This window comes from Streptococcus sanguinis (assembly GCF_900635155.1).
Taxonomy (GTDB): domain Bacteria; phylum Bacillota; class Bacilli; order Lactobacillales; family Streptococcaceae; genus Streptococcus; species Streptococcus sanguinis_G.
In genome coordinates this window covers 1-115343 of record NZ_LR134002.1, presented here as the reverse complement: position 1 = coordinate 115343, position 115343 = coordinate 1, and the positions used below count along the sequence as shown (strand labels likewise).

Annotated in this window: 100 protein-coding genes, 20 tRNA genes, 3 rRNA genes and 1 pseudogene (1 of these 124 running past the window's edge); 10 read left to right on the top strand and 114 right to left on the bottom strand. The window is 44.1% G+C overall.

The window, feature by feature from the left end:
• From ELZ47_RS00625 to argR, 4 genes are all read right to left on the bottom strand, one after another.
• Positions 1-782: the 5' portion of an SPFH domain-containing protein gene (locus ELZ47_RS00625; RefSeq protein ID WP_126434974.1), read on the bottom strand. Its footprint begins 529 nt before the window's first position; 782 of the gene's 1311 nt are visible here — the first part of the coding sequence; its start codon is at positions 780-782; its stop codon lies beyond the left edge, outside the window.
• A gap of 27 nt (positions 783-809) precedes the next feature.
• Entirely contained in the window at positions 810-1505 is a 696-nt protein-coding gene (locus tag ELZ47_RS00620) for a zinc ribbon domain-containing protein (RefSeq protein ID WP_126434973.1), read from the bottom strand.
• A gap of 184 nt (positions 1506-1689) precedes the next feature.
• Positions 1690-4239, bottom strand: a complete 2550-nt coding sequence (gene mutS / locus ELZ47_RS00615; RefSeq protein ID WP_126434972.1) for a DNA mismatch repair protein MutS — start codon at positions 4237-4239, stop codon at positions 1690-1692.
• A 78-nt stretch (positions 4240-4317) separates the two neighbouring features.
• Positions 4318-4755 carry an arginine repressor gene (gene argR, locus ELZ47_RS00610; RefSeq protein ID WP_126434971.1) on the bottom strand — a complete coding sequence of 146 codons (438 nt, stop codon included), beginning with the start codon at positions 4753-4755 and terminating at the stop codon, positions 4318-4320.
• A 300-nt stretch (positions 4756-5055) separates the two neighbouring features.
• Here argR and argS point away from each other — a divergent pair, with 300 nt between their 5' ends.
• Entirely contained in the window at positions 5056-6744 is a 1689-nt protein-coding gene (gene argS, locus ELZ47_RS00605; RefSeq protein WP_126434970.1) for an arginine--tRNA ligase, read from the top strand.
• Between the two features lie 32 nt (positions 6745-6776).
• On the opposite strand, the gene nrdI is transcribed toward argS, so the two are convergent.
• The 4 genes from nrdI to malQ form a co-directional block, all read right to left on the bottom strand.
• Positions 6777-7265: a class Ib ribonucleoside-diphosphate reductase assembly flavoprotein NrdI gene (gene nrdI, locus ELZ47_RS00600; RefSeq protein WP_126434969.1), complete on the bottom strand. Its 489-nt coding sequence runs from the start codon at positions 7263-7265 to the stop codon at positions 6777-6779.
• 62 nt (positions 7266-7327) lie between these two features.
• On the bottom strand, positions 7328-7846 hold the full coding sequence (locus ELZ47_RS00595; RefSeq protein ID WP_126434968.1) for a lantibiotic ABC transporter permease: 519 nt from the start codon (positions 7844-7846) through the stop codon (positions 7328-7330).
• Positions 7847-8024: 178 nt separating this feature from the next.
• The gene (gene glgP, locus ELZ47_RS00590; RefSeq protein ID WP_126434967.1) at positions 8025-10286 is read right to left on the bottom strand and encodes a glycogen/starch/alpha-glucan family phosphorylase; all 2262 of its coding nucleotides are present in this window, start codon (positions 10284-10286) and stop codon (positions 8025-8027) included.
• 32 nt (positions 10287-10318) lie between these two features.
• Positions 10319-11830, bottom strand: coding sequence for a 4-alpha-glucanotransferase (malQ, locus tag ELZ47_RS00585; protein WP_126434966.1), 1512 nt, complete (start codon positions 11828-11830; stop codon positions 10319-10321).
• A gap of 437 nt (positions 11831-12267) precedes the next feature.
• Here malQ and ELZ47_RS00580 point away from each other — a divergent pair, with 437 nt between their 5' ends.
• Positions 12268-13251 carry a LacI family DNA-binding transcriptional regulator gene (locus tag ELZ47_RS00580; protein WP_126434965.1) on the top strand — a complete coding sequence of 328 codons (984 nt, stop codon included), beginning with the start codon at positions 12268-12270 and terminating at the stop codon, positions 13249-13251.
• Between the two features lie 118 nt (positions 13252-13369).
• The gene (pulA, locus tag ELZ47_RS00575; protein ID WP_126434964.1) at positions 13370-15445 is read left to right on the top strand and encodes a type I pullulanase; all 2076 of its coding nucleotides are present in this window, start codon (positions 13370-13372) and stop codon (positions 15443-15445) included.
• A 43-nt stretch (positions 15446-15488) separates the two neighbouring features.
• Here pulA and thrC read toward each other — a convergent pair whose 3' ends face one another.
• From thrC to ELZ47_RS00515, 12 genes are all read right to left on the bottom strand, one after another.
• The gene (thrC, locus tag ELZ47_RS00570) at positions 15489-16973 is read right to left on the bottom strand and encodes a threonine synthase (RefSeq protein ID WP_125330711.1); all 1485 of its coding nucleotides are present in this window, start codon (positions 16971-16973) and stop codon (positions 15489-15491) included.
• 112 nt (positions 16974-17085) lie between these two features.
• Entirely contained in the window at positions 17086-18183 is a 1098-nt protein-coding gene (locus ELZ47_RS00565; RefSeq protein ID WP_125330710.1) for a LysM peptidoglycan-binding domain-containing protein, read from the bottom strand.
• A gap of 324 nt (positions 18184-18507) precedes the next feature.
• A complete protein-coding gene (locus ELZ47_RS00560) occupies positions 18508-19131 on the bottom strand; it encodes a V-type ATP synthase subunit D (RefSeq protein ID WP_125330709.1) in 624 nt (207 codons plus the stop codon).
• Positions 19128-20522: a V-type ATP synthase subunit B gene (locus ELZ47_RS00555; protein WP_126434963.1), complete on the bottom strand. Its 1395-nt coding sequence runs from the start codon at positions 20520-20522 to the stop codon at positions 19128-19130. Before ELZ47_RS00555 ends, ELZ47_RS00560 begins: the two co-directional genes overlap by 4 nt.
• Positions 20509-22299 (bottom strand): V-type ATP synthase subunit A, encoded by a 1791-nt coding sequence (locus tag ELZ47_RS00550; protein WP_164549527.1) that lies wholly within the window; start codon positions 22297-22299, stop codon positions 20509-20511. The genes ELZ47_RS00555 and ELZ47_RS00550 overlap by 14 nt, the downstream gene beginning before the upstream one ends.
• Before the next feature lie 161 nt (positions 22300-22460).
• Positions 22461-23156: a GNAT family N-acetyltransferase gene (locus ELZ47_RS00545; protein ID WP_126434961.1), complete on the bottom strand. Its 696-nt coding sequence runs from the start codon at positions 23154-23156 to the stop codon at positions 22461-22463.
• A gap of 7 nt (positions 23157-23163) precedes the next feature.
• Positions 23164-23484, bottom strand: coding sequence for a V-type ATP synthase subunit F (locus ELZ47_RS00540; RefSeq protein WP_125330706.1), 321 nt, complete (start codon positions 23482-23484; stop codon positions 23164-23166).
• Positions 23471-24484: a V-type ATPase subunit gene (locus ELZ47_RS00535; protein WP_125330705.1), complete on the bottom strand. Its 1014-nt coding sequence runs from the start codon at positions 24482-24484 to the stop codon at positions 23471-23473. Before ELZ47_RS00535 ends, ELZ47_RS00540 begins: the two co-directional genes overlap by 14 nt.
• 10 nt (positions 24485-24494) lie before the next feature.
• Complete coding sequence (locus ELZ47_RS00530) at positions 24495-25085, bottom strand: hypothetical protein (RefSeq protein ID WP_125330704.1); 591 nt, start codon at positions 25083-25085, stop codon at positions 24495-24497.
• A 10-nt stretch (positions 25086-25095) separates the two neighbouring features.
• Positions 25096-25575, bottom strand: coding sequence for a V-type ATP synthase subunit K (locus ELZ47_RS00525; RefSeq protein ID WP_126434960.1), 480 nt, complete (start codon positions 25573-25575; stop codon positions 25096-25098).
• Between the two features lie 132 nt (positions 25576-25707).
• On the bottom strand, positions 25708-27663 hold the full coding sequence (locus tag ELZ47_RS00520) for a V-type ATP synthase subunit I (RefSeq protein WP_126434959.1): 1956 nt from the start codon (positions 27661-27663) through the stop codon (positions 25708-25710).
• On the bottom strand, positions 27653-27976 hold the full coding sequence (locus tag ELZ47_RS00515) for a hypothetical protein (RefSeq protein ID WP_125445502.1): 324 nt from the start codon (positions 27974-27976) through the stop codon (positions 27653-27655). The genes ELZ47_RS00520 and ELZ47_RS00515 overlap by 11 nt, the downstream gene beginning before the upstream one ends.
• 415 nt (positions 27977-28391) lie before the next feature.
• Between ELZ47_RS00515 and ELZ47_RS00510 the strand changes: the two genes are divergently transcribed.
• Positions 28392-29243: a MurR/RpiR family transcriptional regulator gene (locus tag ELZ47_RS00510; RefSeq protein WP_126434958.1), complete on the top strand. Its 852-nt coding sequence runs from the start codon at positions 28392-28394 to the stop codon at positions 29241-29243.
• 59 nt (positions 29244-29302) lie between these two features.
• On the opposite strand, the gene ELZ47_RS00505 is transcribed toward ELZ47_RS00510, so the two are convergent.
• The 27 genes from ELZ47_RS00505 to ELZ47_RS00370 all read right to left on the bottom strand — a co-directional run bounded on the left by ELZ47_RS00505 (position 29303) and on the right by ELZ47_RS00370 (position 56581).
• Positions 29303-29632, bottom strand: coding sequence for a DNA helicase (locus ELZ47_RS00505; protein ID WP_126434957.1), 330 nt, complete (start codon positions 29630-29632; stop codon positions 29303-29305).
• A 45-nt stretch (positions 29633-29677) separates the two neighbouring features.
• Complete coding sequence (locus tag ELZ47_RS00500) at positions 29678-30562, bottom strand: ROK family protein (protein ID WP_126434956.1); 885 nt, start codon at positions 30560-30562, stop codon at positions 29678-29680.
• Between the two features lie 33 nt (positions 30563-30595).
• On the bottom strand, positions 30596-31513 hold the full coding sequence (locus ELZ47_RS00495; protein ID WP_126434955.1) for an N-acetylneuraminate lyase: 918 nt from the start codon (positions 31511-31513) through the stop codon (positions 30596-30598).
• A 34-nt stretch (positions 31514-31547) separates the two neighbouring features.
• Entirely contained in the window at positions 31548-32198 is a 651-nt protein-coding gene (locus ELZ47_RS00490; protein ID WP_049539692.1) for a DUF624 domain-containing protein, read from the bottom strand.
• A 21-nt stretch (positions 32199-32219) separates the two neighbouring features.
• Complete coding sequence (locus ELZ47_RS00485) at positions 32220-32672, bottom strand: YhcH/YjgK/YiaL family protein (protein ID WP_002928726.1); 453 nt, start codon at positions 32670-32672, stop codon at positions 32220-32222.
• A 4-nt stretch (positions 32673-32676) separates the two neighbouring features.
• Positions 32677-33507, bottom strand: coding sequence for a carbohydrate ABC transporter permease (locus ELZ47_RS00480; protein ID WP_002905745.1), 831 nt, complete (start codon positions 33505-33507; stop codon positions 32677-32679).
• A 16-nt stretch (positions 33508-33523) separates the two neighbouring features.
• The gene (locus tag ELZ47_RS00475; protein WP_125330697.1) at positions 33524-34411 is read right to left on the bottom strand and encodes a carbohydrate ABC transporter permease; all 888 of its coding nucleotides are present in this window, start codon (positions 34409-34411) and stop codon (positions 33524-33526) included.
• Positions 34412-34506: 95 nt separating this feature from the next.
• Entirely contained in the window at positions 34507-35826 is a 1320-nt protein-coding gene (locus tag ELZ47_RS00470) for an ABC transporter substrate-binding protein (protein WP_002922735.1), read from the bottom strand.
• Between the two features lie 256 nt (positions 35827-36082).
• Positions 36083-37219 (bottom strand): ABC transporter ATP-binding protein, encoded by a 1137-nt coding sequence (locus ELZ47_RS00465; RefSeq protein ID WP_002928720.1) that lies wholly within the window; start codon positions 37217-37219, stop codon positions 36083-36085.
• A 13-nt stretch (positions 37220-37232) separates the two neighbouring features.
• Positions 37233-37931, bottom strand: coding sequence for an N-acetylmannosamine-6-phosphate 2-epimerase (locus ELZ47_RS00460; protein WP_002894429.1), 699 nt, complete (start codon positions 37929-37931; stop codon positions 37233-37235).
• A gap of 384 nt (positions 37932-38315) precedes the next feature.
• The gene (locus tag ELZ47_RS00455; RefSeq protein WP_126434954.1) at positions 38316-39317 is read right to left on the bottom strand and encodes an acetylxylan esterase; all 1002 of its coding nucleotides are present in this window, start codon (positions 39315-39317) and stop codon (positions 38316-38318) included.
• Between the two features lie 116 nt (positions 39318-39433).
• Positions 39434-40114 (bottom strand): DUF6796 family protein, encoded by a 681-nt coding sequence (locus ELZ47_RS00450; protein ID WP_126434953.1) that lies wholly within the window; start codon positions 40112-40114, stop codon positions 39434-39436.
• Positions 40115-40196: 82 nt separating this feature from the next.
• Entirely contained in the window at positions 40197-40355 is a 159-nt protein-coding gene (locus ELZ47_RS11940) for a shikimate dehydrogenase (RefSeq protein WP_126436091.1), read from the bottom strand.
• A 192-nt stretch (positions 40356-40547) separates the two neighbouring features.
• Positions 40548-43202 carry a bifunctional acetaldehyde-CoA/alcohol dehydrogenase gene (adhE, locus tag ELZ47_RS00440; protein ID WP_002901984.1) on the bottom strand — a complete coding sequence of 885 codons (2655 nt, stop codon included), beginning with the start codon at positions 43200-43202 and terminating at the stop codon, positions 40548-40550.
• 304 nt (positions 43203-43506) lie between these two features.
• Positions 43507-45312: an acyltransferase family protein gene (locus ELZ47_RS00435; RefSeq protein ID WP_126436090.1), complete on the bottom strand. Its 1806-nt coding sequence runs from the start codon at positions 45310-45312 to the stop codon at positions 43507-43509.
• On the bottom strand, positions 45302-45727 hold the full coding sequence (locus ELZ47_RS00430; protein WP_185756485.1) for an MORN repeat-containing protein: 426 nt from the start codon (positions 45725-45727) through the stop codon (positions 45302-45304). Before ELZ47_RS00430 ends, ELZ47_RS00435 begins: the two co-directional genes overlap by 11 nt.
• Positions 45720-46142: a low molecular weight protein-tyrosine-phosphatase gene (locus tag ELZ47_RS00425; protein ID WP_126434952.1), complete on the bottom strand. Its 423-nt coding sequence runs from the start codon at positions 46140-46142 to the stop codon at positions 45720-45722. Before ELZ47_RS00425 ends, ELZ47_RS00430 begins: the two co-directional genes overlap by 8 nt.
• Positions 46143-46419: 277 nt before the next feature.
• A complete protein-coding gene (locus tag ELZ47_RS00420) occupies positions 46420-46989 on the bottom strand; it encodes a nucleotidyltransferase family protein (protein WP_126434951.1) in 570 nt (189 codons plus the stop codon).
• A complete protein-coding gene (gene ruvB, locus ELZ47_RS00415) occupies positions 46986-47984 on the bottom strand; it encodes a Holliday junction branch migration DNA helicase RuvB (protein ID WP_126434950.1) in 999 nt (332 codons plus the stop codon). Before ruvB ends, ELZ47_RS00420 begins: the two co-directional genes overlap by 4 nt.
• 557 nt (positions 47985-48541) lie before the next feature.
• Positions 48542-49588 carry an aldose epimerase family protein gene (locus tag ELZ47_RS00410; RefSeq protein ID WP_126434949.1) on the bottom strand — a complete coding sequence of 349 codons (1047 nt, stop codon included), beginning with the start codon at positions 49586-49588 and terminating at the stop codon, positions 48542-48544.
• Between the two features lie 24 nt (positions 49589-49612).
• Positions 49613-50650 carry a tagatose-bisphosphate aldolase gene (gene lacD, locus ELZ47_RS00405; RefSeq protein WP_126434948.1) on the bottom strand — a complete coding sequence of 346 codons (1038 nt, stop codon included), beginning with the start codon at positions 50648-50650 and terminating at the stop codon, positions 49613-49615.
• Positions 50651-50664: 14 nt separating this feature from the next.
• A complete protein-coding gene (locus ELZ47_RS00400; RefSeq protein ID WP_126434947.1) occupies positions 50665-51843 on the bottom strand; it encodes an SIS domain-containing protein in 1179 nt (392 codons plus the stop codon).
• Between the two features lie 310 nt (positions 51844-52153).
• Positions 52154-52558: a PTS sugar transporter subunit IIA gene (locus ELZ47_RS00390; RefSeq protein WP_125330685.1), complete on the bottom strand. Its 405-nt coding sequence runs from the start codon at positions 52556-52558 to the stop codon at positions 52154-52156.
• Positions 52559-52569: 11 nt separating this feature from the next.
• Positions 52570-53394 carry a PTS system mannose/fructose/sorbose family transporter subunit IID gene (locus ELZ47_RS00385; protein WP_125330684.1) on the bottom strand — a complete coding sequence of 275 codons (825 nt, stop codon included), beginning with the start codon at positions 53392-53394 and terminating at the stop codon, positions 52570-52572.
• Entirely contained in the window at positions 53381-54262 is an 882-nt protein-coding gene (locus ELZ47_RS00380) for a PTS mannose/fructose/sorbose/N-acetylgalactosamine transporter subunit IIC (protein ID WP_126434946.1), read from the bottom strand. Before ELZ47_RS00380 ends, ELZ47_RS00385 begins: the two co-directional genes overlap by 14 nt.
• A 25-nt stretch (positions 54263-54287) precedes the next feature.
• A complete protein-coding gene (locus tag ELZ47_RS00375; protein ID WP_126434945.1) occupies positions 54288-54764 on the bottom strand; it encodes a PTS system mannose/fructose/N-acetylgalactosamine-transporter subunit IIB in 477 nt (158 codons plus the stop codon).
• Positions 54761-56581 (bottom strand): glycoside hydrolase family 35 protein, encoded by a 1821-nt coding sequence (locus ELZ47_RS00370; protein WP_197715325.1) that lies wholly within the window; start codon positions 56579-56581, stop codon positions 54761-54763. The genes ELZ47_RS00375 and ELZ47_RS00370 overlap by 4 nt, the downstream gene beginning before the upstream one ends.
• 106 nt (positions 56582-56687) lie before the next feature.
• Here ELZ47_RS00370 and ELZ47_RS00365 point away from each other — a divergent pair, with 106 nt between their 5' ends.
• On the top strand, positions 56688-57404 hold the full coding sequence (locus tag ELZ47_RS00365; RefSeq protein ID WP_002907683.1) for a GntR family transcriptional regulator: 717 nt from the start codon (positions 56688-56690) through the stop codon (positions 57402-57404).
• Between the two features lie 145 nt (positions 57405-57549).
• On the opposite strand, the gene ELZ47_RS00360 is transcribed toward ELZ47_RS00365, so the two are convergent.
• The 4 genes from ELZ47_RS00360 to dhaK form a co-directional block, all read right to left on the bottom strand.
• Complete coding sequence (locus ELZ47_RS00360) at positions 57550-58482, bottom strand: IS30 family transposase (RefSeq protein ID WP_126434931.1); 933 nt, start codon at positions 58480-58482, stop codon at positions 57550-57552.
• A 310-nt stretch (positions 58483-58792) separates the two neighbouring features.
• The gene (dhaM, locus tag ELZ47_RS00355) at positions 58793-59167 is read right to left on the bottom strand and encodes a dihydroxyacetone kinase phosphoryl donor subunit DhaM (protein WP_125330681.1); all 375 of its coding nucleotides are present in this window, start codon (positions 59165-59167) and stop codon (positions 58793-58795) included.
• Positions 59167-59745, bottom strand: coding sequence for a dihydroxyacetone kinase subunit DhaL (gene dhaL, locus ELZ47_RS00350; protein WP_125330680.1), 579 nt, complete (start codon positions 59743-59745; stop codon positions 59167-59169). The genes dhaM and dhaL overlap by 1 nt, the downstream gene beginning before the upstream one ends.
• 10 nt (positions 59746-59755) lie before the next feature.
• The gene (gene dhaK, locus ELZ47_RS00345; RefSeq protein WP_126434943.1) at positions 59756-60745 is read right to left on the bottom strand and encodes a dihydroxyacetone kinase subunit DhaK; all 990 of its coding nucleotides are present in this window, start codon (positions 60743-60745) and stop codon (positions 59756-59758) included.
• Positions 60746-60961: 216 nt separating this feature from the next.
• Here dhaK and ELZ47_RS00340 point away from each other — a divergent pair, with 216 nt between their 5' ends.
• Positions 60962-61558 carry a TetR/AcrR family transcriptional regulator gene (locus ELZ47_RS00340; protein ID WP_126434942.1) on the top strand — a complete coding sequence of 199 codons (597 nt, stop codon included), beginning with the start codon at positions 60962-60964 and terminating at the stop codon, positions 61556-61558.
• On the top strand, positions 61555-62121 hold the full coding sequence (locus tag ELZ47_RS00335; RefSeq protein WP_126434941.1) for an NAD(P)H-dependent oxidoreductase: 567 nt from the start codon (positions 61555-61557) through the stop codon (positions 62119-62121). The genes ELZ47_RS00340 and ELZ47_RS00335 overlap by 4 nt, the downstream gene beginning before the upstream one ends.
• A 47-nt stretch (positions 62122-62168) precedes the next feature.
• Here ELZ47_RS00335 and purB read toward each other — a convergent pair whose 3' ends face one another.
• From purB to purD, 9 genes and pseudogenes are all read right to left on the bottom strand, one after another.
• Positions 62169-63464 carry an adenylosuccinate lyase gene (gene purB / locus ELZ47_RS00330; protein ID WP_126434940.1) on the bottom strand — a complete coding sequence of 432 codons (1296 nt, stop codon included), beginning with the start codon at positions 63462-63464 and terminating at the stop codon, positions 62169-62171.
• 23 nt (positions 63465-63487) lie between these two features.
• Positions 63488-64945, bottom strand: a complete 1458-nt coding sequence (locus ELZ47_RS00325) for a hypothetical protein (protein ID WP_126434939.1) — start codon at positions 64943-64945, stop codon at positions 63488-63490.
• Between the two features lie 110 nt (positions 64946-65055).
• Positions 65056-65139 (bottom strand): annotated as a pseudogene (locus tag ELZ47_RS00320) (phosphoribosylaminoimidazole carboxylase); the annotation flags it as partial.
• A 2-nt stretch (positions 65140-65141) separates the two neighbouring features.
• Complete coding sequence (locus ELZ47_RS00315) at positions 65142-65834, bottom strand: aspartate/glutamate racemase family protein (RefSeq protein ID WP_126434938.1); 693 nt, start codon at positions 65832-65834, stop codon at positions 65142-65144.
• 3 nt (positions 65835-65837) lie between these two features.
• A complete protein-coding gene (locus ELZ47_RS00310) occupies positions 65838-66065 on the bottom strand; it encodes a phosphoribosylaminoimidazole carboxylase (protein ID WP_126434937.1) in 228 nt (75 codons plus the stop codon).
• Positions 66066-66079: 14 nt separating this feature from the next.
• Complete coding sequence (locus tag ELZ47_RS00305) at positions 66080-66715, bottom strand: YdcF family protein (RefSeq protein WP_126434936.1); 636 nt, start codon at positions 66713-66715, stop codon at positions 66080-66082.
• Between the two features lie 147 nt (positions 66716-66862).
• Positions 66863-67942, bottom strand: a complete 1080-nt coding sequence (gene purK, locus ELZ47_RS00300; RefSeq protein ID WP_126434935.1) for a 5-(carboxyamino)imidazole ribonucleotide synthase — start codon at positions 67940-67942, stop codon at positions 66863-66865.
• A complete protein-coding gene (gene purE, locus ELZ47_RS00295) occupies positions 67929-68417 on the bottom strand; it encodes a 5-(carboxyamino)imidazole ribonucleotide mutase (protein ID WP_002894355.1) in 489 nt (162 codons plus the stop codon). The genes purK and purE overlap by 14 nt, the downstream gene beginning before the upstream one ends.
• 190 nt (positions 68418-68607) lie before the next feature.
• On the bottom strand, positions 68608-69873 hold the full coding sequence (gene purD, locus ELZ47_RS00290; RefSeq protein WP_126434934.1) for a phosphoribosylamine--glycine ligase: 1266 nt from the start codon (positions 69871-69873) through the stop codon (positions 68608-68610).
• Positions 69874-70197: 324 nt separating this feature from the next.
• Here purD and lytF point away from each other — a divergent pair, with 324 nt between their 5' ends.
• Positions 70198-72147, top strand: a complete 1950-nt coding sequence (gene lytF / locus ELZ47_RS00285) for a murein hydrolase LytF (RefSeq protein WP_125332466.1) — start codon at positions 70198-70200, stop codon at positions 72145-72147.
• A 136-nt stretch (positions 72148-72283) separates the two neighbouring features.
• Here the strand turns inward: lytF and purH are convergent, their stop codons facing one another.
• The 38 genes from purH to ELZ47_RS00095 form a co-directional block, all read right to left on the bottom strand.
• The gene (purH, locus tag ELZ47_RS00280; protein WP_125332468.1) at positions 72284-73831 is read right to left on the bottom strand and encodes a bifunctional phosphoribosylaminoimidazolecarboxamide formyltransferase/IMP cyclohydrolase; all 1548 of its coding nucleotides are present in this window, start codon (positions 73829-73831) and stop codon (positions 72284-72286) included.
• Positions 73832-73870: 39 nt separating this feature from the next.
• Entirely contained in the window at positions 73871-74578 is a 708-nt protein-coding gene (locus tag ELZ47_RS00275; RefSeq protein ID WP_061603008.1) for a suppressor of fused domain protein, read from the bottom strand.
• 54 nt (positions 74579-74632) lie between these two features.
• Positions 74633-75184 carry a phosphoribosylglycinamide formyltransferase gene (gene purN / locus ELZ47_RS00270; protein WP_125332471.1) on the bottom strand — a complete coding sequence of 184 codons (552 nt, stop codon included), beginning with the start codon at positions 75182-75184 and terminating at the stop codon, positions 74633-74635.
• Positions 75181-76203 (bottom strand): phosphoribosylformylglycinamidine cyclo-ligase, encoded by a 1023-nt coding sequence (gene purM, locus ELZ47_RS00265; protein WP_125332473.1) that lies wholly within the window; start codon positions 76201-76203, stop codon positions 75181-75183. Before purM ends, purN begins: the two co-directional genes overlap by 4 nt.
• A gap of 59 nt (positions 76204-76262) precedes the next feature.
• Positions 76263-77702 (bottom strand): amidophosphoribosyltransferase, encoded by a 1440-nt coding sequence (purF, locus tag ELZ47_RS00260; protein ID WP_125332475.1) that lies wholly within the window; start codon positions 77700-77702, stop codon positions 76263-76265.
• A gap of 98 nt (positions 77703-77800) precedes the next feature.
• Positions 77801-81535, bottom strand: a complete 3735-nt coding sequence (locus ELZ47_RS00255; protein WP_126434933.1) for a phosphoribosylformylglycinamidine synthase — start codon at positions 81533-81535, stop codon at positions 77801-77803.
• Positions 81536-81554: 19 nt separating this feature from the next.
• Positions 81555-82262 carry a phosphoribosylaminoimidazolesuccinocarboxamide synthase gene (gene purC, locus ELZ47_RS00250; RefSeq protein WP_002901941.1) on the bottom strand — a complete coding sequence of 236 codons (708 nt, stop codon included), beginning with the start codon at positions 82260-82262 and terminating at the stop codon, positions 81555-81557.
• Between the two features lie 153 nt (positions 82263-82415).
• Positions 82416-82664, bottom strand: coding sequence for an acyl carrier protein (locus tag ELZ47_RS00245; protein ID WP_049547547.1), 249 nt, complete (start codon positions 82662-82664; stop codon positions 82416-82418).
• 2 nt (positions 82665-82666) lie between these two features.
• Positions 82667-83665 carry a phosphate acyltransferase PlsX gene (plsX, locus tag ELZ47_RS00240; RefSeq protein WP_126434932.1) on the bottom strand — a complete coding sequence of 333 codons (999 nt, stop codon included), beginning with the start codon at positions 83663-83665 and terminating at the stop codon, positions 82667-82669.
• 5 nt (positions 83666-83670) lie between these two features.
• Positions 83671-84444 (bottom strand): DNA repair protein RecO, encoded by a 774-nt coding sequence (gene recO / locus ELZ47_RS00235; protein WP_125332483.1) that lies wholly within the window; start codon positions 84442-84444, stop codon positions 83671-83673.
• Positions 84437-85609 (bottom strand): pyridoxal phosphate-dependent aminotransferase, encoded by a 1173-nt coding sequence (locus ELZ47_RS00230; protein ID WP_125332485.1) that lies wholly within the window; start codon positions 85607-85609, stop codon positions 84437-84439. Before ELZ47_RS00230 ends, recO begins: the two co-directional genes overlap by 8 nt.
• A 178-nt stretch (positions 85610-85787) precedes the next feature.
• On the bottom strand, positions 85788-86633 hold the full coding sequence (gene srtB, locus ELZ47_RS00225; RefSeq protein WP_125332487.1) for a class B sortase, LPKTxAVK-specific: 846 nt from the start codon (positions 86631-86633) through the stop codon (positions 85788-85790).
• Between the two features lie 93 nt (positions 86634-86726).
• A complete protein-coding gene (locus tag ELZ47_RS00220; protein WP_002928640.1) occupies positions 86727-87296 on the bottom strand; it encodes a hypothetical protein in 570 nt (189 codons plus the stop codon).
• A gap of 309 nt (positions 87297-87605) precedes the next feature.
• Positions 87606-88571 (bottom strand): ribose-phosphate diphosphokinase, encoded by a 966-nt coding sequence (locus ELZ47_RS00215; protein WP_002928639.1) that lies wholly within the window; start codon positions 88569-88571, stop codon positions 87606-87608.
• Between the two features lie 124 nt (positions 88572-88695).
• Positions 88696-89919 carry a peptidoglycan hydrolase PcsB gene (gene pcsB, locus ELZ47_RS00210; protein WP_125332489.1) on the bottom strand — a complete coding sequence of 408 codons (1224 nt, stop codon included), beginning with the start codon at positions 89917-89919 and terminating at the stop codon, positions 88696-88698.
• Between the two features lie 96 nt (positions 89920-90015).
• On the bottom strand, positions 90016-90516 hold the full coding sequence (gene mreD / locus ELZ47_RS00205; protein WP_125332491.1) for a rod shape-determining protein MreD: 501 nt from the start codon (positions 90514-90516) through the stop codon (positions 90016-90018).
• 1 nt (position 90517) lies between these two features.
• Positions 90518-91333 carry a rod shape-determining protein MreC gene (mreC, locus tag ELZ47_RS00200; RefSeq protein WP_125332493.1) on the bottom strand — a complete coding sequence of 272 codons (816 nt, stop codon included), beginning with the start codon at positions 91331-91333 and terminating at the stop codon, positions 90518-90520.
• 72 nt (positions 91334-91405) lie between these two features.
• A tRNA-Ser gene (locus tag ELZ47_RS00195) sits at positions 91406-91493 on the bottom strand.
• A 9-nt stretch (positions 91494-91502) separates the two neighbouring features.
• Positions 91503-91576, bottom strand: a tRNA-Ile gene (locus tag ELZ47_RS00190).
• Positions 91577-91609: 33 nt separating this feature from the next.
• Positions 91610-91680, bottom strand: a tRNA-Gly gene (locus ELZ47_RS00185).
• Positions 91681-91700: 20 nt separating this feature from the next.
• A tRNA-Phe gene (locus ELZ47_RS00180) sits at positions 91701-91773 on the bottom strand.
• 5 nt (positions 91774-91778) lie between these two features.
• A tRNA-Met gene (locus ELZ47_RS00175) sits at positions 91779-91852 on the bottom strand.
• 19 nt (positions 91853-91871) lie between these two features.
• Positions 91872-91961, bottom strand: a tRNA-Ser gene (locus ELZ47_RS00170).
• A 12-nt stretch (positions 91962-91973) separates the two neighbouring features.
• Positions 91974-92047, bottom strand: a tRNA-Ile gene (locus ELZ47_RS00165).
• Between the two features lie 13 nt (positions 92048-92060).
• A tRNA-Met gene (locus ELZ47_RS00160) sits at positions 92061-92134 on the bottom strand.
• A gap of 5 nt (positions 92135-92139) precedes the next feature.
• Positions 92140-92213, bottom strand: a tRNA-Pro gene (locus ELZ47_RS00155).
• 19 nt (positions 92214-92232) lie between these two features.
• A tRNA-Arg gene (locus ELZ47_RS00150) sits at positions 92233-92306 on the bottom strand.
• Between the two features lie 34 nt (positions 92307-92340).
• A tRNA-Leu gene (locus ELZ47_RS00145) sits at positions 92341-92426 on the bottom strand.
• Between the two features lie 7 nt (positions 92427-92433).
• Positions 92434-92505 (bottom strand) — tRNA-Gly (locus ELZ47_RS00140).
• Positions 92506-92519: 14 nt separating this feature from the next.
• Positions 92520-92592 (bottom strand) — tRNA-Thr (locus ELZ47_RS00135).
• 16 nt (positions 92593-92608) lie between these two features.
• Positions 92609-92690 (bottom strand) — tRNA-Leu (locus ELZ47_RS00130).
• A 5-nt stretch (positions 92691-92695) separates the two neighbouring features.
• Positions 92696-92768 (bottom strand) — tRNA-Lys (locus tag ELZ47_RS00125).
• Between the two features lie 32 nt (positions 92769-92800).
• Positions 92801-92873, bottom strand: a tRNA-Asp gene (locus ELZ47_RS00120).
• Between the two features lie 5 nt (positions 92874-92878).
• Positions 92879-92951: transfer RNA gene (locus ELZ47_RS00115), tRNA-Val, on the bottom strand.
• A 104-nt stretch (positions 92952-93055) separates the two neighbouring features.
• Positions 93056-93171 (bottom strand): 5S ribosomal RNA (rrf, locus tag ELZ47_RS00110).
• Positions 93172-93287: 116 nt separating this feature from the next.
• A 23S ribosomal RNA gene (locus ELZ47_RS00105) occupies positions 93288-96187 on the bottom strand.
• A 243-nt stretch (positions 96188-96430) separates the two neighbouring features.
• A tRNA-Ala gene (locus ELZ47_RS00100) sits at positions 96431-96503 on the bottom strand.
• A gap of 64 nt (positions 96504-96567) precedes the next feature.
• A 16S ribosomal RNA gene (locus tag ELZ47_RS00095) occupies positions 96568-98115 on the bottom strand.
• Together the 16S, 23S and 5S rRNA genes with 18 tRNA genes alongside form the textbook arrangement of a ribosomal RNA operon.
• A 296-nt stretch (positions 98116-98411) precedes the next feature.
• Here ELZ47_RS00095 and ELZ47_RS00090 point away from each other — a divergent pair.
• Positions 98412-99344, top strand: a complete 933-nt coding sequence (locus ELZ47_RS00090; protein ID WP_126434931.1) for an IS30 family transposase — start codon at positions 98412-98414, stop codon at positions 99342-99344.
• A 95-nt stretch (positions 99345-99439) separates the two neighbouring features.
• On the opposite strand, the gene ELZ47_RS00085 is transcribed toward ELZ47_RS00090, so the two are convergent.
• The 13 genes from ELZ47_RS00085 to ychF form a co-directional block, all read right to left on the bottom strand.
• Positions 99440-99925 (bottom strand): sigma-70 family RNA polymerase sigma factor, encoded by a 486-nt coding sequence (locus tag ELZ47_RS00085; RefSeq protein WP_002928633.1) that lies wholly within the window; start codon positions 99923-99925, stop codon positions 99440-99442.
• A 213-nt stretch (positions 99926-100138) separates the two neighbouring features.
• Positions 100139-100212, bottom strand: a tRNA-Asn gene (locus ELZ47_RS00080).
• 5 nt (positions 100213-100217) lie between these two features.
• Positions 100218-100289 (bottom strand) — tRNA-Glu (locus ELZ47_RS00075).
• A gap of 105 nt (positions 100290-100394) precedes the next feature.
• On the bottom strand, positions 100395-102374 hold the full coding sequence (gene ftsH / locus ELZ47_RS00070; protein WP_125332639.1) for an ATP-dependent zinc metalloprotease FtsH: 1980 nt from the start codon (positions 102372-102374) through the stop codon (positions 100395-100397).
• A 17-nt stretch (positions 102375-102391) separates the two neighbouring features.
• Entirely contained in the window at positions 102392-102934 is a 543-nt protein-coding gene (gene hpt / locus ELZ47_RS00065; RefSeq protein WP_032906688.1) for a hypoxanthine phosphoribosyltransferase, read from the bottom strand.
• Positions 102935-102938: 4 nt separating this feature from the next.
• Positions 102939-104216: a tRNA lysidine(34) synthetase TilS gene (gene tilS, locus ELZ47_RS00060; RefSeq protein WP_125332641.1), complete on the bottom strand. Its 1278-nt coding sequence runs from the start codon at positions 104214-104216 to the stop codon at positions 102939-102941.
• On the bottom strand, positions 104213-105496 hold the full coding sequence (locus ELZ47_RS00055; protein ID WP_126434930.1) for a serine hydrolase: 1284 nt from the start codon (positions 105494-105496) through the stop codon (positions 104213-104215). The genes tilS and ELZ47_RS00055 overlap by 4 nt, the downstream gene beginning before the upstream one ends.
• Positions 105489-105617, bottom strand: coding sequence for an SP_0009 family protein (locus tag ELZ47_RS12040; protein WP_002928624.1), 129 nt, complete (start codon positions 105615-105617; stop codon positions 105489-105491). The genes ELZ47_RS00055 and ELZ47_RS12040 overlap by 8 nt, the downstream gene beginning before the upstream one ends.
• A 2-nt stretch (positions 105618-105619) precedes the next feature.
• Positions 105620-105988 (bottom strand): septum formation initiator family protein, encoded by a 369-nt coding sequence (locus tag ELZ47_RS00045; RefSeq protein WP_023917162.1) that lies wholly within the window; start codon positions 105986-105988, stop codon positions 105620-105622.
• On the bottom strand, positions 105981-106247 hold the full coding sequence (locus ELZ47_RS00040) for an RNA-binding S4 domain-containing protein (protein WP_002894302.1): 267 nt from the start codon (positions 106245-106247) through the stop codon (positions 105981-105983). The genes ELZ47_RS00045 and ELZ47_RS00040 overlap by 8 nt, the downstream gene beginning before the upstream one ends.
• A gap of 90 nt (positions 106248-106337) precedes the next feature.
• Positions 106338-109841 carry a transcription-repair coupling factor gene (gene mfd, locus ELZ47_RS00035; protein ID WP_126434929.1) on the bottom strand — a complete coding sequence of 1168 codons (3504 nt, stop codon included), beginning with the start codon at positions 109839-109841 and terminating at the stop codon, positions 106338-106340.
• Positions 109834-110403: an aminoacyl-tRNA hydrolase gene (gene pth / locus ELZ47_RS00030; RefSeq protein WP_126434928.1), complete on the bottom strand. Its 570-nt coding sequence runs from the start codon at positions 110401-110403 to the stop codon at positions 109834-109836. The genes mfd and pth overlap by 8 nt, the downstream gene beginning before the upstream one ends.
• A 73-nt stretch (positions 110404-110476) precedes the next feature.
• Complete coding sequence (gene ychF, locus ELZ47_RS00025; RefSeq protein ID WP_126434927.1) at positions 110477-111592, bottom strand: redox-regulated ATPase YchF; 1116 nt, start codon at positions 111590-111592, stop codon at positions 110477-110479.
• A 165-nt stretch (positions 111593-111757) separates the two neighbouring features.
• Between ychF and ELZ47_RS00020 the strand changes: the two genes are divergently transcribed.
• Positions 111758-112249 carry a DUF1307 domain-containing protein gene (locus ELZ47_RS00020; protein WP_126434926.1) on the top strand — a complete coding sequence of 164 codons (492 nt, stop codon included), beginning with the start codon at positions 111758-111760 and terminating at the stop codon, positions 112247-112249.
• 125 nt (positions 112250-112374) lie between these two features.
• On the opposite strand, the gene ELZ47_RS00015 is transcribed toward ELZ47_RS00020, so the two are convergent.
• The 3 genes from ELZ47_RS00015 to dnaA form a co-directional block, all read right to left on the bottom strand.
• Positions 112375-112569 carry a DUF951 domain-containing protein gene (locus tag ELZ47_RS00015; protein WP_002894296.1) on the bottom strand — a complete coding sequence of 65 codons (195 nt, stop codon included), beginning with the start codon at positions 112567-112569 and terminating at the stop codon, positions 112375-112377.
• A 126-nt stretch (positions 112570-112695) separates the two neighbouring features.
• Positions 112696-113832 (bottom strand): DNA polymerase III subunit beta, encoded by a 1137-nt coding sequence (gene dnaN, locus ELZ47_RS00010; protein WP_002908362.1) that lies wholly within the window; start codon positions 113830-113832, stop codon positions 112696-112698.
• A gap of 158 nt (positions 113833-113990) precedes the next feature.
• Positions 113991-115343: a chromosomal replication initiator protein DnaA gene (dnaA, locus tag ELZ47_RS00005; protein WP_125332651.1), complete on the bottom strand. Its 1353-nt coding sequence runs from the start codon at positions 115341-115343 to the stop codon at positions 113991-113993.

Genomic DNA, 115343 nt, shown 5'->3' with positions numbered 1-115343 from the left:
GCTTGTATTTTAGCTGTGGTAACATCCTTGGTAACCAACATAAGCTGTTGATAGCCTTGACTTGATTTATCAATCTCTATTGCAGCTATATCAAGACTTGAAACAGTGACACCAAAATTCTCCTTTAATCTTTTCATGACATCATGTTCAAGAGCTTCATTAATTTGTGAAATTTTGCTTTCAAGATTAATAACAGGAATGTTATTCTCTGTAGGAGCATTCGTTACAATATGTTTAGCATATCGGGCTACAGCATCCCGAATTTGCTTTTGAAAATCATCAAGATTAAAAGTATTCAGCCTGTGTAACTTGATAAATTCTTTATAATCAGTAATTTTAAAATTAATCGTACCACGAACCGCAACAGGAACACCAAAGTCTAAAAACCTTGGATCATAGACATCAAAAAACGGCACTGCAAACTTGACTTGAATAATTTGCGAAAGATTTATGAAATAGACTTCTGCCGGAAATGGTGTGCCACCTTCATAAGCCAGACCTACTATGCTTGCCAGCACAGGAAAGTTAGAAGTCTTAATAGTCTGATCATATGGACCCACAATAAAGTCCTGCAGTGTACTATCTTTTTGTTTATAGACAAAGACAGCAACCTCTCCATCTTTGACTCGCAGAGAAGAACCCCAACGAATGGCATTTTCTCTCTTACCTACACCCTGTTTCACTCCTGCAGGGTGCCACTTCCATATCAAATAGGACACTTCATCGCAACGAATTTCATCCATGAAACCGCCTGTGCGGCTGTTTTTAGCAAACAATCCCATAATAATAACCTTTCTAAATTTAATTAATCATCGATCTAAATATGCCATAATACCTACAAAAATCATAAAGAAAATATATGCTAAAATGATACTGACAAAGACTAGTTTTTTCCCCCTTTTTACTTTATTCAATTGTTTCATCCTTTGTCCATAAAGTTCTTTAATTTTAATAAAGTCTGGAGAATTAGGGAAACTGAAACGGGCTTTTTCATAAGCCTGTTCAAACTTAGCCAACCAGGCATCCGAGATAGCTCTTTGGGAAGATACATTATTCCCTTCAGCCCCATATAATTTTAAATCGATATTTGAAGCGGCCAAAATCATAAATTCTAGAATATCTTCTTTAGTATTGGGAATAGAAAAACTACGAATCAAGTTTATTTTTTGTTCATCAGTTTTGTTAAACTTACCAAACATATCCCCTATAAATGAGTATACTTTGTTCGTATCTATACGTATACTTTCAATTTGTTCAAGTTTTTCAGCAAACTCTTTCACGACAGAAGCTCCCTTCGCTCCTCTCAATTCATATCCGCAAGTGGGACAAACGGTCATAAAAGAATCCAGCCTTTCAGCACAATTCGGACATTTGTATAATTCACCATCATATACTGTTTGCCGTTGCGATGCTCTTGTGGTTGTTTCTCCTATTGCAACTCCACAATTACTACAAAAATGAGCTCCCTCAGCAAGTGTTTGCCCACAGTTTATACAAAATCCCATTTCTTTTTCTCCGTTCTCCTATTTAACACCAATGTAGCATAAGCTATCTAATCTCATTATACAGCATTCCCACCACCATGTAAATATAAATTATCGCCTTAGTAACAAGCTTCTAAGCGATTACAAGAAAATTAATTGGAACGAAAAAGAGCTTGATTTAGTATCAGGCTCTGATTTGTCTATTTTACAACTTCTTCTTGAGCTCGGCTACCGCCGCCATGACTTCCAGAGGAGTCATATTGTATATGTCCAAGTCTCGGAGTTCAGTTAGGACTGGATTTTCCGACTCTTCTGCGAAAAGAGAGATCTGCTCAGCCACTCGTGACTGCTTCTGTCTGGATGTAGCAGGAAACTCTGAGCCTAGTCCTGTATCCTGACTTTCCAGATGGCTCAAAATGCTATCTGCCCGCTCCAGCAATTTATCAGGAAGTCCGGCAATCTTCGCCACATGGATTCCGTAAGACTTGTCAGCCGGACCCGGCTCAATCTTATGCAGGAAAGTCACCTGCCCGTCCTTTTCCAAGGTTGCCACATGGACATTTTCCAAATGCTCCAAGCTATCCTCTAAGGCTGTCAGCTCATGATAGTGGGTGGCAAAGAGGGTCTTGGCCCCAGTATAATGATGAATATGCTCGATAATAGCCTGAGCCAGCGCCATCCCATCATAAGTCGCCGTTCCACGCCCCAGCTCATCAAAGAGAATGAGCGAACGCTCGCTGGCCTGTCGAATGGCCCGATTGGCCTCCATCATCTCCACCATAAAGGTAGACTGGCCGGACACCAAATCATCCGCTGCACCGATGCGAGTAAAAATCGCATCGAATAGTGGCAGACTGGCAGACTGAGCGGGCACATAAGATCCCATCTGTGCCATAATGACGATGATAGCCAGCTGGCGCATATAAGTCGACTTCCCGCTCATATTAGGCCCGGTAATGAGCTGGATGTCCGTTTGCTGGTCCAGCAGAATACTATTTGGAATGTAACTCTGGGCACCCATGACCTTTTCCACAACAGCATGCCGACCTTTTTCAATCTCCAGACGGCGCTCCGAAGTAAAGACAGGGCGCACCAAATGTCCCTGCTCCGCCACTGCAGCAAAGCTCTGCAAAACATCGACAGCTGCCAGTGTTTGTGCCAAGGCCTGCAAGCGCTGGATGTATTTGCCAGCTTCCTCGCGAACCCGCATGAAAATTTCGTATTCCAAATTAGCAGATTTTTCACGCGCCTCCAACATCTCTCCCTCAATCCGAGCCAGCTCCTCCGTTCCGAAACGCTCAGAATTTTTCAGGGTCGCCTTGCGGAAGAAATGACTAGGCACATGAGCCAACTGGGAATTGGTCACATGGAAATAGTAACCATCTTTTTTGTTGTAATCAATCTTCAGATTGCTGATGCCGCTGTTAGCACGTTCTTTGACTTCCAGCTCCGCAATCCATCCAGTCCCCTCCCTCAGCACAAGCCTATACTGATCCAAGGTCTCATCAAAACCGGTCCGAATGATATTGCCCTCGGTGATGATATGGGGCGCATCCGGCGAAATAGCTGAGCTAATCAAGCCTGCCAACTCTGGAATAGGATCCAAGCCCTCAATCAAACGAGCTAGATGCTGGCTACCGATTCCTTGCAAGATAGCCTTAATCTGAGGCACATTGCCCAATGTAGCTGCCAGCTGCAGCAGATCCTTGGGATTGGTCTTGCCAAAAGACACCCGACTAGCCAGCCGCTCGATATCGTAGACTCCCTTGAGGCTCTCCGTCAAATCACTCCGCTCAAAGAAATGATCCAGAAAAACCTCAACGACATTCTGTCGCTGGCTAATTCGCGCTTCATCAATCAGCGGACGCTGGATCCAAGAGCGCAGCATGCGGCCACCCATGGCCGTCTTAGTCTCGTCCATCAGCCAATAAAGACTGCCGTGCTTCTTGCCCGAGCGAGCATTTTCTGTCAAATCCAGACTCGCCTTAGTGGCATAGTCCATTTGCAGAAAGTCCTTGATTTCATAATGCTGGGCCTTCTTCAAATGGCTGAGCTCCCTCATCTGGGTCCGGTGCACATACTCCAGCAATTTCCCCGCTGCCTGACGTTCCATCGGAGACAGTTCCTCTCCCAGCAGCTGGACATCATCCAAGGCTGTCTGTACATAGGACAGCAAAAGGTTCATCTGCCCAGCCAAGACCTGCTCCTCAGCTTCTGGCAAGGCATAGCCCAGCACCACTTCCCTAGCCTTCAAATTACGGATTTCCCCGCAGACCAAGGCAAAGTCCTCTAAACTAGTCACCTGAAACTCACCGGTCACCAAGTCCATATAAGCCAGACCATAGAGGCCCTCTGAGTAATCCAGAGCCACCAGAAAGTTATTCGCAGAGTCCGGCTTACTGGAGTCCACCACCGTCCCCGGTGTGATAACCTGAACGACCTCCCGCTTAACAACTCCCTTGGCTTCCTTGGGATCTTCCATCTGCTCCGCAATCGCTACCTTATAGCCTGACTCGACCAAAACATCAATATACTGCTGTGCCGAATGATAGGGAACTCCAGCCATGGGAATCGGATTTTCTGCATTTTTATTGCGGCTGGTGAGAGAAATCTCTAAAATCTGGGCGGCATTGACCGCATCATCATAAAACAACTCATAAAAATCCCCCATCCGAAAGAGCAAGAAAGCATCTGGATAGTCCTTTTTGATATCCAAATACTGCTGCATGCCGGGCGATAACTTTTCTACTGCCATCTCTATCCTTTCTAAAAACAAACGAGGTCAGGACATCCGTCTCAAACCTCTCCATTTTTCCTGAAAAAACTGTGACTCCTACATCACTTCCTGTATTTGCTCTTCAATCTCCTGAGCAGCTGCCTGATCCCGGCAAACCACTAAAAGAGTATTGGCACCCGCAACAGTTCCCAAAATACGGCTATCCAGCGAGCTATCCACGACATTGGCCAGCACTGTTGCCTCGCCCAGCCCAGTACGAAGAACCAGACTAAACTCGGCTCTGGCTACACTCTCCACATGCTTGGCTAAAAACTCTATCAAATCAATCTCTTCAGTCTCATGCGCCAAAACATAATAAGTCAGCCCCTTCTTCTTAACCTTGGTCAGGCCGATTTCACGGAGGTCACGCGAAAGGGTAGTCTGTGTTACATAAATCCCTTGCGCTTCCAGACGATCCTGAATCTCCTTTTGCGTTCCTAGCTTTTCTTCCTTAATCATCGTTTTGACTAACTGATGACGGTCATTCTTTCTCATTTTTACCTCATTATTGAATATTTAGAAGCTGCATTCATGAAGGGCACTTCATCCGATTAAAGGCTGCTTCTCCATCAATCTAGGCAAAGATTTGCAGGAATACTGAGAATAAACAAAAAACTTTAACCAAGAGTGTCAGGGAAGGAAGCATTTAGATGGAAAACTCATCTATAAATACAGGTTCTTATCCCTCTTATTATATCAGAAAAATTCATATTAGCCCAAAAATTATTCCCAAAAAAATTGAAGATTCCTTGAAAAATGTGATAAAATAATAACAAAAGACACAAAGGAGCAAATATGGATAACAAACAGTTGATTGCCGGCGAATTGGCCAAGGTTATTGACAGCCTTGATCAAGACGCTATTTTAAATTTATTGGAGCAGCCAAAGAGCTCTGAACTTGGTGATATCGCCTTCCCAGCCTTTTCTCTGGCAAAGACTGAGCGCAAAGCTCCTCAAATCATCGCTGCTGACATCGCTGAAAAGATTGATACAGCGCATTTTGACAAAGTCGTTGCGACTGGTCCTTATGTCAACTTTTTCCTCAGTAAGGCTGAAATTTCTGGCCAAGTCATCAAAGAAGTCATCAAAGACGGAGCTGACTACGGCCAGCAGAACGAAGGAAATGGAGAAAATGTCACCATTGACCTATCCAGCCCAAACATTGCCAAGCCTTTCTCAGTCGGCCACTTGCGCTCTACTGTTATCGGTGACGCTCTTTCCAACATCTTCCGCAAGATTGGTTACAACACCATCAAAATCAACCACTTGGGAGACTGGGGCAAACAGTTTGGTCTCCTGATGGTAGCTTATAAGAAGTGGGGAAGCCAGGAAGCTGTTGAAGCTAACCCTATCGACGAGCTCCTCAAACTCTATGTGCGTATCAATGCCGAGATTGAAAACGACCCATCTCTGGATGAAGAAGGCCGCCTTTGGTTCAAGAAGCTGGAAGACGGTGACCCAGAAGCGACTGAGCTCTGGCAATGGTTCCGCGACGAAAGTCTGATGGAGTTCAACCGTATCTACGAACTCCTAGGTGTCGAATTTGACAGTCTAAATGGTGAAGCCTTCTACAATGACAAGATGGACGAAGGGATTCAAATCCTCGAAGAAAAAGGTCTTTTACAGGAATCAAAAGGAGCTAGCATTGTAGACTTGGAAGACTTTAACCTTCCGCCTGCTATGATTAAAAAATCAGACGGTGCTACCCTCTACATCACACGTGATATTGCAACAGCTATCTACCGGGCTCGCACTTACAACTTTGTCAAAAATGTCTATGTTGTAGGTCAAGAGCAGGCTAACCACTTCAGACAGCTCAAGGCTGTTCTGAAAAAGATGGGCTTTGACTGGAGCGATGACATGATTCACGTTGACTTTGGTCTAGTGACTAAGAACCGTCAAAAACTGTCTACACGTAAAGGAAATATCATCCTTCTCGAACCAACTCTGCTGGAAGCTATCAGCCGGGCTAAGAGCCAGATTGAAGCTAAAAACCCAGATTTGGAAAACAAGGAAACTGTTGCTCGTGCAGTTGGGGTTGGAGCAGTTAAGTTCTACGACCTCAAAACTGACCGCCGCAATGGTTACGACTTTGACCTAGAAGCTATGGTTTCCTTCGAGGGAGAAACAGGCCCTTACATCCAGTATGCCTATGCTCGTATCCAGTCTATCCTGCGCAAGGCGAACTTCCAGCCAGATGCAGAGGCTACATACAGCCTGAACGATCCAGAAAGCTGGGAAATTATCAAGCTGCTCCAAGACTTCGGTCGCGTTGTCAAACGTGCTGCTGATAACTATGAGCCATCTCTGATTGCCAAATATGCTATCAGTCTGGCCCAAGCCTTTAACAAATACTATGCACACACACGGATTCTGGACGAAAGCCCTGAGCGCGACAGCCGTCTGGCTCTCAGCTACTCAACAGCTGTTGTCCTCAAAGAAGCTCTGCGTCTGCTGGGAGTAGAAGCGCCAGAAAAGATGTAAGCTTAATTTAAAAACATCAAAAAACGAAAACCTCACTGGTTTTCGTTTTTTTCAATATGATAAAGTTCTTCAATAATCCCTGCAACCTTCTTAATATCTCCCAACATGCCACGCATTTCAAAATCAGCCAAAACCGGAAATCCGAAGCGCTCTGAGTATTGCTTGGCGGTCAGACAGTATTGGTTATTAAAGTTTCGATTGCCGCTGCCAATGACGCCCAGACAATTGCTGGCATTCTGACCATAGGCGATAAAGTCCCCCACATCGGTTGTCAGAATTTCTACATCGCCATTGTCCACACCATTGCCACCCTCCAGATAAGTCGGCAGAAAAGCGATAAAAGGATTGTCCATTTCAAAAAAGGGCTGCCCTTCCTTTACCAGGTCTTTGATATGGATCTTCTCCACTTCTAGGCTTGGATGCTGCTCCAGCAAATAGTCTGTCAGCCGACGGACAAAACTCTCTGTATTGCCGCTCAAGCTGATGTAAACCAAGGAAACCTTTGTCATTTTATTCTCCATTCTAAAAAATAACAGATATTGCTTCTTAAAATTGTAAGCACTTATCTGTTATTTGTCAAATCTTATTCGTTGGCAGCTAGTTCCGCTTTTTCAGCTTCTTTTTGCTGCTGGATTAGCTTAAAGATGACGATGGAAAGGAAGATTAGACTAATGACTACTGAAAGGAGGATGGAGAAATTCAGCCCCGTCATCTGTGCCGAAAGAAGAGTTGAGTCTGAAAAAGAAGAAGCTATAATTCCCTTTGATACCACATAAGCATAGGCTGTCGAAATCAATCCCACAAGAACATCGGCAATGTAGACAAGATTGGCCTTAAATATATCTTTCCTAAAAAGGAAGAAAAGAGCCACTATTAAGAGAACGATGTGCCCGTAAAAAAAGAAATTATTGGCTAGCGAATTCGCCACTTCTGCACTCTTGCTAAAATAAGTGGCATACTGGGATTTTGCTGGTTCTTCTATCTGCTTAAGAATGCTTTTCACCCCAGCATCAGAAGAAGTGAACTTGCCAAAAAGTCCCCACAAGGTTCCCACGGTTGACAAGCCCAGCAAAACATAAAGATAAATTGGTTTCTTTTTCATGAACGCCTCCTGTAAAGAAATATTTTCACTTATTATACACCGAAAAGAAAAAGCTGACAAGACCAAGAAGCTTTCACCTTTTCAGAAGCCCACACAATAGCTAATTCCCTATCCACATATTTTATTCAAAAATCAAAGCCGAAACACTGCTGTCTCGGCTTTTTTGATTCAAAGAATATTAGCTGTTCAAGTGCCATACTTCTTCTTCGTATTGAGCGATAGTACGGTCAGATGAGAAGAAGCCAGCTTTGGCGATATTGACGATGACTTTGTCCATCCAAGCATCGCGATCTTCATAGTCCGCCAGCATGCGCTCTTTGACTTGGATATAGTCTTCTAGATCCAGCAGGGTCATGAACCAGTCCTTGCTGATCAGTTCATTGTAAAGACGTTCCAAGCGTTCAGCTTTACCGACTGCCAATACTTCATCGCTGACGATAAAGTCAACCAACGGCTTGATAGCTTCACGTGCATAGTACTCACTAGACTTGTAAGCAGATTTTGCATAGAGGTCAATAACAGTTTCAGAATCTTCACCGAAGATGTAGATGTTGTCTTCGCCGACCAGCTCTGCAATCTCAACATTCGCTCCGTCCATAGTACCAAGAGTCAAAGCACCGTTAAGCATGAACTTCATGTTACCAGTACCAGATGCTTCCTTAGAAGCCAAGGAAATCTGCTCAGAAATATCACCAGCTGCAATCAAGAAGCTAGACGCTGTAACATTGTAGTTTTCTACCATAACTACTTGCAGGTGTGGAGCCACTTGAGGGTCATTAGCAATCACTTCTGACAAGCAAAGGATAAGGTGGATGATGTCCTGTGCAATTGTGTAAGCAGGAGCAGCCTTACCACCGAAGAAGACAGTGATTGGACGAGCAGGTATGTTACCAGCCTTGATGTCCAGATACTTGTGGATAACATAAAGAGCGTTCATTTGTTGGCGCTTGTACTCATGCAGACGCTTGATTTGGATATCAAAGATAGATTCTGGATTGATTTCCACGCCTTGTGCTTCCTTCAAGTGACGAGCCAATTTACGCTTGTTGTGAGCCTTGATACCTTCCAATTTTTCTTTAACATTTGCAGCGCCAGTGAATTCCAACAAGCCTTCGAGCTTAGTTGCATCATGGTGCCAGTCGCAGCCCAGCAACTCATCCAAATAATGAGACAGGCGTGGGTTGGCATGCATGAGCCAGCGGCGGAAAGTAATACCGTTGGTCTTGTTATTGAATTTTTCAGGGTAGATATCGTAGAAGGCTTTAAGCTCAGAATTTTTCAGGATTTCTGTATGCAGAGCAGCAACCCCATTGACACTGTATCCGTAGTGGATATCCATGTGAGCCATGTGCACACGATTGTCCTCATCAATGATTTGCACTGCTGGATCAGCGTATTTAGCTTTCACGCGCTTGTCAAGCTCTTTGATGATAGGCACCAGGTGCGGTACTACTTCTTTCAAGAATTCCAGAGGCCATTTTTCAAGAGCTTCTGCCAGAATCGTGTGGTTTGTATAAGCAGTCATCTTCTGTACGATGGCAATTGCTTCATCCAGATCCAAACCACGTTCAGTCAAGAGACGAATCATTTCTGGGATAACCAGAGATGGGTGGGTATCATTGATTTGGATGACAGCGTAGTCTGCCAAGTCGTGCAGGTTGCTGCCTTTTTCAATCGCTTCGTCAATAATCAGCTGAGCACCATTTGAAACCATGAAGTACTGCTGGAAGATACGGAGCAGCTCACCTTGCTTGTCACTATCATCTGGATAGAGGAAGAGGGTCAAGTTGCGAGCGATATCTGTCTTATCAAAGTCAATACCGTCTGTGATGATATCCGCATCCACTGAGTCCAAATCAAAGAGACGAAGACGGTTCTTAGTTTCTGTCTTGTAACCTGGCACATCAATATCATAAAGAGTAGATGTCAGAGTGAAGTGAGCAAATGGCACTTGGTAGCTACGGCTAGAGCGAACCAACCAGTTTTGCTCAGTCAGCCAGAAGTTAGGAATCGTTGTCTGTTCGTTGTTTTTCAAAACCTGTTGGAAAAGACCAAAGTGGTAGTTCAGTCCTACACCATCACCATTGAGACCCAATGTCGCAATAGAGTCCAAGAAGCAGGCAGCCAAACGGCCCAAGCCTCCGTTACCCAGAGACGGCTCCAACTCAACTTCTTCTACCTCAATCAAGTCCTTGCCAGCATCTGCCAGTTCTTGCTTCACATCATCGTAAAGCCCAAGGTTAATCAAGTTGTTAGACAAGAGTTTACCGATCAGGAACTCAGCTGAGATATAGTAGAGTTTTTTCTTACCAGTATTGACTGGCTTTTGAGCGCTGGCTAATTTAGTGTAGTTCAAAAGAGCCAGGTAGAGTTCTTCGTTGCTGCAATCAGCAAGATTTTTTGAATAAGTATTTTTGATATAAGTTTGTAAGTTTGACATGATTAATCCCTTCAAGCCTAGTTAGCTATTCTTTATTTGTTAATTAAATCGGTATTCATACGACGGTAAGTCTTAGTCAAGCTGTAAAGCTCACCTTCGACAATTGGATTCAGCTCTTCAGCTGTCATCCGCCAAGTCCAGTTGCCACCAATTGTGGATGGATAGTTCATCCGTGCTGCACTGTCTAATTCCAGTAGGTCTTGCATGGTCGCAATGGCCATAAAGCTGACTGAAGCAAAGATTGTGCGCAGCATTGCATGAGGTACTGTTTCGTACTCCTTGCGGTTGGTGTACTGTGCCATGTACTGGCGAGTAGCGTCGTCAATCTCATCCTTGTACCAGCCCAAAACAGTATTGTTATCATGGGTTCCTGTATACATGACTGAGTTATTTGGCGCCAGATGCGGACTGTCGATGCTTTCATCATCAGGATTGAAGGCAAATTGCAAGATCTTCATTCCTGGGAAACCAGTACGCTCACGCAGCTCGATCACTTCATCCGTCATAAAACCTAGGTCTTCTGCGATGATATTCAAATCACCCAAGGCTTCCTTAACTGCTGCAAAGAGCTTGTAGTCTGGACCTTTGACCCACTTACCAGAAGCAGAAGTTTCTGAGCCAGCAGGTACTTCCCAGTAAGACTCAAAGCCGCGGAAGTGGTCGATACGGACAATGTCGTAAATCTTGAAGCTTTCACGCAGGCGTTCAATCCACCAAGCATAGCCATCCTTATCCATAGCTTCCCAGTCATAGATAGGATTGCCCCAAAGCTGGCCAGTTTCTGAAAATTCATCTGGCGGACAGCCTGCCACACAAGTTGGCTTGCCAACAGCGTCCGTCTTAAAGAAGTGCGGCTGTGCCCACACATCAGCACTGTCAGCTGCCACATAGATTGGCATATCACCGACAATCTCGATGTGATGTTCATTAGCATAGGCTTTTAATCTTAACCACTGCTTAAAGAAGAGATACTGGGTCACACGATGATAGGTCAGCTTGTCAGCCAGCTTCTCACGATAAGAAGCGAGACTAGCAGCCTCACGGCGGCGGATCGCTTCATCCGGCCACTCAGTCCAAGCTAGATTATCAAAATGCTCTTTGATAGCCATGTACTCAGCGAAAACTTCCAACCAAGCTGCATTTTGCTCCACAAAGCTCTCATAGTCAGACAGATCTTCTGCTTTCAAGAAGCGAGCAACTGCTTTTTCCATGATTGGACGGCGAGCATCGAAAATCTTTGCATAATCCACTTTTCTAGGATCATCTCCGAAATCAGCTCCCTTAACATCCGCCTCGTCCAACAAACCTTCTTCTATCAGAATATCAAAATCGATAAAGTAGGTATTCCCAGCAAAAGCAGAGAAAGACTGATAAGGAGAATCACCATAACTGGTAGTTCCCAGTGGCAAAATCTGCCAATAGCGCTGCTTGGTGCGAACCAAGAAGTCTACAAAATCATAAGCACTTTGGCCAAAAGATCCGATACCGTACTTGCCCGGAAGGGATGAAATGTGCATGAGCACGCCGCTTTGACGTTTTTTCATTTTGTCACCTCGTTATTTTTTTCCTCTACGCCTTTTCATTTTCACTTAATGCAAACGTTTGCGTCGACTTGATTATAACCTATTTTTTTTTTTAGTGCAAGGGGTTTTTGAGATTTTTTTCAATTTACTAGTTAAAGGATATAATGCTCTTTTAGGACTCTCCTACTGCCCCAATTTTTTACCGTTTTTCTCTTCTTGCAAGCGTTCTCTTTTTGTGTTAAAATGTTCTTACAAACAGAAAACGTTTGCGTTTGCGGAGAAACTGCTTTATACTTGCTTTTTTGACCACAATAGTTAAGCAAAATCACTGGTTACGATAGCTATTTTGGGCACATGTTTGCATGACTCTTAGAAAGTAAGTGCTTCTACTAGTAGATTTAAAACAGTTGATGTTATAGAAAGGATTTCCAGCAAATGCAGGCCTTTAGGAGGTTTTTATGCGAGTTACTATCAAAGAAGTCGCAAAACTAGCAGGCGTGTCGCCCTCTACCGTGACCCGCGTCGTGCAAAATAAATCAACCATTAGTGAAGAAACTAAAAAACGTGTCCGTGCTGCTATGAAGGAGCTGGACTATCATCCCAATCTCAATGCCAGAAGTCTGGTCAGCCAGTCCAGCCAAGTCATCGGCTTGGTCCTGCCAGACGACTCAGATGTCTTCTATCAAAACCCTTTTTTCCCAACTGTATTGCGGGGGATTTCTCAGATTGCTTCTGACTATGACTATGCCATCCAGATCAGCACTGGGCAAGATGAAGAGCACCGCTTGGAAAATATGAAGCAGATGATCTTGGGCAAGCGAGTAGATGGACTGATTTTTCTTTATTCTAAGCAGGACGATCCTTTGGTCGACTTTGCGGTCAGGAACAACTTCCCCTTCCTCATCCTAGGGAAAGCTGTCTCAGCTTTTATCTCTCTGGTGGACAATGACAATATCAAGGCTGGCTACGACGCGACCAGATATTTCTTAGACAAGGGCTATCGGAAAGTCGCCTTTCTAGCCGGGAATAAGGAGCTGGTCGTTTCCCAGGATCGTTACACAGGCTACAAGCAAGCCCTAAATGAAGCAGGCCTGCCTTTTGATGAACGCATTATTAAATTCGCCTTCGGTTTCCTTCTGGAAGACAACAGTTACAAGATTATGGAAGAGCTGCCGCTGGATGAGATTGAAGCCATCGTAACCTCAGACACCCTAGTCGCTGAAGGAGCCCTGCACTATCTCAAAGATCAGGACTACCAGATTCCCATTATCACCTTTGATTCTATCAAACCGCGCATTGATGTGGATGCCTATATCGATATCAATGCTCTCGAGCTTGGGAAAGAGTCCTTCCGGACCCTCTTCCAAATCATCAAGGACAATAAAGAAGACAAGCAAATCTGCTATCGCCAGCTGATTCCACATAGCATCAGCACTCGCTAATCCGAGTGCTTTTGCTCATTTATCAACGATTCACATATCGGCCTTATCCCAACCCAGGGCAGAGCCTGAACTTAAAAGCAATTACCCGAAGAGAAACTGACAAAGAAAGAGGAAAAACATGGCCTTTCGTATTTTTCAAGCCTATTTAGATGACGAAAATATCATCACCATCGAACTGGAAAAGAGCTTTGAAGCCTACTCCATCCACTTTACACTGGAAGACAAGCACAGCTCCAGCCCTTTAACCGTCAAAAACATCAACAATCAGGAAGAGCGGATTATCTACACTGTATCGACTAATGAGCCCATTGACCTGACGCAGTCCTACAAGGTCTATGACCAAGACCGCAACCATACCGACCTGCAGTACCGCCATATCGTGAAAAAGCCTATTTTCGATGAGATTTTTGACTATGCGGGCGACGATTTGGGAGCTCAATACAGTCCCCAAGCCACCGATTTCAAACTCTGGGCACCTATTTCTGAAAAAGTCCTCCTACATCTGAAAGACCAAGTTCATCAGCTCAAACGTCTGGATAGGGGAGTCTGGCATACACGGATTGAGGGAGATTTAGAGGGAGCCTCCTATTCTTATCTCCATAAGATCAATGGCAAGTGGATCGAAGTCCATGATCCCTACGCCCTATCCTCAGATGTCAATTCGGGCAACAGCTATGTCATCAATCTAGACAAGATTAAAAAGCCTATCAAACGAGCGAAAACACAGCTGAATCCGACAGAAGCCGTCATTTATGAAATGAGCGTCCGCGATTTCTCTATGCAGAAAGAAGCTGGTTTCTCCTATCCTGGGAAGTTTGCCTCGCTGAGTGAATCTCCAGTCGTTCACGGTCAGAAGTTTGGTCTGGACTATCTGAAAGAGCTAGGTATCAGCCACGTGCAGCTTATGCCTGTCTACGATTTTGGCAGCGTTGATGAAAAGCATCCAGAGCTTGTCTACAACTGGGGCTACGATCCTGTCCAGTACAATGTCCCAGATGGCAGTTTTGCCAGCGACCCACGAGACCCCTATGCCCGCATCTTAGAGCTGCAGGCGGCCATTACTGCCTACCACAATGCTGATATCAGCGTCATCATGGATGTGGTCTACAATCATGTCTATGACGCCAACAGCTATGCTTTTGAAAAAATCGTGCCCGGCTATTTTTTCCGGCTCAATGACATGGGCTACCGGACCAACGGAACCTTCTGCGGCAATGATGTGGCCAGTGAGAAGGCCATGGTCCGCCGCTATATCAAGCAGTCGGTCAAGCAATGGGTCATCCTCTATGGCTTTGACGGTTTCCGCTTTGATCTGATGGGGATTTTAGATATCCAAACCATGCAGCAGATAGCTGACGAACTCAAGGCGCTCTATCCTAACATCTATCTCTATGGTGAAGGCTGGCAGATGGATACTGGACTGGCAAGTGAGCGATTGGCTCATCAGTACAATGCTGCTCAGCTTCCGGATTATGGATTTTTCAGTGACCATTTCCGTGACAGTCTCAAACAGACCATCGCCCAAGGCCGGCAAATCGAGAGCAAGACTCCTGCCAGTCAGCTTGAAAATGTCCTGACAGCCAATGTCGGTCTAAAAGGTGAGGCTCATTTCACTGCGCCCCAGCAAGCTATTAATTATGTCGAGTGCCATGACAATGCAACAGTTTTTGATTACTTTGATATCGTCAATCCTGCTATCACCCTGCGGGATCGGCTGGCCAATTCGCGGCTGGCTCTCCATCTCGTCCTCCTGGCTCAAGGTGTACCCTTTATCCACAGCGGTCAGGAATTTTTCCGGACTAAAAATCTGATTGACAACACCTATAATATGCCCGACGAGATCAATAAGCTAGACTGGCTGCGCTCTCTGCATTACACAGAAGACATTGCTTTTGTCAAGAAGCTGATTGACTTCCGCAAGGCGCATCCGCTGCTGCATCTAAAGACCAGCACTGCCATCAAGCAAGCCTGTCAGGTCAACTGGCTGACAGACAGTTTATTGGAGTACAAAATTCAAGACAGCAAGGAGAGCATGACCATTGTCATCAACTTTGGCATCCAAGAGGCTGTCTACGAAAACAAAAACAAGCAAAAGCTACACCTCCAATACCCAGCCATTGATGCCCAAAAACCAATCGCACCACTAGCTGACAGTTACAGCCTAGCTGGTAAGCAGTTGATTGTTTTGAAATAGATTGTAAAACATCAGCCAATGAATAAGCTGATGTTTTTGTTTTTTACAACCCCAAATAATCCTCAACTGCTGCCTGCATTTGGTCTGCAGCGACTGTCGTTTTATGACGCACTGGGGCTGTTTCTAAGCCATCCACGGCTGGTGGAAGGGCTACGCCAGAAAGTTCGTGCAGTTGAGCCAAAGCCTCGAAGTCACTAAGTCCTGACTGACCAGTCACAGCCTCAACAGCCACAACTGGGAATTTATAAGGACTAGCGGTAGACGCGATAACAGTCTTGCGCTGATCGCCTGTCTCTGCCAAGTACTTTTGATAGACAGCGGACGCAACGGCAGTATGAGGGTCTTCGATGTAGTTAGAGGCTTGATAGACCCGCTTGATTTCAGCTGCTGTTTCTGTCTCTGTGGCATAGTCAGCCGCAAAGAGCTCTAAAATCTCAGTGTCAAAGTCCGTCAGTTCATACTGTCCATGCTCATTCAGAGCCGCCATCAAAGCAGCTGTTTTCTCAGCGCTGTTACCAGACAGATGGAAAATGAGACGCTCTAAGTTAGAAGAAACCAGAATATCCATGGACGGACTAGACGTCACCTTGAAGCTCCGCTTCTTGTCATAAACCTGAGTCTTGAAGAAGTCGGTCAGGACATTGTTCTCATTTGATGCGCAGATCAGCTTGCCAACCGGCAGACCGATTTGCTTGGCATAATAGGCTGCTAGGATATTACCAAAGTTCCCTGTCGGAACTGTAAAGTTGACCTTGTCTCCTGCTGTAATTTCTCCCGTCTTCACCAGTCGAGCATAAGCATAGACATAGTAGACAATCTGAGGCACCAAACGGCCGATATTCATGGAGTTAGCTGATGAAAACTGCAGTTTGTGCTCCAAGAGACGAGCTCTTAGGTCTGTGTCATTGAACATGTGTTTAACATTGGTCTGGGCATCGTCAAAGTTGCCGTCAATAGCAACCACATGCGTATTGGCACCTGTCTGCGTCGTCATTTGCAGCTCTTGGACCTTGCTGACACCGTCTTTGGGATAAAAGACGATAATCTCAGTCCCAGGAACATCCGCAAAGCCCGCCATAGCTGCCTTGCCTGTATCGCCAGAAGTTGCTGTCAGAATGACAATTTTGTTTTCCAAGCCATGCTTTTTGGCTGCGGTTGTCATCAAGTGAGGCAGGATGGACAAAGCCATGTCCTTGAAAGCAATGGTCACTCCGTGGAAAAGCTCTAGATTGTACTGACCATCCAGCTTGACCAAGGGAGCAATCGCCTCATCATCAAACTTGCTGTCATAGGCATGGTTGATACAGTGGTCCAGCTCCGCTTCAGAAAAATCGTCCAAAAATGCAGACAAAACCAGCTTGGCTACTTCCTGATAAGAAGCGTCTTTGAGCTTGGAAAAGTCTAAATCGACCTGCGGATAGGTAATGGGCGTAAAGAGCCCGCCATCTGTCGCCAAACCTTGCAGAATCGCCTGGCTAGCTGTTACTCTATTCTTTTCGTCGCGTGTTGATTGATAAACTAAGGTCATTCTCTCTCATCCTTTATCTGTAGTTCGCTTTATTATATCAAAATTTATCAGAAAATTCTCGCTTTTTCACAGAGAATATCAGAAAAAGCCCATTTCTGGGCTTGTTTTCATCTTATTCATTCATAGATACGTGAACGTGGTCGTAATGATTTTCAGTTACGCTGCCACGGTCTGGCATTTGGTTCCAAGTATTAGCTGGTCCATAAATGCTTTCAAATGGTGCATAGAACTGTTGCTGCCAGATAACGTAAGAGATTCCTCTTTCAGTCATATTAGAAGTAACATCGGCTGCGACCTGGTTTCCTAATTCAGTATTCTCACCAACGATAAAGTCAGCCGCTAAGCCTTTACCATGGTCACCACTATCACCTGGGCGGTAGAGACTAAATTCTGTAATTCCATATTTAGCTGCTATCTCTTCTTTCAGAGCAGCAGTCTGTGGCTGAAGGCCGGCATTAGCAGAGTTGTTGGTTGCCACACTAGCTGCATCTGTTACAGCTGGAGCGTTGTAAGTTGTAGGTTCAACTGCAGCAGTTGCTTGACTGACTTGGTCTTGGCCTAATTCAGTCACTTCTGGAGCTGCCTCTACTGGCGCTTCTGGACTTGCAGCTACTGCTGGCTGTGGCGCTGCTTCTACAGGAGCTGCTGCATTTTCTTCCGCAGCTGAGGCTGCTTCACTTGCAACTTCTGCTACTGGGGCAGGAGCTTCTTCAGCAGGCGCTGGTGCTTGGTCTGCTGGAGCTGCAACAGCTTCCTCAACAGCCGGTGCTGGAGTTTCTGCTGCTTGAGCCGGTGCCGCAGGGGTTGCTTGCTCAGTACCAAAAATCTCGTCAGCTGTATAACTTTCTGTTACATATCCTGCGTTATTTCCTGCTTGGTAGCTTTGGATTTCTACAGAGGCAATTTCATTTTGTCCATTTGTTGTAACAGTCAAAACAGTACCTGGGAAAATCAAGTCAGCATTGGCAATTTGATTGATTTTAGCCAATTCAACAAGGTCAATATTCATCGCTTGAGCTATATTTCCCAAAGTATCTCCATATTGAACAGTGTATGTTTGTTGGTTTTCATTACTAGTAATATCTGCTTTAATTTGCTCAACTGTTCTGGCAGTCCAGTTTTGTGGCTGCTCCTCAGCTCGCGTTGTCAACAAAGGCAATGCTGACAAAGCAACAGTTGAAGCCAAAAGTAATTTCTTATTCATTTTCATTTGTATAATGCACCTTCCTAATCATTCATGATACGAAATCCATCTTACCATAAATTTTCTAAGAAAAAACCCTTTTTCGACCTATTTAACAGAACTGTCTGCCCCCTGTAATATGGAGATTTGTTTGTAACATATAAAAATTTGCAACAAGCAAAAGAACCCCATTTAGAGGGGTTCTATTTTTTCTTTTGGACTTATTTGAATTCTTGATATTGAGCTAAACTAAAACTGTCCCAAGCTCTTGGAAAAAAAGAACTGAACTCGGATTCATCGAATCCATCGTCCAGTTCCTATTTTTCAGTCGTTTTTTAACGCCTCCGCATCTTATTTCACCTTCATCATTCGGACGAGGCTGGCGCGTTCGGCTTCTTCCAGTTTCATTTCGATGTAGTAAATGGTTTCTTTGAGGTCAGGGATGGTAGCATACTCTAGTCCGTTGACCCGTCGACGGGTTTTCTCGATTTCATCCGCCATGAGCTGGCAGCTTTTCTCAATCTCTGCCAATCTCAGCAGGTCAGGAAGCAAATCGCTCATACTTTCAATGGTTTCATCCATCTGGCTGTTAGAAGCGACATAGCTGTAGACCACATCTCCCTCGTCATCTCCGTAGGGACTGTCAATATGGGCGTGCACCTTGGGCACACGCACACTCATGATATTCTCTGTTTCCACATGCAGATTGACTTCCCGCATGGGCACAGCGAAAATCTCCTCGACCATGAGATCGCTCTCCAGCGCCTTGGCCATGACAAAATCCTGTAGGTGACCGACCAGAGCGGATTCGACCTTTTGGCGGAGCTGATTGTTCTCACGGACAGACTCAATGAAGCGCCGCATCAGCTCATCCCGCTTGTCCTTGAGCAGTTTATGACCACGGACAGCCGTTTTGAGACGGGCTTTTAAGTTATTCAGCTCCATCCGAGTCGGCTTGACATTGAGTCGCGTCATCTTTCTTCCTCCTTGGTCTGCGGCAGATATTGGTCAATCATATCATCCCTGATCCGCTTGAGCTCCGTTCTAGGTAAGATGGACAGGAGTTCCCAGCCCAGATCTAAGCTTTCCTCGATGGTTCGATTGGTCTGGAAGCCTTGATTGATGTACTCCTGCTCGAAGCGGTCAGTAAAGCGCACATAGAGCTTGTCCGTTTCGGACAGGGCGGATTCCCCCAAAACCACTGCCAGCTCCTTGGCCTGCTTGCCTTGCGCATAGGCGGCAAATAGCTGGTTCATAGTTGCGGCATGGTCTCCCCTAGTCTTGCCCTCACCTGAGCCCTTGTCCTTGAGACGAGACAGAGATGGCAGGACATTGATGGGCGGACGATAGCCGCTGTTGTATAGGTCACGTGAAAGGATAATCTGACCTTCGGTAATATATCCTGTCAAATCCGGAATCGGATGGGTGATATCATCCTCTGGCATGGACAGGATCGGAATCTGCGTCACCGAGCCTTTCTTGCCGACCAGACGTCCAGCCCGCTCATAGAGGGTGGACAGGTTCGTATAGAGGTAACCCGGATACCCACGACGGCCCGGCACCTCACGACGAGCTGCGGAAACTTCCCGCAGGGCTTCACAATAGTTGGTCATGTCAGTCATGATGACCAAAACGTGCATGTCCTTTTCATAAGCTAGATACTCGGCTGCTGTCAGGGCAATCCTCGGTGTCGCAATCCGCTCGATAGCTGGATCATTAGCCAGATTGATAAAGAGCACCGAGCGGTCAATAGCGCCTGTTTCTCTCAAGTCATTCATGAAGAACTCGGCTTCTTCAAAGGTAATCCCCATAGCCGCAAAGACCACAGCGAAGTTTTCATCAGAGTTAAGCACGGTAGCCTGACGGGCGATTTGAGCGGCTAATTCCTTGTGGGGCAGACCAGAGCCAGAGAATACTGGCAGTTTTTGTCCCCGAACCAAGGTATTGAGGTGGTCGATGGCCGAAATTCCAGTCTGAATAAACTCATCCGGATAGTCGCGAGCTACTGGATTGATAGCTTGACCGTCAATATCCAGATATTTTTCTGGCAAGATAACTGGGCCACCATCAATCGGCTTGCCCATGCCATTGAAAATCCGTCCCACCATGTCTTCTGACACTGGCAGCTCTAACGGACGGCCGGTAAAGCGGACCTTGGCTTTTTCCAGATTGATTCCGCTAGATCCCTCAAAAAGCTGGACCATAGCCTTGTCTTCTTGGACTTCCAGAACCTGGCCCTGACGCTTGCTGCCGTCATGAATCTGGATTTCTACCAATTCATTGAAATGCACACCAGCAACTTGGTCGACAATCATCAGAGGGCCGACAACTTCACTGACGGTGCGGTATTCTTTAATGACGCTCATTGTCTAGTCCTCCTTGGGCAAGAATCTGGTGCAGGGTTTCCTCGATAGTCTGACTGAGGGCCTGAATTTTTTCCAACTGATCTTCATGGATAAACTTGCTGCGGGCAATTCGGTCACGCAGCTCCACTGTTCCTTCCATGATTTCTCGGAAATAAGCTCCAAGCTCCAAGGCAAGATTGGCCTCCGCATCGAAAGTCAGGATATTGCTCAATAAAGCTACCTGTTTTTTGAAAGAAGTATAGGTGTCAACATCATAAAAGGCATTCTGCTGCAGGTAGTCCTCGCGGATCATCTTGGCTGCATTCATGGTCAGCCGGTCTTTCTCAGACAAGGAATCCAAGCCCACCAAACGCACGATTTCCTGCAGTTCGCTTTCCTTTTGCAGGATATTCATGGCCTTGGTCACCTTTTCTGCCCAAGCAATCTTCTCATGCTGGTCAATATAGGCTCCCACTTCGTCTAGGTAGAGAGAGTAAGAACTCAGCCAGTTGATAGCTGGGAAATGCCGGCGTTGAGCCAACTGGGCATCCAAGCCCCAGAAGACCTTGACAATCCGCAGGGTGTTTTGCGTCACCGGCTCAGAAATATCTCCACCCGGAGGTGATACGGCCCCGATAGCAGTAATAGATCCTTCTCGCGCAGTCGAACCGAGCGTCTTGACCCGGCCAGCCCGCTCGTAATACTCCGCAATCCGGCTGCCAAGATAGGCTGGATAGCCTTCATCACCCGGCATTTCTTCCAGACGGCCGGACATTTCCCGCAATGCTTCTGCCCAGCGAGAGGTGGAGTCCGCCATGATGGCCACGGAATAACCCATGTCACGGAAGTATTCTGCGATAGTAATCCCTGTGTAAATCGATGCTTCCCGGGCCGCCACCGGCATATTGGAGGTGTTGGCAATCAGCACCGTCCGCTGCATGATGGATTGCCCAGTCGCAGGGTCGATTAGTTCTGGAAATTCATTAAGTACGTCGGTCATCTCATTGCCACGCTCACCGCAGCCGACATAGATAACGATGTCAACATTGGCAAACTTGGCCACCTGGTGCTGAACCACAGTCTTACCAGCCCCGAATGGTCCTGGTACAGCAGCTGCCCCACCCTTAGTCACTGGAAAAAAGGTATCGATGACCCGCTGACCTGTCACCAAGGGCTCAACTGGAATCAGCTTCTGAGCAAAAGGGCGGCCTTGACGCACTGGCCATTTTTGCATGAGAGTCCCTTTAAAAGTAGACCCGTCCGCCTGCTCAATCTCGTAAACAGTCTCTTCAACAGTAAAACTGCCAGCCGAGATATTGGTCAAGCGTCCACTGATACCAACCGGTACCATGATGCGGTGCTCCACCAGATTGGTCTCCTGCACTGTTCCTAGAATATCGCCAGCCTCAACCGAATCTCCGGCAGACAGACTTGGAACAAAATCCCACTTAGTATCTCGGTCTAGATTTGGCAATTGGACACCGCGGACGAGGAAGTCGCTCTCCGTGATGGTTTGGAAACGCTCCAAAGGCCGCTGAATTCCGTCAAACATCTGAGAAATCAGACCTGGTCCCAGTTCAACGGACAGAGGACTTCCAGTCGTGATGACCGGCTCTCCCGGACCCAAGCCAGAAGTTTCTTCATAAACCTGGATAGAGGCTTGGTCCCGCCGCATTTCGATAATTTCACCGATTAGCCCCAAATCGCCAACCCGGCAGATGTCCTGAATATTCGCTTCCTGCATCCCTGATGCCAATACTAGGGGACCAGAAACTTTGATAATCTTTCCTTGACTCACAATCTTCCTCCATTCTTGGGAGATTTTTCTTGCTTCTCCATGAAAATCAAAGAGCAAACTAAGTAACAGTTTGAATTCCATTTCCAAAGAGTTTTTGATTCTTGCCGCGAGTTTGAAATCCTTCTTAGCTAACTCTAGGGCAAGGATTGTTTCTTTTTATTTTAAAAATCAGATAAGGCTTTTATTTGCTGGCCCTTTTCGTCGAAATTGTCTGGGCTCAGCCATTTTTCTAGACGACTTTTGACGGCCGGCCAATCCTTGTCAATCATAGACAGCCAGTCAGTGTCTCGGTTGCGCCCTTTATAGACAAGAGCCTGACGAAACCTGCCTTCGTAGGTAAAACCAAGCCGCTCTGCTGCCCGCCTTGATGGCTGATTGAGGGCATCGCATTTCCATTCATAGCGGCGATACTCCAGCTCTTCAAAGACATAGCGTGCCAGTAAGTATTGGCCTTCAGTAGCCAGTCTGGTGCGTTTCAGCTTGGGCGAATAGGTCACAGCTCCCACTTCGATGACACGGTTATTTCGGTCAATCCTCATCAAGGCAAAAGTTCCTAGAGCCTTACCGCTCTCCTTGTCCACAATCGCATAGTGGAAACGATCCTGCGCCGCCAACATCTGTTCTAGCAACTTGGACCACTCTTCCTGACTTTGGGCAGGATTTTGAAAGAGATAGGTCCACATATCCGCAGGAGAATCTGGGCCATACACTTCATACAAATCCGCCCCATGCTTGCCCTTGGACAAACGCTCGATAATAACATACTGCCCTTCGATTCGCTCCAGGTTAGGCAAGTCCCCCGGCTGAAAATCCGGCAGAGCATCCCCAATGGGCTGACCTAGTTGATTGATTCGCATAAAAACCTCACAATATGTCCTGTCCAACGGCCTTTTCGACATTTTCATGAATCCGCGACAGAGCCAGTCCCGTGCTCCCCTTATGGGTAGGAATGAGCACAAGAGCAGGAATCTCCAGCTGGTCATAGTAGGCCAGGGTTTCTGGAATATCCGCAGCCATATCCTCCGTCAGATAGATAATGCCGAAATCTTCGCGGGCTAGCTTTCGCAGGGTATTGACCGTCTCTTGAGCTTCCTTCACTGGAAAGGTCTGAAAACCAATCAGCTTAAAAGGGAGAATAGTATCGCGATTCCCCACGACCGCAATCTTGTAGCTAGTCTTGTCCATAAATCGGTCGCATCCTTTCTCTGATAAGCTCTACGGGCAGCTGATTGGCCATCCCGGTCAAAATCAACCGCAGATTCTTGACTTCCAGCTCCTTACCCAGCAGATAGCGAGCCAGAGGGAGCGGGCCATCTGTCTCAAACTGACCAGCCGCAAGCAACTTAGCCTGCAAGAAGTCCGCTAGATATTCTAGCTCCACTGTCGTCAAGGTCTGGTTCAGCATTTTTTCCTCATAGGAGCGCAGTTCCAGATCGTAACCACAGGGATTGATCTGGCTAAACCAAGTCAAGAAATCCCCCTGCTCTGCCATGGCAATCCAGTTGGCAGCAGAAAGACTTCCTTCATCAGACAAGAGTTGCCTCATAAAGCTGCGCGGTTTTCCCAAGCCAACAGCCCGCTTGACGGTGATGGCATTGTAAAAATCAATAGTCAGATTCACCAGCTGCCGCAGGCTCTCATCTTCCAACTCCTGTGTCAGACGCTTAAGATGCTGGAAATAAGCCATGTCCATGCCAATCTCCAGCACGCGCACATCCTGATAATCCTGATATTCCTGCCAGGTCGCAAGCACCTCGTCCAGCATGAAATCTGGACAATACTCAGCCGAAAAGGCCATGACCAAGTGCTCCAAAACCTCCAGCGAATAGGTTCCCACTGGCATCAGCAAATGCTCCAAGGACTGACCCGTCGCCCGACCCTTGAGAAAAACTTTGAGATTGTGGTAGGTATAGCGGAGCGTGAAAATCTCCACCAGCTCCTTACTTGGACTAATCTCAAGCGCCCAATTATAAACGGAATACAAATGCTTCATCAGTACTTGCTCAATGGCATTGAGATCCTTAATCGCTTCAGCATCCATGGCATAGACCGTTCCCTGCAGAAGAGCCGAACGGCTAGCAGGATCGTCAGTCTGCAGCAACTGATCATATTGCTGGGATGTCAAAAAGGAAGCCTCTTGCACACTAATGGCTGTATTGACTTGAGAGAAGTTTTTTTCACTCATGGTCCGCCTCCTATTCTGCCTGGTCTTTGAAAATATCCTGAGCCAGACGGTAGCTTTCCTCCTGCCAGACTGAGTCCAGCAAGTCACGATAGAGATAACTATCATCCACCCGTCCTTGGCTCAATACAAAACCTGCCTGACCGGCTATGGACTGGTCTGAAAAGTGTACTTGAGGAAAAGCCCTTTTCAATTCTTCTAACTGGCTGGAGCTGAATTTCTCAGCTGATAGAGCACCGAAAGTCAGTGTCAACTCTTCCTCTGGGTATTTAGCCAGGACACTCTTCAGAAAATGCTCTTCCTCAATCTGTGACCAAGCTGCCATCTGAGCATAGGCTTCCTCAAAAAGCTCTCTGAGAACCCGCTGTTTGATGACCAGAGTAGACTGGCGCTTTTGATTTTCCAGCTGCTGAATATCCCGCTGACTGCGCCGGCTGATTTCTTTCAGCTGCTGTTCCCGCTGTCCAAGCTTTTGCCGAACCAGCTGGGCCTCACGTTCCTTGGCTTCCTGTTCTATTTTCTCAGTAGCCTCGGCCAAAAGCAAACGCCCCTTCTCGTGAGCCTGCTCCAAGACAGAAGCTTTGAGATCTGATATGTCAGACATAAAAGCCTCCTTACTTCACATTCAGAACCATGATGAAGGATACAACGAAGGCCAAGATGGCGTAGGTTTCAACCATGGCCGCTAGGATAACCCCTTTCATGACCTCTTCCGGACGCTTGGCCAAAATCTGAATACCAGCTGTCGCCACTCGTCCTTGATGCTTGGCTGAAAAGTATCCTACGATGGCAACTGGCAAAGCGGCTAGGAAATAAGCCACGCCTGATTGCAGAGCCAATTCTGGCTTGATATTAAAGAAGATGGTAATCCCAATAACAAAGCCATAGAGACCTTGGGTACCCGGCAAAAGCTGTAAAATCAAAGCTTGAGCGAATTTTTCCGGCTGCTCTTTCAAGAGGGCTGCCGCTGCCTGACCGGTGCTTCCAACACCTAGAGCTGAGCCCATTCCGCTAAGAAAGACCGCCAAAGCTACTCCCAGACCCGCAAAGAAGGCGCCGCCGTAAGTTCCAAAATATGATGCTAAATGTTCCATGATTTACTCCTATGAAAATGCTGTAATCATCGTAAAATCAACAGCTAGTTTAATGAATGTTGCTTGTTTTGATGTTGTAGAAACTGTATTTCTTAAGATGGGCTTCTCATCTCTTACCATAGTTTCTAATCTTTATTTCTTGCTTTGCTGAACGTATTTTTCACTAGGTTTGAGCGGAGTGAAAGGCTTGCCGCCACCGTCGTAGAACTTCCCGAAGAATTCCACGAAAATCAAACGCGCTCCGTGCACATAGCCGGACAGAAAAGATAGAAACATATTGACCAAATGCAGGGCAATAAAGAGCAGAATGCCAATGCTAAAGCGAGCGACAGGTGGAAAGAGGCTGACAATCAGGTTAAAGGCCGAGCCAATGCTAGCCCCCGAAAGCCCCAGAGCCATCAGCCTCGTAAAGCTGACAAGATCTCCCACATAACCGCTGACATTGTAGAGATTAAAGAGACCTGACCCCAATCCTGCCAAGCTCTTAGCACTGACAATGGATACTACCAGTATCCCCAGAGCATTGATGATAGCCAGCCACTGACCAATCGTTGCTGCAAAGGCCAAGGATGGGAAGAAATTTCCCAAGGCCAAGAGTAGCAGGCCCAGTAAAATCAACACCCAAGCAAAGCCTGTATTATAAGCTTCTACATAATCCTTGAGGCGCATATTTTTCAGACCGCTGAGGAAGAGGCCAGCCAGCACTGTAACAAAGCCAAAGACGACCGAAATAACCAGAATCGTCATGGCGTCGGAACTGGTGCTAATGAGAGCGAAAGGCAGTTCAAAGCCAAAGAATGAACCATAAACCAGTCCCCAGATGGTGACTGCTACGCCCAGCAGGCGGAAGAATCGCAGATTCTTAGCCAGTCCCGGCTTGACATGCAAGAAGTGCAGCGCCAGGCTAGTGCCCACAAAGAGTAAGAGGCCGTAGCCAATGTCGGCAACCATCATGCCAAAGAATACAAAATAAAATAGGGAAACGACAGGGGTTGGATCCTTATCACCATACTTAGGCAGGGAATACATCTCCGTCACTAGCTCGAAAGGCTCCACTAAGGCATTGTTTTTAAGCTTGGTCGGAACCTTATCTTCCTCGCCCTCTCGGATTTCTCTGGTCTGGATGAGAATGCTCTGGCCGAACTGCTCCGTCAAGCAAGCCTCAAGAGCTTGAACTTGATTGCTTTCGATCCAACCTTCCAAAGCCGCCAGATTTTGTGTGCTGGCTAACTGGTTCTTACTTTCTTGGCGGGAAGAGAGATTGCAGAGATAGTCAAGCTGAACCTTGAGCTGATCCAACTCGTTCTTAGAAGCTGCCAGACTCTTGGTCATAGCATCTGCCACCGCCTCCTGCTGTCGAATATTGGCTTTGAGCTGGGCTACCCGCTCAGCAGGCGGTTCCGCATGGTCATACTCAAAAGGCTTAAAGCCATATTCTTTCAAGATTTTGCGAACTTCTTCCAGAGAGCCTGTCTTGTAAAAAATAAGAACCCCGTGCTCCGTATCATCGGTAAAGACTTCCTGAAACTTGAGGTCAGGATGTGCTCCCAGAGTCAGACGCAGAGCATCGTCATCGGTATTGGGAATCGTTCCAATCAAAGCTCCCAGATGGCTGAAAGTCGCAGCTGCTTGCGGTGTTAGCTCCAGCGGCTCCCACCTCTCCAGCGCAGCCACTTCCAAACGGTCAGCTTCTATCTGACCTTTGGCCTCTTGTAAGACCTTAAGCTGCTTGCTGATTCCTTCTAATAGCGCAATCTCATCCCGAGCCTTCCCTGCCTGCTCCAAAGCAGCAAAGGATAATTCCAAAGGCTCTTCTTTTAAGGATTCCAGCAGTTTCTTTTTTGGCATAAAGGGCTCTAGATCTGCAATCAGTCTCTCGAGCTTTTCTTGACGACTGAGCAAATCCGGCTGAGATAGCTGCTGATCTGGCCGGCCGACTAAAGCCTGCTCAAAGGCTGCCTGCCAGCCCTCTTCCTGCCGCAGGTCATGAATCTGAACCGACTCTAAACCCTGTAGGTAAAAGAGAAGCTGATCCAGCAGTTCCTTGGGAAGAAGCAGAGACAGCTGCCGCATTTGACTAATGGCCATAGGCTTCTACCACCTTCTCTACAATAGCTCGCGCCAAGTCTGCTTTTTTGTCCGTCAGCGCAGCCGCAACCTTGTCCTCATTTTGCTGGGTTGTCTGCTCTAGATCTTGCTGCAGGAGCACCAACTGTTGCTGGGAAGTCGCAGTTAATTCCTCTGCCAGCTTCTGCGTTTCAGCGTCATAAGTCAGACCCAGCTGCCTGAGATTTTCATCCACCTGCTGTCGCAGCTCCTGAGCCTGCGTCCTGTAGCCCATCAAAACTTCTTCTGCAGCAGTTTCAATTTCCTGCATTTTTTCAAGTGTTTCATTGGCCATCTATTCACCCCCTCGTTTTCAAAAACCTTCGAAAACGGATTTTAAAATCTGCATTCCTGGCTGACAGTCCAGCATCTGGTATAGTCATCTTCTGGAATACAGCTTCGTACTTGCATAAATTATAACATATTTTCAGAAAAACAGTCAGAGATTGCTAAACATCTATCTCAAACTGATAGGAAAAGCCGATATAGATTTGATTCATTTCAATACTTACAAATCAGTCTCAGCTGTACACTCTTGATAAGTTTCAGTCTTGCAAACGGTTTATTTATCTATAACTATGTTATAATATAAACACATTCTAAGACAAATATAGAATGGCATAAAAGTAAAAGTGGCTTCAAATGTACCTTCCAGCCAGAACAGCCCTTAAACTTTTAATAAACATTAAACCCATGAAGAAAGTGATTTTATGAGTCAGCAGAATATCTTGGCCATCATTGAGAGCCATCTTGACAAGATGACCGACTTAGAACAGAGGATTGGTCACTATTTTTTGGATCCAAATAGTATTCAAGAGGATTTATCCTCTTTGCAAGTCGCTCAAACCTTGCACATTTCTCAAGCAGCCTTGACCCGTTTCGCCAAAAAATGTGGCTTTAAAGGTTATCGAGAATTTAGCTTTCAATATCTACAGGATCTACCAAAGGCACAAACCGAGGCGGATAATATGCAAAGCAGCTTATCTCGTCATGTCTTGTACAACTACAATCAAATCCACCAGCAAACAAAAGAACTGATAGATGAGGAAAAGCTGGAGCGAGTGGCTAAAATCATAGAAGAGGCGGACCGAGTTTATTTCTTTGGAACAGGGAGCTCAGGCTTAGTAGCACGTGATATGAAGCTGCGCTTCATGAGACTGGGAGTCGTTTGTGAAGCCCTAACCGACCAAGATGGCTTCGCTTGGACAACTAGTATTCTGGACAAGAACTGCCTCGTTATTGGATTTTCTCTATCCGGACAGACTCAGTCCATCATTGACAGCTTGATTGACGCTAAAAATATGGGAGCAAAAACCATCTTGGTGACAGGACAACCTGAAAAGATTCAAGAAGACTTCACTGAAGTCGTTCCTGTTGCCCTTCAAAGCAAGCCTGAGTTTATCCTGCGAATTTCAGCACAATTCCCCATGCTTCTCATGATCGATCTTATCTATGCCTTTTTCCTTGAAATTAACCGTGAAAAGAAAGAAAGAATCTTTAACAGCTATTGGGAGAATCAGAAACTAAATGGCTACTACCGTCGCAATACCCACAAAAGATAAAAACGAATCAGGATTTTCTGACTCGTTTTCTTTTTTGGTCTAACTTTTTCCTTTTTCTTTCACAAGGGAAGGATTGGCCCGTAGATTTCTAATTGGGGCTGAACTTTTTCCATATGAAAGGCATCGTAGGCACGCCACTTTTGATACGTAGTCTGCTCCAGTTTGAGGCTACTAAGACCAATTAAAAAACTAGCGCTTTTATGGAAGCTTTCAAGAGCAATTAATAGACGATTATCCAGGGCTTTGGTTTTCTCCAAACTCCTCAAAACTTCTTCTAAGCACTCGTAAAAGCAGATTTCATCTCTTGACCGAATTACCTTCTTTTGAAAATCTTCCATCAAAGAACCTAGAAGCTGAGCGGCTTCCTGAACGAAACTTCTTTTTGCCATTTGATTTTCCTCTTAAAAGACAAGGAACCTGAGAAAAATCTCAGGTTAAACTTGTCTATTTTTGAAATGATAGTAGGCTCCAAACATACCCGCAGTATTTTGATGATGAGCAAAGGCTAGTTTGGTTTTATCAGCAATACTTGGAACCAAGGCGTCCTGCAAAGCCGCCTGAATACGCGGTCTAAGAATAGCTTCTTGTCCCATGATGCCGCCTCCTAGAATAACAACTTCCGGATTAACAACATAGCAGATATTGGCAATTCCTTGACCCAGATAGCCAACCATGCGATCGATGCCCTCGATACAGAGCTTATTGCCTTCAGTTGCTTCTTTGAAAATCCGCCGGCCATTCCAATGCTCTGTTTCTTCTCCGTGTAGCTCAGCCACATAGTTGACCAGAGCAGTTGTAGACGCCACATCTTGGAAAGCTCCGTCCGGTAGATGCAGGTACCCAACTTCACAGGCAGAGTTACTAAAGCCATGGAAAACTTGACCATCTACGACCAGACAGCCTCCAATCCCTGTACCGATCGTCAAACAAAGGGCGATTTTCGCTCCCTTGCCACTGCCCGACATAGCCTCCGCCAGACCAGCACAGTTGACATCATTTTCAATCTCACAAGGTAAGGAAAATTTTTCTTCCAATACTTTTTTGAACTGGGTCCCGGCGTAATTAGGAATCTGCGGCCCAGCATAGAAAATTTCACCCTTGTCTGGATCCACCATACCAGCCGAAGAAATACAAATTCCAGCCAGAGGTCCTTTTTCTAAATAGCTTGCAACAATGCTTTCAACCTTTTGCATAATTCCCGGGCCACCTTTGTGGGCCTCTGTCGGCATTTCATGTGCTTCCACCAAGGTTTCCGCCTCGTTGATTAAGCCATACTTGATATTGGTACCGCCAATATCAATAGCAACATAGTGTTTCATAGCACACCTTCTCTCTAGTGTTTATCCTGTTGCTTATAAAAATTGCTCCTTGGTTTGTCTAATCAACTGAGCAGCTTCTTCCACAATTGGCCGATCGCTTTCCTTCACTGGTGTCAGAGGAGAGCGGACAGAACCGATGATCAAGCCTTCGTTAATTTCCAAAACACCCTTAATAACAGCGTACATATTGCCCTGGGCGCTGGTTAATTTTCCGATAATCTCATTAATCGCATATTGCAACTCTTTAGCCCGTTCCAATTCCTTGTCAGCAATCAGTTGATTGAGTTTGAGGAAGAGCTCTGGCATAGCTCCGTATGTACCACCGATACCGGCTGTAGCACCCATGAGTCGGCCACCTAAGAATTGCTCATCTGGACCATTAAAGACTACATGATCTTCTCCCCCAAGAGCTACAAAGGTCTGAATATCCTGCACTGGCATTGAAGAGTTCTTCACACCAATCACGCGCTCATTCTTGAGCATTTCCTTGTAAAGGCTAGGAGTCAAGGCTACACCAGCTAGCTGAGGAATATTGTAAATCACGAAATCAGTATTAGGCGCCGCCGCACTGATGTCATTCCAATACTGGGCAACCGAATACTCTGGCAAACGGAAATAAATCGGAGGAATAGCTGCAACAGCATCGACACCCAAACTTTCCGCATGACGAGCCAGCTCCACGCTGTCTTTAGTATTGTTGCAAGCCACATGTGCAATGATGGTCAGACGCCCCTTAGCAACTTTCATCACTTCTTCTAGAACCCGTTTTCTATCTTCCACGCTCAGATAGATACACTCGCCTGAGGAACCGTTGACATAAAGACCTTGCACGCCCTTGGCGATGAAATATTCCACTAAAGCGCGAGTCCGCTCCGGGCTGATTTCACCGTCCTCGTCATAGCAGGCATAGAAAGCAGGAATGACACCTTGGTATTTGGTCATATTTTTCATTTTCTTTTATCTCCAAATCTAGAATTTCTATAAATTAAGGCCTTTCGTATTTGGCAAAAATCTTCTCTAAAACAGTAATCTGCGTGAAGGCCAATCCAGCAAAACCGATTAAAATAAGGAGCGACAGCCCTAGTAAAAGCAGAAGTCCTGAACTAAGAAGCACTGTCAAAATAGCTACTAGAATTGCTATCATCAGGAAAAACCAAGGAAAGTTAAGACTGAGCAAAACTAGACTAGTCTGTAACCCACCTATGAGAGACTGCTCAAATCGGCCAGCCAGTGGATAAACACACAAAAAGAGTGCTGTTGTAAAGATAAGAAGAGCAAAGCAGGCAACTTTCAGTATTTGAAAAGGCAGAGCCTCCTGCCCCCAGATAAGAAGGAGGTCAAAAATACTGATAGCAGACAGCATCAGCTCCAGCAGACCCAATTTGAAGCCCAACTGCCAATTTTCTCGGAAGGCCTTGATATAGACAGCCGTTACTTTTACACGACGACCGCCTTTGATCTCAAAAAGAGTTTGATAGAGGCTTAGCTTCGCAATACCAATGGTTAGAAGAGGCAGAGATGTCAGCAGAAAAAGCAAGTTTACAGTCGCTAAATCAAGGATTTTCTCACAAATCTGCATAAAGAAATTATCCGTATCAAAAATAGTCTCTATCAATCGGCTACCTCTTTTATCCATTGCTAGCCTCCTTTTCAAATATTAATCCAACAAAACTTTAAATACACACTTTTTAACTGTCTCTTCTCTGCCAGCAAATTGATTGGGCTGGTGGGCTTCTTCTGGCAAAAAAGCAGCAAAATTGAAACCGTCTAATAAGAGCGGATAAGTCTGTTCGCAAACAACAAAACCAATATCTCGACCTTCATCATAGGCTTCCTGAACTTCTCTAATCTGACAGCCATATTGGATTAGTTCATGCCCTTCCAAAAGAAAGTGCAAGTCCAAGTATTTCTGGTGAAATTCAAAGCTTTCCTCTTGCTGCTGACTGAGAGTATTTTCCTGCAAAAAGAAGAAGACCCTATCACCATCTACTTCATAGCGCCCTGAGTTTAGATTAGATACATCGTGACTCAGGAGATAATCAATGGCTGTATCGATATTTTTGTGAATCCCTCGATAGCGAACGAGATTCTCTAATTGATCAAAAATCATATTTCTATCCTTTAACAGCTCCCATAGTGATTCCTTGTGTGAAGGATTTTTGGAAGATGAGGAAGACTGCCACAATTGGCACTGCAGCCAAAGCAGCTCCAGCCATAATTAGACCATAGTTGGTTGCCATTTCAGCCTGCATGGTCGCAACCCCGAGAGATATTGTCAGATTCTGTCTAGATGTCAACATAACCAACTGCATAAAGTAGTCGTTCCAAGTATTGATAAAGGTAAAAATAGCTAGAGCCGCAAAGCCCGGTTTGACAATCGGGAAAGCAACACTCCAGAAAGTCCGAATTTCGCCACAACCGTCGATTTTAGCAGACTCAAGAAGTTCTGTCGGAATGTTTTCACTGAACTGCTTCATTAGAAAAACTCCGAAAGGCCAGCCAACTAACGGTAAGATTACCGCAGCCAAGGTATCGTGAATTCCCATGAAATTCACAATACGCACTAGTGGTACCAGCACTACTTGCTTAGGCAAAGCCATGGCCGCAATGAAGATTGCAAAAAGAATCCGTTGACCATAGAACCGCTTCTTGGCCAAAACATATCCTGCCAAAGAAGAAGTGGCGCAGACCAGAAACATGGTCGCAAGCGAAATGAAAACACTATTCCACATCCATTGCATGGCTGGATTTTGCACCATCAATTGCTGAAAGTTTTCAACTGTTGGCATTTTTGGCCACCATTCTGGCGGAATGACAATCGTTGCTGGTTGAGATTTGAAAGCTCCTGTCAAAATCCAATAGAAAGGAAAGACAAAGAGGATGGTTAGTATGGCCAGAACAAAGCCTGATACCACCTTAAAAACATTCATTTTTTTAGTTTGCATCTTCTTTCTCCTTTCTCTAGTATTCTACATCGTTTCCAAGAATCTTGAATTGGGCGAAGCTGATGATGGCAATCATGACTGCTAAAAAGACTCCCATGGTATTAGCGTAGCCGTATTCAGATAACTTGAAGGCTTTTTCATACAGATAGTACATGAGCGTACTGGTTGAGTAATTAGGTCCGCCTGATGTCAAGAGCTGAATCAAGGCAAAACACTGGAATGAGTTAATTGTAGTAATGATAGCAATGTAAAGGGTTGTTGGAAGCAGGCTAGGCCATTTGATCTTCCAGAAGACTTGCATTTCTGTTGCACCATCCACTCGCGCAGCCTCAACTAGAGAATTGTCAATATTTCCCATAGCTGCGATATAGAGAATGATAGGTTGACCCACAGAAGTTGTTAAGAGAATAATGATAATCGCTAGCAATGCCCAATGTTTATCGCCAAGCCAAGAAATATTTTGATTGATGACATGGCCTGACTTCAAAACAAAGTTCAAAATACCAGACAGCGGATCGTAGATCCATTTCCATACAACCGTCACAGCTACGCTTCCTGTAACAACTGGCAGGAAGAATACAAAACGGTAAAAGGAACGAGAGACAGCATTCATCTCATAAGTCTGCGAAGCCACAAACAAAGAGAAGAGAACTACAATCGGCACAGAGCCGATCACGATAATGACCGTATTAATCAGCGATTTCATAAAGACCGGATCTTTAAACATCCGAATATAATTATCAAATCCGACAAAAGTAAAGGAGGTCATCGTATAGTTAAAAAAACTAGTAACAAAACCCATAATCATAGGTGCCAAGACAAATACCGTGAAAAATATCAGAATTGGAGCTAAAAACGCGTATGATACTAGGGTTTCTTTCATTCTGATTTTATTGACTTTCACAATGAGGTACCCCTCTTTCAAGATTTTCTAACAAAATCCCCCTTTTTCTACTTCTAGAAACTGTCAACAGAAAAAGGGGAGGATTTCACATTTGCTTATTTTTTAGTAATTGTTTCGTTTGCTTTTTCTGTAAATGTCTTCAAAGCAGGTTCAACCTTTTCATCGCCATTGGATACAGATTGGAGCATTGGGAACCAAAGTGTTCTCATTTCCGCAAAGCCATCAATAGTGTTGTAATATGGTGAATAGTACTGAGTCCATCCACTGATGGTTTCCATACGTTTATCATCATAGAGTTTTCCAAACGAAGTACGAACTGGGAAAGCACCTGTACGAACTACATTCTTAGGTCCCCACTCCTTGTCATCAGCGATAAATTGGACGAATTTCTTAGAAGCTGCTACTTTCTTTTCATCTTTATTGTTAAAGACTGCAAATCCATTTACAAGATATTCAAGAGCTGGTTTGCCAGATTCTGATGGGAACGGTACTTCCACTACATCGACTTTGCTGGCTTCTAAAAGTTGTGCTTGAATACCGTTTTGAGAAGGAGCCCAAAGAAGAGTGTAGGATGTTTGGCCGTTAGCAAAGTTTTGAATATCTGCTCCACCATCATATTGAGAGCCGTTCATCATCAAACCGTCATTAATCCAGCCAACTGCTTTTTCCAGTCCTTTGACAAACTTAGGATCATCAGTTGTGTATTTGGTAACTTTTTCATCTGTAATAGATCCGCCGTAAAGATTAGCGATGAAGGCACGAGTTCCTTGGTCACCACCTTGACCATTACTAAAGAGGGAACCTGGAGTGTAGCCTTTATCTTTCAGAGCTTTCAGCACTTTTTCAAAATCAGATGTTGTCCAGCCTTCCTTGACAAGATTTGCTACACCGGCATCTTCCAACATTTTCTTATTGAAAGCCATATAGAATGGAGCAGAGCTGATAGGATACATGTAAGCTTTGTCTCCTGCCTTGCTAGCTTGGATAATGTTATCATTATTGACATCTTTGACAAAGTCATCAGTAAAGAGATCGTTCAAATCAGCTAATTTACCATTTTTTCCATACTGAATAATCCGACCTGGTGCATCAAACAAAACATCTGGTGCTGTGCCTGCTTCGATAGCTGTCGTAATCTTTTCAGGACCAGATTTAAAGTCAATAGTTTCTAGATTGACATGAATATCTGGGTTCGCTTTTTCAAAAGCTTCGATAATTGATTTTTCATAAGTTCCAACACCATCGTTGGCATTTTCCTGTGTGAAGACTGGGAAAGCCCACCAAGTAATCTCTGTTTTGCCAGAATTACTGCCAGAGCTAGCTGTTTTATCTGATCCGCCATTGTTTCCACAAGCTGCTAAAGAAACAATTGCAGCACCTGTCAATAACGATGCGAATAATTTTCCGAATTTCATATCCTTTTCTCCTTAAAAATGAATTTCTCTTGAATATGGCCCTTTTCTTTACAAAAACTGAAAGACTTATTTGTCTTTGTTTTTCCAGCTTCAAGCAAGAATTGGACTTGGTGATAGACATGGACCTGTTAGCCCTTCTTGTTTTACTGCTTCTTCAGAACAGTAAATAACTATTTTAGAATCTTAACTCGATAAATTCACTCCTTTTTAATAAATCTCTTTTTATAGATAGCGTTTTCATTTTTGTTTAAAATTCTTAAATTTCGATTCGTTCTTGACTATCAAAGTCAAATATATGAGCCTTAGGCATCTTAAAGGTAAAGCGAATCTTAGAGCCAGGCTCCAAATAGTTAGAAGCTTCCACTTTGGCCGAAAATTCTTGTACGCCAGCCTTACAATAGAGAACAGACTCGCTGCCTAGCAACTCAGAAACGGTAACTTCAGCATCTACAGTACTATCTGGAAAAGTATCTTCTACTATCAACTCAGCCGAGATATCCTCCGGTCGAATGCCCAGTATCACTTTCTTTCCTTGATAGCCTTTTTCTTCTAGGATTTTACGTTGACCGTCTGGAAGTCCTACAGCAAACCCTTGTCCATCTGTAAGCTGATTGCCCTCTAAGTTCACTTCAAAGAAATTCATGGCTGGACTGCCGATAAAACCTGCCACAAATTTATTGGCTGGTTCGTTATAAAGTTCCTGCGGCGTACCGATTTGCTCGATTCGACCGATAGTACCTGTTCCTGCTTCGTTCTTAGTAGCTGACATGATAACGATGCGGTCAGCCAAGGTCATGGCCTCGGTCTGGTCGTGGGTTACATAGATAGTCGTCGCTCCGATACGGCGGTGAATTTTTGCGATTTCTGCCCGCATGGACACGCGCAGTTTGGCATCCAAGTTAGACAAGGGCTCATCCATGAGGAAAACTTTGGCATCACGGACAATCGCCCGCCCCATAGCTACACGCTGGCGCTGACCACCCGACAGGTCGGCTGGTTTACGATCCAGCAGCTCTTTCAGCCCAAGGATTTCCGCAGCTTCCTGAACTCTTTTGTCAATATCAGCCTTGTCATACTTGCGAAGCTTGAGTCCGAATGCCATATTGTCATAAACAGTCATGTGAGGATAAAGAGCATAATTTTGGAAAACCATGGCGATATCCCGATCTTTAGGAGCAATGTCATTGACAAGGTTTTGATCAATATAGAGCTCCCCTTCTGTGATATCCTCAAGGCCTGCAATCATCCGCAAGGTTGTTGATTTCCCGCAACCGGAAGGTCCTACAAAAACGATAAACTCCTTATCCTTAATATCCAAATCAAAATTTTCAACAGAGTAAAAATCACTATTAGGATATTTTTTATATAGTTTATTTAGTGTTAAGGTTGTCATTCATCTACCTCACTTATTTTAATCCTGCAACAAAGCGCTCTGTAATTTCTTTAGGCCGAGTAATGGCTCCGCCGACAACGATGCCTCTTACACCCAAATCATGTATCTGCTTGGCTTGACTCGGATAGTGAATCTTTCCTTCCGCGATGACATCAAAGCCTGCTTGACACAAGCGGCGGATGAGCTCAATGTCCGGTCCGTCAACCTTTGGACTGTAAGAAGTGTAGCCCGATAAGGTCGTTCCGACAAAATCTACACCAGCTTCTACTGCAGCAGCAGCTTCCTCATAGGTACTGATATCTGCCATCAATAGCTGATGAGGATATTTGGCCTTGACCTGCTTGATGAAATCCGCAACTGTCAAGCCATCATGGCGTTCCCGCTTAGTACAGTCCAAAGCTATCACTTCAATATCCAGAGCAGCCAACTCATCCACTTCCCGCATGGTAGCCGTGATAAAAGGCTCTTGTGGCGGATAGTCGCGTTTGATAATTCCGATGATGGGCAGAGAAGTTACTTCCTTGATCTCCCGAATATCGCGAACGCTATTAGCTCGAATACCGACAGCACCGCCCTGCTCAGCAGCCTTGACCAAGAGAGGGATGACTCCTCCAGCTTCAGTATAAAGCGGCTCCTGGGGCAAGGCTTGACAAGAAACAATGATGCCGTCTTTAATCTTGGCTATCAAGTCATCTTTTAGAATCTGTGACATGAATATACAATCTCCTTTCGTAAGACATCTGTCTGATCAGATAGTCTAACAACTATCTAGGACCTCAGGCGGAGTAGAGAAGAAGGCCGTAAACAAATATTTTTACTTCCTTATCCTAGACTCCATTTTTTAACTCGAGTATTTCATAATGTTATTATAAATAATTTTTAAAGCGCTTTCAATATTGTTTGAGATTTAGATTTTAGTTTCCGAATTTTCCAGAAAAACAGAAAATCCTGAAAGTACTTTTAGGATTTCGTTTTGTAGAAAAGCCAATTAAGGAGCAAGCGAACTTCTAAAAAAGATTCTTATTTCTATCTATACTCCCTCGGGCAAGTAAAAAGGGCTAGGCCATTGCCTAGCCCCAAAGGGGGGGGACGAATATTATCTCTCGGATTTAAAGTCCGAAATGAGAGGAGCTCTTTTTATTTTGGTTCCGCAGAGCCAGTTAAAGACAGTATCATTGACACAGACATTCATAGTCTCATGCCCATACTCAGGCAGGAGATGATACTCCTTTTCTCCAGTCAAGCAGTTATAAATGGCAAACTGCGTGATAGGATAGCAAACATCATCCTCCAGACCAATAATCATTTGAACAGGACAGCTAATACGATGGGCCAGATTTTTCACATCAATATAAGCAAGTGTCTGCAACAACTGTTCTTCTGTCTCATGAAAAGGATCATGGAATTTGAAATAACGAAAGAACTCATCATAGGCTTCACTGGTATTGCCAATCTCCAAAACCCGTCTAAAGTCAGCAAGGAAGGGATAGATGGCTACAGTCTGCTTAATCCGAGAATTTAAAGCAGCTGCTACCAAGGCCAAGGCCCCACCCTGTGAACCTCCAAAACTAGACAAACGGTTTTCATCCACAAAGTCCAAACCAGCCACTAGCTCAACCAAGGTGTAAACATCCAGATAGACATCCTTGAAAAAAAGCTGATCCGGTCCATCTAGAGCCCCGCGTATAATATGTCCTTTAACAGTATTCCCGCGAACTTCTCTATTACCATCCAGTGAATAGCCTGACTGACCACGGACATCCATCGACACCACACCCCAACCTGCTGCCGTATAGGCCAGCATATCAGCCCAATCCCAGCCCTGCCCCATATAACCATGAAAATGAAACAATACCGGAACTTTTTCTGATAACTTAGGCACAACTAGCTTAGCATAGATTAGTCCACCATTTCCAGTCTTGAAGGTTAGCTCGTAACAAGCCGCATATGCAATTCGAAAATCTTTTTCCAGCAACTGGTAGTCCTGAGGCACTTCCACCTCCGCCACTTGTTTATTCCAAAAGGTATCAAAATCGTCGGGCATTTCATCTCTTCCGCGATAATGTAACATTTCTTTAAGTAAAGTAGGGTTTTTCATGTCTTATCCTCCCAACGATTCTTGAAACCTCTTTCATCATACCATAGAAAGAGGAAAATTTCAATAGGTTAATATATAAATTCTCTGTTTTTTCTGAAATTTTATCGATTCACCGCCTAAGAACCTATATGAAGCAGGAGCAGTAAATAGAACAAACTAAATCCTATGTTTAGGCCAGCTCCGTTAAGGTAGGGACGTCCGATTCTCAGCTTTTCTACCAGTAAGATAGTCAACAGACTGAGCGGTAAAGGCGTCAGCAGCCCCAGATAAGCAGGCAATATTGTCTGACCGGTAACTATTAGCAGTGAGTAAACGAGCCATCCTAGACCAGTCAGAGCGATAGCTGTCCGCCAAGTTATGTCTAGAAAGAGCACTGCTTCATTGATAAGCCCGCTATCTTCGTCTGAGCAGACCTGTCCGTTGCTTCGTTCATAAGCCTTTTTGCTGATAATCCCAGCGTAGTAAAAGGCCACATGTGCCACCGGTGACAAAGCAAATCCAATTCCTAACAAGGCTATTGACAGGTATGCCCACAAGCCCTTATTTGTCAAACCAAAGAGAGCATAAAGCGAGACTAACATAAGAGGAATTGAGAAGTTAGCCACCAGAGCGCCCAGACGCAGTCGACCGACAGAGCCAGAAAGCATCAGCATAGCTAGATTCTTATTGCCAATCCGACTCTGCTCCGTAAAAGAGGCATAACTTTCCTTGTCTACCTCAAAGCCAACCAGCAGAATATCCCCCAATAACCAGCAAAGGCCACTCAATACCCCAGCCCATAAAGATAAAAAAATCACATTACTCTCCTTTTTTCCATTGTCCCTTTATCTTAGCACAAAAGCTCACTCAATCACAAGTAGTCAGAAGGTTTACGTCTTTTTATCCTAGCAAGCTCCTTTCGTTAAGAGACCTAGAGCTCACGTCGCTCCTCTCCTCAGCATCAATGTCTCTAAGCTCGGCTTCGACCAAAGGTCTTGCCTGGCTAATTGTTTCTTCAAGGTGGGCAGCTTTTGTCCCAAGGAACAAAACTGCATCCACTGCTCTATGATTCAACTTTGTCCTACGGCCCCGTTTCGTTAAGTTACCTAGAGCTCACGTCACTCCTCTCCTCAGCATCAATGTCTCTAAGCCCGGCTTCGACCAAAGGTCTTGCCTTGCTAAGACACATAGAAATATCCCCTGCCAAAGGGCAGGGGATGACCAACAAACTGTCTTATGGAAGCTACTCGCTTATTTGCGGCGTCCTGGGCGTTCCTTGTAACCATAGTATGCGTCTTCGATGATTTCCTGCATGTGGTCAACCATTGGAAGTCGTGGGTTGGCTGGAGAACATTGATCTTCATAGGCAAGGAAGGCCAATTCGCGTGAATGTTCTTTCCATTCTTTTTCGTCAATACCTTGAGCCTTGAAGTTCATTTCGATACCGACACGTTCTCCCAGTTCATAAACAGCTTTTGCGTAAGATTCAACCCCTTCTTCCGGAGTAGAAGCTGGGAGTCCAAGCATGCGTGCGATATCTTGGTATTTCTCATCCGCACGGTAGTAGTTGTACTTAGGCCATGTCGCTGTCTTAGCTGGACGTGTACCGTTGTAGCGGATTACGTATGGCAGCAAGATCGCATTTGTACGACCATGGATCGTATGGAACTGAGCACCAATCTTATGGGCCATAGAGTGGGAAATTCCCAGGAAGGCATTGGCAAAGGCCATACCAGCAATAGTAGAGGCATTGTGCATCTTTTCGCGAGAATGGAAATCAGCATTCTTAACAGAGCTTTCCAGATTTTCAAAGACGAGTTTGATAGCTTGGAGAGCCAAACCATCTGTAAAGTCGCTGGCCATCTGAGATACATAAGCTTCTGTTGCGTGAGTCAGCACGTCCATACCAGTGTCCGCTGCGACAAATCCTGGAACAGTCAGTACCAGAGCTGGGTCTACAATGGCTACAGTTGGAGTCAGAGAGTAGTCAGCGATTGGGTACTTGCGGTTGTTAGCCTTATCAGAGATAACGGCAAACGGTGTTACTTCTGAACCTGTACCAGATGTTGTAGGGATTGCTATAAACTTAGTCTTCTTACCAAGCAATGGGAATTTGAAGGCACGTTTACGGATATCCATGAATTTTTGCACAAGGTCACGGAAGTCCACTTCTGGTTGCTCATAGAAGAGCCACATTACTTTAGCTGCGTCCATTGGTGAACCACCACCAAGCGCGATGATTGTATCAGGTTTGAAAGTACGCATAATCTCTGTACCACGTTCAACGGTTGTGATATCTGGATCTGGTTCTACGTCTGCAAAGATTTGGTAAACAACCTTATTACGACGAAGATCGAGTTGTTCGATGATACGATCTAGGAAACCAAGCTCTACCATAGCATGGTCTGTTACGATCATGACACGTTCCACATCGCGACATTTTTGCAGGTATTGGATAGAGTCACGCTCGAAGTAAGTTTTTGAAGGGAGTTTCATCCATTGCATATTATTTCTACGTCTTCCTACTTTTTTGATGTTCAAGAGATTCACAGCACTAACGTTATCACCAACTGAGTTGCGACCATAAGAACCACAGCCCAGAGTCAGTGATGGCAGGAAGGCATTATAAACATCTCCGATACCGCCGAAAGTAGAAGGTGAGTTGCAAATAACACGGATGGCACGAACAGCCTTACCAAATTCCTTGGTCAATTCTTCGTCCGCTGTATGGATAGCAGCTGAATGACCAAGACCATGGAATTCTACCATTTGACGGGCTTTTTCAACACCGTCTTCACGAGATTCAGACTTGAGAACAGCGATGACAGGTGACAGTTTTTCACGTGTCAATGGCTCTTTTTCACCAACTTCTTTACACTCTGCGGCCAAGATATTCGTATCTTCTGGCACGCTGAAGCCTGCTTGCTCTGCAATCCAAGTAGCTGGCTTACCAACGATATCCGGATTGAGCTTAGCACCAGCACAGTTCTTGCTGTTTGCCTTAGCACCGAAGCAGAATTCTTCCAACAGAGCTTTTTCTTTCTTATTGACAAAGTAAGTATGGTAAGATTTGAACTCTTCTACAAATTCATCATAAACTTCCTTATCAATGATAACCGCTTGCTCAGAGGCACAGACCATACCATTGTCAAAGGACTTAGACATAACGATATCGTGCGCTGCTTGACGGATATTAGCGGATTTTTCCACATAAGCTGGTACGTTTCCGGCACCAACCCCCAGAGCTGGCTTACCACATGAGTAAGCTGCCTTCACCATTGCATTACCACCTGTCGCAAGTATAGTCGCAATCCCTTCGTGGTTCATAAGCGCAGAAGTTGCTTCCATAGATGGCGCTGTAATCCACTGCACACAGTTTTCAGGCGCTCCTGCTGCAATCGCAGCATCACGAACGATTTGCGCTGCATGAGCAGAAGATTCTTGAGCTGATGGGTGGAAAGCAAAGATGATCGGATTACGAGTCTTCAAGGAAATCAAAGATTTGAAAATCGCTGTTGAAGTCGGGTTGGTAGTCGGTGTGATACCGCAGACAACACCCACTGGCTCCGCAATCAGGGTCAAACCAGTTACATCATCTTCTTCAATAACGCCAACAGTCTTCGTATGGCGCATATTATTCACAACGTGCTCACAGGCGAAAAGGTTTTTAGTTGCCTTGTCTTCAAAAACTCCGCGGCCTGTTTCTTCATAAGCGTGCAGAGCCAACTCACCGTGAGCATCCAAAGCTGCTACAGAGGCCTTGGCTACAATGTAGTCCACCTGTTCCTGATTCAGCTTTCTCATTTCCTCTAGTGCAACCAGACCTTTTTGCACCAATTCATCGACATGCTTTTGCGCTGCCAAAGCCTTGTCTTCTTGTTCTACCGTTTTCTTCTTTTCAGCCATTCTATTCCTCCAATGGTTTTGCCTTAGGTTAGACGAAGAACACTAACCTTTGTTAAATATTTCACAATTTAATTATAACCTATTTAATGTTTTTTGTAAACACTTTCACTTAACATTCACAAACTTTTTCCTGTTATTTTGTGAATGCCATACAATAAGCGCTGATTTGCCAGATTATTTTTGTCTATTTTGTGAAAAACTTTTTTAATTTTTTATAGATTTCACATACTTTTGTTTTCACATAATATATGAAAGCGCTTTCTTTGCTTAGATATAAAAAGCTCGGATGGACCGAGCTGATTATTTATGGTTTCACATTACCTGAATTTGCTTCATCTATGGCTTGCTTAATGGTATTAGCATAGAGAGTTCCCCCTTCAATGATGGACTCTGAGTTCGAGCCAAAGTGGACATAGTCTGTCCCTTCCCAAATCTGAGGATTGTCGATAGCGGTCTGATGCCAGTCAGCCACAAAGACATAGTCGTACTTCTTGGCTAATTCCAGCTCATACTCCCGCTGCTGGGCCAAGACACCGCCCTCTGAGCGACCATCATAAGGAGTCACGAGAATCAGTTGATGCCCCTTAGGCAGGCTGGAAACATATTCATCCAAAAGTTCATTTGAATAACCGGACGAATTGGTTCCAAGAGCCAGGACAACCTGCTTCTTCAGCACCCTATTAGCAATATCTGTCTTATAGACCTCCAAGCCTGTACTCAGACTACGGCTAACGACAGTGTCTAGCTCGATTCCTGGCAAGATCTGCTGCAATTGATCGCTAGAGCGCAGGGCAACCGAGTCGCCAATCATAGTAATCCCGTCCGCCACATTGTACTCAGTCGCCTTGGACTGATCAACCTGACTGCGAGTTGTCTGCATCTTAGTGTCTGCTTGATTCAGAGCGTTGACAATCAAACTTTCCTCAAAAGCTCCTACCTTTGGTGCTGTCACCGAGATAAAGAACATGATTAAAGTCAGTGGAATCATACTGTAAAAAATTGGTCTGGTAAGAGACGATAGGTCCATCTTGGTTCCCATGATAACTGGCTGGCGACCAGCAAGAGTTGGCTCCAAGATGTAGAAAGACAAAGCTGCAAAAGTAAGAGACAGCAGCGTCGTCAAGAGAACAGCCAAGCCGTTACTCATCAGCTGGGTGAAGATAATATAGAATGGCCAGTGGAAGAGATAAACTCCATAGCTGGTATCTGCGATAAAGTTGATAACACTAGGCTCCTTCACATCAGGGAGCTTGTCATGCAACATCCTAGCTGCCAAAATCATCAGACAGGCCAAGGTAGTCGAAATCAAGAATCCTACCAGGTAGGTCCAAAGGTTGTCAAACTTAAGCAGGAAGCTGAGCAAAAGCAAAATAGCTGCGCTGCCCCCCATAATTCCTAGCACTTGCTTGAGAGCCAGCTTTTGCTCCAGCATCTTAAAGCGACTGCTGACATGGCCGACACCAGACAAAGTAGCCAAGATGCTTCCTGCAAAGAAAGGAAAGACGTGGGTCAAACTTGAAAAATAGATGTCAGAGTAATTCTTAGTGGTCAAAGCGCCAGCAAACATTGATACAAAGCTGACCAAAAAGAGACCTACAGAAACCAGCGCAATCATACCGCGATAGCGGGCCGTTGACTTAGCAACCTTGCCCAAGCCCCAAGCAGCCAAGCCCCAAAGAACATAATAGTGAACTTCTAAAGCCAGACTCCAAGTATGAATCAGGATGTGTGGCACAAACTGACTCTCATAATTGCCGCCAGATAGCATTTCATAAAAGTTGGTCACAAAGCCCAAAGCAGCCGCAATCTGCGTCCCAATCCCAGCCACAAAATCCTTACGAATCAAGAGGGTAAAGGGCATAACGACCAAAATCATAAAGACCAGAGGCGGTACAATCCGATAAAAACGCCGTTTGAAAAAGCCTTGGATATCGATTTCTTTCCTCTTGGCAAACTCGTCAATCAGCAGAGCAGTAATCAAGAAACCAGAAAAGGTAAAGAAGATATCCACGCCAATAAAACCGCCAGGGAAAACGCCCTGGAAGTAATGATAAAGCAGAACTAGAAGCAGCCCCGTGATTCTGACGAGCGAAAACCATTTAATGCGCATTTTGATAAATTCCTTGTTTAAACGTTCCTTCATAAACGACATTGCCTTCTGTCGTTAGCTTTCCTTGTCCATCGGCCTGACCCTTGCTGAAGTCTCCTTCATATTTCCAGCCAGCCTGCGAGGTAAAGGTCCCTTTGCCGTCAAAGATGCCATTGCGAAATTGACCGCTATAACTGTCCCCATTTTGAAAAGTCATAGTCCCCTGACCGTTCATCTTCCCGCGAACCAAGGTCCCGTCATACTTGATCTTGCCCTGATCCAGCGTTAAAACGCCCTTACCAGGAATCCCCGAAGTAAAGACCAGAATAGCTGACAGTACAATGACCGTTACAGCTAAGAGTTCTAAATTCTGCCGGGTCAGATAGACCTTGTATTTCTCGTAAAATTCTTTTACTTTATCCATATTCCTATCCATCCAAACGCTCTAGCCACTTCTTGCAGCCAGCCAAGACCAAATCATAGGTTTGGTCAAAATCTCCTGTGTACCAAGGATCTGGTACACTTTCTTCTTCAAACTGATAAATTTTATGCTGAAAATCTTCAGGCGCCATCCGCTTCAAATCTCGGACATTGCTTTCATCCATACCAATGACGTAGTCAAAATCCGCAAAATCCGCTGCCGAAATCTGCTGAGAAGTCTTATTCCTATCATAAGCAATATCATATTTCTTAAAAATAGCCTGTGTCCCCCGATGAATGGGATTGCCGTGCTCCCAGCTTGAGGTTGCCCGGCTCTCGATTTTCAGTTGGTCTGTTAAACTCTTCATGACGAATTCTGCCATCGGACTGCGGCAGATATTGCCCAAACATACAAATACAATTTTCTTCATACAATACCTCGCTATCTATTATAACAAAATAATGGCAAAAACTAGCCCTGAATCGTTTACAGTTTCCTGATTCTCGTTGAAAACTGACAAGCCCTGCCCCTCTCATGTCTAAAAATAGCAAAAAAACCACCCATTTGGTGGCTTTTTGTAGGGAGATTATTTTTTAAAAAGAAAAAAGTTTTAGGAGTTAAGTTAATTTCTTAACTTGGTCATAGTATAATATCCATTCCTTAAAACTTCCTTAAAATAACTTAAACATTTTACTCTTAATTTTTACTTATTTATTGGGATAGTGGCATTCCAGCTGCGGCCAGCGTTTCTGCCAATTCTTCTTAGCCAAGCGCTCAGCAAACACACGCTGGCGCTCCTTATTTTCAAGAAAATGAGGAGTAGGTCTGACCTGAAAGTTTAAGATATCCTCCAAACCATAGGGAGCAAAAAGTTCCAGTTTGTCATTTGCCAGCAAGCGCAGGCCGATAGCAGTGCAGCGCTCAGGATACTTACTCATGGCTTCGCAAGCATTTTTATAAGGAGCCGTTCCAGGACTATGGCGGTGCATATAGGCTTGATTTCTGAGCTCCCATCGATACTGTGGCCAGTCTGACTTGAGCTTGGCTTCCAGCTCTATCGTCTCTGCCTCGGCATAACTCGGATCAAAGAAAATGACATCTACATCCGTCTCTGAGTCAAAACCTGGTCGCTCTGACAGCATATTCCAGATGAAATTCCTCACACATCCGGCCGCTAGCCAAGAATCCTTGAGCTCCAGACTGCGAATAATTTCCAAAATCGCTCGGATGTCTGGATCTTGACCTAGTTGGTCTAAAATCTCCTTTTCTGTCATCATTCCTTCATATACTCATATCCTAGATGCTCATAGGCTTTACGGGTAGCCACGCGCCCAGTCCGTGTCCGCATGACGAAGCCTTTCTGAATCAGATAAGGCTCATACATGTCCTCCACTGTTTCACGCTCCTCAGCAATATTGACCGAGAGGGTTCCCAGCCCCACGGGACCGCCACCGTAGACCTCAATCATAGTCTTCAAAATCTTCTGGTCCACATAGTCCAGTCCTTCCTGGTCCACATCCAGCATGGAGAGAGCCTGGTCGGTAATCTTATCATCAATCAGGCCATTGCCCATAATCTGCGCATAGTCCCGGACCCGCTTGAGCAAGCGGTTGGCAATCCGCGGTGTGCCTCGGCTACGCAGAGCCAGCTCCTTCGCAGCCTCGTGGGTAATATCCATCTCAAAAATCTCTGCCGTCCGCTCAACGATTTCCGTCAAGTCGCCAGCTTCATAATACTCCATGTGACCAGTAATCCCAAAGCGAGCACGCAGAGGATTGGACAGCATACCTGCCCGAGTGGTCGCCCCAATCAGAGTGAAAGGCGGCAAATCCAGATGGACACTGCGACTGGTCTCGCCTGAGCCAATCATAATGTCGATGTAAAAGTCTTCCATAGCGCTGTACAGCACTTCCTCTACTGCCATTGGCAAGCGGTGAATCTCATCTATAAAGAGGACATCACCCGGCTCAAGGTCATTTAAGATTGCAACCAAATCACCGGACTTTTCAATCACCGGACCTGAAGTTTGCTTGAGATTTACGCCTAGTTCATTGGCAATGACAAAGGCCATGGTCGTCTTCCCCAGACCTGGAGGGCCAAAAAGCAGGGTGTGATCCAGCGCCTCATCCCTCAGCTTAGCCGCTTCAATAAAAATCTTCAGCTGATTCTTGACCTTGTCCTGACCGATATACTCCTGTAAATACTGGGGGCGCAAGGTGCGTTCCACCAATTCCTCATCACCCATTAATTCATTATCTAAAATTCTACTCATAGAACTATTATAGCAGAAAATAAGGCAGAGGAAGCAAATCTAATCCACGTCTGAACACAAAAAAAGACCACCAGATTGGGTGGCCTTTATGGGAGATTATTATGAAAAAGTTTAGGATTTCTATCAAATAAAGTTAGGAGGTCTTCATTTGATACTCATAGTATACTGTCCCTAACTTAAAGAAACCTTAACTTTGTATAACGTATCCTTTAAAATTTAACATTTGAGTTACAATCCGATAAACTTCCTGTCTTATTCTAAAATTTGAGCAAAAAAAGACCACCGGATTGGGTGGCCTTTATGGGAGATTATTATGAAAAAGTTTAGGATTATCAAACAAAGTTAGGGGGCTTCATTTGATAAAAATAAGTATAGCAGTCTTACCTTAAGAAAAACTTAAAGTAAAATTCAGTTAGCAAAAAAGATTTTGCTTTTGATTGTGGAGGCTCTTTCCTTGCTCAAGATTAGCTACTGAAAACATAGTCGCTGAAAACTGGACAAAGAAAAACGGCAGAAGGAGGTACTGCCGTTTTCTGTGCTCTTTCGCGATTGTTTCTTTATAAAGTTGCTTTTACATCAGCAAAATACACTGTCCTGCTGGTGAAAATCTGACCGGCCTTGAGAATGACATCTGACTGCTGGCTGCTGTGAATGGCATCCGGCAGAGCCTGAGCTTCCAGAGCCAAGCCATTATGCTGAATCATAGACTGTCCATCAAATTGAACCGAATCATCTACGCAATTCGCTGAATAAATCACTAAGCAGGGCGCCTGAGTCTCAATAGTCAGACGGCGGCCCGATGCTGGATGATAGAGCGCGCCTGCCTGGTCTCGGCTTGGGCTTAGCGCAAAAGGATGATCCAAGCCAGATACCAGCTGGATTTGCTCGTCTGGCGCGTCGAAAATTTCCTTAAGGGCAGCGCCCTTGGTCAGCTTCTTAACAAAGTCACACTCTGCATCAGCCTTTTTATCAGGAAGGCCATCAGCTGCGATAGGGTAGACACCATCGGTATTGAGCTGCAGAATATGGTCATCAATGGGCTGATTGAAACGACCAGACAGGTTGAAGTAGCTGTGGTTGGTCGGATTGAGCAAGGTATCCTGATCAGTCTGAACTTGATAAGAGATTTCCAGCTCGCCTTTCTCTGTCAGGGTATAGGAAACCCAGATTTTCAGATTGCCCGGAAAACCGCCAGTTCCGTCAGTCCGCTCTGTATAAAAGATAAGTCCGTCATTACTGACTTCCTCTACTTCAAAAACCGCACTATCCCAGCCGCTGGATCCACTATGATTGCAGTTTGAGCCATTATTGGTCTCTAGCTGAAAGGTCTGACCATTCAGCTCAAAAGCCGCTCCGGCAATACGCCCAGCCACCGGACCAATACTGGCTCCGTGCTTAGGGCTGTTTCCAATATAATCCTCAAACTGATCAAAGCCAACGACGATATTGTCAAAGTGATTATCCTTATCAGGAGTAACATACTGGACGACGGTCGCTCCGTAGTTCATGACTGTCAGACGATAACCTCGATCGTTTTCAAAGGTATAAGCCAGAATCTCCTGACTTCCCAGCTTGCCAAAAATGGATTCTCGGTAAGATTTCATACCAAACCTCTTTTATCTATCCTGTTAAAAATCACGAACTTGCCAAGTTCTGTCTTCAAAAGGCAGGTCAAGCTTGTCCACCCAAGACACCGCTGTTTGGCGCAAGACTTGATTAAGATCCTCAATATTCTGACGGCCTGTCTCGTCCAGCCACTCTTGAGCTGCTGCAGCTCCCTCTTGGGCAAAGACAGAAACCGCATCCTTCCAGGTAGCCCGTCCGCACAGAACTCCGTTAAACTGTGAGCCCGCTTTATGGGCTAGCCGCAGCGTTTCTTGGAAAAGTTCGGCACTGACACCAGCGCTGAGGAAGATGAAAGGCAAGTGCGTCGCATCTGACTGTTCTTTAAAGAAAGCTCGGGCTTCCGTCACGCTGTAGACTGGCTCAACTCCTTCTTTGGTGAAACCCTCGACAAAGTTCATATTGACTGGCACTTCAACCTTTAAGACATCTACATGATAACGGGGATTTGAAAAGAGCTTGACTGCCTCGTTGACCTTATGCGGCTTAAGCTTGGCATAGTTAGCGTCCAAGACACTGTCACTCTTAGCATCATAGGTTAGAATCTCCAGAAAATAGGGAATATCCTCAGCTAAGCATTCGCTGCCCACGCGCTCAACCCAGGCCTGCTTGATGTCGTTGATTTCCGGCTTATCATCCACATCATAGTAAATCAAGACCTTGACGGCATCTGCGCCCATGTCTCGGATGCGACTAGCTGACCAGTTTGGCAGCAAGTCTGGCAGGCGGCCCTCGGCTGTCGCATCATAGCCAGTCTTCTCGTAGGCCACTATAAGCCCGCAGGACGCATCCCGCAGCTCTGCTGCCGGCAGACCGAACTCTGGATCCAGCAGGATGGAGCTGGCATAGGGCGTCAACTGACTGGAGATTAATTCTTTAAACTGAACCAGAGCTTGGTCACCAGAAGGCGCATCTTCTCCACTAGCCAGCATTTTCTTTAGCGAGCCACGCTGGTCAATGGCTAAAGCCCCGATAATTCCCTGCTCGTCTGATAATTTTTTCAAATGGCTCACTTTTTTGTGGCTGATTTGTAATTTCTCCATAGATTTTCCTTTTCTTACTGCCCAAGAGGGTGAATGATAACTCCCTGTACTACACGATTGACTGTTCCTGTCGGAGATGGTGTATCTGGACGGTTCTTAACCTTGAGCGAGGACAAGAGAGCAAAGAGCTGAGCGTAAACGATGTAAGGGAAGATGCGATAGCTATCTCCCAGAGGCTCTTGGGTACTTAGCACTACTTGATCGACTCCTTCCAACTGCTCCTCTCGGTCAGTCAGCAAGACTAGTCTGCGGACAATCCCGTCACCAGCCACTTCCCGCACCAAGTCCAAATCATAAGCCTTGGTATAGGCATCTGTCGAACCAAAGACCAAAACGACTGTGTCTTGGTTAATCAACGACTTAGGTCCATGCCGGAAGCCGACTGGGCTTTCGTACATGGTCGCAATTTGGCCGGCTGTCAGCTCTAAAATCTTAAGCTGGGCTTCATGCGCCAGACCAAAGAAATGCCCTGCTCCCAGATAAATGACCCGACTGAAATCCAAATCAACCAGCTGCTGCACATCTGCAACGCGTTCTAAAACATCCTGACTGAGCTGAATCAGAGCCGCAACCTTGGCTTCCTTCTGGGCTAGTTCAGCCCGATCAAAGACCAAAAGGGCTGTCAGCATCATGGAACTGAAGCTAGAGGTCATGGCAAAACCAGCATCATTAGAAGCTTCCGGCTGCAGGAGCAAAAGATTCTTCTCATCACCTTGGGCCTGCTGGGCTAGCTTGCCTTGGGCAGCACAAGTAATGGTAATCTGATACAAGTCATCCACCAGCTGCTTAGCCAAGTCCACAGTCGCTACACTTTCTGGGGAATTTCCACTGCGGGCAAAGGAAACCAGCACTGTAGGCACTTCTCTCTTCAGATGTACCAAGGGATTGGCTACGATATCTGTCGTTGCAATAGCGTTAAAATTCCATTTGCGCTCATCATACATCTGCCTGAAATAAGGCGTCAAGGTATCTCCGACATAGGCTGATGAGCCGGCTCCAGCAAAAATGACCTTGATGTAGTCATATTTGTCCTCGATTTTTTTCAGAAAAGCAGCGATATCTGCGGCCTGAACCTTGTAAAGTTCAAAGGCTTCCTGCCAAACCTCAGGCTGCTGATAGATTTCTCTCGTTGTGATGTCAGCCCCCAGACGCTGCAATTCTTCCTGTGAATAATCTAACATTCTCTTTCTCATTCCTTTCCATCATTTGAAAAAAGGGGGAGCGAGACAGAATCCAGAAAATCAAAGATTTTCGGCTCGCTGTCCCACCCCCGCAACGATGGCTAGACTTGAAATATACTTTTAACAAGCTTTTTCAAACCAGACAGCGACTGCATTTTGCAATGCTGAACCATCCATTTCCCTAGGTCAAGAGGCATCTCCCAAATTCCTCTTAAACCAATATGCTTGAATCATCCACTGTGGCTCGGCCTTACCTATCAGCAGTCTCCCATCTGCTGACAACGCACTGACTTCACCCAACTAGAAGTGATTGTTCAAGCTTTTATTCATCTTCATCATCCATTAGGCCAGCTAGAACATCATTGACCTTAACAATATTCTCTGCTGCCTTGGATGGATAGCTGACTTCTGCTCCTGTCAAAGATGCATTGATAAACTCAATGACCATGGGCAGATTGACCCCCGCATAAAGCTCGATATCCTGTCCTTCCATAATGAAGCGGCTGACTACATTACAAGGAGTGCCCCCCAAGAGATCCGCAAAAACCAAGTAATCCTCAAAGTCTTTGACTGTTTCTAAGAATTTAGCTGCGAAGTCTTCTGGGCCTTCCTCTGGAAGCAAGGCTACTGCATAGATGTCTTCCTGAGGCCCCATAATCATTTCCGTAGTGGTCTTCAGCTCCTCACAAAAGCGGCCGTGGCTAACTAAAACTAATTTCTTACTCATAAATCACTCCATTACTCTGGTACTTGTCCCAGCAGGAAGTAGCCAATAGCAGAGAAGCTTACTGCCATGATAATGATAATGAAGATAGCCTTAGTAGAGTTCATTCCTTTCTTGCCCAAAAGCCAGAAGATAAAGCCCGTAAAGACTGCTGGAATCAAACGTGGGAAAATCAGATTCATCATGTCTTGGAAATCAATAGCTTTCTCACCGATGTTCCATACCCAAGATACTTCAAAGTTGATCATAGTAGCAATCAAACCACCCACCATGAAGATACCCAGTACAGAAGCCGCTTCAACAAGAGCTGTCAAAGTACTTTGCATGTTGGTGATGAGATTGACCCCTTCTTTGTAGGCAAATTCTAACTGTTTCCAACGGAAAATATCATAAACAATTGCTACAGCAATCCAAAGGAAAATTCCCCAAGGCTGGCCTGCAATAGCCATGGTAGCAGCGATAGATCCCATGATAGCTGGCACAAGAGAGCCAAAGATAGAGTCTCCAAGAGGAGCAAACGGTCCCATAAGACCTGTCTTGATACCATTGACCGCATCTTTTGATTTAACCCCGTCTTTTTCTTCCATAGCTAGGTCAAAACCTGCAATAATGGTGTGGAAGAAAGGTGAGGTATTGAAGAATTGCGTATGCAATTTCATCATTTCTTTCAATTCTGGAGTGCCGTCTCCGTACATTTTACGCAGCTGAGGTAAAAGCATGTAGAGATAACCAGAACCTTGCATCCGCTCGTAGTTCCAGCCTAATTGGAAAGTGAACAAGCTGCGTTTGTTGATCTGTTTAAAATCTTCTTTTGTTAATTTATAATTAGAGTTCGTCATCTTCAATTTCCTCACTTTCTGATTTTGTGCTAGCAGCTGGAGCAGCAGCTACTGTTCTTTGGCTGTATTTGAAATGCTGTACTGCAAGGAAGATACCAAAGATAGCTACACCAATCATAGACAAGCCTTTGAAGTTGTTGGCAAATGTGATCGCAGCATCTTTTGGAAGAGTTCCAACAATACTAGATACAGCCCCACCCAAAGTTTGAATGTTTGAGTAAAGAACAGTCAGCATAGCAGTCAAGCCAAAACCAAGAGCTAGGTAATGAAGATTGCGTTTAACTGGAAGGTAACGAAGCAAGATAGCAAACCCGAGTCCTGGAAGCATACGACCAGCCAGTGTCAAACCTGCAGCCAGCCATTTCACACCAGCAACACCATCTACTATCGCTTGAACAAATGTTCCACCAAATGCCAGAGCCAGAAAGACTGGGAGAGCACGAGACAGAGCCCAAGGAAGTGCACCCAAGAGATAGTTGCGTTCAATTGCTGCATCCACACGGTGTGCGAAATAAGTCGTTGTCATACGGCCTAAGATATCAAAGTAAGTCAACAAAGTTGCTACCGGTACTGCGATTGTCGCAATAGCCAACTCTGGCTTAATGCCTTGTGCTACGGAAAAGGCTGTTGCAAGAACGGCACCTGATGTCGCATCAATACGAGAAGCCCCACCAAATGTTCCTACACCAAGAACGAATAATTGCAGGCTACCACCGATAAACAAACCGGTTGTCAAATCACCCATAATCAAGCCAGTAATGAATCCAGCAAATACAGGTGATCCTGCTGACGAAACGATGGTCAACTCATCACAGATTTGATAAGCTGAGTACAAAGTGAGTAGTAAAATTTGCCACCATTGTATCATAACAATGTCCTCCTAAAATTTTGTCTTATTTTAATAACTTCATGAAGTCCTCAACCTGATCGTTGGGAACCATTTGCGCAGTCAGCTTGACTCCTTTTTCGTGCAGCTTGTGAAAGGCTTCAACATCTGCATCTACCACGTTGATAGAGCGGGTAATGGAGCGAGTTTCGTCTGACTGAGACATATTGCCGACATTCAGCGTTTCCAGCGGAACACCAGCTTCGACCAACCGCAGAAAACGGTCTGGCTTGCGAGCGACAATTAAGAGTCGCTGTGAATCATACTTGCCGGCCAAAATATTTTCTGCTGCCTTAGCAATTGGCAAGACACTTAATTTCACACCAGCTGGCGTTGCGAGCTTGAGCCCGCTCTTTTCGATAGCGTTTTCAGCTACCTCATCGTCAATCACCATAATGCGTGAAATGTTAAGCTTGGTAGTCCAAAGATTGGCTACCTGTCCATGGATCAAACGTCCATCGATACGTGCACCTACTATTGTCATAGATTTTCCCCCTTTATTGTTTTAAATGTAGGTTGGTTAACTAAGTGAATGGTTTCGCTGTAGATCCCTTCTGTCTCAAAGATAATAATGCGATTGTCGCCTTCTCTGAGCAGGCTGTGCGGGATATAGAGCGATAAGGTCGGTCCGACATTCCAGAAACGGCCAATGCTGACACCGTTGACAAAGACGACGCCCTTGCCAAAGTCGGACAGATCCAGGTAAGTATCTTTAAGCGCTTTCATTTTAAAGTCAAAAGCGTAGAAAGCTGGTTGCTTTTCCTGCCACCCTTTTGAAAAGTCGATCTTTTCTGGATGGTCCAGCGGCAATGGATAATGCTGCCAGTCAAGCAGGAAGTGCAGGTCCTTGCAGACACCTGTGCGAATCCCCTTCTGCTGGGTATCTGCCAAGAGCTTGTGGCCATAATTGACCCGACCCATATTCTCCATCAAAATATCAATCTGGTGCTCTGTCTTTTTCTGGCCGTCCACCATGATATCCTGACCGATTTCTGTCTGGTACTGGGTTGCTATGTGCTGACCGTCCACATAGAGCTGCATACGGTCGCGGCCATCAATGACACGGAGCCTTTCCTGATCAGCATCCCAACTAGCCCAAGTTCGATAGAGCAGGTAGCCGACATTTTGCCCCAACTCCTCCATCTTCATCGGATAGAGACTTTCGATAGGCTGAGCCAAGTCTGGCAATGTCTCAAAGAGACTAACTTTCTGACTGAGCGGGATATTCCTGAGTTCAAAAGACTCTTTCACCAGCGGCTCCATCTGTGGATACTCTGGATAATGCTCTTTCAGCATCCTCTGGACTGCATAGTACTTATCCGTCGGATTGCCACGCTCATTGAGTAGAGCATCATAGTCATAGGAAGTTACCTGTGGCAGGTCAATGACACCTCTGGCCGAACAGCCGTTCATGAAGCCAAAGTTGGTACCGCCATGAAACATATAGAGATTGATTGAGCCCTGCTGGAGCACTTCGTGAACAGCTTGAGCCAGCTCGTCTGGATCTCGCTTGATGATAGGTTCTTTCCAGCGATTGAACCAGCCATCCCAGAACTCCATACACATGAGTGGCCACTTTTTGCCATGCTCGTCAAAGAATTCCTGCATCTGACCAAAGTTATAATCTGCCTTGGAGCCGAAATTTCCTGTCACAAAGAGATTATCTTCAATCAGTGTACCGGCTTTCAGTGTGGCCCGCCAAGGTCCATCTGATGTGAAGAGCGGACAGGTCACACCGCGCTCTTCCATGAGCTGTCTGATTGCTCTCAGGTAGGCCTTGTCTTCCCCATAAGAACCGTACTCATTTTCCACCTGCATCATGAGGATATTGCCCCCATTGTCCAGCAGCCTTGGAGTCAGTCGCGGCAGCAGCTCGTCATAATAGCTGGCTACGGCCTGCAGAAAGGCTTCATCTGATGAGCGGATGCGCATATTTTCATTGAGCAGCCAGGCCGGCAGACCACCGAACTCCCACTCCGCGCAGATAAAAGGCGAAGGGCGGATAATGGCATAAAGTCCCAAATCCTGAGCCGTCTGTAAAAATGCCTCAATATCTAAAATCCCTTGAAAATTAAAGACACCTTTTTGGGGTTCGTGCATATTCCAGGGAAGATAAGTCTCCACTGTGTTAAAGCCCAGAGCTTTGAGATTATAAAGGGAATGATACCAATCCTCAGGCTGTACCCGAAAATAGTGAATGGCTCCCGATAAAATCTTAAACTCCCGATCATCCAAACAGAAGGAATGACCAATTTTGAATCTTGCCATCTGATGTTTCCTCAGGTATAAAACCGCTTTCATCTCTTATTAATATTAATATAATAAATTTTTGCATAAATGTCAACATTTTTTTTAAAAATATGTTAAAATCTTAAGTAAGAAAAGTAAAAAAAGAGAGGTGAACAAAATGGCTATTCCAAAATACCAACAAATCAAAGATGAGCTCAAGCAGCAAATCATTTCTGGCAAATTTGAAAATGGCGATAAGTTTTACACAGAGGCTGAGCTGATTCAGATGTTTAATGTCAGCTCCATTACCGTTGTCCGCGCTTTGAATGAACTGGCCAACGATGGTTACATCATCCGCCAACAAGGCAAGGGAACCTTCGTTTCACGTGCAAGAAAGCACAAACTGGTGGAATTTTCTGACGTTGAGACCTTCCCTATCCAAAAAGATAAGGTGACTGTTCTCTCCATTAAACGCGGGAATGACCTGAAAATCTTAGATAAGCTAGAACTAGCACCAACGCAGTTCTACTATAAGATCGACCGGATCAGACGGACTGGCGATAAAGTCTATATCTATCACCAAACCTATATCCCTGAGCAGTACATCAATCCTAACTATCCAGATATGGACTACTACAGCTCTATCTACAACCGCTTCAAAACTGACTACCACATTCACATGAATGATGAGCATTTTGAAGAGACCAATGAAATTGTCTTCCCAACACCAAAAGATGTTGCGAAAGTGCTGGAAGTTGATACCAACTTCCCGACCGTTCATCAGGTGAAGATTACCCAGCTGGAAAGCACTGGACAGATCTTAGAGTACAGCGAAACTTACAAACGCGGCGACTTCTTCAAGATCAAGTTCATTTCCTGCAATCGGGACCACTAAGATTGAAAACGATGGCTTCTAATCGGCTGTCGTTTTTTTGTTTCATCTTATGTACTTATATCTATTATAAGTCTATCTATACCAATTTGCAATCCATTCTAAAAACTTTTGTTCATGATAAATTGCAATAAAAAGTGCAACAAATCTAAAATTCATCCATAAGTGCCTCAAATGCTGTTTTGTAACCTAAGCATTTTCTTGGACGGTGATTTATAGCAAGTAAAGCATTTACTAACGATTCATCAGTAATGTCGGTTAGATTAGTTCTCTTAGGAAAATATTCTCTAAGCAAACCATTTGAATTTTCATTACTTCCTCTTTGCCAAGATGAATAAGCGTCCGCAAAGTAAAAGTCTATTCCTAAAGCTTCCACTTGAGGATAACAAGCAAATTCTTTTCCTCTGTCTGATGTAAATGTTTTTAAAAAGTTCTTAGGAAAAATCTTCTGAAGTGTTTCTATGGCTGAAAACATTGATCTAGCTGATCGGTCAGGTATTTTAAATGCCAGATAAAAACGTGTTTTGCGCTCTACAAATGTAGCCAAGCATCCTTTGCTTTTCCCTCTGGAAGAAACCATGGTATCTAATTCCCAATGACCGAAATTTTGCCTGTTCTTCACTTCTTTAGGTCGCTTGGAAATAGGTTTACCAATAATGAATTTCCCTCTAGTCTCACGAGGTTCACGTGTTTTACCTTTTCGTCTTAACGTCTCTAAACTAACTTCGAGTTGCCCATTATATATCCAATTATAAATCGTTTTAAACGATATGATTGGCTTATTTTCGTACTGATAACGCCCATGAATCTGCTCGGGTGACCAAGATGCTTTTAAATGACGTTCTATATCTTTCTTCATCTGTGAAGTACATGCAGTTTTCCTTCCCTTAAGTCTAGATAATTCCTCATATTGCCTTTGTGCTTCTTCGGCAGAATATTTATTTGGACACCGTTTGATTTCTCGGCTAATTGATGAACGGTGGAAACCTAACTTAGTTGCAATATAGGACAGATTAAAACCTGCTTCAAGATATGCTTCTATCTTTAGACGATCAATTATGGTAATATGTAAGTAGCCCATAGGATTTCCTCGTGTCTGTTTGTGTGGTTACTTACAGTTTACACGATTTGAGAACCTATGGGTTTTTTGTTGCACTATATTTTACAATTTATCTCATTAAAAAGTGAATTCTGTCAAAAAGTAAGCACAGTTTATTGTTTTGTTCTATTTTTCAATTATTCTAAAGAAGAAAAAATAAGAAACACTGGCTGTTTCCCTGAAAATTAGTATAATGATAAAGCAAAAAAGCTGAGATTGAATCCCAACTTTTCGATATAAAATGTTCCTTATTTTGCAAATAAAGTCGTTTATCAAGTCTTCAGAAAACCAGCTATTTTTTTATTTCTAATTCACGAACCTGAAGCAAAACATTAGGCAAATCTGCCCCAGCCTGAAGAAGGGCAGCAGCCGTATAAGCGCCTTCTACTAAGGGAACATTATTGATAATGATTTCCTTGTCAGAAAAGTCTGCGACCATTTCTAGATTCATCCGAGCCGAGCCCAGATCGAAAAAGGCCAAAATAATGTCCTTGTCATTGGCATCTAAAGCTGCCTGAATCCCTTCAAAGCTGGTCCCGATGCTGCCGTCTTCTAGCCCGCCTACATAGCTGATGGCCACATCTGCCGCCACCTGCGAAATGAGGTCAAACAAACCTTGGGCCAGGTTTTTGGAATGAGAAATGATAAGAATACCAGTATCTGCCATCAGTCTGCCTCCGTTTCTAGAAGAGCCTCAAAGAGGAGACCGGATGAAGCAGAACCGGGATCGAGATGACCAATAGAGCGCTCCCCGACATAGGAAGCCCGCCCCTTAGTCGCTTTCAGATCTTTGGTCGCTTCCACTAGGGATCCAATCTTTTCATGCGTCAAGTCTCCAGACTGCAGAGAAACAGGAATCCCCGACCAGACATCCACCATGGTCTTCTCGCCTGGCACAGCCTTGCCCCGCTTCTGAATCATGTCCAGACCAGCTTGGATGATTTCCGACAGGTCTTTGCCGTCTTTTTCAGCCTTGGCCATTCCCATGAAGGCCGAGCCATAGAGAGGTCCGGAAGCACCGCCCACTTTGCTAATCAGCTGCATGGAAACAGCCTGAAAAACCTCAGCCGCACTGGCAAAGTCCTTAGCAGCTAGACTCTCTACTGCTGCTGCCATTCCCCTGGCCATATTGCCACCATGATCGCCATCACCGATGGGTGTATCAAGGTCAGACAGATAGGCTTTCTGGTCCTGGATCTTATCGTTGAACAACTGCATCCATTTTTTTGCTCTTGCTGCGTCCATAAGCACCTCCTTACCAAGCGGCTGTCGTGACAGGACTGTTGAGAGCTGTCAGCCAGTCTGGCTGGTCCAGCTCGATAAAGGTCAGAGAAATCCCTGCCATATCAATGGAGGTCATGTAATTACCCAGCTTTTTATAGACAACTTCGACTCCAACATCTGCCAGAAGATTTGCTACATCGGCCGCAAAGACATACTGCTCCATGAGCGGTGTTGAACCCATACCATTGATGAGGATACCAATTTTCTTGCCAGATTTGAGCTCGACAGACTGACTGAGCTTTTCGACCAATTCTTTGGCTAAGTCCTTAGAAGGCTGCATCTTTTCCTTGCGATAGCCTGGCTCACCATGGATGCCAATGCCGAACTCTATCTCATCATCAGCCAAAACAAAACCAGGCTTGCCGACTTCCGGTACGGTCGCCCCGCTCAGAGCCAAGCCAACCGTGTGAATATGTTTGACCAGCTCATCAGCTAGTGCCTTGATTTCAGTCAGAGATTTGCCTGCACGCGCCGCATCCCCTAGAATCTTATGGACAAGAATGGTACCAGCCACTCCGCGGCGACCTTGAGTATAAAGGCTGTCTTCCACTGCGATATCGTCATCTACGACGACACTAGCCACCTCAATCCCTTCCATCTCAGCCATTTCCTGAGCCATTTCAAAGTTCATGATGTCACCGGAGTAATTCTTAATCACCATGAAGACTCCGGCTCCCTCATCTGCTTCCTTGATAGCCTGTAAGACCTGATCAGGTGTTGGTGAAGTAAAGACCGCTCCGCAGATAGCCGCCGACAGCATGCCCTCACCGACAAAGCCAGCATGGGAAGGCTCATGACCACTGCCACCGCCAGAAATCAGGCCAACCTTGCCTGTCTTCTCACTCTTGCGGGCAATGATATCAAAGCCCTCCACCCGATAAACCAAATCGCTGTGAATATAGGCCAAGCCGTCCAGCATCTCGTCCACAACCGCTGTTGGGTCGTTGATAATTTTCTTCATAGGTGTCCTCCGTTTCTCGGCGCTTCTCTAAAATGAGCAACTTGCCCCAAAAAGAAAGCGCTATCATTTTAATGTTATTTTAACATTTTATCTTACCGAAAGCAAATTCTGCCACATCCTAGAATAGAAGAAAGCATCAAATTAGTTGACAAGAAAAAGTAGACAGTGTATACTAAAGATAGATAACTAGACAGTGTATACTTTTGGAGGAGATACATGAAACGCAATACTGCCCAGCTGAAAGAACAGCTCATCCAAACAGGGATTGACGAAATCGGAAAACACGGAATTGAACAGCTTTCGCTCAGGACTGTTGCCAAGGCCTGCGGTGTAACTCACGGCAGCCCTTACCGCCATTTTGAGAGCAAGGAAGGCTACCTTAAGGTGGTTTTGACCCAGCTTTCGCTCTTTCTCAATCAGGAAATCAATGAAAAGATTGATGCGACAGGTTCTGCGCGTGATCAGCTGACCCAGCTTGGTCTTAATTTCATTATTTTTGCTAAGACCTACCCTCATTTTTTCGAAGCTCTCTTTATCAAATTCCCTTTTAAATATATGAAGGTGGCGCAGGACACCATTCTCTTGGAGTCGGACTTGCCTGGATTTGATAAATTTAAGGAGCTTGTTTTAAAGCTTCGCGAGGAGGAAAATTTTAGCAATAGCGAAGCGGAAAGCCTTTTTCACTTTTGGAGCTTTATCACAGGCCTAGCCGTTCTAGCCAACAGTCCCATCGGACAAGACCTTGATCCTCAAGCCATCCAAAGCACGATTGAGCACATGCTTGACATTTATATCAAAGGAGAACGATCATGAAAACCTTGATTATTTACACCCACCCCAGCCCAACTGGCTTCAATGCTGCTATTCTCAAAGAAGTTCAAAACAATCTTTCTAAAAAGCACGAGGTGAAAACCTTGGACTTGTATGCTGAAAATTTTGACCCGATTTTGCGCTTTGACCAAGAACATAGACGCCGTGACCTGCACAAAGACCCTGAAATGGCAAAATACAGGGATTTGATTACTTGGGCAGACCATCTGATTTTCATTTTCCCTATCTGGTGGAGCGGCATGCCGGCCATTCTCAAAGGCTTTATCGACCGCGTCTTTGTGGCTGACTTTGCTTACTCTTATAAAAAAATTGGCCTCCAAGGCCACCTGCAAGGCAAGTCCGGCTGGATTATCGCCAGCCACAACACACCTGCTTTTGCCTTGCCTTTCATGCAAGACTATGGCAAGGTACTTAAAAATCAAGTCTTGAAATTTTGTGGTATTTCTCCAGTCAAACTGACCGAGCTCAACGGAGTAGAACGCAAAACAGACCAACAACGCCAAGAAATGCTGCAGAAAATCGGGCAAATGGCCAGTCAAATTTAAAATAAAGAAAAACAGGCACTTCTTTTGAAGTGCCTATCTTTTTATGTTTATTCCAGCCCCACGCGCTTGAAGATTTCATCTACGCGCTTGGTATAGTAAACTGGGTTGAAGATTTCATCAATCTCTTCTTGAGTCAGACGGGAAGTGACTTCTGGATCCGCTTCGAGCAGAGGCTTGAAGTCCACTTGATTGTCCCAAGACTGGGCAGTTTTTGGCTGCACCAAGTCATAAGCTTGCTCCCGCGTCATGCCCTTTTCAATCAAGGTCAACATAGCCCGCTGGCTGAAGATAAGACCAAAGGTCGAGTTCATATTCCGCTTCATGTTTTCTGGGAAGACGGTCAAGTTCTTGACGATATTTCCGAAGCGGTTGAGCATATAGTCGATGAGAATGGTCGTGTCCGGAGCGATAATCCGCTCAGCTGATGAGTGGGAAATGTCGCGCTCATGCCAGAGAGAGACATTCTCAAAGGCTGTTACCATATGGCCGCGAATGACGCGCGCCAGACCAGTCATGTTTTCAGAGCCGATAGGATTGCGTTTGTGAGGCATAGCAGATGAACCTTTTTGCCCCTTAGCAAAGAACTCTTCGACCTCGCGTTGCTCAGATTTTTGCAGACCACGGATTTCAGTCGCCATGCGCTCAATAGACGTCGCAATCAAGGCTAGAGCTGAGAAGTATTCAGCGTGGAGATCGCGTGGCAAGACTTGGGTCGAAATCTCTTGTGGACGGATGCCTAATTTCTCACAGACATAACTCTCCACGAATGGCGGAATGTTGGCAAAGTTCCCAACCGCACCAGAGATTTTCCCGGCTTCTACACCCGCAGCCGCAATCTCGAAACGCTCGATATTGCGCTTCATTTCGCTGTACCAAGTTGCGAGCTTAAGTCCGAAAGTCGTCGGCTCCGCATGCACCCCGTGAGTCCGTCCCATCATGATGGTGAACTTGTGCTCCCGCGCCCGCTCTGCAATGATGTCAGTGAAGCGACGCAGATCCTCGCGAATGATGTCATTGGCCTGCTTGTAGAGGTAGCCGTAGGCCGTATCCACCACATCGGTCGAGGTCAGGCCATAGTGCACCCACTTGCGCTCCTCACCCAGCGTCTCAGAAACTGCCCGAGTAAAGGCAACCACATCGTGGCGCGTCTCCTGCTCAATCTCCAAAATGCGGTCAATGTCAAAGCCTGCCTTCTCACGAATCAAGGCCACATCTTCCTTGGGAATCTCACCCAACTCAGCCCAGGCCTCATCAGCCAGAATCTCTACCTCCAGCCAAGCCTTGTACTTATTTTCCTCATTCCAAATGTTCGCCATTTCAGGGCGAGAGTAACGGTTGATCATGATTTTTCTCCTTGATTCTATCATTAATAATTTCGACGTATATATTCAGCTTGTTTTATATTTCCAACTTGTTCACATGCTTTAATATACATTAATCTCGATTCTTCGCTTATATACATTATATTTTCCTCAAAGTAAATTATAGCATCATCAAATTGCTCTAATTTAAATAATACTTTTGCGTATATTTCATATAACTCTGGCAAAAGAATATTTTGTTCTTCTAATTTAAGTATATCGAAGAGGCTTTCTTTTAAAGATTCCAAAGATACCGCATCATCTAAAGTTGTTTCATCAAAAGTTAGTAAAAAAATATTTCCTTCTACAAAGTGACGATAGTTTTTAAACTCTCTTTTTATATAAATATCTGATAACTTTAGCACTTCTTGGTAGATACCCAATTTAATTCTAATAGCTATTTGTTTTGCCAACTCCAATTCAGACACATCTACTTCATGCAGAATCTCAATATTTATTAGTTCTTTTATTAAAAGTAATTTTTCTATATTTTCATATTCATAGTAATACAATATACTTTTTTCAATAATTATTTCCTTCATTTCTTTTGACAATGCAATAATCCGATCTAATGCAAAGAATAAAGTAATAAATAATACTGGTACTTTTAAAACATCAGAACCAATTTCTAAATTCCCAATTAAAGTAAATCCAAAAAATATAATATAAATAAATATTTTTTTTAATAATTTACTTTCTTTGCCAGCACTTCCATTGTAGATCCACATAATAAATACTACTAATAAAGTTAGAAGTAAAGAAAAACTTGCCCCTCCTCCCGGAAAGAATCTAAATAGACAATAACTCATAGTTATGGAAGAAATAATTAAAAGTATGATGTTCTTTCTATTATTTTTATTTTTTTTACGATTCCTCCGCCAATTATAAAGAATTTCTTCAAGATAATTAAAATATTGCACAACAGTATAATATTTACCATCTCCAATAGGATGAAAAATAATTAAAATACCAAATAAAATAATAATTAACGTTGCTTGAAAATAAACTTCAAAGATTAGGGTATAAATTAGAATTGTTAAGATTATAATAATTACTCTCGACAAAAAATTTTGTTTCTTAAAAATTAACATTGTAACCAACGATAATATCATAGGAAAAAACATTTTAAAAAGTAAGGATAACTTATCAAAAATTATTTCAGAAGATAATATGACAGAATGTACATTCTGAGTTGATGGTACATATTGTAGAAACTCTTTCTTCCCTGAAAATATTGCATCTGTTATAAAGTATAAATTAGCAAATGATACTGCCGTCTGTAAAATAAACGGTTTTAACTGCTGATAAACTACAACTACAAGTATGCATGTAAATATTAAAAAAAGAATTCCGTATAAATGCTTTAAAAAATCTCTTTTTTTCAAATCTTTTTTAGATACATAGTTAATTGATGGTAACAACAAATTATTTATCAATCTAAAATCTAAAGAATTATTTTCCATTCAAAATCTATTCCTTATAATAGTAACTACTCAACTTTTAGGTCAATCTCTTTACTAAAGAAAACAGGACTATTAAGATGAGATATAATAACATCCAAATAAGAACTGTTTCAATCCCCAAACTCAATAACACTATCCGGCGCATCACTAAACAAAGTTACATGCCCTACTCTACGGTTGCGCTTGTCTTCTATGGTCACTTATTTATCGCCCACTCCGCTGCTTTATCTGCATGAATCACTGTTGTGTCGTAGAGAGGCAGGTCAGTATCGAATTGTTTGATGAGAAGGCCTATCTCGGTACAACCCAAGATAACAGCTTCTGCGCCTGCTTTTTTCAAATCATCTATAACGGCAAGATAAGTCTGCTTTGAGCTTTCTTTGATATCCCCTAGACAGAGCTCGTCATAAATAATCCGATTGACTTCTGTAATACCAGCTTGGTCTGGAATCAGCACTTCTAACCCAGACTCTATTAATTTCTCCTTGTAAAAATCTTGAGTCATGGTGTACTTTGTCCCCAGGAGGCCGACTTTTTGAATACCGTCAGCCAACAAGGCCTGCGCGGTTGCCTGCGCAATATGCAAGATTGGAATCGTAATCTTTTCTTGTATCTGCGGAGCAACCTTGTGCATGGTGTTGGTGCAAATAACGATGAAATCTGCACCAGCTTGCTCCAAGCGTTGAGCAATATCTGCCAAAAGTTGACCGCTTTTCTCCCAGTCCCCGACTGCCTGATAATGCTCAACCTCTGCAAAATCAACACTATAAAGCAGAATCTTAGCTGAATGCAAGCCACCCAGCTCTTTTTTGATGGTTTCGTTGATGATTTGGTAGTAAGATGTGGTACTTTCCCAACTCATACCACCAATCAGACCGATAGTTTTCATAGACTAATTAAACTCCTCCTTGCTTATCGCCACCGACGGATAGTGTGGCAAGCTACTTAGATCTGTATCCAATGGCAAATCATAGATAGCCAGATAATTGTTTGGATATTGAATCTTTAATTCCTGATATTTGGCTTTTACTTTTTTATGGTCGGCACTGGCAAAGAGCACTTCCACAACTGCAGTTTCTTTACCTTCTTCCACAAAAGCATTAACGATGATTTGAATCATAGAAACCTCCTATATCACAATTCAACATCTAACTTTAAAATATCTCCCTTTTCTCCATAATGGAGAAGCCGCAGATATTCTCCCCAAACTCTGGACTTGCCAATGTCTGTATTCATCCAGCTATCCCGACCAATCTCAACATCCTTGTAAAAAGCATTGAAGGTATATGGGATGTAGCGAAGATGCTTTGGCAAGTGCTGAGCCAAGGTCCGCCATTGCCTACCAGTCGCGTGACTTTTGCAAATGAACATAACGGTCTCAACAGTATTAAAATCAAAAATTTCTTTGGCAAACAGTACGTTTTCTAAAGTATTGCTAGAGGAGTTTTCAGATTTAATCGCTTCTTCAGGAATGCCCGCAGCCATCAGATGCTGGATAATAACCTCTGCCTCTGTATGTCCATTCCATTCTGGATGAGGCGTTCCTGTCAAACTTCGACCGCCGGTCACAATAATTCGTCTTACATAGCTTTTTTGATAAGCCTCAATAGCTTTTTCCCAGTGGCCTGGGTGAGTCCCACTGAAAACAAATAAAACATCACACGGCTGAGGTTCGATTATTTCCCCAAAAACACTCTTAGTCAAAAAAGAGATTTCTTTATCAGAGAACTCTTTCGGAACTTCTGGACTTTTCGGGATAATTGGTCTCATCTATAACATTTCCTCCACAGAGTTTTCTTAAAAATCAATCCCTTCTAGCAGTAGTTGACTGGCTTCTCTTGCTGACTTTATCAGCTACGACAAGCCTAGTCAACCTTGCAGGGGTAAGACGACGGACCTTATAACTGGGGTCCTGTCTTACTCCCCAAACTCTTCCACACCATCCGGTACATCACTAAACAAAGTCACATGCCCCATCTTGCGGTTATGCTTCGCTTCTATTTTACCATACAGGTGGAGGTGGGCGCTTGGATTTTCTGTGACATATGTTTCAGCGGCCTCGACATGCTGGCCGAGAACATTGAGCATAACGGCTGGCGCATGCAGTTGGATGACTGGCAATGGTGCTCCCAGAACACCGAGAATATGGGTATCAAACTGCGAGAAATCGCAGGCTTCGATAGAGTAGTGCCCAGAGTTGTGCGGCCGTGGAGCAATCTCGTTGACAATGATGTCATCAGCAGTCGCAAACATTTCTACGCAGAGGGTTCCAGACAGCTTGAGCTGCTCTGCGATTCGTACCGCCATGGCTTTGGCCTTATCAGCTAGACTCTCTGAAATGCGGGCTGGCACGATGGTCTTAGACAGGATATTGTTGCGGTGGATATTTTCCTGAACTGGGAAAACTGTCACATCCTTGCCATTTCCGGACACGATGACGGAAATTTCAAGGTCAAAATTGACAAATTCTTCCAAGACACAGTCTGCTGAATCAGCTAGTGCATAGGCTTCTTCCATGTCTTCTGCCGAGCGAATGACCTTTTGCCCATGTCCGTCGTAGCCACCAGTCGCCGTTTTGAGGACATAGTTTTTCGACAGGTCGATATCCGCCAAGTCTTGGCTAGAAGTCACGACCTTGTAGGGTGCCACGGTGACTTGGGCCTTGTTTGCAAGAAAATCCTTTTCAAAAATCCGATTTTGAGAAATGCGGAGCAGGTCCGTTCCTTGAGGGAGCTGACCATCCTTGATAACGGCATCCAAACCGTCAGCATCAACATTTTCAAACTCATAGGTCAGGACATCGCAACGCTCCGCCAACTGACGGAGAGCGTCCACATCGTTATAAGGAGCCACGATAAGCTCTGCCACACGAGAGGCTGGACAGTCCGCTGCTGGATCCAGCGCGATGACCTTGTGCCCCATGTAGATAGCAGAAATGGCCATCATCTGTCCCAGCTGACCGCCACCGATAATTCCGATTGTTTTAGATGAGCTCATTGCTTGACTCCTCAGCGATTTTTCCTTGTTCTTCTGCAAAATCCGCTAGCGCTGCTGCTAGATCTTGGTCTTCAATCGCCAAGATCCGAAGGGCAGTCAGGGCAGCATTTGTCGCTCCCGCTTCACCGATTGCCATAGTTGCCACTGGCACACCACCCGGCATCTGAACGATCGAATAAAGTGAGTCCAGACCGCTGAGAGCGCGTGATTTGACGGGTACACCGATAACAGGCAGAGTGGTTTTAGCCGCTACCATTCCTGGCAAATGCGCTGCCCCACCTGCCCCAGCGATGATGACCTTGATGCCACGGCTGCGGGCTTCTTCGGCATGCTGAAACATGAGGTCAGGCGTGCGGTGGGCAGAGACGACTTTCTTTTCGTAGGCTACACCAAAGCGGTCTAGGACTTCAGCAGTTTTTTGCATGGTAGCCCAGTCGGATTTAGAGCCCATGATGATGGAAATAATTGGTTTCATTTTTCTCCTTTTTTAATAATCGTCTATTGTAGTGCGGACGTAAGCGACCGCCTATGGCGTTCCATTACTAAAACTGGAGCCTAAGTCTCCAGTTTTCCGCTCCTAGTAGCAAAGCTACTAGGAGTTCCACTACTGCGACGATTATCCTATAATGGCGCGCTTTCGCTCGCCATGACAACTATAGTATCTGTTAATCTTTTATGGCCTTGCTTCCGATATCAGTTCGGTAAAAGAGGCCTGTGGTGTCTTGTTTTTTTAGTTGGTCGTAGATTTTTTCCTGCGCAGCTGAGACGGTATCTGCTGTGGTAACCAGCATGTACACTCGACCGCCATTTGACAGCAGTGCTCTGCTATTTTCCGCAAACTTAGCCCCAGCATAGTAGGTGATGATGTCACCGTCTGTCTTCTCAGGCAGAGGCAGGCCTTTCTCATAGTCCAGCGGGTAGCCCTCTGATGCGACAACCACGCCTAGGGTCACTCCCTCATCCAGCCAAGTGATAGCAGGCTCTCTCTTGTCCAAAATGTCCGTGATGTTCTGCGCAAAGTCAGAAGTCAAGCGTGGCAAGATAATCTGTGTCTCTGGATCACCGAAGCGCGAGTTGAACTCAATGACCTTAGGGCCATCTGCTGTCAGAATCAGCCCAGCATAGAGCACGCCCAGATAAGGTCGTCCCTCAGCTATCATGCCTTTGAGAACCGGCTTGATAATCGTCTCAACCGACTGGTCCACCACGCTTTGTGGCAGGTGAGGCACTGGCGCATAGGCTCCCATGCCGCCTGTATTGGGACCCTTGTCCCCATCGTAGGCCCGCTTATGGTCCTGGGCCGTCGGCAGGATGTAAAACTTATCGCCATTGACAAAGGCAAAGAGGGAAAACTCCTCGCCGTCCAGGAACTCTTCAATAACCACACGCGCACCGCTGTCGCCGAACTTATTATCTAAGAGCATATCGTGAGCTGCTTCGACCGCCTGCTCCACGTTCTCCGCTACGACTACACCCTTACCCAGAGCTAGGCCGTCCGCCTTGACCACGATAGGCGCTCCCTGCTTTTCGATGTAGGATTTGGCTTCCTCAAAGTCGGAAAATGTGCCATAGGCTGCTGTCGGAACACCGTATTTGACCATGATTTCCTTGGCAAAATCCTTGGACCACTCCAGCTCCGCTGCTAAACGAGATGGACCGAAAGCCTTGAGCCCAGCTTGGTTAAAATCATCTACAATCCCAGCTGCCAGGGCATCATCCGGACCAATAAAAGACCAAGCAACATCATTCTCATTGGCAAATTCGATTAGTTTAGAATGTTCGGAAATTCCAATGTTTACTAAATCCAGACCATCTAAGGTCATGCCATCATTTCCAGGAGCGACAAACACCTGCTCCACACCCTGAGACTCCAATAACTTCTTGGCAATCGCATGCTCACGACCGCCTGAACCAACAACTAAAAGCTTCATAGCCAAGATACCTCTATGTTCATATCATAGGCGCTTACGCACCAAGCTAACACATCACGTAAAAACATCGCATTTTTACGAATTATTTATCTAAATTATATCACAATCGTTCGTTTTATTCCATTCTAATGAGAAAAAGAATATCTCTTCCATATGATTGCCATTGCCGTAATTATTGTTGTCTTCAACCTTCTCCTTTTTGAGTGGATTGTACACATTTTAGAAAAAAACAATCATGACTTGCCAAATTTACTATCATTTTCAAACAAGTTTTCCGAATAATACAGGTGGGCCCATCCAAAAACATTCTCACAAAGGAGTTTTATGAAGAAATATCAAAAACTGTTTTTATTATCCGGAGCTGTCCTAGGTCTCTTTGCGAGCCACTCAAAAGTTCATGCGACCGAAACGCCTGAATCTGAAGTCAAAATTCTAGGCCCTACTGATCGTGCCAGCAATGTCGATGTGACTGTGAACGATCGTACAGCCTCTATTAGTTATACCCGTTCTCAAGCTCAAGAACCTTATCTTATTGCTCATGCTGTTTGGTCTGAAGAAAACGGACAAGATGATTTGAAATGGTATGATACACCACAAACACCCATCACTGACATTGACTTAAGCAACCATCCAGGATATGGTACGTTTCATGTTCATACTTACATACGGATAGGAGAGCGCTTGGTAGCTCTAAATGCCACTACCTTTCATGTAGATAAACCAGCTAGTAAAACGAATGCATCCGTCTCAGGAGATACAGGACGCATTAGTTTTTCCCGCAACAAAGACCAAACTCACTCAAAGATTGTCCATGCTGTCTGGTCAGATGAAAAAGGCAGCGACGACCTTCAGTGGTATGACGCAGGAGAAGAATCAACTGAGTTTAATCTATCCAAACATCGTGGTTATGGACGATACTTCGTTGACACTTACGAAAATGTAAACGGAAAAATGATTTTCCTATCTGGTACTACGTTCCATCTTGAAAATCCGAAACCGATAATCGAAACTAGCTTCCCTCAGACCGGCATCATGGAAATAAATGTCAAAAACGTACCTGACACCATGCATCGAATTGTTCTTCCTACTTGGTCTGATAAGAAAGGGCAAGATGATCTACAATGGTACGAAGCAAGCAAAAATCCAGATGGCAGCTACAGCGCTCGGGTGGAACTCAGAAAGCATAACTACGACACTGGGACTTACAATATCCATCTTTACGGCCAAAGCTATGTTCAACCGGAATCAACTGGTATAACAGGAACGACAGTTCAAGTTGACAGCGGAAAATTACCTTCAGACGAGGAACAGAAACCTCTTTTTACGGTGGAAAATATCAACCCCAAACAAGGGACCTACACCGTGAAAACTACCGAAACTAGCTTATCTAAACCTATTCAATCTGTCCGGGTGCCAATTTGGAGCACTAGCAATCAGAGCAATCTTAAATGGTATGCAGCCACTCCTAACGGAGATGGCTCCTTCAGCGCAACCTTTGATATCCGTAATCATCAGGCTTTGTCTGGAACCTATAACAACCATGTGTATGTCACCTATAAGGACGGCAGTGAGCGTAGCTACGCAGCAGATGCCGTCTCAATGTCTACCGACCAAATTCAAGCCAAGGTTGCAGTCAGGAAAACTGAGGCTAATCGCTATGAGGTGACCGTGACAGACGCCTACGGAGATGGCGATATTATTCTGCCAACTTGGTCAGAAGTCAATGGGCAAGATGATATCAAATGGTATACTGCAAATAAGGTCGGCAATGGAACTTACAAATTTACCGTGGATACTCAGAATCACAAGGGGAGCGGTCTATTTAACACCCATGTCTATCGTAGAAAAGCGGGACAGTTAATCGGCCTGACTGGAACTAGCTATCAGGTTGAGAAATCAAGCGTTCAATCAGCTAATATTCAGCCTAACTATGCCGCTGCTAATGCGACAACTTATCCTGTCGGCCAATGCACTTGGGGAGCTAAAGCTCTAGCTCCTTGGGCAGGAAATTACTGGGGCAACGGCGGTCAATGGGCGGCTAGTGCTAGAAGAGCTGGATTCCATACCGGCAGTAGGCCTGAGGTTGGCGCCATCGCCTGCTGGGATGACGGCGGCTACGGCCACGTCGGTGTCGTGACTCATGTCGAATCCAATACCCGCATCCAGATCCAAGAGTCTAACTACCTCGGCAAGCAGTACATCAGCAACTTCCGTGGCTGGTTCGACCCAACTGCTTCTTACTGGGGCCGCCTGACCTATATCTACCCTAAATAAGTCGCTTTCGCACTTCTCAAAACCACTTCAAACCAGTGTTTTGAGCAGACTACTCCTGCTTAGTTTGTTCATGATTTTCATTGAGTATAAGACTACTCAAAAATCCTCGGCTCGACCCGAGGATTTTTTATAGTTTTTAATGCCTAAAATGCCGTACACCGGTGAAAATCATAGTCAAGCCATGCTTGTCAGCTGCGATAATAGACTCCTCATCACGGACAGATCCACCTGGTTGGATGATAGCTTTGATGCCAGCGGCTGCGATTTCTTCGATATTGTCTGCAAAGGGGAAGAAAGCGTCAGAAGCCAGAGCAGCACCGTCAAGGCGATCTTTAGCTTGCTCAATAGCAATCTTGACAGAAGCCACGCGGTTGGTCTGACCGGGACCGATTCCCAGCACCTGACGGTCATTGGTAATGATGATCCCGTTGGATTTGACATATTTGACGGACTTCCAGGCAAATTCCAAAGCTACGCGCTCCTGCTCACTCGGCCGGCGCTTGGTCACGACCTGCCAATCAGCTGGTTTTTCCTCGATAACATCTTGATTTTGCACAAGAAGACCGCCAAGAACACCAGTCACTTCCTTCTCAGCTCCAGAAGCTGCCTGAGCATCAAAAGCCAACTCCAAAATCCGCAGATTTTTCTTTTTATTGGTCAAAATCGCTAGCGCTTCTGCCGTGTAGCTCGGTGCGATGATGATTTCCAGAAAAACACCGTGCATCTTCTCAGCCGTCGCAGCATCCACCTGACGGTTGAGGACGACAATCCCACCAAAAATAGAAACCGGATCAGACTCATAAGCATAGTCCCAGGCAGTCTCAATATCGTCCGCCTGACCAATGCCACAAGGATTCATATGTTTTAGCGCCACAACAGTTGGCCGATCCTTGAAATCTCGAATAATCTGAATGGCCGCATCCGCATCGCGAATGTTATTGAAGGACAACTCTTTCCCATTCAGCTGCTTGGCGGAAGCGATGGAATAGTCCAGTGGCAAAGCAGTCTGATAGAAATCAGCTTCCTGCTGGGGATTTTCCCCGTAGCGCATGGGCTGCTTGAGTTCATAGGTCAAGGTCAGCTTTTCAGGCTTACTTTCGCCCACCTGAGCTGTGAAATAGTCCGAAATCAAGGCATCATAAGCAGCCGTGTGACGGAAAACCTTAGCTGCTAAGCGCTGCCGCGTTTCATAGGTCGTTTGGCCATTTGCTGCCAACTCTTCCAGAACAAGAGCATAATCAGCCGGATCTACAACAACTGTCACGCTTGCATGATTTTTAGCCGCAGAGCGCAGCATAGAGGGTCCACCGATGTCAATATTTTCCACCGCATCCGCATACTCTACACCTGGCTTGAGAATAGTTTCCTTAAAAGGATAGAGGTTGACCACAACGAGGTCAATGAGCTCAATCTGATTCTCCTTGGCCGCTTGTAGGTGGCTATCTAAATCCCGACGAGCCAAGAGACCGCCGTGAATGTTTGGATGGAGGGTCTTGACACGGCCATCCATCATCTCTGGAAAACCAGTCACATCATCAATGGCAATGGTGCCCACCCCAGCACTATCAAGGGCAACCTTGGTCCCACCAGTTGAGATGATATCCCAACCAAGTTTTTTAAGTTCTTGGGCAAATTCAACAATGCCCGCTTTGTCTGAGACACTGATCAGTGCGCGTTTAGTCATGTTTTTCCTTTCCTTGTATCAAGAGGTGCTTTCACATCATTAAACTAAAGACTGGCGATCATAGTCTGTAACCTGATTTCCAAGTTCTTTTAACAGTTTTATGACCTCAAGCTTACTAGTTTCACTTTCGTACACATTTCGCAGTTCTGCATCTGTCGCACCAATCAGGGTTACAAATTCCACTTTTCCATGCGGAGTATCAAGAGGTTTAGCTAAATCATCAGCAGCAGTCAAGAACCCTGTCAAGTTAGATTTCTGCTGGGCATCAATTCCTACTGTCTGTTTAGTATAAATGTATTCCTCTGGCAAAACCACTTTACCTGTTTGAAAAATATATCTTGCCACATACTGCAACAAACCACAGCCATTTTTAATTTCTTCTTCGTCATTATTTGATTTCTTTAACTTAAAAGTCAATTCAATCCCATAACCACTGTATTCAGGGTCGTCGCTTTCTTTTGTATATAACTCTGACAGACCATAGCTGACAAAATGCCAAAAATCTCCCGCATCATAAACACTGATGCCATCAAGCGGATCTGGACCGCCCAACATATACTTGATAACTGTCCCATAATGAAGTGGATTGGGCTGATCCGGATATAAACGATTAAACTCTGCATCAATCGCATGCCACCCCGGAGTGCTATCATCTGTATTTTCAGCTTCAACAACAATTTTGCCTTCGTCTTCAATTGGTGTCTCTTCATCTGAAGATTTCTTCTTAAAAAAATCAAATAAACCCATAAAATCCTCCTTATCTGATGTTGGACCGTCATAAAATCAGCTATGATTTCGTTTTTATCTTCTCTCCACTCCCAAGCTATCCAGCACTTCTGGGTAGAGCTGGTACTCCTGCTCATGAATCCTAGCTTCAAAGCTTTCAATGGTGTCATCTGGCAGACGCGGCACGCGCACTTGCTGGATAATCTTACCAGTGTCGACACCCGAATCCACCCAGTGAATGGTCACGCCACTTTCAGAGACTCCAGCCTGCCAAGCATCCTCAATGCCATGAGCTCCTGGAAATTCGGGCAGATAGGCTGGATGAATGTTGATGATCCGCCTTTCATAAGCACTAAGTAAGGTTGGCCCAACGATTTTCATATAGCCTGCTAGGCAAACCAAGTCAATCTTGTGTTCATCAAGCAGGTCTACAATGGCTTGCTCGTAAGCCGCCTTACTGTCAAACTCTCTAAGCTCAAAGGCATAGCTTTTGACACCTAGCTTATCCGCCCGCCCGAGCACATAGGCATCGCGATGGTCTGAAAAGACAAATTCAACAGGAAACTGCTCAGCAATCACTTGGAAATTTGATCCATTGCCCGAAGCAAAAATGGCAATTTTTTTCATTTGATAAGGACACTTTCATTTTCTTTTTTGACAATCCGGCCGACTTCATAAACAGGCTCGTCAAGAAGTTCTTTGACACGATTCACATTTTCAGGAGCTACAGCCAAAATCATCCCCAGTCCCATATTGAAGATTTCAAACATTTCTTGGTGCTTGATGTGACCATATTTTTCTAAGGCCTTAAAAATCGGCAAGACTGGAATCTTGTCTTCTTCAATCTCAGCAGCCAAGTCATCGGCAAACATGCGGGGCACATTTTCGATAAAACCGCCACCGGTAATATGGGCAATCCCATGAACCAGCTTTTCCTTAATCAGCGGCAGCAAAGCCTTGACATAGATACGAGTCGGCTCAAGCAGGACTTCCTTGAGTTTCTTGTCTTCCAATTCTGGCAGTTCTTCCTCACCAGAATAGTCCGCAAAAACACGACGGACAAGCGAATAACCATTTGAGTGAATACCACTGGAAGCCAGCCCCAGAAGGACATCTCCCTCTACGACTTTAGAGCCGTCAATAATCTCTGACTTCTCAGCAACCCCGACAGCAAAACCAGCCAGGTCATAATCATCTTCACCGTACATGCCAGGCATTTCAGCGGTTTCCCCGCCAATCAAGGCAGCTCCAGACTGAACGCAGCCTTCAGCCACACCAGCCACCACCTGCTCTAGTTTAGCTGGTTCATTTTTCCCAGTGGCAATATAGTCCAGGAAGTAAAGAGGCTCAGCCCCTGCAGCGATGATGTCATTGACACACATAGCCACACAGTCCTGCCCAATGGTATCGTGCTTGTCATACTGAATGGCCAGCATGAGCTTGGTTCCGACCCCATCCGTACCAGAAATCAGCACCGGCTCCTTGACCCCAGTCTGAGATAGGTCAAACATGCCGCCAAAGCCACCCAGTGCTCCCATGACACCAGCCCGCTCTGTACGTGCCACATGCTTTTTGATTCGCTCAACAACTTCATAACCTGCTTCAACATCCACACCGGATTGAGCGTATGCATTTTTATTTGTCATAACTTTCTTCCTTACTCTTATTTTTGAAAAAGATTGCGACAAGAACCGCTGACCTTGTTTTAATAAAAACTCGTCTTCTCCTTCAGGCTTTCCAGATAGCGCTCTTCATAATCATAAAGCGGAGTTGGGTACTGACCGTCAAAGTAAGCCACACAAAGCCCGCCATTCGGAGCGTCCGTCTCAATACCAACTGATTCAATGAGACCTTCCAGCGACAGGTAGGTCAGGCTGTCAGCTCCGATAATCTCACAGACCTCATCAACCGTATGATTAGCCGAGATAAGCTCACGCCGATTCTGAATATCAATGCCGTAAAAACATGGATATTTAAGTTCTGGACTGCCGATAGCCACATGGACTTCAGCTGCGCCTGCATCTCGTAGGAGCTGGACGATGCGTCGGCTGGTTGTTCCCCGCACGATAGAGTCATCCACCATGACCACGCGCTTGCCCTTGACAATGCTGGAAACAGCAGATAATTTCATACGAACCCCTTGCTCTCGCAACTCCTGCGTTGGCTGGATAAAAGTCCGTTGGATGTATTGATTTTTAATCAGACCCATTTCATTTGGCAGACCAGACTCTTCGGAAAAACCAGAGGCCGCTGACAAGGAAGAATTAGGTACACCTACAACGATATCTGCCTCATGTTGGAATTCCTGAGCCAGCCTACGGCCCATCCGTTTGCGGGCTGCATGGACATTGACCCCGTGAATAACGCTGTCCGGCCGAGCGAAATAGACATATTCCATTGAGCAAATAGCCAGCTGAGTATCTGTCGTATAGCTGTCATAGGTCACGCCTTCATCATCGATAATCACAATTTCCCCTGGCTTCAGGTCACGCACCCATTCGGCACCCACCACTTCAAAAGCACAGGTTTCACTGGAAACGACCCAGGCCCCATTTTTCATGCGGCCGATGGACAAAGGACGAAAGCCGTTAGGATCTAGCGCAGCGTAGAGCTTGTCCTCTCTCATGATGAGATAGGCAAAGCCGCCCTGAACTCGTCTCAAGGACTCCTTGAGCTTATCTAAGAAATTTTCCTGCTTGCTATGGCGAATCAAGTGCATGAGAATTTCCGTATCAGACGAGCTGGCAAAGATGGAACCCTTCTTTTCTAACTCCCGTCTCAGTGAATGGGCATTGGTCAGATTGCCATTATGCGCCAAGCCCATCTGCATATCATAGAAACTGAAGAAGAAAGGCTGGACATTATTGATGGAGGCTCCGCCAGACGTTGCATAACGGACATGGCCGATGGCTGCTTCTCCTGTCAGATTATCTAAATCTGCTGGGTTTTTAAAGACCTCTGCAACCAATCCCAAATCGCGGTGGCGTTTGAGCTTTCCATGGTCGTTTGACAGGATACCTGCTCCTTCCTGACCGCGGTGCTGCAGACTATGGAGTCCGAAATAGGTAACCTGAGCTGCCTGTGGATGGCCCCAGATTCCAAAAATACCGCACTCTTCATTCAGTGACTTTACTTCGTATGTCATTGTTTTACCTAAATTCTTTTGTCTTGTAAAAGGGAGAAAACCTGGCCTTTCAGGCCAAGCAGACTCCTTTTTTGATTGCTTGCTCTTGCAAGCCAACTTTATTCGTGACTCGCTTGGAAATAACGAACGGCGCTTTCAAACAATTTCTGGTCTTTCTGACCTGGAATATTTTGGAAAAGACCGTCTTCATAACGCTCTGAGTGACCCATCTTGCCAATGATTTGGCCGTTCTTGCTCATAATTCCTTCGATAGCATAGAGAGAGCCGTTTGGATTATACTTACTGTCCATGCTTGGCTGACCATCAAAGTCTACGTACTGACTCCAAATCTGACCATTGTCACGCAGTTCAGCAAATTCCTCAGCCGTCACGACAAATTTCCCTTCACCATGTGAAACCGGAATGACATGGATATCTCCCACTTGCACACCAGCCAGCCAAGGCGAGTTGGTATTGGCAATGCGAGTCTCCACCATCTTGGCTACGTGCTGGTTGGCATCATTGTAAAAGAGAGTTGGGCTGCTAGCCCCTGTTTCTTCAAAGTTTCCGTATGGAAGAAGACCAGATTTAACCAGAGCCTGGAAGCCATTACAGATACCAATGATGAGACCGCCGCGAGCGATGAAACTATCAATAGCTTTCTTGACCTTCTCGTTGAGAAGGATATTGACGATAAACTTAGCTGAACCATCTGGCTCATCTGCAGCAGAGAAGCCGCCAGCAAAGAAGATGATATTAGCCTTGTCAATGTTGTCAACCATGCTGTCAACGGACTTGACAATGGCTGCTTCATCCAAAGTGACAAAGGGAACTAGATTGACCTTGGCTCCAGCTGCTTCAAAAGCTTTGGCTGAGTCGTATTCTGAGTTGGTTCCAGGGAAGACTGGAATGTAAACCAGCGGCTCCGCCACTGTCTCTTTGGCTTTGATAACTGTATCAGCGACAAGAGCCGGCACTTCCTCAATAACTGTTTCCTGTTTAAATTCTGTCGGGTAGATAGGCTCTAGTCGGCCTTCGAAGCTTGCCAAAAGCTCTGCTCCCTCAAGCTGGACACCATTGACAATCAAGGTAAAGTCTGCCTTGGTCTGACCGATCTTCACTGCACCTGGAATATCCTGCTCTGGACTGGTAAAGACGAATCCGCCCAGCTGCGCTCGCAAAACGGAAGGCAGGTCAGCAATATCCACTTGGGCACCAATACGATTACCAAAGCTCATCAAGGCCAGACTCTCTGCCAGACCACCGTATTTGACAGCGGAGGCTGCTGTAATCTGATACTTGTCCTGAATGGCCGCAAAATTTTCAAAGTTATTCTTGATTAAGTCAAAGTCAATATCCTGAGATAGGACCTGTCCTGGCAGATAGTAGATGGACTCGCCTGCTGCCTTAAACTCTGGAGACAGGATGCGCCCAGCAGTAGAAGTAGTCACGCCAAAAGCTACCAAGGTCGGCGGTACTGTCAATTCTTCAAAAGTTCCGCTCATAGAATCCTTGCCACCAATAGACGGCAAACAGAGCTGAATCTGGGCTTCAATCGAACCAAGTAGAGCAGAAACCGGCTGTCCAAAACGCTCAGCCTTCTTGTCCATCCGCTCAAAGTACTCCTGATAAGAGAAGCGAGCCTTGGACCAGTCCGAACCAGCAGCAACCAAGCGAGCTGTCGCTTCAATCACTGCATAAGCTGCTCCATGATAAGGTGACCAAGCTGCCACATAAGGATTGTAGCCCTGCGCCATCACAGAGACCGTCTCTGTCTTGCCATGCTCAACTGGCAGTTTCTGCACAGAAGCCTCAGTCGGTGTGATTTGGTAGCGCCCGCCAATTGGATGATTGACAGTAGAGCGGCCAACAGAGCTGTCAAAGATGGTCTGCAGCCCCTTTTGACTGGTATGGTTGAGGTCGCTGAGCAAGCTCTTAAGGTTCTGCTCCAAAGTCGCTTCAGAAGTCACAGCTTGCCCTGGCAATGCTGCTTGGGCATCCACAACCTTGGCATCCACAACCACGCGCACACCATTGGTGTCCAGAAAACTCCGCTCTATATCGACGATGGTTTCCCCGTTCCAGTGCATGACCAGATTTGGCTTTTCTGTCACTTTGGCCACAACGACTGCCAGCAGATTTTCCTTAGCTGCTGCAGCGATAAATTGTTCCACATCTTCTGGGCGGACCACCACTGCCATCCGCTCCTGAGACTCAGAAATCGCAATTTCTGTACCGTTAAGTCCTTGGTATTTGAGCGGTACCTTGTCAAGATCAATTTCCAGCCCGTCTGCCAATTCACCAATAGCCACACAGACACCGCCGGCCCCAAAGTCATTGGATTTCTTGATGAGACGAGTCACATTGCCATCGCGGAAGAGACGCTGAATCTTGCGCTCCTCAATAGCATTTCCTTTTTGTACTTCCGCGCCAGCCGTCTCTACAGACGCAGCTGTCTGTACTTTGGACGAGCCAGTGGCACCGCCGACACCATCACGGCCTGTCTTGCCTCCCAGCAAGATAACCACATCACCTGCTACTGGCTTTTCACGGACGACATTTTCCTTAGGAGCCGCACCAACAACTGCACCTAGCTCCATCCGCTTGGCTACAAAGCCTGGATGGAAATACTCACGGACATAGGTCGTTGCTAGACCAATTTGATTCCCGTAAGAAGAATAGCCATGCGCTGCAGTTTTTGAAATGACCTGCTGAGGGAGCTTGCCAGCCCGCGTTTCAGAAATCGGCTGAGTAATATCGCCCGCACCTGAAATCCGCATAGCCTGATAAACATAAGAACGGCCAGAAAGCGGGTCACGAATGGCTCCGCCGATACAGGTCGCAGCCCCACCAAAAGGCTCTATTTCTGTTGGGTGGTTGTGGGTTTCATTTTTAAACATCAGCAGCCAAGGCTCCTTGACGCCATCCACATCCACTTCAATCTCTACTGAGCAGGCATTGATCTCATCAGACACTTCCATGTCATCCAGACGGCCATTAGCTCGCTCGTAGCGACCAAAAATAGTCGCCATATCCATAAGAGTCTGCGGTTTGTCCCCACGTCCCAGCTCATCGCGCATAGCCAAGTATTTATCATAAGTGGCCTGCAGTTGCTTTTCAAACTTAGAAGCCGAAAAATCAATCTTCTTCAACTCCGTCTCAAAGGTCGTATGTCGACAGTGGTCGGACCAGTAAGTATCTAAAACCTTGAGCTCTGTTTCTGTCGGAAAACGGCCAATTGACTTGAAATAGTCCTGAATAAAGAGCAAGTCTGCTACTTCCATAGCTAGACCATGCTCCTGCTTGTAGGCTTTAAAGTCCGCTTCCGTATAGTCCTTAAAGAAGTCCAGAACCGGAATGGTCTTGTCGGACTCGGAGAACTGCTCCAGCTGAATCGGCCTCTCAATATCTTTAAAGCGTGAATCAACCGGATTCAGCAAGTATTTTTTGATGGCTGCCAACTCGGTGTCTGAGATGTCTTTATTGACCAAATAAAGCTGAGCGGTCCTCACCAGAACATCTGTCCCAGCGCCGAGCAAAAAGAGGGCCTCCTGAGAGCTAGCTGCTCGCTGGTCAAACTGACCCGGCAGTGCTTCGATGGCAAAAAACTCTGTCTCTGCAAGTGCAGCATCTACTTCCTCTTCCTCCAGCAATCTATCTGTCACCTGCTCGGAGAAAATATGCTTTTCAGCACGAGCAACCAAATCTTCTGCTAGATGAAAGACATCATAAACCTGAATCATCCGAAGATCTGACAATGTTTTCAACTGAAGATTATGCGTCAGCTCTCTCACCAAGCTCTGTGACTTCACACCGAAGTTGCTCTTCTTCTCTACAAAAATACGCTTGTCCATGATTTTTCACACCCTGTCCTTACTTAATCGCCTGCAATTTTTCCCAAACAACCTGATAGACATCTGTCAGTTCACCAAGGCCACGACGGAAAACATCCTTGTCCATGTGATGGCCTTCCGCATCCCAGAGACGGCAGTTATCTGGTGAAAATTCGTCCGCCAGAATAATCTTGCCATCTTTATCAAAGCCGAACTCTAACTTGAAATCAATCAATTTCAATCCGATTTGGCGGAACCAGTCTGACAAGAGCTCATTGATCCGACGAGTCTCTTCTTTCAAAAAGGCAATTTCTTCGTCGCTTGCAATCTTCAAGAATTTCACATGTTCGTCATTGATAAAAGGATCGTCCAAATCGTCATTTTTGTAGTAAAATTCCACAATCGGAGTTTCAAGCGCGATGCCCTCTTCTACTCCAAAACGTTTGGAAAAAGAACCCGCTGTGTAGTTGCGCAGCACCACTTCCAAAGGAATAATCTCCACTTTTTTATTTAGCTGGTCCGTATCCGAAACCTTCTCAATAAAATGCGTCGCCACACCAGCTGCATTGAGTTTCTCAAAAATGAAAGATGAAATCTGGTTGTTGAGCACTCCTTTACCAGCAATCTGCTCCTTCTTGACTCCATTAAAGGCCGTTGCCTGGTCCTTGTAGCGTGCCAGAATGACTTGCTCATCATCTGTAGAGAAAATATCCTTGGCTTTTCCCGAATATAACAACTTATTAGACATTTTAATATTCGCCTTTCGTGGTTTTATACCCTCATTTTATCATCTTTGAATACATTTTACAAGAAATTCCGTATAAACTTTCTGTATCCAGTTAAAGAAATCGTTTCCTTTCCAAGATACGAAAAAAGACCGGAAGATACCGATCTTTGATTTTTAATGTTGCTTCTTCAGTTTCTCATGGATATAAGCCACCACATCGGAAATTGTTTTGAAGTTATCCATATCCTCATCAGGAATCTCAATATCAAAAGCTTCTTCCAGATTGATGATAAATTCCATCAAATCAACAGAGTCCACTCCCAGCTCCTCTTTCAAGCTCAGTTCTGGAGTGATATGCAGCTTCCTGCTGTCATGTTCTTGAATGATTTCGACAATTTTTGCATAAATTTCTTTTTCGCTCATAGTTACTCCTTTGCATCTGAAAATTCAATGACCGATTTACCAACAACATCTGTTTCCAGCATGGTGCGAATCTGACGAATCGTGCTATAAACAGCCTTAGCATCGCTAGAGCCATGCGTTTTGACAACAGGCGCTTTCAAACCGAATAGAACTGCACCGCCTGCACTAGAATAGTCCAGACTATTCTTGAGCCCTCGCAGGCTGTCCTTGAGCAGCCAAGCTCCCAATTTAGCCTTGAAACCACCGCCTAAAATAGACTTCTTCAGCTGACCCATAATACTGATAGCAGTTCCTTCGATTGATTTCAGAACGGCATTGCCAGTAAAACCATCTGCAACGACAACATCTGCCACATCATCCATCAAATCACGCGCTTCTACATTGCCGATAAAGTTAAGTGTCGAATCCCCAGCTAAAAACTCATAGGCTTCCTTGCGCAGAGGGTCACCCTTGCTACTTTCCGTTCCGTTATTCAAAAGACCCACCCGCGGCTTCTTGATTCCTCGGACATTTTCAGCATAGAAAGAACCCAAAGTCGCATACTGGTGTAAATGATGGGCTGTGTTTTCAGCATTGGCTCCCAGATCCAGCATATCAAATCCCTGACCGCCAACCGTTGGCATAGTAGATAAGAGCCCCGGTCGGTCAATATTCTTGATACGCCCTACGATAAAGAAACCTGCCGCCAAAAGCGCTCCAGTATTTCCAGCAGACAACATGGCATCTGCTTCCCCTGCCTTGACAGCCTTGGCTGCCAGCACCATACTAGCCTCTTTCTTTTGACGAATGGCCTTGGTCGGCTCGTCATCCGAGTCAATCTTTTCCTCCGTGTGGATGATGCGGACCCGCTCACCAGCAGTCAGATAAGGCTTGATTTTGGCCTCGTCGCCATAGAGAAGAATTTCAATATCCGAAAACTCCTGTACCGCTCGATTGGCTCCTTCGACCAGAGCCTGAGGGGCATTGTCCCCTCCCATAGCATCAACAGCTATTTTTTTCATTCGATTTATTCCTCGTTCTTATCTTTTAAAATGTTTCCCCAGTCCCCCAGAGAATCTATAAATTTTTTGGATTTGAGATGAATGCCGACATATTCATCATAGAGCAGGTCGATAAAATCCCGCAGTTGCTTTTTAATATCTGGCTTCAAAGAAATAGTCTCCAATTCGCTAAAGCGGACCGCCTGAAATTGGTCCAGCAGAAAAGGAAGGTTGGGATTGAGATGACATCGTCTTTCATCCTGATGGTAATGATCAGGGCAAAGGACTCCGCTATATTTGAAAGAGAAGTCAAAAGGCAGACCCGTCTGATGACAAAAGGCACAGTCATGGAAGTTCAGTGAAACTCCAAAACGTGACAAAATCTGAATCTCAAAGATATTGGTCAGCACTTCATAGTCCAGACCATTATTCATCAGCTCCAGGGTTTTCTGCAGAAAGGCAAAGAGAGCCGGATCTGGCTGATTGTCCTGAAGACTGGCATCTGCCAAGGCCACTACATAACTGGCATAGGCCATGATGAATAAGTCCTCATTGATCTGATGGTAGGTGACTACATCCTGATAGTCCTCGATATAGCTAAGGCCATCATCATTGATTTTCATTAGCAAGTTCGCCACAGTCAAAGGCTGAATGACGGGCGCTAGCTTAGATTTCCCAGCATGCTTGACGAAAAACATACGCTTACCAGCCTGTTCCGTAAAGATTTTGACCAGCTTATCATCCTCACGGAAATTGCGGTTATAGAGAACCAGACCTTGACTTGTTAGAGATTTAAGCATAGTCCTCCATGTAGTCCTTGAGGCGCTTCAGAGCTTCTTGAATCGTCTCCATACTAGCCGCGTAGGACAGGCGGATATAGCCTTCCCCGTATTGACCAAAAGCCGCTCCCGGGATAAAGGCCACAGCCTTCTTCTCTGCAAAATCCTGCAGAAAGGCGAAAGAATCTTGATTATAACCATCTGGTATCTTAGCAAAAATATAAAAAGCTCCATCTGGTTTGATGATCTTAAAGCCTAACTCTGCCATTTTCTCTATGATATAATCGCGACGCTGGATATACTCAGCCTTCATTGGCTCCGCATCATCTTTCCCAACTGTCAGAGCTTCAATGCCGGCAAACTGAGCCATGGTATTGGCCGCTGTTACGAGATACTGATGGCTCTTAATCAGCTGGGCAGTGAAAACTGCTGGAGCAAAGATAAAGCCCAACCGCCAGCCAGTCATGGCATGAGACTTAGACAGGCCGTTGATGACAATGGTTTGGTCTGGCAGATACTCCGCGATGGAGACATGCCCCTGCTCTGTATATGTCAGCTCAGAATAGACCTCATCGCAGACCACAAAGACTTGGTATTTTCCTAGGACATCCGCCAGAGCTTTTAGCCGCTCCCGCGAATAAGTCACGCCGGTCGGATTGGCTGGATAATTAAGAATGACCGCTTTTAGCTGCTCGCCCTGTTCTAAAATAGCCGCTTCCAGCATCTCTGGAGTGAGGACAAAGTTATTGGCCGTTGTATCAATCTCGACAATCTCCGCCCCTACTAGATTGACAATGGGCTCATAGCCTGGATAAGCAGGAGCTGGCAGCAAGACCTTGTCTCCTTCTTCTAGAATGGCTGTCAGTGTAGCCGACAAGGCCTCTGTTGCGCCAATAGTGACCAAGACCTCATCTTCTGGGCGATAGTACAGATTGTACTTTTCTTTCACAAAGCTGCTGGCCGCCTGACGCAGCTCCAAGAGACCGCTCATACCAGTGTAGTGGCTTTGATTAGCATCAATCGCTGCCTTGGCCGCTTCTTTGATATGATCTGGTGTCGTGAAATCCGGCTCTCCTAAGGTCAGCCGAAGAACCCCAGGAATAGCAGAAATCGATTGGTCAAACTGACGAATCAGCGAAATTTCTATTTTTCCTAAGTTTTTATTAAATTTCTTACTTAAATCCATACATACCTCCAGCCGCTCAATAGAACTATTATACTATAAATGCAGAAGCATAGCAAAAGCTACTACATGATTTCTTATGCAGAAAAAGGACTAAGCTTGCACTCAGTCCCTTTTTCCTTGCCTTAAAATTCTTTACTGGCAAATAATGGATATAGCCACATCTCACGTGACTGGCCAATCAACGAGTCGGAGTATAGGTCAATTCCTTGCCATGCTTGGCCAGAAAATCTGGCAGTTCCGAATCAGGAATCTGCCGCAAATAAAGGTTGGAACGAATCGTGTCATCTTCCTCACGACAGGTTGAAAGGACCAAATACCGGTCGCTCGCCTTAATCTTCATCTCTGGATCCTTTGTCCGAGCGGCCTCATAGATATTTCTAAGCTGAGTTGTAAAGTCCTCGTCGTCCTTAAACTCCGTCCGATAAAATGCCGTCTCTTCCGGCACGATGACCAGTCCCATAGCTTGATAATAATACTTACGCTCAGGAGTCTCAATCACGACATACCTATGTTTGTCAAAATAATCCTGATGATCATAGTAGTTGACATCATTAAACATGCGATGATCTCCTGCCTTGCTGCCCCGAGCATGCCCGAAAAGCCAAGTCAAACGATCGCTGAAATCTTTATGATTGTCCTTATCCATAAAGACCGCTCCCATATAGGGTTCTTGCTTTCCTTCAAAAGTCTTCAGCAAATAAGTTTCATTATCTTTCGTTTGCACCACCGGCTCATCCAACTGTGTACCAGGAGCATAGACATAGCCTATCGTTTCTGAATTCACAGCCTTTAGTTTAGCAAAACGCTCTGCTAAATAATCCTTTTCTGTCTGACTGGAATCTGCTGTAGAAGAGCTTAACGTTTCAATCCTGCTGGGAGGCGAAACTCGAGGCTTACTGGCTGTTCCTGAAGAACGGAAAGCATAAAAAACAGAAAAAATAACCAGAATAATCAACAGGAGGCAGATGCCAACAACAAAGAGCTGTTTCTTATTCGAAGCTTGACTCCTATCTTTTTCTTGCATAATTTAAAAATCCTTTATTTTTCATTTTTGATAAAAAATATCACCGAACGAAGGCTCAGTGATACTAGGCGTTAGCACAAATTAAAGACAAAATTATTTGACTGCACTTGTTTTAGGAAGTGACTTGTCTTCAGAGTTTTCCTCATTTTCCTTGTTTTCTTCTTTTACTTCCGGAGCTTTTTTTGCTTTATTTTCTGATTTTTTAGTCCTCTTTTTACCTGCTGCTGAAGAGGATGCCGCCGAAGATTGAGACGGTACCGGAAAAGTCGGAACTGATGAAGAGGCTGTGGAGTAAGGTGCTGCCGAATAAGCCGGTGTAGATGGATCTGTAGTAGACGGTGTCGCTGAAGACTGATCTGCATTAGCCGACTCTCCTTCACCAATAACAAGAACTTTGTTACCAGCCTGATCCTCCATCACTGCACTTTTACCAACTGGAGCTTTCTTAGCTTCAGCAACTTGCTGATCCAGAGCTGATTGTGCGTCTCTATAGGCCTGCAGTTCATCCATAACTTTGCTGGATTCTGCGTCCGTACTCCCTTGGGGAACTTCATTATTATCAATGTCATTAACCCAAAGACTGCCTGTACCCTCAGCAAATACTGGTGCAGCAGCCGCAAAAAGAGAAAGGGCTACAGCACTTGAAAGTAAAACCTTTTTCATTATCCCATCTCCTCTTTACTTTTCAAAAATAATTGTAACTCCCTGTTACCTAATATTACCTACTATTAAGTATAGTTCGAACTCTAAAAAAAGTCAAGAATTTTACTACATAAAAATTTCTAAAATCAAAGAATACCAAGGGATGAGACAAATTGTCAATTTACCAACTATTTAAATGGTCATTTATTTATATTTGAAACATCAAGTAGTTTGACTCTTCTTCCAAAGTTGATGTTAGATTTTTTTAAAAAAAGTAGGAATGAAATAAAAAGAAGCTAGGAATCAAACTTCCCAGCCATACATATCAGATTATTTTTTCCCTATTTCAAATAAGGGGGACAGCGGCCGTTTCTCATGAATACGGACAATGGCTTCCCCTAGAAGATGCGCAATGGAAATCTGATCAATCTTATCAATCAAGCGCTCTTGGGGGAGATAAATCGTATCCAACACCACCAATTTTTTAATCGCCGACTTTTGGATATTATCCATAGCCGGACCAGACAAGACTGGATGCGTACAGCTAGCATAGACTTCTACAGCCCCCGCTTCAGCTAGAGCGTCAGCTGCATGACAGATAGTTCCCGCTGTATCAATCATATCATCAATTAGGATACAAGTTTTTCCTTCCACCTTACCAATGATGTTCATGACTTCACTGCTATTCATCTTGTCCACACTGCGGCGCTTATCAATAATGGCAATCGGGGTTTTCAGAAACTCTGCTAACTTACGGGCTCGACTCACACCACCATGGTCAGGACTGACTACCACATAGTCGCCCCCTGTCATATTACGGCGCTCAAAGTAATCAGCAATCAAAGGTGCACCCATCAAGTGATCTACTGGAATGTCAAAGAAGCCCTGAATTTGCGCTGCGTGCAAGTCAATAGTCAGCATCCGATCCACACCAGCAATTTCCAACATATTAGCAACTAATTTAGATGTAATTGGCTCACGAGCTCTAGCCTTGCGATCCTGTCGAGCATAGCCATAGTAAGGCATGACAACATTGATGGATTCAGCGCTAGCCCGTTTCAAAGCATCTACCATAATCAAGATTTCCATCAAATTATCATTGACTGGCGAGCTGGTAGACTGCAAAATAAAGACGTGTTTCCCGCGAATAGATTCTTCAATATTCACTTGAATCTCACCATCAGAGAACTGACGGACAGTTGATTTCCCAAGTGGCAATCCAATCTCTTGAGCAACACGCTGCGCTAATTCTTGATTAGAAGAAAGAGCAAAGAGTTTTAAATCAGAAAAAGACATGATTCCCTCCAGATTCTAAATCGTCTTTCATTGTCCAATTACAACTTTTCCCAACTACCATTGTAACTTTTTTCAGTTGATTTTTCAATTAAAAATAAAAAACGCCAGAGGCGCTTTTTACTGATTAGTTCGGATAGATATATGAAACTGTACCTTGTGCAGTTGTTGGGTTAAACCATCCACGGTAGTTACCGATTGATTGTTGTCCAAGGTAGTTCGCTTCTGATACTTGGATGCTTGTAGTAGATTGAACAGCTGTTACTACTGCAACGTGTCCGTATCCACCGTCAGTCCAACATGCAATTGCGCCAACTTCTGGCTGTGAACCAACACGGAAGCCTGCTGCTGCTGCACTTGCAGACCATTGTCCACCATTACCCCAGTAATCGCCAGCCCAAGGAGCTAATGTCTTAGCACCCCAAGTACATTGACCTACTGGATAAGAAGAGGCAGATGAGCTATAAACTGGTCTATTTGCACGGGCAACTGATTGAGTCACTGCAGGTGCTGCAGGTGCTGCTGGAGCGGCTGCTTCAGCGGCTGGAGCTGAATTCACGACTGCTTGAACTTGAGCTTGCAGGGTGGTATTTCCTGAAGCTTCAATTGCTTGGCGTTTTGATTCTTGCTCTGCTTTATAAGCTGCTTCACGGGCCGCTGCTTCAGCGGCTGCTTTTTCAGCGGCTGCTTTTTCTTCAAGAAGAGAATTCTTTTCGTTTTCAGCAGTCGCTTTTTCAGCTGCAAGACTTGCCTGAGCTGCTTTCAGTTCAGCTTGTTTTGTTGCCAAAGTTTGTTCATCATCAGCTAACTTCTCTTGGTTGGCAATAACAGTATTGATAGCTTCATTATTCGCAACTTGCTTTTCAGCAATTACTTCTTTATCTTTCTTTTGTTGTTCCAGCATTTTATTATTTGCTGAAACAATTTCGCTCATAGCTGCTACACGAGAGATAGCTTCTGTGATAGAACTAGAATTCACAACTGTATTGATGTAGCTAGTAGCAGTTCCGTTTGTTTGGGCACTGCGTGCTTGATTAGCAAGTGATTCATTACGAGCTACGATGTTTTTAGACAGTTCGTCAATCTCAGCAGAAAGTCTTGCAGATTCAGCAGACAATTTTTCATTTTCTGCTTTAAGCTCTTCTTGTTGCTTTTGAATAGCAGATACTTGGCCTTGAATCTCGTTGACTTGTGCCTGAGCTGATTGTTGTTGCTCTGTCAAACTATTAATCTTGCTGTCTTGTGCAGCAATCTTTTCATCAGTTGTCTCCGCTTTAACGCTCACAAGTGCAGCTCCTTGTGAAAGGATAACTGTACTCAATAAAATTGATGTGAGTAGTTTTTTCTTCATAAAAATAATACACTCCTTCTTATAAGACATTATCTAGTATACCAGAAAATACCGTATCATATGTTACGCATTTGTTACATTTTTATTTCTTGTTTATCATAAATATATTTTTTCGAAAATAGGCTGAAAAATGAGGAATATCAAGCTATTGAGGAGTATAGTCGGTACTAAACTGCTAAGGACAAAATCTTGTAAATTCAGACTAGAAAGATTCAAAAATACTGCAAAAGCAAAACTAGTTAATTCAAATAAAAATACAAGAATCAAAACAGATAAAAAGCGAGTAAATTTATTTAAAAGCATAGTCGAACTAGACTGACAAACCAAGAGACTTAAAAGAGGAAAAAGAATAAGAGCAATGCCGATGGTATGAAAATAGTAAACATCGTAAATCAGCCCCAGACAGCAAAATAAGAGAATATTGTAGTTTCTAGAGAGGTTGATGGACACAAAAAGCATGAAAATAAAGATAAAATGACTGACTAAATGCCATTGTAAAGGCAGAATATTAGCCAGAAAAGTCGAAATCTGCCCATCAATCAATAAAACAAAAAATAAAATAATAGGAGTCAAAAGTTGTTCTTTAATATCTCTCATATCAGTTCCCTACCAACATTACAGCACGGATATCCGACAAATCCGCAGCCGGCTTAACTAGGACAATCTTGTTTAACTGATCCTTAGCTTCAGACACGGAAAGTACCTTACCGACAGGAATATTTTCTGCATTATAAGCGCCCAAGCCACTGGTTGCAACCTCATCTCCCTCTTTTATATCTTCAGCACTATTTAACTGACTGATGATATAAGCTGAGTTTTTTTCATCATATCCAGTTATAATCCCATAAACTGGACCAGACTTAGTTTGAATTCTAACAGAAATTTTAGTTGAGTTTTCCTCGTTAGTCAGTAGAGATACTAAGCTAGACTGACTACTAGTTTCAGAAACACTTCCGACTAGACCACCATTAGCGACTACTAGCATAGCATCAGTCACATTATCAGATTCTCCCTTGTCAATAGTCAGCTCATTTTTCCAAGATGCTGGCGTACGGGCAATCACTTCGCTGGCAATTTGTTTTTGATTTTTATCAGCTTCTTTAAATTCCAGAAGTTTTCGCAACTGCTCATTCTCATCTTCTAAGGAATCTGCCTTCCCAGCCTTTTCCTCAATCTCATAAAGATTTTTCTTGAGCTGCTGATTCTCTCTGTAAGTAAACATCAAATCTGACATTTCTTCTTTTTTATCAGCCACAAAAGCAAAAGGCGAACCAACGAGTCTATCTACCAATGAAATAAAATTTGAAGTAGTTGATACAAACCAACTAGAAGAGGTAGATAAGATGAGTATCGTCATTGCAACAACTAATACAAAAAAAGAAATCAGAAATTTAGACTTTTTAAATCGATTCATCAGAAAACCTCACTAAACAGTACAAGAAAGTATAAGAAAAGGAGATAGCAAATGCTAAACTCCTTATTCATACGGAGAATGGGGGATTCGAACCCCCGCGCCGGTTACCCGACCTAACGATTTAGCAAACCGTCCTCTTCAGCCTCTTGAGTAATTCTCCAATATTTTATGGGCACGAGTGGACTCGAACCACCGACCTCACGCTTATCAGGCGTGCGCTCTAACCACCTGAGCTACGCGCCCAAGTTCAAAAACTTGGTATGAACTTTCGTTCAAAGCGGGTGACGAGAATCGAACTCGCGACAACAGCTTGGAAGGCTGTAGTTTTACCACTAAACTACACCCGCATTTCCAATACGATGATGTATGGCGCGAGACGGAATCGAACCGCCGACACATGGAGCTTCAATCCATTGCTCTACCAACTGAGCTACCGAGCCAACTATTGCGGGAGCAGGATTTGAACCTACGACCTTCGGGTTATGAGCCCGACGAGCTACCTAGCTGCTCCATCCCGCGTCAATACTATTCGTCCCTAAGGAGGATGTGGGATTCGAACCCACGCACGCTTTTACACGCCTGACGGTTTTCAAGACCGTTCCCTTCAGCCGGACTTGGGTAATCCTCCAAGATAACACTATGGACCTTGTAGGACTTGAACCTACGACCACTCGGTTATGAGCCGAGAGCTCTAACCAGCTGAGCTAAAGGTCCGACAAGATCATTATAGCGGCGAAGGGGATCGAACCCCCGACCTCCCGGGTATGAACCGGACGCTCTAGCCAGCTGAGCTACACCGCCATCTATCGGGAAGACAGGATTCGAACCTGCGACACCTTGGTCCCAAACCAAGTACTCTACCAAGCTGAGCTACTTCCCGAACTTAAGTTATTACTTAATGCACCCTAGAGGAGTCGAACCTCTAACCGCCTGATTCGTAGTCAGGTACTCTATCCAGTTGAGCTAAGGGTGCTCATCTTCTTCCACTTCTGCCTCTTACAAGTCTATGCCGAGGACCGGAATCGAACCGGTACGATCGTTACCAATCGCAGGATTTTAAGTCCTGTGCGTCTGCCAGTTCCGCCACCCCGGCCGCCTCAAGCGAACGACGGGATTCGAACCCGCGACCCCCACCTTGGCAAGGTGATGTTCTACCACTGAACTACGTTCGCATCCTATTCAAAAATGCCGGCTACATGACTTGAACACGCGACCCTCTGATTACAAATCAGATGCTCTACCAACTGAGCTAAGCCGGCTCATTATTATCTTATATGCGGGTTAAGGGACTTGAACCCCCACGCCCTAAAGCGCCAGATCCTAAATCTGGTGCGTCTGCCAATTCCGCCAAACCCGCTCTTATGACCCGTACTGGGCTCGAACCAGTGACCCTTTGATTAAAAGTCAAATGCTCTACCAACTGAGCTAACGAGTCTCTTACTTTTCTTGAAATCTTCTCGACTTCAACGGTCCCGACGGGAATCGAACCCGCGATCTTCGCCGTGACAGGGCGACGTGATAACCGCTACACTACGGGACCTAATATGGGAGTTAACGGGATCGAACCGCTGACCCTCTGCTTGTAAGGCAGATGCTCTCCCAGCTGAGCTAAACTCCCAAAGGGTGGAGTCTAGCTCAGCCAACGGTGAGAAACTTCGTTTCTCTCATCCGCCGATTGTAATTTCGATTTCCTCTCCATTACAACTAAGCTAAACTCCCTTCGCTAAGCGACTTCCATATCTCACAGGGGGCAACCCCCAACTACTTCCGGCGTTCTAGGGCTTAACTGCTGTGTTCGGCATGGGTACAGGTGTATCTCCTAGGCTATCGTCACTTAACTATTGAATTAACTGTCCTGTCCTCTCAGACAAGCCTTGTCAACTCAAAATTGAATACAATATCAAATCTCACAATTCTCTAAACCATTCGCTGCACTCTGATGAAGTTCTTATTCTAGGATAAGTCCTCGAGCGATTAGTATTGGTCCGCTCCATTGCTCACACAACTTCCACTCCCAACCTATCAACCTGATCTTCTCTCAGGGCTCTTACTAACTTGCGTTATGGGAAATCTCATCTTGAGGTGGGTTTCACACTTAGATGCTTTCAGCGTTTATCCCTTCCCTACATAGCTACCCAGCGATGCTCTTGGCAGAACAACTGGTACACCAGCGGTAAGTCCACTCTGGTCCTCTCGTACTAGGAGCAGATCCTCTCAAATTTCCTACGCCCGCGACGGATAGGGACCGAACTGTCTCACGACGTTCTGAACCCAGCTCGCGTGCCGCTTTAATGGGCGAACAGCCCAACCCTTGGGACCGACTACAGCCCCAGGATGCGACGAGCCGACATCGAGGTGCCAAACCTCCCCGTCGATGTGAACTCTTGGGGGAGATAAGCCTGTTATCCCCAGGGTAGCTTTTATCCGTTGAGCGATGGCCCTTCCATACGGAACCACCGGATCACTAAGCCCGACTTTCGTCCCTGCTCGAGTTGTAGCTCTCGCAGTCAAGCTCCCTTATACCTTTACACTCTACGACTGATTTCCAACCAGTCTGAGGGAACCTTTGGGCGCCTCCGTTACCTTTTAGGAGGCGACCGCCCCAGTCAAACTGCCCGTCAGACACTGTCTCCGTAGATGATAAACCTACCGGGTTAGAGTGGCCATAACACAAGGGTAGTATCCCAACAACGCCTCCATCGAAACTGGCGTCCCGATTTCATAGGCTCCTACCTATCCTGTACATGTGGCACAGACACTCAATATCAAACTGCAGTAAAGCTCCATGGGGTCTTTCCGTCCTGTCGCGGGTAACCTGCATCTTCACAGGTACTAAAATTTCACCGAGTCTCTCGTTGAGACAGTGCCCAAATCATTACGCCTTTCGTGCGGGTCGGAACTTACCCGACAAGGAATTTCGCTACCTTAGGACCGTTATAGTTACGGCCGCCGTTTACTGGGGCTTCAATTCATACCTTCGCGTTACCGCTAAGCACTCCTCTTAACCTTCCAGCACCGGGCAGGCGTCACCCCCTATACATCATCTTACGATTTAGCAGAGAGCTGTGTTTTTGATAAACAGTTGCTTGGGCCTATTCACTGCGGCTGACTTAAGTCAGCACCCCTTCTCCCGAAGTTACGGGGTCATTTTGCCGAGTTCCTTAACGAGAGTTCTCTCGCTCACCTGAGGCTACTCGCCTCGACTACCTGTGTCGGTTTGCGGTACGGGTAGAGTATGATACAACGCTAGAAGCTTTTCTTGGCAGTGTGACATCACTCACTCGCTACTAAACTTCGCTCCCCATCACAGCTCAACGTTATAGGTATAAGCATTTGACTCATACCACGCCTCACTGCTTAGACGTACATCCATTCGTACGCACGAGTTAGCCTACTGCGTCCCTCCATCACTTCATACTCTAGTACAGGAATCTCAACCTGTTGGCCATCGGATACACCTTTCGGTCTCTCCTTAGGTCCCGACTAACCCAGGGCGGACGAGCCTTCCCCTGGAAACCTTAGTCTTACGGTGGACAGGATTCTCACCTGTCTTGCGCTACTCATACCGGCATTCTCACTTCTATGCGTTCCAGCGCTCCTCACGGTACACCTTCGCCACACATAGAACGCTCTCCTACCATACCTATAAAAGGTATCCACAGCTTCGGTAAATTGTTTTAGCCCCGGTACATTTTCGGCGCAGGGTCACTCGACTAGTGAGCTATTACGCACTCTTTGAATGAATAGCTGCTTCTAAGCTAACATCCTAGTTGTCTGTGCAACCCCACATCCTTTTCCACTTAACAATTATTTTGGGACCTTAGCTGGTGGTCTGGGCTGTTTCCCTTTCGACTACGGATCTTAGCACTCGCAGTCTGACTGCCGACCATAATTCATTGGCATTCGGAGTTTATCTGAGATTGGTAATCCGGGATGGACCCCTCACCCAAACAGTGCTCTACCTCCAAGAATCTTCATGTCGACGCTAGCCCTAAAGCTATTTCGGAGAGAACCAGCTATCTCCAAGTTCGTTTGGAATTTCTCCGCTACCCACAAGTCATCCAAGCACTTTTCAACGTGCCCTGGTTCGGTCCTCCAGTGCGTTTTACCGCACCTTCAACCTGCTCATGGGTAGGTCACATGGTTTCGGGTCTACATCATGATACTAAGACGCCCTATTCAGACTCGGTTTCCCTACGGCTCCGTCTCTTCAACTTAACCTCGCATCATAACGTAACTCGCCGGTTCATTCTACAAAAGGCACGCTCTCACCCATGAACGGGCTCGAACTTGTTGTAGGCACACGGTTTCAGGTTCTATTTCACTCCCCTCCCGGGGTGCTTTTCACCTTTCCCTCACGGTACTGGTTCACTATCGGTCACTAGGGAGTATTTAGGGTTGGGAGATGGTCCTCCCAGATTCCGACGGGATTTCACGTGTCCCGCCGTACTCAGGATACTGCTAGGTACAGAATCTATTTAAAATACGAGGCTCTTACTCTCTTTGGCTGACTTTCCCAAGTCATTCTTCTATAAATTCTGAGTCCACATTGCAGTCCTACAACCCCGAAGAGTAAACTCTTCGGTTTGCCCTCCTGCCTCTTCGCTCGCCGCTACTAAGGCAATCGCTTTTGCTTTCTCTTCCTGCAGCTACTTAGATGTTTCAGTTCACTGCGTCTTCCTCCTCATTTCCTTAACAGAAATGGGTAACAGGCATCAACCTGTTGGGTTCCCCCATTCGGACATCCCGGATCAAGTGCTTACTTACAGCTCCCCGAGGCATTTCGTCGTTTGTCACGTCCTTCTTCGGCTCCTAGTGCCAAGGCATCCACCGTGCGCCCTTACTAACTTAACCTTATTTTTGACCTTTCAGTCTTAAACTCATTAATATTCACAGCGTTTTCGGTTTATTTTCTTGTTACTATTTGATATCAGTATTCAATTTTCAATGGACAAGTAGGATAGCTATCAACCAAAGTTGAATTCCAGACTAACTTCTTAGGAAAAAAGACTAACTTCCTTGTGTTCATCGAACACAGTGTCAGTTCTCTATTTTTCTACAGAAGTTCCCGCAAGCGGAACGTCTTCCATATCCTAATGGAGCCTAGCGGGATCGAACCGCTGACCTCCTGCGTGCAAAGCAGGCGCTCTCCCAGCTGAGCTAAGGCCCCACATAGCCCTCTCAAAACTAAACAAGACCCAAGTGCATTCCGTATGTCCTTACGGACTCCTTAGAAAGGAGGTGATCCAGCCGCACCTTCCGATACGGCTACCTTGTTACGACTTCACCCCAATCATCTATCCCACCTTAGGCGGCTGGCTCCTTACGGTTACCTCACCGACTTCGGGTGTTACAAACTCTCGTGGTGTGACGGGCGGTGTGTACAAGGCCCGGGAACGTATTCACCGCGGCGTGCTGATCCGCGATTACTAGCGATTCCGACTTCATGTAGGCGAGTTGCAGCCTACAATCCGAACTGAGACTGGCTTTCAGAGATTAGCTTGCCGTCACCGGCTTGCGACTCGTTGTACCAGCCATTGTAGCACGTGTGTAGCCCAGGTCATAAGGGGCATGATGATTTGACGTCATCCCCACCTTCCTCCGGTTTATTACCGGCAGTCTCGCTAGAGTGCCCAACTGAATGATGGCAACTAACAATAGGGGTTGCGCTCGTTGCGGGACTTAACCCAACATCTCACGACACGAGCTGACGACAACCATGCACCACCTGTCACCTCTGTCCCGAAGGAAAACTCTATCTCTAGAGTGGTCAGAGGGATGTCAAGACCTGGTAAGGTTCTTCGCGTTGCTTCGAATTAAACCACATGCTCCACCGCTTGTGCGGGCCCCCGTCAATTCCTTTGAGTTTCAACCTTGCGGTCGTACTCCCCAGGCGGAGTGCTTAATGCGTTAGCTGCGGCACTAAGCCCCGGAAAGGGCCTAACACCTAGCACTCATCGTTTACGGCGTGGACTACCAGGGTATCTAATCCTGTTTGCTCCCCACGCTTTCGAGCCTCAGCGTCAGTTACAGACCAGAGAGCCGCTTTCGCCACCGGTGTTCCTCCATATATCTACGCATTTCACCGCTACACATGGAATTCCACTCTCCCCTTCTGCACTCAAGTTAAACAGTTTCCAAAGCATACTATGGTTAAGCCACAGCCTTTAACTTCAGACTTATCTAACCGCCTGCGCTCGCTTTACGCCCAATAAATCCGGACAACGCTCGGGACCTACGTATTACCGCGGCTGCTGGCACGTAGTTAGCCGTCCCTTTCTGGTAAGATACCGTCACAGTGTGAACTTTCCACTCTCACACCCGTTCTTCTCTTACAACAGAGCTTTACGATCCGAAAACCTTCTTCACTCACGCGGCGTTGCTCGGTCAGGGTTCCCCCCATTGCCGAAGATTCCCTACTGCTGCCTCCCGTAGGAGTCTGGGCCGTGTCTCAGTCCCAGTGTGGCCGATCACCCTCTCAGGTCGGCTATGTATCGTCGCCTTGGTGAGCCGTTACCTCACCAACTAGCTAATACAACGCAGGTCCATCTGGTAGTGATGCAGTTGCATCTTTCAATTAAGTATCATGCGATATTCAATTTCATGCGGTATTAGCTATCGTTTCCAATAGTTATCCCCCGCTACCAGGCAGGTTACCTACGCGTTACTCACCCGTTCGCAACTCATCCAAGAAGAGCAAGCTCCTCTCTTCAGCGTTCTACTTGCATGTATTAGGCACGCCGCCAGCGTTCGTCCTGAGCCAGGATCAAACTCTCATTAAAAAGTTTGAGTTCGCACTCATTACTGTCCACTGACAGATTTATTTTCGTTTTTTTGACAGGTTACATATCTCTATGTCACCCTGCACTTGGTTCGTCTTGTTCAGTTTTCAAAGGGCTTTGTCTTTCGCGACAACTATATTAGTATATCACCCAACCACCTCCCTGTCAATACCTTTTTCTAATTTTTTTATCTTTTTATTTAAGATAAATTGTAAAATATAGTGCAACAAAAAACCCATAGGTTCTCAAATCGTGTAAACTGTAAGTAACCACACAAACAGACACGAGGAAATCCTATGGGCTACTTACATATTACCATAATTGATCGTCTAAAGATAGAAGCATATCTTGAAGCAGGTTTTAATCTGTCCTATATTGCAACTAAGTTAGGTTTCCACCGTTCATCAATTAGCCGAGAAATCAAACGGTGTCCAAATAAATATTCTGCCGAAGAAGCACAAAGGCAATATGAGGAATTATCTAGACTTAAGGGAAGGAAAACTGCATGTACTTCACAGATGAAGAAAGATATAGAACGTCATTTAAAAGCATCTTGGTCACCCGAGCAGATTCATGGGCGTTATCAGTACGAAAATAAGCCAATCATATCGTTTAAAACGATTTATAATTGGATATATAATGGGCAACTCGAAGTTAGTTTAGAGACGTTAAGACGAAAAGGTAAAACACGTGAACCTCGTGAGACTAGAGGGAAATTCATTATTGGTAAACCTATTTCCAAGCGACCTAAAGAAGTGAAGAACAGGCAAAATTTCGGTCATTGGGAATTAGATACCATGGTTTCTTCCAGAGGGAAAAGCAAAGGATGCTTGGCTACATTTGTAGAGCGCAAAACACGTTTTTATCTGGCATTTAAAATACCTGACCGATCAGCTAGATCAATGTTTTCAGCCATAGAAACACTTCAGAAGATTTTTCCTAAGAACTTTTTAAAAACATTTACATCAGACAGAGGAAAAGAATTTGCTTGTTATCCTCAAGTGGAAGCTTTAGGAATAGACTTTTACTTTGCGGACGCTTATTCATCTTGGCAAAGAGGAAGTAATGAAAATTCAAATGGTTTGCTTAGAGAATATTTTCCTAAGAGAACTAATCTAACCGACATTACTGATGAATCGTTAGTAAATGCTTTACTTGCTATAAATCACCGTCCAAGAAAATGCTTAGGTTACAAAACAGCATTTGAGGCACTTATGGATGAATTTTAGATTTGTTGCACTTTTTATTGCAATTTATCTTAATAAAAAACTTGATGCTCGAACCTGTTCTAGTAAAACAGATTGAGATTCATCAAGTTTGTTCATTATAAAATCGTATTGTCTTGAAAATCTTTTAGGTGATTTTTTAAATCTTTAAGCATAGCTCTTCTTCCTTTAAAGCGTTCATTGCTCATCAGTCTCTGATAATTATCCAATCCAACATCATCAAGAGTTCTTTTATAATTGTCAATCGCTTCTCTGAAGGCAACTAACTCATCTAGAAACAACTCTTTTGATTTTAGTCGATGTCCAATCTCGCTCACTTCTTCATAAGGCTGGCGGTCCAATTTGCGCTTTTGGCTTTCTTGTTTACGAATTTTATCATGTATATGATTTCTGAATTTTGTTTTGAAATAACGATAGAGTTTTTCCTCATCGTTTTCAATTCCTTTTTCTTTAAGCAGAAGTTCGTATAAAACTAACATCCCTTCTTGCTCCCAATCGCTATGTTCCCACAAGTGTATATAGTAATCTTTCTTACACTTCCAAACTATCCATTTCACCTTCTCATAAGTAGCTCTAAAATCCATAGTTCCTCCTTAAATTTTACTTGACTTAATTCTACTGTAAATAGAAAGCAAGGTGAGCTCTTTCTTCTAAAAAGCATTGTTTTGGAACTCTTCTGACTCTAATAATTGTTTTTAAGTCATTTCAGGCACATATTTAGTCATTTGGGAGGATTGTGCGAAGTATGAAAGCAAGAAAAAAATCAAATGCTTACACATTTGATTTTTTAAACCTAGCTCCGCCAGTAGGACTCGAACCTACGACATCATGATTAACAGTCATGCGCTACTACCAACTGAGCTATGGCGGATTATATAGTCCGTACGGGATTCGAACCCGTGTTACCGCCGTGAAAAGGCGGTGTCTTAACCCCTTGACCAACGGACCATTTCTTGTCCTTCTGCAGAACATATTCCATTATATCAGCTTTTCTTCCTTTGTCAATAATTATTTCAGAAAAAGAGAAAAAAGTTGGAGTTTCTCCAACTTCTTTTACTCGGAACTTTTTTCTTCCATTTTAGTTTTAATTTCATCATAAGAAAGCGCATGAGCTTCTTTGTCTAATTCAAGTTCAGACTCTTCTGGCATTTTGCCAGTTTCATACAATGATTTAATCTGATTGCTATCCAAAGTTTCATATTTAAGAAGCGCTTCAGCAATCAATTTATGAGTTTCGCGATGGGACTGGATAATCTCTGCTGCTTTGTTACGAGCTTCATTAAGAAGTTCTCTTACTTCTTCATCAATCTCATATGCAGTCTGTTCTGAAATTGATTTTTGAGGACTGGCTGCACCAAACATAGCATGGTTTCCTTCGTATTGAACTGGACCAAGTTTTTCACTCATTCCATATTCCGTTACCATACTGCGGGCCATCTGAGTTGCCTGTTCAAAGTCATTAGAAGCACCTGTTGTCTGCACATTAAATATAATTTCTTCAGCCACACGGCCACCCATAAGACCAGCTAATTGCTCTTTCATATCTTCTTTAGATAGAAGCATTTGGTCTTCCTTAGGCAGGGCAATCATATAGCCACCAGCACGTCCACGAGGTACGATGGTTACCTTATGTACGACACGCGCATTTGACAATACCAAACCAACAATAGTATGTCCAGCTTCATGATAAGCAACCATTTGACGATCGCGTTCAGACACCGTTTTATCTTTCTTAGAAGGTCCTGCGATTACTCTGTCTTCTGCTTCATCAATATCATCAGCATCGATAACTTTCTTGTTACGACGGGCAGCAACCAAAGCAGCTTCATTCAAGACATTTTCCAAATCAGCACCAACAAAACCTGGTGTCTGCTGAGCAACTAGTTTCAAATCAACATTTTTAGCCAGCGGCTTATTCTTAGCATGAACACGAAGAATGGCTTCCCGACCTTTAACATCAGGACGGCCGACCAACACTTTTCTGTCAAAACGGCCAGCACGCAGCAAGGCTGGATCTAATACATCCGAACGGTTAGTAGCAGCAATGATAATGATTCCTTCATTGCCTTCAAAACCGTCCATTTCAATCAAGAGCTGATTAAGGGTTTGCTCACGCTCATCGTTACCACCGCCAAGGCCAACACCACGCTGACGACCGACTGCATCGATTTCATCGATGAAGATAATGGCAGGAGCTGCTTTTTTCGCATCTTCAAACAAAGAACGAACACGGCTTGCTCCGACCCCAACAAACATTTCTACAAAGTCGGAACCTGAGATACTGAAGAAAGGAACTCCAGCTTCCCCAGCAACTGCCTTAGCAAGCAAGGTTTTACCAGTTCCTGGAGGGCCTTCTAGAAGGACACCGGCAGGAATACGAGCACCTAACTTGGTGTAACGTTTCCGATCTTTCAGAAACTCAACAACTTCTACTAGCTCTTGCTTTTCTTCCTCGGCACCAGCTACATCTGAGAAACGAACCTTGATATCTTCTTTGTTAGCTGCACGCGCCTTATTGCGGCCAAAATTCATGGCACCGCGGGCACCACCACCGCCACCTTGATTCATCATGGACATAAAGAAGAAGATGACAATTACAAAAGGAACGATGGAAGTGAGGATTGTAATCCACATTCCGCTTGAACTTTCGCGCTTTATGCTGATTTCAGTGTTATGCTCAGAAGCTAACTTTTGTAAATCAGAAATTGTAATATCTGACGGTAAAATAATACTTGTAAATCTCTCTACTTTAGAAACGTTTGGAGTGAAAAATAAAATCCCTGTATCTTCTTTCGATTCCTGAGGTGTTTTGTAAGTACCTGAAATCTCAACGACGCTGCCATTTGGCTGGTAGCTCATCTCTGTGACATTATTTTCCTTAATTTCCTTCACTAATTCTGTGTAATTGATTTGCTGACTGCGACCGCCAGTATCTCCTGAAAAGAAATACTGAAAACCTGTCACTAGGACAACAATAATCAGAATATAGAGAAATGGATTTTTTATAAAACCATTATTTTGCTTATTTTTCATCTATTAATAGTAAACCTTTATTTTGTATAAACTTCTTCTTTCAAAATACCAATATATGGAGTATTACGATAGTTCTCATTGTAATCTAACCCATATCCAACAACAAATTCATTTGGAATTGTGAAACATGTATAATCTGCATTGATTTCAACAATACGGCCTTCTGGCTTATCCAAAAGTGTGGCAATTTTCACTGATGCAGCATTTCTTTCTCTAAACAAATCGCACAAGCTTTTCAAAGTCTTACCAGTATCAATTATATCCTCAACAAATAGGATATCACGTCCTGTGATGTCTTGATCAATGTCTTTAATAACATTAATGACACCTGAGCTGGTAGTACCACCATGGTAGCTGGAAACCAACATGAAATCAAGCTCAATATGTGTATCAACATGCTTGATCAGCTCAGCCATAAAAGGCACGGAACCCTTTAAAATTCCAACAAAAATTGGATTTTTACCTTGGTAGTCTTTGGTTAATTGCTGGCCAAGTTTTTTTGCGGCATCCACGATTTCTTCATGGGAAATCAATATTTTTTTGATATCTTGTTCTAGCATAATTTTACCCATCTATTTTCTGAATATAAAGTACAGTACTCATTATATCACTTTTTAATGCCTTACTCAAATCACTGATAGCAATATTTAAGATTGCTAAAATTTGATGATTTTGTTCCACGATTACAGATGAATTCCGTTCTTCAAAGGAAACCTTCTTATCAATAAAAAGACGGCGAAGTTTCTTGTGATGACCATTCAGCAAAATACTGTCTCCCTCTTTTCGAAAGCGAAGTGTTAGCGAAGTTTCACGCGAGACAAAAATTTTCTGTATATTTTCACCACTCAAAGGAATCCCGAATGAAAATCGATAATGCCCAAACTCAATCAGATTCTCAAATTCTAACAAAATTGAATCCATTTTTAAATCGGGCTTACGACTGATTTTTCTAATTTCAAAACGCTGGTAATCTTTAACAAGCTCATAGTCTTTTTTCAAAGTGTGCTGATAATTGACCTTAGTCCGCAGGATGTTTAAAATTTCCTCAAACTGCTGCTTACTCAGATTCAGACCAGGAAAGTTTTCGAGATAGTTCTGCAGTAGAAAACGTTGAACCTGAGGGATTTGCTGATGAAAGACTTGGACATTTTCTATATCTAAATCTCTAGTCAAGTGAGACAAAGCGGTCTGCCAATCTTCAATTTCCTTGCCCAGATACCGCAAAGAATCCTTGAATTTCGGATTTTCTTTTTCTAGATCCGGCAGATAAAGATTGCGAATTCGATTTCTGAGATAGTCATTTTGAAAATTACTGCTATCTTCAAAATGTTGAATCTCTGGAAAGTCTGACTTACGAAAAGTAAGCAAAGGACGAATCAGCTCCCCGCAAGCAAAAGACTGGACAGCTTTCATGCCGGACAGATGACGAAGTCTAGCTCCACGCAGCAGCCGCATAAAAACAGTCTCAGCTTGATCATCTGCGTGATGGGCAGTTACTAGAGCTGTATAGTGTTCCTCCTGCATCACTTTCCCAAAAAAATCATAACGAAACTGCCTAGCAGCATTTTCTGAAAAATTACCAGAAAAACTTGATGTAAAAATCTTTACACCAAGCTGTTCCGCAATCTTTACTAATGCCTTTTCTTCTTGATCTGACTCTGGCCGCTGTTTGTGATTGACATGAGCAATCGCAAGCTCGATAGCCAGTTCTTTTTGAGAATCAATCAACAGCTGCAGCAGTGTCATAGAATCCAGTCCACCTGATACAGCAACCAAAACTTTTCGATGGTCTTGGAAATACTTTTTCTCCTGCATTTTTTTAAGAAATTCGTGCTTGATCATTTCAGGACTCCATAGACATCGTCTGCTATCTGGGAAATGGTATCATAGTTTGAATTATTGGTGAAAATAACAATGATAAAAGGAGAATCCGCATAGACAATCGCAGCATCATGCTTGAAATCATAGGCGTCGCCAATTTTATGAGCTACTTTAGCTTCAATATTTTTAGAAATCCGCTGATTATCATAATTTGTCTGAGACAAGGCATCGATAATCATGCCATTTTGCTCATAGATAGCTTCCAAAACATTTCCAGCCATACGTGAAGATGCTTGTCTTTCTTCCACATCCCATTTCTTTCCAGCTATTTTGTTGATCGTCTGCTGAAAATTTTTATCAGATTGATCGGTCACATAATAACCTAAAATATTGTGAGCGACATTATCTGATTCTTTGGCCACTCGATTAATCAAATCCTGAACTGAATATTCCTTGTCATCAGCTGACTTAGCAATACTGCCACTTCCTTCTGGTTCGTAAGCACCTGCAAAATCATTAACTGCTCCAATATACTTGAACTTCTGATCTAAGGAAAGTTTTTTCTGATCCAGCTGTTCCTGCACATAGTAAAGATAAGGCAATTTTGTCACACTAGCTGAATACATCTCTTGATCTTGATTAATGCCTGCTTCTTTGCCAGTGTCCAACTGTTTGACATAGATAGAGTAGTCAGCTTTGTTATACTTACTGCTCAGAATTTCTTGAACTTTGTCCATTCGATTATCAGTCTCATCCAGAAATTCCATAGAAACCCAGCCCTGTCCTTCAATCTGGGCATAAGTTCCTTTGACTGTCTGGACAATTTGAACAATGTTTACTTTTGTATATGGAGCTAATGTTGTATTGATTTTTTTAGCTCCGTTGATATTGGCTTTATCATAAAGAATGAAGCCAGGTTTCAACCACATTTCTTGATGGATATCTTCGATTGACTGGACAGTATCTTCGTAAATTGTGTTTTTGTCCGCTATCACAAACTGCCCATTTTTCAGCTTGAAAATCGGGACTCCTTCTTCATTTACATAAAATCCTGCTATCTGGATAGGCTGGTCTGGAACTAGCTTTCCAGCAGTCTTACTCAGAGTAGAATCTGTAAATGTAGGAGTTTCTTCATAAACATTAGGATTTGTCGGGATGCTATCATAATAGCGTCCATACGTAGTGCTTGTAAAATGATATTTTTCTTCCTCGTCTAATACGAAATCTTTTTCGGTACTAATAACTGTGATACTGCTAAATAAAGCTGGCAGCAAAAATATCAGTAACAAAAACTTACGCATGTTTTCCCCTTTCCTCTTGATTTTCTTGAAGTTTCAAAGTTTGATTTTTTTCAGACAGTTCTTCCAATTTCTCATCTGAAAAGGCCAAGAACTGCTCAATTGTTTTTAATAAATCTTCCATAACTACTGTGGCAATAAATCTGGGATAGTATAAATGTACTCACCCTCTTTTGAAAAAGAGTATTTAGCGCGTGCATACTTAGCCGCATAGCTATCATCTTTTAATTTGGCTGCTATATCAGATTGATAGACCTTTTCTTCGCTGAGCGTCTGATATTTCTCCTGGAGTTTAGAATATTGTTCACGACGCTGCAGCAAGGTTTGATAACTCTGGTACAAATTATAGGTAGGTAGAATAAATAAGAGAATCACCAAAATCAGAACCCAGCCCATAAAACGGTTGCGTTTCCGCCGTTCCTGATCTACATATCTGCGGCGTTGATTTTCATCTTGAATAAAACGATTATTGAGTTGGACGATATTTTTAGGCATCTTCTTCTATCCTTGTTTCACTGACTATTTCGTACATTTTAGCTGCATCTTCTTTTTTAGTACTGTCTTTCATCTCCAGAACCTTTACAGTCAAGAGTTTATTACCAAAGCGTACTTCAACCAAGTCATCCACTTTCAAATCTGTTGAGCTCTTGGCCAAGATACCATTCACCTTTATCCGACCCTTGTCAGCTACTTCTTTAGCCACTGGACGTCGCTTGATAATCCGTGACACTTTCAAATATTTATCTAATCTCATCCTATTACCTCATTTTCTCTTAATTTATTATTCTACCATTTTTTGAGAAAAATAGAGCTTAAAAAGCCAAACTTCACTGAATTGTAACCTTTATTCTGCCTTACGCTGTTTAATTTCTAGCATCTTTTCTCCAAAATTAACCAGACCTTCTAAAATCTCATAATCTTTTTTGTTCCTCACATCAAAGATTACTTCAATCAAGCCATTTTTTTCACCAATTCGAGCCTTTAAATTCGTCATCGAAAGTGCTTCAAAATAGTCCTGCGTCAGATAAAGCTGCTGCGAAATTTTCTCAAAATGAATAATTACTGCATTCTGCTGGCGTTCCACTGACTTTACAAAAGCCTGATCTAAATAAGACTTAGCAAGTCCAATCTCCAACAGATAGGCTACAACATCAGGATACTCCCCAAAACGATCAATCAATTCATCCTGTAAATTTTCATAGTTTACACGGCTGTCAATCTCACGAATTCTCTTGTAAATTTCAATCTTCTGTCTTTCATCAGAAATATAGTCACTAGGCAGATAGGCATCAATCTGCAGATTAAGTTCTGCATTGCTTTTTTGACGTTTGTTTTCTCTACCCTGCTTTTTAGCAATGGCTTCTTCTAGAAGCTGTGAATACATCTCAAAACCAACAGAATCAATAAAGCCAGATTGCATGCTTCCTAGGATATTTCCAGCACCCCGAATAGATAAATCTCGCATGGCAATCTTAAATCCAGAACCTAACTCTGTAAATCCTTTAATAGCCTCCAGACGCTTTTCAGAAACTTCTGTTAAGATTTTATCTGGTCTGTACATCAGATAAGCGTAAGCAATCCGATTGCTGCGGCCAACTCGGCCACGAAGTTGATACAAGGTTGACATCCCCATGTGGTCAGCATTTTCTACAAACAAAGTATTGGCATTTGGGATATCAACCCCAGTTTCAATAATGGTAGTGGTCACCAAAATATCGTATTCTCCATTGATGAAATCCAGTAAAGTGTTTTCTAAACGAATTTCACTCATTTGGCCATGAACATAGCCTATAGAAGCTTCTGGGATTAACTCTCTTAATTCTGAAACTTTCTGTTCGATTGTGTCAACCTTATTGTAAAGGTAGTAAACCTGTCCACCTCGGTCTATTTCACGTAAGACAGCTTCTCGAATCACTGTAGGATTGCTTTCTAAAACATAGGTCTGAACAGGATAGCGATTAGTTGGTGGGGTCTCAATGACTGACAAATCACGAATCCCCAGCATAGACATATGAAGAGTTCGAGGAATAGGAGTTGCTGTCAAGGTTAGGACATCAACTTTCTTTTTCAATTCCTTTAATGTTTCTTTATGTTTAACTCCAAAACGCTGCTCTTCATCAATGATGATTAAACCTAAATCCGCAAATTCTACATCTTTGGATAAGAGTCGGTGGGTCCCAATGATAATGTCAACCTGTCCCTTCTGCAGCTTATCCAAAGTCTGTTTTTGTTCTGCCTTACTCCTGAAACGGCTGAGTACCTCGACATTGACCGCAAAATCATTAAAGCGTTCTTTAAAGTTAGTATAGTGTTGCTGGGCTAAAACCGTTGTTGGCACTAATACAGCTACTTGTTTATGATTATTGACAGCCTTAAAAGCAGCCCGCATAGCTACTTCTGTTTTCCCAAAGCCTACATCACCAACTAAGAGACGGTCCATCGGACGACTGCTTTCCATATCCTTCTTCACTTCCTGAATACTTCTTAGTTGGTCCTCTGTTTCAACATAAGGAAAATCATTATCAAATTCCTCTTGATTGGAATCATCCGCTGAGAAAGCAAAACCTTTTAGCTGGCTGCGTTCAGCATATAGTTTAATCAAATCATCCGCAATATCCTGAACCTGATGCTGAACTTTTTGCTTACTCTTCTGGAAACGACCGTCATTTAGCTTATTTACCTTAGGTATTTTTCCATCGCTGGCAACATATTTTGATAGGAGATCAATCTGGTCAACTGGAATCGAAATACGATCAGAATTTTGATATTGAATCGTTAGATAATCACGGTGGACACCAGAGATTTCAATCGTTTCTATCCCCAGATAACGTCCTATCCCATGAATATTATGGACAACATAATCCCCTTTTTCTAGCTCATTATAATCTTTCAGTCGTTCAGCATTGGAGATATTCTGACGCCGAATTTTTCGTTTTATTTTCTTGTGAATAATTTCGTACTCTGTAATAAGAACAATTTTCTCATCTACGAAATTAAAGCCTTGAACAAGATTTCCTTCTATAAGCTGAACTGCATTTTTGTGAATCTCAGCCTCTTTTATATAGTCTAAATGAATATCATATTCCTGTAAATTTTTATGTAAACTTTGTAAACCTGCAGAAGAATTCGCTTGTAAAATTATTGTATAGCCAGATTTTTTATAACGATTAATTTCTTCCTTGAGCAAAGGAAACTGACTGAAAAATTCTTGCATTGGGTACTGATTGAATTGATACAAAGCATCAAATTTCAGATTTCCCAAACCTTTTTGAAAGCTTGAAAAGAAGGTTGCTGGTTTATATTGACGATAATCTTGGTATTTATCTGCAAAATATTTTTGACTTGATAAAGCTTTACAACTTTGTAAATCATCTGTCAACAAACTAGCTGTTTCCAGTTCAAATTGAGCATGTCGATCCACAATTTTTTGAAAATCATCAAAAAACACAGGACTATGAACAGGCAAGTAGTCTAAAATAGTCCATTCTTTCTGATAAAAATAAGAAAGGAATTTACGAATATCTGCATGATAGAACTCCTCTTTGGCACTGATTAGTAACTCTTCTAAGTAAGATTTTAAAGCAGGGTCAACAGCTTTTTCTAAAATAGTTTCCAGATTTTCTCGTCCTCGAGCATAATCTTTCTCAGAAAGCAGGATATCAGAAGCAGGTTTAATCAAAATACTTTCTATATTCTCAATTGAAGTTTGATTTTCTGGATTGAAAATCCGAATACCATCAATTTCATCGCCAAAAAACTCCAGTCGATAGGGAGAGTCTGCTGAGCGCTCAAAAATGTCTAAGATATCTCCTCTTAGACTATATTCTCCCTGACTTAAAACTTGGGATACCTTCTTGTATCCTGATCTTGACAATATCTTTACAAGATTATTTAGATCATATTCTTGTCCAACTTTCAAATTTATGTTGCTTGTTTTAAAATCAATGGGATCAGGCAAGAGTAATTTGCTAGCTGCGACATTAGTAACTAAAATTCCAGACTTTTGATGGTCTATTAAAAAGTTTAGAGCATCTAATCTCGAAAATATTTTTTCCTGTGATGCAAAAACAAATTCTGCTATAGGAGTATCATCTGCTAAGAACATATAGACCTTGTCTTCTCCCAGCAAAGAAATCAAATCACTAGCCAAACGATCTGCTTCATTTTGACTAGAAGTCAGCACAAGGATTTTATCAGCTTCTTCTAATCCAGCCGCTATAGTAATCGCTTTTGTTGATGCAGACAATCCCATTATCAACTGTCTGCTGCTTTTATGGAGATTTTTCTTCCAATCTGAAATTTGCTGGTTTTGACAAAATAAATCAATCAAGTTCATTTTATTATCCATTATACTTCTGCATTGCTTGTTCAAAATTGCCTGACTGTAAATAATAATTTACAGCATTGTCAACCTTATCAAGAGTATTCAGAATCATTATATAATCATCTTTATCAAATTTTCCTAGAACGTGGTGGACCACTGTCATGCCTTCTTTTGGACGGCCAATACCTATCTTTATCCGTTTAAACTCTTGACTTCCAATGTGTTTGATAATAGATTTAATGCCGTTATGGCCGCCAGCTGAACCCTTGCTGCGCAAACGAATCTTACCAACTTCCATATCCAAATCATCATAGATGACCAATAAATCCTCTATATCTAAACCATAGTATGCCAGTAAAGCTTGAACGGCCTTTCCGCTCTCATTCATAAATGTAGTTGGTTTTACAAAATAGACTTTTTCACCATTTAGAAAAGTAGAGGCAATATCTGCTTGAAAGATTTTATCAGCTGTAAATTTTAAATCAAGATCTTTACAGATCTTGTCAATTAGCATAAACCCAACATTATGTTTGGTTTCAATATATTTTTCTCCTGGATTTCCCAGACCGACTATTAACTTTACCATTTTTCTCCTTTATAAATGCCAAAAGGGCTGGAAAAAATTTTCCAACCTAGAATTTTTAAACTTTACAAATACTTTACACATTAAATCTAAATTCCATGATATCGCCATCTTGAACGATATATTCTTTTCCTTCTTCGCGCAAACGTCCAGCTTCTTTAACTGCTTTTTCGCTGCCATAGTGCACTAAGTCATCATAAGACATGGTGACTGCTCGAATAAAGCCTTTTTCAAAGTCTGAGTGAATAATGCCAGCTGCTTGCGGAGCTTTCATTCCACGCTTAAAGGTCCAAGCACGCACTTCCTTTTCACCAGCTGTAAAGTAGGTTCCAAGTCCCAACAGATGATAAGCTGCTCTGGTCAGTTTATCCACACCTGATTCTGTCAAGCCGATAGCTTCTAGAAATTCTGACTTATCTTCATCATCCAATTCAGAAATCTCTTCCTCTGCACGCGCTGAAATGACAACAACTTCAGCATTTTCTGTAGCTGCAAATTCACGAATCTGCTTCACATAGTCAATATTATCTGGATCAGCCACCTCATCTTCACTGACATTGGCCACATAGAGAACCGGCTTAGTCGTTAAGAGAAAGAGTCCTTTGACAATTTTCTGCTCTTCTTCTGTGAATTCAATTGTGCGAGCTGACAGACCATCTTCCAGGACAGGCTTAATTTTCTGTAAAACATTAAATTCTGTCACTGAATCCTTATCTTTTTGGGTACGAGCCATCTTCTCTACACGCGCATAACGTTTGTTAATACTTTCTAAGTCTGCTAAAATCAATTCTAGATTAATGGTCTCAATATCAGCCATTGGATCCACAAATTCAGACTCACGGCCCTGTTCCCGCATGACATTTTCATCATCAAAGGCACGTACTACGTGGACGATAGCATCTACTTCACGGATATTGGCCAAAAATTTATTCCCTAGCCCTTCTCCTTTTGAAGCGCCTTTCACAATTCCAGCGATGTCAGTAAATTCGAAGGTTGTTGGAACTTTCTTCTGTGGTTTGATGAGTTCTGTTAATTTATCCAAACGTGCATCCGGAACTTCTACCCGACCGACATTTGGATCAATTGTCGCAAAAGGGTAATTAGCTGCTTCTGCACCTGCTTTTGTAATTGCATTAAATAAAGTTGACTTACCAACATTGGGTAAACCAACGATTCCTGCTGTCAAAGCCATTCTTATCTTCTCCATTCATCTTTTCAATCCAAACCATTATACCATAAATCCTTATCCTAAACAGCGGATTTGAGTTATTTTTCTAGCTTTCTTTACAGAAATGTAAAATAAATTGAAGAAAAAAATGGTATAATGTAGCTAATATTCTTATTAAAGGAGTCCCTAATGAAAAAGAATACTTTCAAAACACTTTTTCTTTCTTTCCTTGCGGTTTCCGCTTTGTTTGTTTTAGCTGCCTGCAGCAGTCCTAAAAAAGCTTATTTCCAGCTGATTGACCAAAATACTAAGCAAGATAGCCGCATCACTGTTGAATACAAAGGTGATGAGATGCTTACAAACGAAACAAACAATACCTTCTACTATAAACCAGTTGGCTTGACAAAATACACTGCTAAAGAGCAGACAGAAGCCTATGCTAAATCTATTGAGGGTATCAAAGGATTAACTCATAAAATTGAGTACAAAGATGATTATTTAACTGAAAAACTGACAATCGATTTTAGCAAAGCTGATATTGAAGAACTACAAAGTAAACAGCTTCTTCAAACATCTGGTAATCAAAAAGCAGATTATATCAGTTACAAAGAAACTGCTAAATTACTCGAAAAAGCAGGTTATAAAGAAGTTAAAGACGGTAAATTTGAAGATCTTAAATAAAAGCAAAATGGATAGGACTTAAAAAGTCCTATCCATTTTTGATTGAAAAATAAGAAAAAAATCTAAATCTGGTCTTCAGCAATGCAAATCAGTTTTCCACAATAGCATTTACAATGAGTTTTCGTCTAATCAATTATTTTCTTCATTTTTCTTTCAAAATCGTGACGACTCATCATCACAAGATGTTCACAATTGGTGCAACGGATTTTGATATCTGCACCAACCCTTGTGATTTCCCAGCGATTCGCCTTTTTCCCAGTCGCTTTAATGGTGCAGGCATGGGGCTTTTTCATTTCTACAAAATGACCAATTTCATACATTTTTTTCTCCTTTCAAGGAACTAGCATAGTCCAGGAAGAAAACTTAAGCATCTATCATACTTTGTAAATGAAAAGAGCTTAGGACCAAGAATTAAAAATCTGTAACTTGGCCCACTGCTTTTCATCTTAATTAGTTCTGACAGGTGTAATCAGCTGAATAAAGTTTTCTGTGTCTTCACTCGGTACCAAGGTGAACGGGCGGACAGATGAGATAAAGCTAATCGTTACTTTTTCACTGTCAATGGCCTTCAGAGCATCAATCAAATAAGTTGGATTAAAGCTAATGGTCAAATCTTCGCCAGTTACACTTTCTGTATCAATTTCTTCGTTAACACGGCCGACCTCTGGTGAATTTACATGGGCACTGACAATACCGCCTGCAATCTCCAGTTTAACTGTTCCATTCTGTGTGGCATTAGACAAGAGACGAGCGCGTTCCATAGCTGCACGCAAATCAGATGTATTAAAAGTAAGGACACTTGTAAATTCAGTCGGAATCAAACGATCTGTATCTGGATAATTTCCTTCCAATAGACGGGTGTAGAAGCTGATATTTTCGCTTCTGAAAAGAATTTGATTGTTAGCAAAGAAAACCTCTACCGTTTCAATTTCATCGGTAAAAACAGCCGTAAATTCCCGTAAAGAGCGACTCGGAATAACTACGTCAAAATTATCTCCGTTTTTCTCTAGAGTAATTTTCTTTTGACTCATTCTGTGGGAGTCTGTTGCAACTGTTTTCAAAGAACGGTTATCTGTCAAAACAAAGTGAACACCAGTTAAAATTGGACGGCTTTCCTGAACACTGGCTGCAAAGGCTGTTTCGTTAATGACATCTTTAAGAATTTTTGTTTCAAGAACCAAGGGATTGCTGGCAGAAATTTCCTGGATTCGTGGATACTGGTCAGCGTCTTTTCCTTTCAGGGTAATCTCTGATTTGCCGCTAGTCAAAACGATTTGTTTTTGTTCAATTTCTTTAAAATCCAAAATAATATCTGGCAGGCTGGAAACAACATTAATAAAGAAAGTCGCTTCTAATAAAATTGAACCTGTTGAGTTGACAAGCAAGCCTGCATTTTCATTTTGAGTAGAAATAAAGTTTTCAATCGACACTTGGCCATTCGAGCCAATTAAAGTGATTCCTTCTTTGGTAACATCAATTTTCACAGTAGAAAGAATAGGAATTGCATTTTTATGGCTGATAGCCCTTTTAGTAGTATTTAACGCTTGTAAGAAGAGATTTTTATTAATAGAAAAATGAATCATAGGATCTCCTTTTTATTTATTTATGATTATAAGATTAATAGTAATAGTAGTTTATGTGAATTCTGTGGAAAAATAGCTTGGTCCTTATTCTAACAAGTTTTGAGACTTGTTCACAAAGTGTGGATAAGTTTTGAAAAAAATCTGTAGTTTTCCACACGCTATTTTATTTTATTCTTGATGCTTTCAATTTCTAAACGCAAATTGTCGTCTGATTCAATCATAGTTTTGATTTTTCCATGTGCATGGATAACAGTCGTATGATCTTTGCCGCCAAACTCACGGCCAATTTTAGGCAGACTGTTATCAGTCAGCTCACGAGTCAGATACATAGCTACCTGTCTAGCTAAAACGATATTTTGTACTCGACGGCTGCCTTTCATCTCTTTGACACTAACACCATAGAATTTCCCAACTTCAGACTGAATCTTATCAATCGGGATAACTGTTACCTGGCTTGAATCCTGCTTGCGTGCTCGAATAGCTTCCGCAGCGATATCAATAGTAATTTCTTTCAGATGACGAACTCTAGCAATGAGACTGATGTCATTCAAAGCACCTTCCAAGTCGCGGACATTGGAATCGAACTGTCCTGCAAGATATTCTAAGGTATCATTCGGGAAAATATAATCCAAATCTTCAATTTTGTTTCGCAGAATTGCAATTCGTGTTTCAAAATCTGGCGGTGTAATATTCTGAGTTAATCCCCATTTGAAACGTGTTACCAAGCGTTCTTCCAAATTGTCCAGATGATCAGGACTGCGGTCGCTGGTTAAAACAATCTGTTTATTTTCACCATGAAGAGCATTGAAAGTGTTGAAAAATTCTTCCTGAGTTGAAACCTTTTTTCCGCCCAAAGATTGAATGTCATCAATTAGCAGAAGATCCAGACTACGATAGATTTTTTTAAAGCTATCCATCTCTCCCAATCTTAAATGTTCGAGGAAGTCGTTAATAAAGGTTTCAGCCGGTATATACTTGACACGCGCATCTGGAATATTTTCTAAAATTTGATTGCCAATAGCATTTAATAAATGAGTTTTGCCCAGGCCAGGTCCTCCGTAGATAAAAAGAGGATTATAGGTTGTGGCCAGATTCTCAGATACCGCTAAGGCAGCAGCTTTAGCCCAGATATTTCCGTCTCCCTGAACAAAATTATCAAAGGTATATTTTGACTTTAAGCCAGTATCAATAGATGGCAAGCTTGGCTGAACAGTGCTGATTTGAGGACTGGTTACTACAGATTTCGGAGTTTCAGTGTTAGTTGCTTCTTCAAAAATATATTTTCCAGCAATCTGATCATTAAAAATCTCAAATCCTGCAGTAAGAATAACTCCTACTAAGTTTTGCTCCCAAAATAGTTGTTTTACTGGACTATCCAGGAAAATAACAGCTTGTTTTTCTTCAACTTTGACAAGCTTGGCTTCAGCAACAAAGAAATCATAAGTTGTCTGTTTTAGCTGAGCGTGAGCCAATTCTAAAATACGATTCCAAAAGTCCTGTTCTTTGGTCAT

Excerpts from the sequence above, each read along its gene's own strand:
- ELZ47_RS00620 (WP_126434973.1), bottom strand. The coding sequence starts at position 1,505 with ATGGGATTTTGTATAAACTGTGGGCAAACACTTGCTGAGGGAGCTCAT.
- mutS (WP_126434972.1), bottom strand. The coding sequence starts at position 4,239 with ATGGCAGTAGAAAAGTTATCGCCCGGCATGCAGCAGTATTTGGATATC.
- argR (WP_126434971.1), bottom strand. The coding sequence starts at position 4,755 with ATGAGAAAGAATGACCGTCATCAGTTAGTCAAAACGATGATTAAGGAA.
- argS (WP_126434970.1), top strand. The coding sequence starts at position 5,056 with ATGGATAACAAACAGTTGATTGCCGGCGAATTGGCCAAGGTTATTGAC.
- nrdI (WP_126434969.1), bottom strand. The coding sequence starts at position 7,265 with ATGGAGAATAAAATGACAAAGGTTTCCTTGGTTTACATCAGCTTGAGC.
- ELZ47_RS00595 (WP_126434968.1), bottom strand. The coding sequence starts at position 7,846 with ATGAAAAAGAAACCAATTTATCTTTATGTTTTGCTGGGCTTGTCAACC.
- glgP (WP_126434967.1), bottom strand. The coding sequence starts at position 10,286 with ATGTCAAACTTACAAACTTATATCAAAAATACTTATTCAAAAAATCTT.
- malQ (WP_126434966.1), bottom strand. The coding sequence starts at position 11,830 with ATGAAAAAACGTCAAAGCGGCGTGCTCATGCACATTTCATCCCTTCCG.
- ELZ47_RS00580 (WP_126434965.1), top strand. The coding sequence starts at position 12,268 with ATGCGAGTTACTATCAAAGAAGTCGCAAAACTAGCAGGCGTGTCGCCC.
- pulA (WP_126434964.1), top strand. The coding sequence starts at position 13,370 with ATGGCCTTTCGTATTTTTCAAGCCTATTTAGATGACGAAAATATCATC.
- thrC (WP_125330711.1), bottom strand. The coding sequence starts at position 16,973 with ATGACCTTAGTTTATCAATCAACACGCGACGAAAAGAATAGAGTAACA.
- ELZ47_RS00565 (WP_125330710.1), bottom strand. The coding sequence starts at position 18,183 with ATGAAAATGAATAAGAAATTACTTTTGGCTTCAACTGTTGCTTTGTCA.
- ELZ47_RS00560 (WP_125330709.1), bottom strand. The coding sequence starts at position 19,131 with ATGACGCGACTCAATGTCAAGCCGACTCGGATGGAGCTGAATAACTTA.
- ELZ47_RS00555 (WP_126434963.1), bottom strand. The coding sequence starts at position 20,522 with ATGAGCGTCATTAAAGAATACCGCACCGTCAGTGAAGTTGTCGGCCCT.
- ELZ47_RS00545 (WP_126434961.1), bottom strand. The coding sequence starts at position 23,156 with ATGCGAATCAATCAACTAGGTCAGCCCATTGGGGATGCTCTGCCGGAT.
- ELZ47_RS00540 (WP_125330706.1), bottom strand. The coding sequence starts at position 23,484 with ATGGACAAGACTAGCTACAAGATTGCGGTCGTGGGGAATCGCGATACT.
- ELZ47_RS00535 (WP_125330705.1), bottom strand. The coding sequence starts at position 24,484 with ATGAGTGAAAAAAACTTCTCTCAAGTCAATACAGCCATTAGTGTGCAA.
- ELZ47_RS00530 (WP_125330704.1), bottom strand. The coding sequence starts at position 25,085 with ATGTCTGACATATCAGATCTCAAAGCTTCTGTCTTGGAGCAGGCTCAC.
- ELZ47_RS00525 (WP_126434960.1), bottom strand. The coding sequence starts at position 25,575 with ATGGAACATTTAGCATCATATTTTGGAACTTACGGCGGCGCCTTCTTT.
- ELZ47_RS00520 (WP_126434959.1), bottom strand. The coding sequence starts at position 27,663 with ATGGCCATTAGTCAAATGCGGCAGCTGTCTCTGCTTCTTCCCAAGGAA.
- ELZ47_RS00515 (WP_125445502.1), bottom strand. The coding sequence starts at position 27,976 with ATGGCCAATGAAACACTTGAAAAAATGCAGGAAATTGAAACTGCTGCA.
- ELZ47_RS00510 (WP_126434958.1), top strand. The coding sequence starts at position 28,392 with ATGAGTCAGCAGAATATCTTGGCCATCATTGAGAGCCATCTTGACAAG.
- ELZ47_RS00505 (WP_126434957.1), bottom strand. The coding sequence starts at position 29,632 with ATGGCAAAAAGAAGTTTCGTTCAGGAAGCCGCTCAGCTTCTAGGTTCT.
- ELZ47_RS00500 (WP_126434956.1), bottom strand. The coding sequence starts at position 30,562 with ATGAAACACTATGTTGCTATTGATATTGGCGGTACCAATATCAAGTAT.
- ELZ47_RS00495 (WP_126434955.1), bottom strand. The coding sequence starts at position 31,513 with ATGAAAAATATGACCAAATACCAAGGTGTCATTCCTGCTTTCTATGCC.
- ELZ47_RS00490 (WP_049539692.1), bottom strand. The coding sequence starts at position 32,198 with ATGGATAAAAGAGGTAGCCGATTGATAGAGACTATTTTTGATACGGAT.
- ELZ47_RS00485 (WP_002928726.1), bottom strand. The coding sequence starts at position 32,672 with ATGATTTTTGATCAATTAGAGAATCTCGTTCGCTATCGAGGGATTCAC.
- ELZ47_RS00480 (WP_002905745.1), bottom strand. The coding sequence starts at position 33,507 with ATGCAAACTAAAAAAATGAATGTTTTTAAGGTGGTATCAGGCTTTGTT.
- ELZ47_RS00470 (WP_002922735.1), bottom strand. The coding sequence starts at position 35,826 with ATGAAATTCGGAAAATTATTCGCATCGTTATTGACAGGTGCTGCAATT.
- ELZ47_RS00465 (WP_002928720.1), bottom strand. The coding sequence starts at position 37,219 with ATGACAACCTTAACACTAAATAAACTATATAAAAAATATCCTAATAGT.
- ELZ47_RS00460 (WP_002894429.1), bottom strand. The coding sequence starts at position 37,931 with ATGTCACAGATTCTAAAAGATGACTTGATAGCCAAGATTAAAGACGGC.
- ELZ47_RS00455 (WP_126434954.1), bottom strand. The coding sequence starts at position 39,317 with ATGAAAAACCCTACTTTACTTAAAGAAATGTTACATTATCGCGGAAGA.
- adhE (WP_002901984.1), bottom strand. The coding sequence starts at position 43,202 with ATGGCTGAAAAGAAGAAAACGGTAGAACAAGAAGACAAGGCTTTGGCA.
- ELZ47_RS00435 (WP_126436090.1), bottom strand. The coding sequence starts at position 45,312 with ATGCGCATTAAATGGTTTTCGCTCGTCAGAATCACGGGGCTGCTTCTA.
- ELZ47_RS00430 (WP_185756485.1), bottom strand. The coding sequence starts at position 45,727 with ATGGATAGGAATATGGATAAAGTAAAAGAATTTTACGAGAAATACAAG.
- ELZ47_RS00425 (WP_126434952.1), bottom strand. The coding sequence starts at position 46,142 with ATGAAGAAAATTGTATTTGTATGTTTGGGCAATATCTGCCGCAGTCCG.
- ELZ47_RS00420 (WP_126434951.1), bottom strand. The coding sequence starts at position 46,989 with ATGATGACAGAAAAGGAGATTTTAGACCAACTAGGTCAAGATCCAGAC.
- ruvB (WP_126434950.1), bottom strand. The coding sequence starts at position 47,984 with ATGAGTAGAATTTTAGATAATGAATTAATGGGTGATGAGGAATTGGTG.
- ELZ47_RS00410 (WP_126434949.1), bottom strand. The coding sequence starts at position 49,588 with ATGAAATCTTACCGAGAATCCATTTTTGGCAAGCTGGGAAGTCAGGAG.
- lacD (WP_126434948.1), bottom strand. The coding sequence starts at position 50,650 with ATGGAGAAATTACAAATCAGCCACAAAAAAGTGAGCCATTTGAAAAAA.
- ELZ47_RS00400 (WP_126434947.1), bottom strand. The coding sequence starts at position 51,843 with ATGAGAAAGAGAATGTTAGATTATTCACAGGAAGAATTGCAGCGTCTG.
- ELZ47_RS00390 (WP_125330685.1), bottom strand. The coding sequence starts at position 52,558 with ATGAGTAAGAAATTAGTTTTAGTTAGCCACGGCCGCTTTTGTGAGGAG.
- ELZ47_RS00385 (WP_125330684.1), bottom strand. The coding sequence starts at position 53,394 with ATGACGAACTCTAATTATAAATTAACAAAAGAAGATTTTAAACAGATC.
- ELZ47_RS00380 (WP_126434946.1), bottom strand. The coding sequence starts at position 54,262 with ATGATACAATGGTGGCAAATTTTACTACTCACTTTGTACTCAGCTTAT.
- ELZ47_RS00375 (WP_126434945.1), bottom strand. The coding sequence starts at position 54,764 with ATGACAATAGTAGGTGCACGTATCGATGGACGTTTGATCCATGGACAG.
- ELZ47_RS00370 (WP_197715325.1), bottom strand. The coding sequence starts at position 56,581 with ATGAAAGCGGTTTTATACCTGAGGAAACATCAGATGGCAAGATTCAAA.
- ELZ47_RS00365 (WP_002907683.1), top strand. The coding sequence starts at position 56,688 with ATGGCTATTCCAAAATACCAACAAATCAAAGATGAGCTCAAGCAGCAA.
- ELZ47_RS00360 (WP_126434931.1), bottom strand. The coding sequence starts at position 58,482 with ATGGGCTACTTACATATTACCATAATTGATCGTCTAAAGATAGAAGCA.
- dhaM (WP_125330681.1), bottom strand. The coding sequence starts at position 59,167 with ATGGCAGATACTGGTATTCTTATCATTTCTCATTCCAAAAACCTGGCC.
- dhaL (WP_125330680.1), bottom strand. The coding sequence starts at position 59,745 with ATGGACGCAGCAAGAGCAAAAAAATGGATGCAGTTGTTCAACGATAAG.
- dhaK (WP_126434943.1), bottom strand. The coding sequence starts at position 60,745 with ATGAAGAAAATTATCAACGACCCAACAGCGGTTGTGGACGAGATGCTG.
- ELZ47_RS00340 (WP_126434942.1), top strand. The coding sequence starts at position 60,962 with ATGAAACGCAATACTGCCCAGCTGAAAGAACAGCTCATCCAAACAGGG.
- ELZ47_RS00335 (WP_126434941.1), top strand. The coding sequence starts at position 61,555 with ATGAAAACCTTGATTATTTACACCCACCCCAGCCCAACTGGCTTCAAT.
- purB (WP_126434940.1), bottom strand. The coding sequence starts at position 63,464 with ATGATCAACCGTTACTCTCGCCCTGAAATGGCGAACATTTGGAATGAG.
- ELZ47_RS00325 (WP_126434939.1), bottom strand. The coding sequence starts at position 64,945 with ATGGAAAATAATTCTTTAGATTTTAGATTGATAAATAATTTGTTGTTA.
- ELZ47_RS00315 (WP_126434938.1), bottom strand. The coding sequence starts at position 65,834 with ATGAAAACTATCGGTCTGATTGGTGGTATGAGTTGGGAAAGTACCACA.
- ELZ47_RS00310 (WP_126434937.1), bottom strand. The coding sequence starts at position 66,065 with ATGATTCAAATCATCGTTAATGCTTTTGTGGAAGAAGGTAAAGAAACT.
- ELZ47_RS00305 (WP_126434936.1), bottom strand. The coding sequence starts at position 66,715 with ATGAGACCAATTATCCCGAAAAGTCCAGAAGTTCCGAAAGAGTTCTCT.
- purK (WP_126434935.1), bottom strand. The coding sequence starts at position 67,942 with ATGAGCTCATCTAAAACAATCGGAATTATCGGTGGCGGTCAGCTGGGA.
- purE (WP_002894355.1), bottom strand. The coding sequence starts at position 68,417 with ATGAAACCAATTATTTCCATCATCATGGGCTCTAAATCCGACTGGGCT.
- purD (WP_126434934.1), bottom strand. The coding sequence starts at position 69,873 with ATGAAGCTTTTAGTTGTTGGTTCAGGCGGTCGTGAGCATGCGATTGCC.
- lytF (WP_125332466.1), top strand. The coding sequence starts at position 70,198 with ATGAAGAAATATCAAAAACTGTTTTTATTATCCGGAGCTGTCCTAGGT.
- purH (WP_125332468.1), bottom strand. The coding sequence starts at position 73,831 with ATGACTAAACGCGCACTGATCAGTGTCTCAGACAAAGCGGGCATTGTT.
- ELZ47_RS00275 (WP_061603008.1), bottom strand. The coding sequence starts at position 74,578 with ATGGGTTTATTTGATTTTTTTAAGAAGAAATCTTCAGATGAAGAGACA.
- purN (WP_125332471.1), bottom strand. The coding sequence starts at position 75,184 with ATGAAAAAAATTGCCATTTTTGCTTCGGGCAATGGATCAAATTTCCAA.
- purM (WP_125332473.1), bottom strand. The coding sequence starts at position 76,203 with ATGACAAATAAAAATGCATACGCTCAATCCGGTGTGGATGTTGAAGCA.
- purF (WP_125332475.1), bottom strand. The coding sequence starts at position 77,702 with ATGACATACGAAGTAAAGTCACTGAATGAAGAGTGCGGTATTTTTGGA.
- ELZ47_RS00255 (WP_126434933.1), bottom strand. The coding sequence starts at position 81,535 with ATGGACAAGCGTATTTTTGTAGAGAAGAAGAGCAACTTCGGTGTGAAG.
- purC (WP_002901941.1), bottom strand. The coding sequence starts at position 82,262 with ATGTCTAATAAGTTGTTATATTCGGGAAAAGCCAAGGATATTTTCTCT.
- ELZ47_RS00245 (WP_049547547.1), bottom strand. The coding sequence starts at position 82,664 with ATGAGCGAAAAAGAAATTTATGCAAAAATTGTCGAAATCATTCAAGAA.
- plsX (WP_126434932.1), bottom strand. The coding sequence starts at position 83,665 with ATGAAAAAAATAGCTGTTGATGCTATGGGAGGGGACAATGCCCCTCAG.
- recO (WP_125332483.1), bottom strand. The coding sequence starts at position 84,444 with ATGCTTAAATCTCTAACAAGTCAAGGTCTGGTTCTCTATAACCGCAAT.
- ELZ47_RS00230 (WP_125332485.1), bottom strand. The coding sequence starts at position 85,609 with ATGGATTTAAGTAAGAAATTTAATAAAAACTTAGGAAAAATAGAAATT.
- srtB (WP_125332487.1), bottom strand. The coding sequence starts at position 86,633 with ATGCAAGAAAAAGATAGGAGTCAAGCTTCGAATAAGAAACAGCTCTTT.
- ELZ47_RS00220 (WP_002928640.1), bottom strand. The coding sequence starts at position 87,296 with ATGAAAAAGGTTTTACTTTCAAGTGCTGTAGCCCTTTCTCTTTTTGCG.
- ELZ47_RS00215 (WP_002928639.1), bottom strand. The coding sequence starts at position 88,571 with ATGTCTTTTTCTGATTTAAAACTCTTTGCTCTTTCTTCTAATCAAGAA.
- pcsB (WP_125332489.1), bottom strand. The coding sequence starts at position 89,919 with ATGAAGAAAAAACTACTCACATCAATTTTATTGAGTACAGTTATCCTT.
- mreD (WP_125332491.1), bottom strand. The coding sequence starts at position 90,516 with ATGAGAGATATTAAAGAACAACTTTTGACTCCTATTATTTTATTTTTT.
- mreC (WP_125332493.1), bottom strand. The coding sequence starts at position 91,333 with ATGAATCGATTTAAAAAGTCTAAATTTCTGATTTCTTTTTTTGTATTA.
- ELZ47_RS00090 (WP_126434931.1), top strand. The coding sequence starts at position 98,412 with ATGGGCTACTTACATATTACCATAATTGATCGTCTAAAGATAGAAGCA.
- ELZ47_RS00085 (WP_002928633.1), bottom strand. The coding sequence starts at position 99,925 with ATGGATTTTAGAGCTACTTATGAGAAGGTGAAATGGATAGTTTGGAAG.
- ftsH (WP_125332639.1), bottom strand. The coding sequence starts at position 102,374 with ATGAAAAATAAGCAAAATAATGGTTTTATAAAAAATCCATTTCTCTAT.
- hpt (WP_032906688.1), bottom strand. The coding sequence starts at position 102,934 with ATGCTAGAACAAGATATCAAAAAAATATTGATTTCCCATGAAGAAATC.
- tilS (WP_125332641.1), bottom strand. The coding sequence starts at position 104,216 with ATGATCAAGCACGAATTTCTTAAAAAAATGCAGGAGAAAAAGTATTTC.
- ELZ47_RS00055 (WP_126434930.1), bottom strand. The coding sequence starts at position 105,496 with ATGCGTAAGTTTTTGTTACTGATATTTTTGCTGCCAGCTTTATTTAGC.
- ELZ47_RS12040 (WP_002928624.1), bottom strand. The coding sequence starts at position 105,617 with ATGGAAGATTTATTAAAAACAATTGAGCAGTTCTTGGCCTTTTCAGAT.
- ELZ47_RS00045 (WP_023917162.1), bottom strand. The coding sequence starts at position 105,988 with ATGCCTAAAAATATCGTCCAACTCAATAATCGTTTTATTCAAGATGAA.
- ELZ47_RS00040 (WP_002894302.1), bottom strand. The coding sequence starts at position 106,247 with ATGAGATTAGATAAATATTTGAAAGTGTCACGGATTATCAAGCGACGT.
- mfd (WP_126434929.1), bottom strand. The coding sequence starts at position 109,841 with ATGGATAATAAAATGAACTTGATTGATTTATTTTGTCAAAACCAGCAA.
- pth (WP_126434928.1), bottom strand. The coding sequence starts at position 110,403 with ATGGTAAAGTTAATAGTCGGTCTGGGAAATCCAGGAGAAAAATATATT.
- ychF (WP_126434927.1), bottom strand. The coding sequence starts at position 111,592 with ATGGCTTTGACAGCAGGAATCGTTGGTTTACCCAATGTTGGTAAGTCA.
- ELZ47_RS00020 (WP_126434926.1), top strand. The coding sequence starts at position 111,758 with ATGAAAAAGAATACTTTCAAAACACTTTTTCTTTCTTTCCTTGCGGTT.
- ELZ47_RS00015 (WP_002894296.1), bottom strand. The coding sequence starts at position 112,569 with ATGTATGAAATTGGTCATTTTGTAGAAATGAAAAAGCCCCATGCCTGC.
- dnaN (WP_002908362.1), bottom strand. The coding sequence starts at position 113,832 with ATGATTCATTTTTCTATTAATAAAAATCTCTTCTTACAAGCGTTAAAT.
- dnaA (WP_125332651.1), bottom strand. The coding sequence starts at position 115,343 with ATGACCAAAGAACAGGACTTTTGGAATCGTATTTTAGAATTGGCTCAC.